This window comes from Streptomyces cyaneofuscatus, from assembly GCF_033109485.1.
GTDB lineage: Bacteria > Actinomycetota > Actinomycetes > Streptomycetales > Streptomycetaceae > Streptomyces > Streptomyces cyaneofuscatus.
Map to the genome: position 1 here is coordinate 2923666 of NZ_CP137002.1, position 113557 is coordinate 3037222.

Sequence of the window (113557 nt, forward strand, 5' to 3'; positions counted from 1 at the left end):
AGGTCGAGGGCATGGCCACCGCCATCCCCTTCCACCGCGCCGTCGTCGCCGACCCCGCCTTCACCGCCGACCCGTTCACCATCCACACCCGCTGGATCGAGACGGAGTTCGTCAACGAGATCAAGCCGTTCGCCGCCCCGGCGGAGGCGGACGCGGAGGACGAGGCCGGTCGCGAGACCGTGGTCGTCGAGGTCGGCGGCAAGCGCCTGGAGGTCTCGCTGCCCTCCTCGCTGGGCATGAGCCTGGCCCGTACGGGCCTCGCGGCCGGCGCCAAGCCGAAGCGCCGCGCGGCGAAGAAGGCCGGCTCCGCGGCCTCCGGCGACTCCCTCGCCTCGCCCATGCAGGGCACGATCGTCAAGGTCGCGGTCGAGGAGGGCCAGGAGGTCAAGGAAGGCGACCTCGTCGTCGTCCTGGAGGCCATGAAGATGGAACAGCCCCTCAACGCCCACCGCTCCGGCACGGTCAAGGGGCTCACGGCGGAGGTCGGCGGTTCCGTCTCCTCCGGCGCCCTGATCTGCGAGATCAAGGACTGACGGCTCGGAGCCCGTACAGACCTGTACAGAGTTGCGATGAGGGGCCCGGACCACGTCACCAGGACGCGGTCCGGGCCCCTTCGCGTGCAGTGGCATCCTGGACCCCACGAGAGGTGCTCGGACCGAGGGAGGGCGGGAGCCATGGCAGGGCCGATCTCGATGGAGCCGGGCACGGCACGGCCGCCGGAGCGGCCGATGCGCGCGGACGCCCGCCGCAACCACGAACGGCTGGTCGGCGTGGCCCGTGCGGCCTTCGCCGAGCACGGCACGGATGCCTCGCTGGAGGACATCGCGCGGCAGGCGGGCGTGGGCATCGGCACCCTCTACCGCCACTTCCCCCACCGGCACGCCCTGCTGAACGCGGTCTTCCAGGACGCCCTGCGCTCCCTCCTGGACCGCTCCCGCGAGCTCGCGGGCGCCGAGGCTCCGTGCCGGGCGCTGGTGGACTGGCTGGGGGCGATCGTCGCTCACGCGGGTGAGTACCGCGGACTGGCCCGCGCGCTCATGTCGGCCTCGCAGGACGAGACTTCGGCGCTCACGCAGTGCCATCTGCCGTTGCGGGAGGCGGGGGCGGGGCTGTTGCGGCGGGCGCAGGAGAGCGGCTCGGTGCGGGCGGATGTGTCCATCGATGATCTGTTGCAGCTGACCAATGCGATCGCCCTGGCAGCCGAACAGTCTCCGGACGATCCGGAGTTGGCGGAGCGGCTGCTGCGGTTGACGTTGCGGGGGCTGAAGTAGGAGCGGGGTCAGTCGTCCGGGGCTGCCGTCATCTCGTCGTTGACGCTCTGCCCCAGGAGGTCTGCCGCCTTCAGCCTGAGGTTGTGGGCCGTGAGGCGGGTGTTGCTGGTCCGCATATGCTCGGGGCCCAGCACGCGTTCTTGTGCGTCGAGAACGTCCGCCAGCATGACGACCGCCTCATCCACCCGACCCGACTGCCCCAGGGACTCAGCGTAGGCGAAGCGTGCTTCCAGAGTGAAGGGATGTTCGGCGCCGAAGGCGCCTTCCCGGATAGCGAGAATCTCCTCCTGGAGAAGCAGAGCCTCATCCGTGCGCCCCACTCCCCAGAACAAGTCGGCCAGGTCGGCCCGGGCTGACACGGTGGCAGGGTGTTCAGGGCCGCTGGTCCGTTGGTGGAAGTCAACGACCTGCTTCTGCGTGGTAATTGCGTCCTCGGGGCGATCGGCTCGCTCGTAGTAGCCAGCAAGCGATGCCCTCGTGACCACGGTGCTGTGATCGTCCCGGCCCAAATCCCGCTCGTACTCCGCCACCACTTCTTCTCCCAGGGCGACGCTCTCCTCAGGAAGGCCCGCGAGAGCACGACAGTCGGCCATCAAGGAGCGCGCGAAACGAAGGTGGGGGTCCGACGTTCCACTCAGGTGCTGAATCCCGGCAAGGACCCGTTCCTCCAGCGGATCGGCGTCTTCGTGCAACCCGCCCATACGGAGGGAGAGAGCCAGAAGGCCCGCTGCCTTGAGGGTCTCGGGACAGTCCCAGCCCAACTCGCGCTCAGTGTAGGCAAGATTGCGCTCCATGAGCGGAATCGCTTCCTGGTGGCGGTTCATCTCCCGATAAGAGAAGGCGAGGCGGTCACGAGCGTCTCGAGTGCTCTCGTGGTCCGCGTCGAGATGACGTTCGTTCCTGACGATCAGCCACTCGTTGTAGGCGATCGACTCCGCTGCATGTTGGAAGCCGATGAGACTTTGCCCGGCACGGTCGAGGAGAGGGAGACTGAGCGGGTGCCACACGCGGGCGCCCGTGTGATCGACCAGAGCCCCGGTATTGGCGCGCAGGACGACCCCGAGCTCCGGAGAGACGTCGTCTGACTCCGACCAGGCGGCGAGAAGGCCTCTGGCCGCCGCGATGGTCACCACGATCTCGTACTCCTCGGCCCTCGTCTCGCGGACGGCCCGTTGGGTGAGCGCATGGCAGCGCACCGCACGGGGTTCATTGCGAAGATCGCTGGTGATCAGCCCGTAACGGTGCAGGGTCCGCAGGGCGGCGTGGGCCTCCTCAGACGTGACCGGCACCGGAGATTCCGCCCGTTGCCACCACCGCCTCTTCCGGTACGCGCCCTCGCGAAAGTGGGTCAGATAGACGAGCGCCTCTTCGGTGTCCCACAGGGCATGAGGATGGCCCGCCGGGTCGAGGACGGAGACGAGATCGAGTGCAGGGACGGCAAGGCCCTGGGGTTCGGAGCGCTGTGCGGCGTCAAGGGAGAGCAGCAGGCCCGCGGCCACCCGGCGGCCGTACCCCTCAGTGTCGCCCTCCGGCGGTAGGAGCTGGTCGAGTCGTCGCCCGCTGTCACGGAAGCGGTCCAGGTAGACCGCGCAGGGCGTGCCCTGGTTGATCAGGTACGCGGCGGCATGGCCGAGAGCCAGCGGGAGGCAGCCCAGGTCCCGGGTGAGGTCGTCGACGGCTCCGTCCAGGAGATGGCCGCAGCCGTCCCCGTCCAGACGGCCCCGGAGGTAGTCGTGTGCCTCCTGCGCGGTGTAGACGTCGACGTCGATACGACGGCGGGCGGCACCGGTGAGTCGGGCGTCGTACAGCCGGGTGGTGGCCAGTGTCCGGCCGGAGCTGCCCTGGCCCGGCGGCCACCACTCCTCCATTCCGGCCGGGTCGGTGACGTCATCGAGGACGACGAGCCAGCTGCGGGAGGTCGTCGCCAGCCAGGAGAGGAAGACGCGCGCGTCCTCCTCCGGGTGACTCCCCGCCGTGCCGGGTGCCACGACGAGAGCTGCGGCGTGGGCGTACGCGGCGATGACCTGGTGCACGTCGCTCGCCGGGACCCACAGCACCAGGTCCGTACCGTCGCGCGCGGCCTCCATGGCGTAGGCGGAGGCGAGTTGGGACTTGCCCACACCACCGCCGCCGGACAGCACCAGGGCCGCCAGGGATTCCGAGGAAGCTGTGGCGCCGATCCGCTCCCGCAGCGCGGCCCGTGGCTGGAACGCCGAGGCCAGTGCGGGAATGCGGCCGATCTGCAACGGCCACTGCACAGGCGAGCTCTCGCCGGACGGATGCAGGTGGTACTGCCGCTGGTCGAAGACCTGGCTGCCCGGGCCGAACGCGTTATTGCTGACGTCGCGCCCCGCGCCGGTGCCGCCGCCACCGGCCCGGACCCGTACCGAAGCGGCGGAAAGGAAGTGCTCTTCACTGCTGGGTACGCCGGTGCCGTCGGTCGTACGGCGCCGTCTCCGGGGCCACCGGGGTGTCACCGCCGCTCGCTCTCGTCCCCGATCGCGTTGCCGCGGATGTCGCCCGCCGCACCGATGCCGTCGCGCCCGACGCGCAGGTCCGTGCGTCCTGGCTGCGAGGGCGCCGGCCGCCGCCGAGGGCTGGAGGACGTCACCCGCGAGCCCCGGCCGATGGCGTTGTCGCTGATGTCGCCGCCCGCGACGATCCCTCCGCGTCCGGCCCGCAGACGGCTGCCCGCTCCGGAGCCGCCCGGCCCACCCGGACGTACCAGCGTCACCACCGCCACCACCAGCGCGACGAGGCCCGCGACGGCTCCCGCCAGGCTGGCCGCCCGGTCCGCGGTGTCCATGTCCACGAGCACGGCGATGGCGATCAGCCCCAGGGCCACCGCGCCCGCCACGACCGCAACGCCCCACGCCACCGCGCGCCCAGCTCCCGACACACCTGCCATCTCCAGCCCCCTACAGGTCCACCACCACGTCCAGTCCAGTGTCTCTCAAGGACGTTGACCTGCCGGGCGCCGAGGGAGAAATTCCGGGGCCGGTGCAAGAAGGAAACAGGAGGCCTACCGCCGACGCAGGTCAGCCACCCTGGCCCGCTCGCCCGACGACGATGCTGCCTGGTCGGACAAGGACGACGCGCTGCGCAGTTGCGGTCCCAGGCCCCCGGCCCGGCCCGTCGTCGTCCGGCGCTGGCCCGGGAGCGGCATGTCGCGGCGGGGGCGGCGGTCCCCGGGGGGTGCCTCGCCCGTCTCCGCGTCCGGGCCCGCCACCGTGACCTCCACGCCCTGGTCCGCCAGGGCCTGGAGCTCCGCGGCCGCGCGCTCGTCGTGGAGCGGGGGCTCGTCCGTCACCAGACGGGTGATCAGCTCCGTGGGCACCGTCTGGAACATCGTGTCGGCGCCCAGCTTCGTGTGGTCCGCCAGGACGACCACCTCCGCGGCGGCCTGCACGAGGGCCCGGTCCACGCTGGCCGAGAGCATGTTGGAGGTGGACAGGCCACGCTCCGCCGTGAGGCCGCTCCCGGAGAGGAAGGCCCGGGAGACCCGCAGCCCTTGGAGGGACTGCTCGGCCCCGCTGCCCACCAGCGCGTAGTTGCTGCCGCGCAGGGTGCCGCCGGTCATGACGACCTCCACCCGGTTGGCATGGGCCAACGCCTGGGCGACCAGCAGCGAGTTGGTGACCACGGTCAGGCCGGGGACCCGCGCGAGCCGGCGGGCCAGCTCCTGCGTGGTCGTGCCGGCGCCGACCACGATGGCCTCGCCCTCACCGACCAGCGAGGCCGCCAGGTCGGCGATGGCCGTCTTCTCCGCGGTGGAGAGATGGGATTTCTGCGGAAAGCCGGACTCCCGCGTAAAACCGCCCGGCAAGACCGCACCGCCGTGCCGGCGGTCGAGGAGTCCTTCTGCCTCCAGTGCCCGCACGTCCCGCCGTACGGTCACTTCGGAGGTCTGGACGACGCGGGCGAGCTCACGGAGCGATACCGCCCCGTTGGCACGCACCATTTCGAGGATCAACTGACGACGTTCTGCAGCGAACACGAAACTGACAGTAACCTGGCCGCAGGTGAGTTTTCAGCAGTTTGCGCCGAATAACGGAAGTTGTACATCCGGCGGTCACCGAAGTGGTATAGGGGCTTTCGATGTTGTCCGGGTGTGATCGCCGAGCGGTCATCACCCTCGCCCGGACTGCCAGGGGTTGCCAGGGAATGTCGGAATTCCCCGGCAACCACAAGGCCACCAGCGGGTCTTGACCTGCCGTCAGTCCTCGTCCCCGAACTTGCGGGTGTGCAGCTGCCGGGCCACCTCTGCGATCGATCCGGACAGCGACGGGTACACGGTGAACGCCTTTGCGATCTGTTCCACGGTCAGGTTGTTGTCGACCGCGAGCGAGATCGGGTGGATCAGTTCGCTGGCGCGCGGCGCGACGACGCAGCCGCCGACCACGATCCCCGTACCGGGACGGCAGAAGATCTTGACGAAGCCGTCGCGGATGCCCTGCATCTTGGCGCGCGGGTTGCGCAGCAGCGGCAGCTTCACCACCCGGGCGTCGATCTTGCCCGCGTCCACATCCGCCTGGCTGTAGCCGACGGTGGCGATCTCCGGGTCGGTGAAGACGTTGGCGGAGACCGTCTTGAGGTTCAGCGGGGCGACCGCGTCGCCGAGGAAGTGGTACATCGCGATCCGGCCCTGCATCGCCGCCACCGAGGCCAGCGCGAAGATCCCGGTGACATCGCCGGCCGCGTAGACGCCGGGGGCGCTGGTGCGCGAGACCCGGTCGGTCAGGATGTGGCCGGAGTCCTTCAGCCGTACGCCGGCCTCCTCCAGGCCCATGCCCGCGGTGTTGGGGATCGCGCCGACCGCCATCAGACAGTGCGAGCCGGTGATGACCCGGCCGTCGGCGAGGGTCACCTCGACCCGGTCGCCGACGCGCTTGGCCGACTGGGCGCGGGAGCGGGACATCACGTTCATGCCGCGGCGCCGGAAGACGTCCTCCAGCACGGCGGCGGCGTCCGGGTCCTCGCCCGGCAGCACCCGGTCGCGGGAGGAGACGAGGGTGACGCGGGAGCCGAGCGCCTGGTAGGCCCCGGCGAACTCGGCGCCGGTGACACCGGAGCCGACCACGATGAGCTCCTCGGGGAGTTCGTCGAGATCGTAGACCTGGGTCCAGTTCAGGATGCGCTCGCCGTCCGGCTGTGCGTCCGGGATCTCGCGGGGGTGGCCGCCGGTCGCTATCAGCACGGCGTCGGCGCTGAGCCGCTCCTCGGTGCCGTCGGCGGCGGTGACGACGACCTGGCGGGAGCCGTCTGCCGCCTGGAGCCCGTCGAGCCGACCCCGGCCGCGCATCACTCGGGCGCCGGCCCGGGTGACGGAGGCGGTGATGTCGTGGGACTGGGCGAGCGCGAGGCGCTTGACGCGGCGGTTGACCTTGCCCAGGTCGACCCCGACCACCCTCGCCGCCTGCTCTATGTGCGGGGTGTCGTCGGCGACGATGATCCCCAGCTCCTCGTACGAGGAGTCGAAGGTCGTCATCACCTCGGCCGTCGCGATCAGGGTCTTCGATGGCACACAGTCGGTGAGTACCGAGGCTCCGCCGAGGCCGTCGCAGTCGACGACGGTCACCTCCGCGCCGAGCTGGGCGCCCACCAGAGCCGCCTCGTAGCCGCCGGGGCCGCCGCCGATGATCACGATCCGGGTCACGAAAAGTCCGCCTCGCGTGGGTGTCATCCCCACGGCCGTCTGCCGCCCCGGCCGGGGGTCCGGGGGATCGCCCCGGGGGGAATGCAGTACGTACTCCATTGTCCCGCACGCGCCAAACAGATTCGCCCCGGGGCCCTCCATACGGGAGCCGGGGCTCCGGGCGTACCGGCGCGGAGGCCGCCGCCGTACCGGAATCGACCCGCCCGCACACCTCTTCGAACCCCCGCCCGGCACTCCCCCGACCGGGGCCTTCGTCACAGGAATCGGCACTCCCGCGCCCCCCTCCCGTACCCTCGGACCCATGTCGCTCTACGCCGCGTACGCCGGCAACCTCGACGCGCGGCTCATGACCCGCCGCGCCCCGCATTCCCCGATGCGCAGCACCGGCTGGCTCAACGGCTGGCGGCTGACCTTCGGCGGGGAGCAGATGGGCTGGGAGGGGGCGCTGGCCACCGTGGTGGAGGCGCCGCGCTCCCAGGTCTTCGTCGCGCTGTACGACCTGGCGCCGATGGACGAGGACTCCATGGACCGCTGGGAGGGCGTCGGGCTCGACATCTACCGGCGCATGCGCGTCCGCGTGCACACCCTGGACGGCGAGGAGCCGGCCTGGATGTACGTGCTGAACGGGTACGAGGGCGGCCTGCCCTCGGCGCGCTACCTGGGCGAGATCGCGGATGCCGCCGAATCCGCCGGCGCCCCGCACGACTACGTGATGGGCCTGCGCAAACGCCCCTGCTGAGCGGGGTGCGGCCGCCGCTCTTCGTGCGAAGCCACAAAGCCACCCGGCGAGTCTTTGCACCGGTACATCTACGCGCGTAGGCATTCAGCGGTTACGCTCTTCCGCGTGAACGCATCAGTTATTCCGGACAACATCCAGGGCGACCCGTACGCAGCCGCTGCCGGGGCCGCCGCCCGCCTGCGCGAGCTGACCGGCGCCGAGACCCACGACGTCGCCCTGGTCATGGGCTCCGGCTGGGCGCCCGCGGGCGAAGCACTCGGCGAGCCGGAAGCCGAGTTCCCCGTCACCGCGCTCCCCGGCTTCCCGGCGCCCGCGGTCGAGGGCCACGGCGGCACCATCCGCTCGTACAAGATCGGCGAGAAGCGCGCGCTGGTCTTCCTCGGCCGCACGCACTACTACGAGGGCCGCGGCGTCGCCGCCGTCGCCCACGGAGTCCGTACGGCGGTGGCCGCGGGCTGCAAAACGGTCGTCCTGACCAACGGCTGCGGCGGCCTGCGCGAGGGCATGCGCCCCGGACAGCCGGTGCTGATCAGCGACCACATCAACCTCACGGCGACCTCGCCGATCGTCGGCGCCAACTTCGTCGACCTGACCGACCTGTACTCGCCGCGCCTGCGCGCGCTGTGCAAGGAGATCGACGACACCCTCGAAGAGGGCGTGTACGTCCAGTTCCCCGGCCCGCACTACGAGACCCCGGCCGAGATCAACATGGTCCGGGTCATGGGCGGCGACCTGGTCGGCATGTCCACCGTCCTGGAAGCCATCGCGGCCCGCGAGGCGGGCGCCGAGGTGCTCGGCCTCTCCCTGGTCACCAACCTGGCGGCGGGCCTCTCCGGCGAGCCCCTGAACCACGAGGAAGTCCTCCAGGCGGGCCGCGACTCGGCGACCCGGATGGGCGCGCTGCTGGCCCGGGTGCTGGACCGCATCTAGGCCCTGCTCGGGCCCGGACGCGCTCGTCTCCGGTCCGGGCGCGCTCCTTCCGCCCCACTCGGTCTCCCTCCGCCCCGCCCTGCCTCCCCCTCCGGCCCGCCCCGGCTTCTTTCAGCCCGTCCGGCGTTTGAGGACCGGGGTCCGGGGCTGAGCCCCGGTTTCGGGAAGGGGCGGGGAGGGGAACAGCCCGCGCAGCGCCCACCCCCGCCCACCGCACCGCCCCAGCCGGCCCCACCGGACACCCCGCACCACTCCACCCGCACACCCCGAAAGGCGGACCCCGTGCAGCACGACCTCATCGCGCAGGCCAGGACCTGGCTGGCCGAGGACCCCGACCCCGAGACGCGCGACGAGCTGGACGCGCTGATCGAGGCGGGCGACACCCAGGAGCTCGCCGCCCGTTTCGCGGGCACGCTCCAGTTCGGCACCGCCGGACTGCGCGGCGAGCTGGGCGCGGGCCCCATGCGGATGAACCGGTCCGTGGTGATCCGGGCGGCGGCGGGGCTCGCCGCGTACCTGAAGGCCCAGGGCCAGGCCGGCGGCCTCGTCGTCATCGGCTACGACGCCCGCTACAAGTCGGAGGACTTCGCCCGGGACACCGCCGCCGTGATGACCGGCGCCGGACTCCGCGCCGCCGTCCTCCCCCGCCCGCTCCCCACCCCCGTACTCGCGTACGCCATAAGGCACCTGGGCGCCGTCGCCGGCGTCGAGGTCACCGCCAGCCACAACCCGCCCCGCGACAACGGCTACAAGGTCTACCTCGGCGACGGCTCGCAGATCGTGCCCCCGGCCGACGGCGAGATCGCGGCCGCCATCGCCGCGGTCGGCCCGCTGGCGGACGTCGTACGCCCCGAGGACGGCTGGGAGACCCTCGGCGAAGAGGTCCTGGCCGCCTACCTCGCCCGTACGGACGCGGTCCTTGCCCCCGGCAGCCCCCGCACCGCCCGCACCGTCTACACGGCGATGCACGGCGTCGGCACCTCCGTGCTGACCGCCGCCTTCGAGCGCGCCGGGTTCCCCGCGCCCGTGCTCGTCGCCGAGCAGGCCGAGCCCGACCCCGCCTTCCCCACCGTGGCCTTCCCCAACCCGGAGGAGCCCGGCGCGATGGATCTCGCGTTCGCCACCGCACGCCGGGCGGCGCCGGACCTGATCATCGCCAACGACCCGGACGCGGACCGCTGCGCCGTCGCCGTGCCCGACACCGCCACCGAGGGCGGCTGGCGGATGCTGCGCGGCGACGAGGTGGGCGCGCTGCTCGCCGCGCACCTGGTCGAGCGGGGCGTCTCCGGCGTCTTCGCGGAGTCGATCGTGTCGTCGTCGCTGCTCGGCCGGATCGCCGAGAAGGCGGGCCTCGGCTACGAGGAGACCCTGACGGGCTTCAAGTGGATCGCCCGGGTGGACGGCCTGCGGTACGGGTACGAGGAGGCGCTCGGCTACTGCGTCGACCCCGAGGGCGTCCGCGACAAGGACGGCATCACCGCCGCCCTGCTCGTCGCCGAGCTCGCCTCCGTACTCAAGGAGCAGGGCCGTACGCTGCTGGACCTGCTGGACGACCTGGCGCTCGCCCACGGGCTGCACGCCACCGACCAGCTCTCGGTGCGGGTGGAGGACCTGACGGTCATCGCGGACGCCATGGCCCGCCTCCGCGAGCAGCCGCCGACCGCCCTGGCGGGCCTCGCGGTCACGTCGGCCGAGGACCTGTCGCAGGGCACGGAGGCGCTGCCGCCCACCGACGGACTGCGCTACCAGCTGGAGGGGGCCCGGGTGATCGTCCGCCCGAGCGGCACCGAGCCGAAGCTGAAGTGCTACCTGGAGGTCGTGGTCCCGGTCGCGGACGCCGCCGGGCTGCCCGCCGCACGGGCGCGGGGCGCGGAGCTGCTCGCCGGCATCAAGCGGGACCTTGCGGCGGCCGCCGGGATCTGACGCGGAGGCCGGGAAGGCGGCTCACCGGGCCGCCGGAAGGGGCCCGGTCCACCGCCGGTACGCCTCAGCGTCCACCGCCGGTCCGCCTCAGCCGGTCGCCCACAGCACCGCGAGCAGGACCGCCCCGACGGCGGCCGGGGCCATCACCTCGTACGCCCACCGCACGGTGACCGTGCCGGGGCCGTCGCCCTTGGGGTCGCCCGCGCGCTCGGACAGCTCCCGCAGCTCCTTGATCGTCTGGTCGCCGGTGGCGACGGTCGGGTCGGTGGGCTGCGGGGCGTCGGCGCCGAACCCGGGGCCCAGGGACAACCCGGCGCCCCTCCCCTTGCGCGGCGGCCGGGACGCCGCCCGCGCGGCCTTCTTGCGGTCGCGCAGCGAGACGGGCACCGCCCACAGCTGGTACTTCGTGCCGTCGCCGGAGATCAGCTCGGAGGTGTAGGCGGCCCGGACACTGGCGACCTCGGCCCAGGGCAGCTGGATCGTCCGGAACGGGTTGCGGATCCGGATGCGGTCGTCGTTCACGAACACGGCGGGCCGCAGACTGAACGCCACGATCAGCGGCACCGCGGTGAGCAGCCCGGCCAGGGCCAGCCACGGCGTCCGCCCCGAGCCCCGGATCACGGCGTCGCCGGCCAGCCCGACGGTCAGCACAAGGAGCAGCGACCCGCAGACCAGCCCGGCCGCGGAGCGGTAGATCCGGTCGGCGAACTGCGGCTCATCAGGGGGCGTGGGGCTCGTCATGGGGCCGATTGTGCCTGACGGCCCCGGAGGGAGGGGCATCTGCCCCATGCGTATGTGTGGCGGTGCGCACGGTTGAGCACTCCCCCTGTACAGGTCGCTACGCGCGTAGATATGCTCCCCTGGTGACCATGCCCACCACTGCTCCCGCATTCTCCGACGCGACGGCGTCCGACAGTGCGCTGCGCCGCTTCCTGTTCGGGCTGCCCGGCGTCGACGCCGTCGGCCTCGAAGCGCGCGCCGCCTCCCTCGGAACCCGTTCGATCAAGACGACGGCCAAGGCGTACGCCATCGATCTCGCCATCTCGATGATCGACCTGACGACGCTGGAAGGCGCGGACACCCCGGGCAAGGTCCGGGCTCTCGCCGCCAAGGCCGTCCACCCCGACCCGCTCGACCGTACGACCCCGCGCACCGCCGCGGTCTGCGTCTACCCCGACATGGTGGCGACCGCCACCGCCGCGCTCGCCGGTTCCGGTGTGAAGGTGGCGTCCGTGGCGACCGCTTTCCCGGCCGGCCGTGCCGCGCTGGACGTCAAGCTCGCGGACGTCCGCGACGCCGTGGCGGCCGGGGCCGACGAGATCGACATGGTGATCGACCGGGGGGCCTTCCTCTCCGGCCGGTTCATGAAGGTCTACGAGGAGATCCTGGCCGTGAAGGCCGAGTGCGGCACCGCCCGCCTCAAGGTGATCTTCGAGACCGGCGAGCTGTCCACGTACGACAACATCCGCCGCGCCTCCTGGCTCGGGATGCTGGCGGGCGCGGACTTCATCAAGACCTCGACCGGCAAGGTGGCCACCAACGCCACCCCCGCCAACACGCTGCTGATGCTGGAGGCCGTCCGCGACTTCCGGGCGCAGACCGGCGTACAGATCGGTGTGAAGCCGGCCGGCGGAATCCGCACGACCAAGGACGCGGTCAAGTTCCTCGTGCTGGTGAACGAGACGGCGGGTGAGGACTGGCTGGACAACCACTGGTTCCGGTTCGGCGCCTCCAGCCTCCTCAACGACCTGCTGATGCAGCGCCAGAAGCTCAGCACCGGCCGTTACTCCGGCCCCGATTACGTGACGGTGGACTGATAGCCATGGCATCCGCATTCGAGTACGCACCGGCGCCGGAGTCCCGTTCCGTCGTCGACATCGCCCCTTCGTACGGGCTGTTCATCGACGGTGAGTTCACCGAGGCCGCCGACGGCAAGGTCTTCAAGACCGTCTCGCCGAGCACCGAGGAGGTGCTCTCCGAGGTCGCGCAGGCGGGCACGGCGGACGTGGACCGGGCCGTGAAGGCGGCACGGAAGGCGTTCGAGAAGTGGTCGGCGCTGCCCGGCTCCGAGCGCGCCAAGTACCTGTTCCGGATCGCGCGGATCATCCAGGAGCGCAGCCGTGAGCTGGCCGTCCTGGAGACGCTCGACAACGGCAAGCCGATCAAGGAGACCCGCGACGCGGACCTCCCGCTGGTCGCCGCGCACTTCTTCTACTACGCGGGCTGGGCCGACAAGCTGGACCACGCGGGGTACGGGGCGAACCCCCGCCCGCTGGGCGTGGCGGGCCAGGTCATCCCGTGGAACTTCCCGCTGCTGATGCTCGCGTGGAAGATCGCTCCGGCGCTCGCCACGGGCAACACGGTGGTGCTGAAGCCGGCCGAGACGACCCCGCTCTCCGCTCTCTTCTTCGCGGACATCTGCCGCCAGGCCGGGCTGCCCAAGGGTGTCGTCAACATCCTGACCGGTTACGGGGACGCGGGCGAGGCCCTCGTCACGCACCCGGACGTCAACAAGGTCGCCTTCACCGGTTCGACCGCCGTCGGCAAGGCCATCGCGCGCTCGGTCGCGGGCACGGACAAGAAGGTCACGCTGGAGCTGGGCGGCAAGGGCGCCAACATCGTCTTCGACGACGCCCCGATCGACCAGGCCGTCGAGGGCATCGTGACCGGCATCTTCTTCAACCAGGGCCAGGTCTGCTGCGCGGGCTCCCGGCTGCTGGTCCAGGAGTCGGTGCAGGACGAAGTGCTGGACGCGCTGAAGCGCCGGCTCTCGACGCTGCGCCTCGGCGACCCGCTGGACAAGAACACCGACATCGGCGCGATCAACTCCGCCGAGCAGCTCGCCCGGATCACCACCCTGGTGGAGACCGGCGAGGCGGAGGGCGCGGAGCGCTGGAGCGCCCCCTGCGAACTGCCCTCGTCGGGTTACTGGTTCCCGCCGACCCTGTTCACCGACGTCACCCAGGCCCACACGGTCGCCCGTGACGAGATCTTCGGCCCGGTCCTCTCCGTGCTCTCGTTCCGCACCCCGGACGAGGCGGTCGCCAAGGCCAACAACAGCCAGTACGGCCTCTCGGCGGGCATCTGGACGGAGAAGGGCTCCCGCATCCTCGCGGTGGCCAACAAGCTCCGCGCGGGCGTCGTCTGGGCCAACACGTTCAACAAGTTCGACCCCACGTCGCCGTTCGGCGGCTACAAGGAGTCGGGCTACGGCCGCGAGGGCGGCCGCCACGGCCTGGAGGCGTACCTCGATGTCTGAGCAGAACCGACTTGGCGTCTTCAAGACCTACAAGCTGTACGTCGGGGGCAAGTTCCCCCGCTCCGAGAGCGGCCGGGTGTACGAGGTGACCACTAAGACATCAGCCGCTGGCGCGGCGGGCAAGGGCGCGTGGCTCGCCAACGTGCCGCAGTCCTCCCGTAAGGACGCGCGCGACGCCGTCGTGGCCGCGCGGAAGGCGTTCGGCGGCTGGTCGGGCGCGACCGCGTACAACCGCGGCCAGGTCCTCTACCGCGTCGCCGAGATGCTGGAGGGCCGCAAGGAGCAGTTCGTGCGCGAGGTGGCCGCCTCCGAAGGGCTGTCGAAGTCCAAGGCGGCGGCCGTCGTCGACGCGGCGATCGACCGCTGGGTCTGGTACGCGGGCTGGACCGACAAGATCGGGCAGATCTCCGGCGGGGCGAACCCGGTGGCGGGCCCGTTCTTCAACCTCTCCACCCCGGAGCCGACGGGCGTCGTCGCGGTCCTGGCACCGCAGAAGTCGTCACTCCTCGGCCTGGTCTCGGTGATCGCCCCGGTCATCGCGACCGGCAACACGGCGGTCGTCATCGCCTCGGCCGACGCCCCGCTGCCCGCGCTATCGCTGGGTGAGGTGCTGGCGACCTCCGACGTCCCCGGCGGCGTGGTCAACATCCTGTCGGGCGCCACGGCGGAGCTGGCGGCCCCGCTCGCCGCCCACCAGGACGTCAACGCGATCGACCTCACCGGCGCCGGCGCGGAGCTGGCCAAGGAGCTGGAGATCGCGGCGGCGGACAACCTGAAGCGGGTCCTGCGCCCGCAGCCTGCCGAGGCGGACGGCTCGGACGCCTCCACCGACTGGCTGGCCGCGCCCGGCACGCACCGGCTGACGGCCTTCCTGGAGACCAAGACGGTCTGGCACCCGACGGGTGCGCTGGGGGCCTCGGGTTCGTCGTACTGACGCTCTTCCCGTCGTACGCGGAAGGGGCCGCCCCACTCACTGGGGCGACCCCTTCCGTCATGCCACGGTCCGCGTCAGCCGGTGATCAGCTGGGTCACCTGCCCCACCACCGGCAGGTCGGCGATCGCGCCGCCGCTGGTGAGGGGGTCGGTGAGGATGGCCGTCGACACCGGCTGGAAGTCGGCGACCTGGGTGCCGACCGCGTTGTCCAGCGGGTCCACCCCGGTCTTGGCCAGCGGGTGCAGCTGGAGGTTGGTGATGGGGCGGATGCTGTTGGTCAGCGAGGTCCCGAGCGCACTGGTCACCGCGGGCCCGGCGCTCTCGGTGACGGCCTGGACGGCCGCGGTTCCCTGCTCGGGGATCTCCGCGACCGGGGGCAGCGTGGGGGCCGCCTGGGCGGAGCCCGCACCGGCCCCCAGGGCCGCTCCCAGCGCGGTCACGGTCAGACCGGCGCGCAGCAGGGCGCGGCGTTCGGGCTTGCGTGCGTGAAGTGCCATGTTTCCACCTGATCGACCTGGTCGGGTAATCGTCCGTACGCGCAGAGTAGTTGAGGTGTGATGCTGGATACCAACAGGAGGCCCGGGTGGTCCCCTGCGCGGGTCAATGCCTCACACTTCTGTTCTGTGAGTTCCCGTTCCCAACCGATCCCGACCCGCGTCGTGCTGCTCGCGGGCCCCTCCGGCTCCGGCAAGTCCGTCCTGGCCGCCCGCACCGGCCTCCCGGTGCTGCGCCTGGACGACTTCTACAAGGAGCACGACGACCCGACGCTGCCCCGGGTCCCCGGCTCCACGGACATCGACTGGGACTCCGCCGCGTCCTGGGACGCGGACGCGGCGGTGGCGGCCATCGCCGAGCTGTGCCGGTCGGGCCGTACGGACGTTCCGGTGTACGACATCGCCACCAGCTCCCGTACGGACCACGAGACCTTCCACATCGAGCGCTCGCCGCTCTTCGTGGCCGAGGGCATCTTCGCGGCGGACATCGTGGGCCGCTGCCAGGAGCTGGGCCTGCTGGCGGACGCGCTCTGCCTGCGCGGCCGCCCCTCCACCACGTTCCGCCGTCGCCTGGTCCGGGACCTGCGCGAGGGCCGCAAGTCGGTGCCGTTCCTGCTGCGGCGCGGCTGGCGCCTGATGCGGGCCGAGCGGCGGATCGTGGCCCGCCAGACGGCGCTGGGGGCCTACCCGTGCGGCAAGGAGGAGGCGCTGGGGCGGTTCGCCGCCGCCGCGGCGGGGCGGTGCCGCCGGGCGACGGTGGGGGCGCCGGAGTAGGGCTTCAGCCGGCCGCGGGGGCCGCGCAGCCGAAGGTCTTGGCGGCGGCCTTCGTGAAGGGGGCGAAGTACGCGTCCCGCGCCGGAAGGTCCGCGCCCCGGTCACGTGACTCCATGTACTGCATCCCGGACTGGGACGCGACGTAGAGGTGGCCGCCCTCGGCACAGGGCAGCACCATCGCCTGTGCCTTGACCACGTCTGCTGCGCGGCCGTCCGGTGCCTTCCCCCTGCTCGCGTCCGGTGTCTTCAGCAGGGCGGCGATGAGCAGCGGGTCCTGGGACGCCGTGTACGTCATGAAGCCGTCCGTGCGGATCGGCCCGCGTGAGTCGTCGTCCAGGGTCAGCTTGCAGGACCACAGGCCGGCGGGCGCCTTCTGGCCTGCTTCGAGCACCTTCGTACCTGTCGGCACCTGGCCCTCGACGGAGAAGCCGTCCAGGCCGCACGCCTGTCCTTCGGTGACCGGGCGAGCCTCGTCGGAGACGGGTGCCAGGAGCGGTCCGGGCTTCTCGGGGAGGTCGCCGCACTTGGCCCTGGCCGCGATCTCGCGGGCTGTCCCGGTGGTCAGTGCGGCGAACGACGTACGGTCGGGAACCGGTTTGCTGGTACTGGTCCTGACGATCACCGGCCGGTCCGTCCAGCACTTCTCGGGCAGCAGGACCCACCCCGTGTACGCGTCGACCCCGCCGGTCGCCTCGCCTGAGAAGAACGACGTCCTGGAGGGTGTCGGCGACCAGTCGACCCCCAGGAGATCCTCTGCCTGCTCCTCTCTGACCTCCACCGTCAGAAAGCTTCTTCCGGAGCCGAGTACGACGGACGACTTCTCGACGCTGCACACCGTGTCGGTCAGGCCCTCGCCGAGACCGTCCCCCCGAGCGTCCAGACGCCCGGAACCCGGAAGCACCGCGTCCACCTGCTCCGCCGAGACCAGGTCCCCGCAGAGCCGGTCCGCCGTCAGCACATTCGTGTTGCGCCAGGCGTGCAGCAGCCCCGCGATCACCACGACGACGGCGGCCACGACCGCCCAGACCTTCCACGCCGGACGCGTACGGCCTGCTGCTCCTGCTGTGCTCACGTGCTCACTTCCTGGTTCGCAGGGCCGAATAGGCCTCTTCGCGGCCGGTGATGTAGCTCTGCTTCGCCTCGCCCTTGGCATTCTCGGCGGCGTCGCTGCCCTTGGCGTCCCGGGTGTCGGCCCAGGAGTCGATCAGGTTGTTGGTGCCTGCGATGCCGCCCGCCGTCTCCCTGCTGACGTCGGCGCGCGCGACGTTCTCCTTCTCGGTGATGACGTCCTTGGACCACTCGTACGTGGCGGCGTCCACGGCGCGCTGGGCGATGTCGCCGACCTGCGGGATCGTGTTGGCCACCGCCCCGAAGCCGTGGTACGCGTACCGTGCCTGGTCGTTGATCTTCCCGACCTCGGCGTCGCGGACGTCGAGCACCATGTCCGTGCCGATGGCGTTCATCCCGCCGAAGGCCTCGCCCACGTGGCGGGCCCGGTTGTCCCAGCTGGTCACGTTCTCCGTCAGGGCGGACCGGGGGACCTCACGCCCGGTCTCCATGTACTCCGCCGCGTACCGGCGCTGGCCCTCGTACAGCGAGTCGAAGACCCGGATGGGCTTTCCGTCCTCGTCCTCGCCGATCACGCCGTCGGAGACCCCGCGCATCACCCGCAGCACGCTCTCCTTGCTGTTGGCGATGGAGGCGTTGTCGCCGGAGCCGGAGACGTCGTCCTGGCCGACCGGGCTGTTCGGCGCGTAGCCGCCCAGGATGGCGTGGGTGTCCTGCGTGTAGTCGTTCAGTGCGCGGCCGAGCGGGGCCTTCAGCGCCTCCGGTACGGTGTCGCCCCCGGCGCCCTTGTCCAGCGTGGCGATGACGCCCTGCATGACCCGGGCCTGGCTCTCGCTGTGCGGGCCGGGCTTGCCCAGCGGTGTTCCGGGCTCCTGCCCTGTCGTCCCTGCCTCCAGCGCGAGCCCCAGGCCGTGGCGGCTGAGCGGGTCGTCGTTGGTGATGAGCGTGGAACCGGCCACGATGTGCTGCTGCGGCCACTCCCGCGCGCCGTCCCCGTTGCCCACCAGGTAGTCCAGGTGCGCCTGGCCGTGCTCCATCTTCGGGTCGAAGAAGGCGGTGGAGGCGTCGGGGTTCTTGCTCATCACGCCGAGCAGACTGTCGAGCGCGTCGGCCCGGCCCTCGCGGTGGTTGCCGCCCCACTGCTCGAAGATGGTCCGGTTGTCCTTCTCGGCGGCGATCATGTCGTGGCCGAGCTGGTTGAGGAACTGGTCGTCGAACGGCTGGTCGGCGCGGGTCATCATCTCGACGAACGGGCGGTAGCCGTACATCGGGTTGGTCTTCGAGTCGAAGTTCTTGGCCCCGGCCTCCTTGAGGCCTTCGGTGAACTTCTTGTAGAACGCGCCGTCAGCGCTGTTCAGCCAGGACTCGTACTTCGCCGAGCCGGGCCCCGCGTCCGCCATCGAACCCGGGACCTGGGTGGCCGTCGCGACCGTGTTGGCCAGTCCGCCGAGGAGCTTGGTGTACTGGCCTGCGGAGGACCCGCCGTCCCGCTCCCGGTCGGACATGACGTCGCTCAGCTTGACCAGGCCCTCGGGGCCGAGCTTGTTCAGCAGGCCCTGGGCGAAGACCTTGTCGCCGGCCTGGTCCCGCATCGCCCGGTCCAGCTCGGCGAGGTCGGCGTCGGAGACCTTCTTGCCGTCGCGCAGGCGCTCGGCTATCTCCTCGGAATTGCGCAGCTCGTACGCCTCGATGTCCCCGAGGGCCTGGCCGTTGAAGCCGTCCCTGGTGCCGTCCGTGGCGTCGGTGTCCTTCACCACCGCCTTCAGCGCGATCTGGACACCGGCGTCGGCGTCCGACGTCTGAGCGACCAGCCGGTCGATCGCCCGCTGCCACGAGCCGACCGCGTCGCGTACGGACTTCTGGTAGTCCGGGTCGTGGCGGTAGACGGCCCGGGAACTCTCGCTCAGGCTCGACATGTCGAAGGTGACCGTGCCGGCGTCGGAGATCAGCATGTCGGCCTTGAGAGCGTCGGCCTTCACCGTCTGGAGCTTGCTCTTGAACTCGGTGAACTGGGTGTGCGCGTCCCGCAGCAGCGAGGCGATCGCCTTGGCCTGGGTCTGGGCCGCCCGGTACTCGTTGAGCATGACGCGGAACTGCGCGTTGGCGGCGTCCGCGCTCTGGCCGATCCAGGTCCGCTCCAGCGTGATGCCCTGGACCTCCTTCTCGTACGCCTTCTCCTGCTTGCCGAACTCGCCTGCCATGCCGGTCCACTTGTCCGCGGCCGTGGTGAGAACGGAGAGGTCCGTCGTCATGATCTCGTGATAGGTGGGCATGCCCTTGTCCCCGTCGTCCGGTGTCACTGTCGTCCGGAATGCCTGATGAACGCGCCGAGTCGGCTTTTCCGCTCCGTGACCGTCAGTACTTCTCGAACGGCGAGGTCCGGCCGAACCCCAGCCCGCTCTGCACGTCGGCCCCGAGGAGGCTCCGGCGGGCGCCGCTCAGGCTGTTGATGTCCGCGTCGAGCCGGCCCAGCATGGACCGCACCTGCCCGCCCCACGTCGTGTGCGCGTCCTTCAGCGCGCGGGAGGTGACCCACCCGTCGCCGTCCTTGGCGCCGAGCGCCCTGACGGCGGCCGAGGTCTCCTCGTCCGTATGCTCGCCGGCGCTCTTGGTCTGGGGCTTGATGCGCGAACGGATGGCCTCGGCCGCGGCCTTCTTGCGCGCCGGGTCGGTGGCCAGCGAGGGCGCGAACGGCGGCGCGTATCCGGGGGCGTACGGGACCTGGGTCGAGGCGTTGGGGCCCTGGCCCGGCGCGAAGGGGCCGTACACGGGAGGCGGGGAAGGATCCGCGGGGGCCTCGTTGAGCTGCATGGAGGCCGACCCGCCGTCCTCCGCGCCCGCCGCTGTCCGTTCGCCTGCCTGACTGCTCACTCGGCCCCCATGAGTTACCTCGAACGCCCACGCTTGACGTGATCCGCTCAGACTAACAAGCACTTTTCCGCCATGCCCGTACGGGAACGAGCCGGGCCCGCAGGGCCGGCCGGCCGTTGCCGGCACGGCGAACGGGGCCGTACAGGACCCCCCGGCCCGTACGACCCCGCTGCGTTTCCCCCGTGGCCGGCGCCTCCCCCGAAGCGACGGACCGTTTCCCCCGTGTTCCCCCCGGGCCCCCCTCGGACCCGTTTTCACTGCTCCCCCGTAGCCCTGCCTCCCCCGAAGCAGTGGCCGTTCCCCGTTCCCCCCCGATTCCCCCGTTCCCCCGTCCCCTCAGGCCACCAGCTCGCCGAAGGACTCCTGCTCGTCACGTCCGAAGCTGAGGACCTCGTCCTCGCGCAGCCGGCGGAGGGACCGCCAGATGCTCGACTTCACCGTGCCGACACTGATGTCGAGGATCGACGCGATCTCCGGGTCGGTGCGGCCCTCGTAGTACCGCAGGACCAGCATCGTGCGCTGGAGTTCGGGCAGCCGGGCGAGCGCCTGCCAGAGCACCGCCCGCAGCTCCGTGCCGCGCATCGCGTCCGTGTCGCCCACCGTCTCCGGGAGCTCCTCGGTCGGGTATTCGTTCAGCTTGCGCCGGCGCCAGGCGCTGATGTGCAGGTTGGTCATGGTGCGGCGCAGGTAGCCGCCGACCGCCGCCTTGTCGCTGATCCTGTCCCACGCCCGGTACGTCGAGAAGAGGGCGCTCTGGAGCAGGTCCTCGGCCTCGAACCGGTCGCCGGTCAGGTGGTAGGCGGTTGCGTACAGGGAGGCCCGCCGCTCCTGGACGTAGGCCGTGAACGCCGCTTCGGCGGCCTCGGTCTCCGTCCGCGCGGTGCGGTCCCCCGTGGGTGCGTCAACCACCGTCATGTACGCCGTACGCGGCTGCTCCGCGGCCGACTGCGACGGCAGATGCTGACGCCCGGTGCTCCGAACACACCCCCGCATGTTCATCACGTTCGTCGCACCGGACTTCTCCGTGGAGCGGCCGATGTCGTGGAGGCGCGTGACAACTGCGCTTGAGCTGGTGCTGTGCAGTGCGTTCATCTCGCGCCCCCTATCGGTGGAGTCCGTTCGTTCCCTGCTGACCAAGAGCTTGCCGGGGCAGTTTCATGGCGCTGTCCCCCGACTGTCACAGGCCTGTCACAGGGGCAGTTGCGGCCGTACCCCGACATCGGACCGGGCCACAGGTCGAACTGAAGCGCCACCATGGGCCAGAATGACGCTCGTGCCTTTCCTGTTGCTGATCGAGGACGACGACGCCATCCGCACGGCCCTCGAACTCTCGTTGTCACGCCAGGGCCACCGTGTGGCCACCGCGGCGACGGGAGAGGACGGCCTGGAGCTGCTGCGTGAGCAGCGCCCCGACCTGGTCGTGCTGGATGTGATGCTGCCCGGGATCGACGGTTTCGAGGTGTGCCGGCGCATCCGGCGCACCGACCAGCTGCCGATCATTCTGCTGACCGCGCGCAGCGACGACATCGACGTCGTGGTGGGACTGGAGTCCGGCGCGGACGACTATGTGGTCAAACCCGTCCAGGGCCGGGTGCTGGACGCCCGGATCCGGGCGGTGCTGCGCCGCGGTGAGCGCGAGTCGACCGACTCGGCGACCTTCGGCAACGTGGTCATCGACCGCTCCGCCATGACCGTCACCAAGGGCGGTGAGGACCTCCAGCTCACGCCGACCGAGCTGCGGCTCCTGCTGGAGCTGAGCCGTCGGCCCGGCCAGGCCCTCTCCCGCCAGCAGCTGCTGCGCCTGGTGTGGGAGCACGACTACCTGGGCGACTCACGGCTGGTGGACGCCTGTGTCCAGCGGCTGCGCGCCAAGGTGGAGGACGTACCGTCCTCGCCGACCCTGATCCGTACGGTGCGGGGCGTGGGCTACCGGCTGGACTCGCCTCAGTGACGGAGAGAGCCAAGCGGTCCCTGCGGGCGGGGCTGCGCTGGACCAGTCTGCGGCTGCGGCTCGTCGTGGTGTTCGCGCTGGTGGCGCTGACGGCCGCGGTCTCCGCCTCGGGGATCGCGTACTGGCTCAACCGCGAGGCCGTGCTGACCCGTACGCAGGACAGCGCGCTCGACGACTTCCGGCGGCAGATGCAGGAGACGGCGGCGGCGCTGCCGGTGCGGCCCACCTACAACGACCTCCAGCGGGCCGCCGAGCAGATGGCCTCCGGCGGTCCCGGCTACAACGTGCTGCTGGTGGACGAGCGCGAGCGCGGCAAGCCGATCACCGGCTTCTCCGACCTGGACGACTTCACCCTGGACTACGTGCCGGACTCGTTGCGGAAGCAGGTGGCCCGCAAGCAGCCGCTGAACTCGGACAACGAGCACGAGTACCACCTGTTCTGGCAGCGTACGAGCATCGCGGGCACCCCGTACCTCGTCGCCGGTACGCGGATCATCGGCGGCGGGCCGACCGGGTACATGCTCAAGTCCCTCGACCAGGAGCGGCAGGACCTCAACTCGCTGGCCTGGTCGCTGGGGATCGCCACCACGCTGGCGCTGATCGGTTCGGCGCTGCTGGCGCAGGCCGCCGCGACGACGGTGCTGCGGCCCGTGCAGCGGCTCGGTGACGCGGCCCGCAAGCTCGGGGAGGGCAAGCTCGACACCCGGCTCACCGTCTCCGGTACGGACGAACTCGCCGACCTCTCCCGTACGTTCAACCGGACCGCGAGCTCGCTGGAGAAGAAGGTCGCGGACATGAGCGCGCGGGAGGAGTCCAGCCGGCGGTTCGTCGCCGACATGTCGCACGAGCTGCGCACCCCGCTGACCGCGATCACGGCGGTGGCCGAGGTGCTGGAGGACGAGGCGGACAGCCTCGACCCGATGATCGCGCCCGCCGTGCACCTCGTGGTGAGCGAGACCCGGCGGCTGAACGACCTGGTGGAGAACCTGATGGAGGTGACCCGCTTCGACGCGGGCACCGCGCGCCTGGTCCTGGACGACGTGGACGTGGCCGACCAGGTCACCGCGTGCATCGACGCGCGGGCCTGGCTGGACGCGGTGGACCTGGACGCGGAGCGCGGCATGATGGTCCGCCTCGACCCGCGCCGCCTGGACGTGATCCTGGCCAACCTGATCGGCAACGCCCTCAAGCACGGGGGTTCGCCGGTGGGGGTCCGGGTGCGGACCGAGGGCGAGGAGCTGGTCATCGAGGTACGGGACCACGGTCCGGGCATCCCCGAGGAGGTGCTGCCGCACGTCTTCGACCGGTTCTACAAGGCCAGTGCCTCCCGGCCGCGTTCGGAGGGCAGCGGGCTCGGGCTCTCCATCGCCATGGAGAACGCGCACATCCACGGCGGTGACATCACGGCCGCCAACTCCCCCGACGGCGGGGCGGTCTTCGTCCTGCGGCTGCCGCGTGACGCCTCGGAGCTGACCGGCGGTGGGGCGGGCGGCGCCGGCGGGCGGGGCGACGACGACAGTGAGGACGGTGGGGCGTCATGACCGGTGCGTTCCGGCCTGAGCCGCGTGCCGCGCGGGCCTCGGGTGCCTCGCGTGCCCCGCGGCGGCGCGCCGCCGTCGCCGTGCTGGGCGCCGCCCTGGCGGCCGTCGCGCTGGCCTCGGGGTGCGGGATCCGGACGACGTCCGTGCCCGTGGACGCCGGGGCCGCGCCGTCCCGGGTGCCGTGCAAGCTGCCGTCGGCGGATGTCACGACCCGGTCCCCGGACAGCGTGGCGGCGCCGGTGTACCTGGTGTGCGCCTCACAGCTGGTGACCGTGGACCGGCCGGTGCCGGCGGACGCGTCCCGGTCCGGTGCGCTGGGGGCCGCCCGTGCCCTGCTGGACCAGGTGCGGCAGGCGCCGCCCGAGAGCGAGCGCCGGGCCGGGTTCTCCACGGCGGTCCCGGCGGAGCTGCGGGTGGAGCCCTCCCGCGCCGGCGACCCGGCGGGCACCCTGCGGCTGAGCAGCCAGCCCGAGGACCTGTCGGAGGAGGCGCTGGCCCAGCTGGTGTGCACGTACGCGGAGAACGAGGCACTGGTCACGAAGGGCTCGGTGGTCCTGGGCGGCCCCGGGGAGTACCCGCCGCGCGGCTATCTGTGCACCTCGCAGACCAAGGCGCGGCCGCAGGACGGGACCACGCCGGACGTCCTCGATCCGGACTGAGCACCCGGACTGAGCACCCGCCCGCCGCACGACCCCTCGCGAAGTGACGGAACCGATCCTGCCGCTCGTGGCGTCTTGGTGGGCGTGCGTCAAGGTTCGGACGGTCAGACCGTCATCCACTTCCGCGCGGCGGGGGTCACTCTCCTCCTCGCGCATCTGCTGCTCGTCGGGTGGCTGACGCTGCGCCCGCTGGACGTGCCCTGGATCACGGCCGCCAACTTCGAGCCGCTCGCCTCGATCAGGGCCGACCTCGCGCTCGGCCCGGTCGAGGCCGCCCGCCGCATCGGCGGGGCGCTGCTCCTGCTGGCCCCGCTCGGGGTGCTGCTGCCGATGGCCGGGGGCCGGATCTTCGTCTCGCCCTGGGTGTCGCTGCTGCGGACGGTGGTGGCCGGGGCGCTGATCTCGCTCGCCATCGAGCTGGGCCAGACCGGGGTGCCGGGCCAGGTGGTCGACATCGACTCGGTGCTGCTGAACACCGCCGGTGTGGTCCTGGCCCATCTGCTGGTCGTCCCGGTGTGCCGGGCGCGGCTGCGCCGCCGGGGAGTGCCGGGCGTACGGGACCTGCCCCGGTACCGGCAGGAGACCCGTCTCAGGGACGAGGCCCCTGGGGGTTCGACCCCGACGATTACCAGGGTCGGCATCGCCCCGTAGAGCGATGCTTTGTCCCCCTTCGCGGATGCACCATGGATACATCGGGAGCAGCACAGACCGGCTCCCGGCTTCCCGGTGGAGCAGGCCACGACCGGTCCGCTCCCGCCGCTACGTTCGCGAAGGAGCCCACCATGGCCGCACTGGTCCGCCCCACTGAAGGCCGCATGATCGGCGGTGTGTGCGCGGGGCTGGCACGGCGCTTCGGCACCTCGGCCTCCACGATGCGCGTCATCTTCGTCGTCTCGTGTCTGCTGCCCGGCCCGCAGTTCCTGATCTATCTGGCCCTGTGGGCGCTGCTGCCCTCGGAGAAGTCCTCCTCGTCCGCGACGGCCTGGTGACACGGCAGGCCACGGGGAGCGGTGCAGGCGTAGGCGTACGAACAGCACAGCTCAGCACAGCGCCGTGGGGCGCACATCCTGATCCAGGATGTGCGCCCCACGGTCGTTGCTGTGCGGGTGCGGATCAGCCGCCGAGCGGGATGCCGTTGGCGGTGAGGCCCTGGGTGGGCAGTCCGCCGAGCAGGCCGGTGACCGGGGCGGCGGCGTCGGTGGCGTCGCCGCCGAGGACCTTGCCGACGGTCTCCTGGACGGGGGCGTTCTGGGCCGCCGTGGTGACGCCCTCCAGCGCCATGGTGGAGACGGGCAGCGCCCCGGCCACGGTGTCGAGCGGCAGCGAGGGGGCGGCGGAGGCGCTCCCGGCGGCGGCAGCGGCGAAAGCGGCGCCGAGAGCGGCGACACCGAGAGTCTTGGCAGCGGTCTTCTTCATGAAGAATTCATCCTTGGGGAGGGGGATGTGAGCGGCTCTGCACGGTAGTCATCCCGCCGCCCCGTCCGCAAACATCCCGACACGCGAAAAACGGCCGGGAATTCGCTTCCCGGCCGTCTTCCCTCTCCCGAACGTCAGCTCGCGGCAGCGGCAGAACCGCTGGTCACAGCGGTCTGACGGAAAAGCCACTCGGACTTCAGCTCGGCATAACCGGGCTTGACGACCTCATTGATCATCGCCAGACGTTCGTCGAAAGGAATGAAAGCTGATTTCATCGCATTGACGGTGAACCACTGCATGTCGTCGAGCGTGTATCCGAATGCCTCGGTCAGCAGCTCGAATTCCCGGCTCATGCTCGTCCCGCTCATGAGGCGGTTGTCCGTGTTCACGGTGACGCGGAAATGCAGCTTCCGCAGCAGCCCGATCGGGTGCTCCGCGTACGAGGTGGCAGCGCCGGTCTGGAGGTTGGACGTCGGGCACATCTCCAGCGGGATGCGCTTGTCGCGTACGTAGGAGGCCAGGCGGCCGAGAGCGACCGAGCCGTCCTCCGCGACCTCGATGTCGTCGATGATCCGGACCCCGTGGCCGAGCCGGTCGGCGCCGCACCACTGGAGGGCCTGCCAGATCGACGGCAGGCCGAAGGCCTCGCCCGCGTGGATCGTGAAGTGGTTGTTCTCCCGCTTGAGGTACTCGAACGCGTCGAGGTGGCGGGTGGGAGGGAAGCCGGCCTCGGCGCCCGCGATGTCGAAGCCGACGACGCCCTGGTCGCGGTAGCTGTTGGCGAGCTCGGCGATCTCCAGCGCGCGGGCCGCGTGCCGCATCGCGGTGAGCAGGGCGCCGACGCGGATGCGGTGGCCGTTGGCGCGGGCGATGCGCTCGCCCTCGCGGAAGCCCGCGTTGACCGCCTCGACGACCTCTTCGAGGGTCAGGCCGCCCTCCAGGTGCTGCTCGGGGGCGTACCGGATCTCGGCGTAGACGACGCCGTCCTCGGCGAGGTCCTCGGCGCACTCCGCGGCCACCCGGAAGAGCGCGTCACGGGTCTGCATGACGGCGCAGGTGTGGGCGAAGGTCTCCAGATACCGGGGCAGCGAACCGGAGTCGGCGGCCTCGCGGAACCAGACGCCGAGCTTGTCGGCCTCGGTCTCGGGGAGGGAGTCGTAGCCCTGCGCGCGGGCCAGCTCGATGATCGTGCCCGGGCGCAGGCCGCCGTCGAGGTGGTCGTGGAGCAGCACCTTGGGGGCGCGCCGGATCTGGTCGGAATCAGGGACATTCAGGGTCTGGCTCGTCATCTGGGCACTCTAGCGCCTACGCGCGTAGAGCGCTGGGCGGCGCCTTCCGTCGATGCGTAACAGTGACCGGAAAGTCGGGTGGAGTACACCTGCTCTTCTGAGACTGTTCTGTCATGGCACAGCGCGCACTCCCCCTGCCTGCCGCCAGGCTGGGACGGGCCGTCACGACGGCCGGAGCACCCTACGAGGTCAGCGGCGTGGTCCTGCTGCTCCCGGACGGCGAGCCCGACTCACGGCGCCGCCCTTCCTCCCTTTCGTACGCGATACAGCTGCCGTTCGCCCGTGCGCTGGCGCGCGCCGGGGAGGGCGACGGTCTCGCGGTGCACGTCCTGCGCTACCGCCACCGCGGCTGGAACGACACGGACGCGCATCCGGCCGAGGACGCGGCCTGGGCGGCCGACGAGGTCCAGCGGCGGTACGGGGACGTGCCTGTCTGCCTGGTCGGCCACGGGATGGGCGGGCGGGCGGCGCTGCGGGCCGCCGGGCACGGGGCGGTCACCTCGGTCCTGGCGATGGCCCCCTGGCTGCCGGAGCACGCCACCGCCGAGCCGGAGCCGGTGAAGCAGCTGGTGGGGCGGCGGGTGCTGATCGTGCACGGCACCAACGACGAGCGTACGGACCCGGAGCTGTCGTACCGGCTGGCCGAGCGGGCGAAGAAGTCCAACCGGGACACCTGCCGCTTCGAGGTCCACTCGGACGGGCACGCGTTGCGCCAGCACCGCTCCGAAGTGGTCGCGCTGGCCGCCGACTTCGTCCGCGGCTCGCTCTTCGCCCGCTCCTACGCCCGCCCGGTCAAGGACGCACTGGCCGCACCGCCGCCGCTGGGGCTGCGGATGCCGCTGGCGGCCGGGTTCGGGCGGTCACTGCGGCACTGAGCGCCGCACGCCTCAGCCGTCAGGCCGTACGTACGCCGGCCAGTCGCCGCACCAGCAGTACCGAGGCCGTCCACGCCATCGCACATCCGGCGGCGGTCAGCAGCAGGACGAGCCAGAGGCGGTCCGTGGCGACGGCGGCGGTGACGGCGACGGCCACCGCGACGAAGGTCGCCGCCATCGGCACGAGGATCTGCGAGGTGCGGGCGGGCGGGGCGCCGATGGCGCGGCGGCGGTGCAGCCACCCCGATCCCCGCAGGAAGACGGCTCCGACGATCAGCAAGGCGAGTCCCACGGCCAGTTGGACGGTGGGGGCGTAGCCGGGCTTGGTGGTCGTGTCCTGGCGCAGCTCACCGAGGCCCACGGCCCACACCACATCGCGCCAGGAAGAGACCGTCACCTGGTTACCGGGCGCGAGCTTCTTCCACACGGGTCCGTCGCCCCGCATCCGTATGCGGAACGGCTGTTCCTCGGTGCCGGGGTCGAGCGTGATCCAGTAGGTGACGGCCTTCTTCTTCCGGCCGGTCTCGGTGGAGACGACGGTGGCGGGCCACGCGGAGAGGCAGTCGCCGTTCTCCACCGCCGAGCCGCCGATCTCCGCGCACGGCCGCGCGGCCCGGAAGTCCCGCGCCTCGGAGAGCGAGCCCGGCAGCAGCGCGAACAGGACGGCCGCGACCAGCATCAGCACCGACCCGACGATGGCGGCGAAGGTGACACCCATCAGGCTCGGGCGTCCGGACGGCGAGGAGGAGGAACGGTTCACCAGGCCATTCTCGCGTGCCGGTCACCTCTCCCCTCCTCCCAGGCCTCCGTACGTACCTCAGTCCGGCAGCAGGTTCCCCCGCCGCGAGAGCAGGAACCGCTTGAACGCCGCGACCGGCGGGGTGTCCGGGTGCCCGTCCAGCCAGGCGACCCCGATCTCCCGGACCGCGCGCGGGGCGGTGACCGTCAGCTCGACGACGCCGGGGCGGGCGACCGCGGGCGGCGGTAGCAGTGCCACCCCCAGCCCGGCGGCGACCAGGCCGCGCAGGGTTTCGGCCTCCTCGCCCTCGAAGGCGACGCGCGGGGTGAACCCGGCCTCCGCGCAGAGGTCGTCGGTGATGCGGCGGAGCCCGTAACCGGGTTCGAGGGTCACGAACGTCTCGTCGGCGGCCTCCGCGAGGCGGATGCGGCGGCGGGAGGCCAGGCGGTGATCGTCCGGGACCACCAGGCGCAGGCGTTGTTCGTCCAGGCGGCGGGTGACCAGGTCGGGGGCGTCGGGCACGGGTGAGGTGAGGCAGAGGTCGAGGCCGCCGGCGCGGAGGCGTTCGATCATGGCCTCGCCGTAGTTCTGGACGAGCTGGAACCGGACCTTCGGGTGGTCGGCCCGGAAGCCGCGGATCAGGGCGGGCACGGTCTCGGAGCCCATGGTGTGCAGGAAGCCGAAGGAGACCCGGCCCGTGGTGAGGTCGGCGTCCGCCCGGACCGCGTCGGCGGCCTTCTCCACCTCGGCCAGGGCGCGTTCGGCGGAGGTGAGGAAGGTGCGGCCCGCCGGGGTGAGCGAGACCGTACGGCCCTTGCGGGCGAACAGGGCGACGCCCAGGTCCGCTTCGAGCCGGACCATGGCCCGCGAGAGCGTGGACTGCGGGACGCCGAGCTCGTGTGCGGCGCGGGTCACATGCTCGTGGCGGGCGACCGCCTCGAAGTACGCGAGACGGGGCGCGAGGACGGCCCGGATGTCTTCTTCGTAACTGCTCGGTGACAGCCGAGGCTGTGAGCTGCGTTGATGCGCCATGGGATCGATTATGGCGGTTTCGTGCATTGGACGCATGAAACCTGGCGCTCTACGTTCGTCGTATGCCTCCCGCCGATACCGGGGCATCCACCGTCGTCGTGGATGCCTCTGCCCCGTCGTCCCCCGTCATCACCTCCCGCGCCGCAGCGCCGGCCTCTGCCGAGCGCCTGGAGCCCGGCCGCCCCGGCTACCGGAAGATGAGCTTCGCGCTCTTCGCCGCGGGTGTCGCGGCCTTCGCCCTCCTCTACTCCACCCAGGCCCTGCTGCCCGCGATCTCCGCCTCGTACGGCGTGAGCGCCGGCCAGGCCAGCTGGACGGTCTCCGCGGCGACCGGCGCCCTGGCGCTGTGTGTGCTGCCGCTGAGCGCGCTGTCGGAGCGGTTCGGGCGGCGGCAGATGATGACGGCCTCGCTGACGGTCGCGGTCCTGGTCGGGATGCTCGTGCCGTTCGCCCCCTCGATCGGCTGGCTGATCGCGCTGCGGGCCGTCCAGGGCGCGGCGCTCGCCGGGCTCCCGGCCTCCGCGATGGCGTATCTCGCGGAGGAGGTCCGGCCCAAGGCGCTGGTCGCGGCGATCGGACTGTTCGTCGCGGGGAACAGCATCGGCGGTATGAGCGGCCGCATCCTCACCGGCTGGGTCGCGCAGGCCTGGGGCTGGCGCGCGGCGCTCGCGGCGGTCGGGCTGCTGGCGGTGGCGTGCGCCGTCGCCTTCCACTTCCTGATCCCCAAGGCCCGTAACTTCACCCCCGGCACGCTCAACCCGAAGGCACTGGCCAAGACCGTCGCCACGCACCTGGGCAACCCGCTGCTGGTGCGGCTGTACGCGATCGGCGCGCTGTTCATGACCGTGTTCGGCGCGGTCTACACGGTGATCGGCTTCCGGCTGGTCGAGGAGCCGTTCTCGCTGCCGCAGGGCATCGTCGGGTCGATCTTCCTGGTCTACCTGGTCGGTACGGTCTCCTCCGCCGCCGCCGGGCGTCTGGTGGCCCGCCTCGGCCGCCGGGGCGCGCTCTACCTCGCGGTCTCCACGACGGCGGCCGGGCTGCTGCTCTCGCTGTCCCAGTCGCTGGCCGCCGTGCTGCTGGGGCTGGTGCTGATCACGGCCGGGTTCTTCGCCGGGCACGCGGTCGCCTCGTCCTCGGTGAGCCGGACCGCCACGACGGGCCGGGCGCAGGCGTCGGCGCTCTACCAGTCGGCGTACTACCTGGGCTCCAGCGCGGGCGGCACGCTGGGCGCGGTCGCCTTCCACGCGGGCGGCTGGGCGGCGACGGTGGCGCTGGGGCTGCTCGCGGTCCTCGGCGTCGTCTCCATCACCCTGTACGGGACCCGGGTGGCGCGGGCCGAGCGGCGGGCGCTGGTGCCTGCCGCCCGGTGACCTCCCGGGCGTCGTTCCGGAGGCCGTAATTCCGCCTATGCCGGAACGCGACGCAACCGAGACCTGCCCCGTGCAACCACCCCTCCCCTTCGCGCGTCTACCAGGCGTAACCACAAAACCACTGTGGGCGAAGGGGAGTTGGGGCACATGGGAGTAATGGGATACGTATCCGGAGGGCGACTGCGACGCGGGGTCGCGCTCTCCGTGGCCGGTCTGGTGGCGGCACCCGCCCTGGTCCTGGGCACCGGCACCGCGGCTCAGGCGGCCTCCTGCTCCACCTCCACCGGGCCGTACCAGAAGCAGGTCGAGAAGTTCCTGAAGCGGCCCGTGGACGGCAAGCAGTCGGCGGCCGACTGCAAGGCGATCCAGAAGTTCCAGAAGGCCCACGGGATCACCCCGACCATCGGGTACGCGGGGCCGCTGACCTGGCGCACGATGAACACGATGAACGCCCAGAAGGCGGCCGGGAAGAACCCGAACAAGGCCGGGAAGTGTCCGACCAACAAGGGGCGCATCGCCTGTGTCGACCTGACCCGGCAGCTGAGCTGGATCCAGGACGGCAAGAAGCTGAAGTACGGCCCGGTGCCGGTGCGGACCGGGCGGGACGGCGCGGAGACCCGGACCGGCGCGAAGAAGATCTACTGGCGCAACATCAAGCACTGGTCGACGATCTACAAGGTGTGGATGCCGCACGCGCAGTTCTTCGACGGCGGCCAGGCGTTCCACTCGGTCACCAAGTCCATGCACAACCCGCCGGGCTCCGGCGGCTGCGTCAACATGCGCCCCGCCGACGCGAAGGCATACTGGAAACTGCTGAAGAACGGCGACGACGTGTACGTCTACGGGCGCAAGCCCGGGACCTGATCGACGCGGGCCGTAGGCCTCTTTCCACCCCTGTTGTCAGTGCCCTGCGGTAGCTTCCGACGTACCGGGTGACGGAGGCCGCGGCGCGGCCGCGCGACAGGGGTGGAGCGATGAGCGATCTGACCACGAGGACGGCCGCGGGGGCGGGGGCCGGAGGAGCCGGTGACGGCAGTGTCGACGCCCGCCTCGAAGGCCACCGGACCGAGCTCACCGGGTACTGCTACCGGATGCTCGGCTCCGCGTTCGAGGCCGAGGACGCGGTGCAGGACACCCTCGTGCGGGCCTGGCGCAACTTCGACAAGTTCGAGGGCCGCTCCTCGCTGCGCTCCTGGCTCTACCGGATCGCCACCAACGTCTGCCTGGACATGCTGAGCGCGGGCAACAAGCGGGCCCGGCCGGTCGATCTGACGGGCCCGACCCCGCTCGCCCAGGCCGCGCTCAGCCCCCGGCCGGAGAACGTGTGGCTGGAGCCGATGCCGGACGGCCGCATCCTGCCCACCGTCGAGGATCCGGCGGAGGCCGCCGTGGCGCGGGAGTCGGTGCGCCTGGCGTTCGTCGCCGCCCTCCAGCACCTGCCGCCCAAGCAGCGGGCCGTGCTGATCCTGCGCGAGGTGCTCGCCTGGAAGGCCGCCGAGGTCGCCGAGCTGCTGGAGACCTCCGTCGCCTCGGTCAACAGCGCCCTCCAGCGGGCCCGCGCCACCCTGACCGAGCACGAGGGCCGGGTCCCGGACGCGGCGGACCCGCTCGACGAGGAGCAGCAGAAGCTCCTGGAGCGCTATGTGAAGGCGTTCGAGGGGTACGACATGGCTGCTCTGACCGCCCTGCTCCACGAGGACGCGGTGATGACGATGCCGCCGTTCGACCTGTGGCTCCAGGGCACCTCGGACATCACGGGCTTCATGACGACCATCGGCGCGGCGTGCGCGGGCTCCCGGCTGGTGCCGGTCTCCGCCAACGGCTCGCCGGGCTTCGCGCACTACAAGCCCGATCCGGAGGGCGGCGGCTTCGTGCCGTGGGCGGTGCAGGTCATCGACGTCCGAGACGGGGCGGTCTCGGGGATGCACTGCTTCCTGGACGTGGAGCGGTGGTTCCCGCTGTTCGGCCTGCCCGAGCGGCTTCCGGCGGCGACTCCCGAGGGCTGACCGGCCCCGGTCGGTCACGGCCCCGGCACCCGCTCCTCCGGCCCCTCCAGGGCGACCACGTCCGCCAGCCCCACCAGGTCCAGCAGCTCCTGGAGTTCGGGCGCCACCCGGCGCAGCCGTAGCTGCCGTCCGGCCCGGCGGGCGACCAGGGCCAGCCGGGCCACCGCCTCCACCAGGGCCAGGTCCGGCCGCTCCACGCCGCCCACGTCGCACTCCACCGGCCCGGCGCCGCGTGGGTCGTTCAGCAGGGTCTCCAGCTCCGCGCAGAGGGCCGGTACGGCGTCACGGGTGACGCGTCCGGTGACGGTGAGGACGTTCGGATTCATGGCTGCCACAACGGGAGGACCGGTCCGGTGACCGAAACTCATCGGGCCGGGAGCAGAATTCCGGCCGGAGAGACCCAACTCACAACTCGTACACATCTCTTGCGAACCTCTTCACGATTTTCTCCCTCTAAGTTGAGTGAACGGTTCAGAGGAACCGCCTCATTCTCCAGGGGGAGAGTTGCACAGACACGTGAAGAGGGCGGGGGTCCCGGCGGTCGCCGTGGCCGCCGCCGTCGCACTCGCCGCAGGCATGACCACGCCCGCCGCCGCCCAGCCGTTCGCGCCCGGAGCCGTGGCCAAGGCGGCCGCCGACTCCACGGGCAAGGTCTCGCACCAGCTGACGCTGATCACCGGCGACCGGGTGTCGGTGGACGCCAAGGGCCGGGTCGTGGGCTTCCAGCCCGCCGAGGGACGCGCCGGCATCCCGGTGCACAAGCAGATACGTGACGGGCGCACGCTCGTCATACCCGGCGACGCCCAGCGGCTCATCGCCTCGGGCAAGCTCGACCGGCGGCTGTTCGACATCACCGAGCTGAACCGGCCGGAGAACCGCCGGGCCCAGAAGAAGGACCTGCGGCTCATCGTCAGCTACCGGGGCGCGCAGAGCGCCCAGGCGAAGGCGGAGGTCCGGGACGCGGGCTCGACCCGGATCGGCCGGAGCCTGACGTCGCTGAACGCGCAGTCGGTCGCGACGCCGAAGGCGGACGCCCCGGACCTGTGGGATGCGCTCACCAGCGAGCAGGCGGACGGTGCCCAGCGCACCACCGCGGCCGGTGTCGACCGGGTCTGGCTGGACGGCAGGCGCAAGGTGGCCCTGGACCGCAGCGTGGCCCAGATCGGGGCGCCGACCGCCTGGAAGGCCGGTTACACCGGCAAGGGCGTCAAGATCGCGGTCCTGGACACCGGCGTGGACGGGACCCACGTCGATCTCAAGGGCAAGATCGTCGCGGCGAAGAACTTCACCAAGTCGCCCGACCTCAAGGACCGCATCGGTCACGGCACCCACGTCGCCTCGACCGCCGCGGGCTCCGGCGCCAAGTCCGGAGGCAAGTTCAAGGGCGTGGCCCCGGACGCCAAGCTCCTGGCGGGCAAGGTTCTCGGCGACGACGGGTACGGCGACGACTCCGGCATCCTGGCCGGGATGGAGTGGGCGGTCGCCCAGGGCGCCGACGTCGTCAACCTGAGCCTCGGCGGCATGGACACCCCCGAAGTGGACGCGCTGGAAGCCGCGGTCAACAAGCTCTCGGCCACCAAGGGCGTCCTGTTCGCCATCGCGGCGGGCAACGAGGGCAGCGGCGCGGGCACGGTCGGCTCCCCGGGCAGCGCGGAGGCCGCGCTGACCGTCGGCGCGGTCGACGTGAACGACAAGCTGGCGAGCTTCTCCAGCCGTGGCCCGCGCGCGGGCGACAACGGCGTCAAGCCCGATGTCACGGCCCCCGGTGTCGCCATCACGGCGGCCTCGGCCCCGGGCTCGGAAATCGCCCTGGAGGTCGGCGAGAACCCGCCCGGCTACCTCACGATCGACGGTACGTCGATGGCCACCCCGCACGTCGCGGGCGCCGCGGCCCTGCTCAAGCAGCAGCACCCGGAGTGGACGTACAAGCAGCTGAAGAGCGTGCTGGCGTCCTCCACAAAGCCGGGCGCGTACACGCCGTTCCAGCAGGGCACGGGCCGGATCGCGGTGGACCGGGCGCTCACCCAGACCGTGGTGAGCGAGCAGGTCTCGGTCAACCTCGGTGTGCAGCAGTGGCCGCACACCGACGACGTCCCGGTCTCCAAGCAGGTGACCTACCGCAACTTCGGCACCACGGACGTCACGTTGGACCTGACGGTCGCCGGCACCGGCCCGAAGGGCAAGCCCGCCCCGGCCGGCTTCTTCACCCTCGGCGCCCCGCAGGTCACCGTGCCCGCGGGCGGCACCGCCGCGGTGGCGCTGACGGCCGACACCCGGCTCGGCGGCGCGGAGGTCGGCGCGTACTCCGCGTACGTCGTGGCCACCGGCGACGGCCAGAGCGTCCGCACCGCGGCCGTGGTCGACCGCGAGCGCGAGTCGTACGACGTCACGCTGAAGGGCATCAGCCGTACGGGCAAGGTCCCGACCGCGGCGAACGCCGAGCTGAGCGGCCTGGGCGCGAGCGCCGACGGCGCCTCGTACTCCTCCTCGGCCTTCAAGAACGGCGTGGCCAAGGTGCGGGTGCCCAAGGGCACCTTCGTGCTGAACGGCGCCATCATCACTGACCCGAAGAAGAAGTGGGACGTCGACTGGCTCGTCCAGCCGAAGCTGAGCGTCACGAAGAACACGACGATCACGCTGGACGCGCGGAAGACCAAGCCGGCCGCCATCACCCTGCCGGTGAAGGGGACCAAGCTCCGCGGCATCCAGACCGAGTACACGCTCGCGACCGAGCAGTACGAGACCACCTACGGCTGGGCGGTCGGCTCGAAGGGGACGCTCCGCACCGCGCACATCGGTCCGAAGATCACCGACGGCTCGCTCACCCAGCGGTGGGCCGGCAGCTGGAACAAGGGCGCGACGGGCGACTACAACATCGCGTTCGGCGGCAAGGTCACGCAGTTCGCGACGGGCGTCAGCCGTAAGTACAAGGCCAGTCAGTTCGCCACGGTGAAGCTCACCATGGGCGTCGGCGCGGTCAAGAAGAAGACCGGCGAGGTCGCCCCCATCGCCGAGCTGCCGGGCGGGTACGGGATGTACGGTGCGCCCGCCTACCAGGCTCTGCCCGGCGTCCGTACGGTCCGGGTCGCCACCAGCGACAAGGCCCGCTGGTCCCTGATGTTCGCCCAGATCGGCGGCAAGGACAAGGAGGGCTACCTCAACTACGAGGCGGGCTACTCCCTCGGGGACCCCGCCACCTACAAGGGCGGCAAGTCCTACACGAAGACCGTGAACACCGGGGTCTTCGGCCCGCGGCTGACCGGGTACGACGGCGTCTACCGCGAAGGCAACGAGATCGCCGGCTTCGTCCCGCTGCTGGCGGACGGCAAGGGCAACGACGGCGCGCCGGTGTTCTCCTCGGTCACCACCGTGCTCCACCGCAACGGCAAGAAGTACGCCCAGACCAAGGACCCGCTCCAGGGCTGGGACTACTTCACGGTCCCGGCGGGCAGCGCCGACTACAAGCTCAGCTCGTCGGTGAAGCACACGGCGAAGATCGGCGCCCTCTCCACCCGGGTGGACGTCAGCTTCACCTTCCGCTCCAAGAAGGCGGCCGCGAAGCTCCCGGCCTCCACGGTCCGCTTCACCCCCGCCCTGAGCACCGACGGCCGCGCCAAGGCGGGCAAGACCGTCTCCGTGCCGGTGAAGGTGCAGGGTTCGGCCGCCGGGAAAAACCTCAAGTCGCTTGCGACATACGTCAGTTACAACGGCGGCAAGACCTGGAAGAAGGTCACCGTGAAGAAGGGCAAGATCACGGTGAAGAACCCGGCGAAGAACAAGGCCATCTCCTTCGCCGCCAACATCACCGACAAGAAGGGCAACAAGTCCACGGTGCGGATCTACAACGCGTACCTGGGCAAGTGACGAGCTACGCCCCGTAGCTCACCCTCGCACAACGGCGGCCCGCCGCACGGAACTTCCTCCGTGCGGCGGGCCGCCCGCGTGTCCCCGGGGGGTGCTGTGCCTCAGCTCACCGGGAAGACGCCGGTGTCCAGGTCGAGTCCGAAGGGTTCGGGAAGGCTGATCTTCCCGCCGTACTCGACCGTCTCCAGCACCCGGTACGTGCCGCCTTCCGGCTCCCCGTAGAGCGTCGCGGTCGGGCGGCCGGAGTGCCAGGGGTCGAGGAGCAGGAACAGCTCCACTCCGGCCTTGGCGTAGCCGTTGACCTTGCTGACGCGGTCGTGGTTGGCGTTGGCGCGGGAGGTGATCTCGACGACGAGGCGGGCTTCCTCGGCGGGGACGGTGTTCCCCGGCCCGGAGGCGGTGGCACGCTCCACGACGACGAGATCGGGGATGTAGATCCCACCCCGCCCCGGCAGAGAGAGACCGAGGGTCTGGTAGATCTCCCAGTCCTCCGGAATGACGGTGTAGAGCCTGCGCTGGAGCAGAGCAGCGGTGGTGTTGTGATCCTTGGACGGTGGCGGCGACACGGTGACGATCTCCTCGATGATCTCCACCTTGCAGCCCTCAGGTGCGTCCGTCTCCTCCCAGATCCGGACAGTGTCGTCCCAGTCCTGGCCTTGCCCCTGGCCCGGCACGGGATCGACGGTGAGTGCGCTCATGGCGGTCTCCTCTATCGGTACGTCACCGAGTCCAGCATGCCGAACGGGACCGGCGGCAGTCCACCGGTCCCGTTCACCCGTACGAGGAAACCGCAGGTCAGGCGATACGTTCCCGCACCACCGGGAGCGGTGCGAAGGACGTGCCGGCCGGGGCGATGTCGTACGCGTCGGGCAGGGCCTTGAGCGCGTAGTCGAACTTCTCCGGGGTGTCCGTGTGCAGCGTCATCAGGGGCTGGCCCTCGGTGACGGTGTCGCCGGGCTTGGCGTGGAGTTCGACGCCCGCGCCCGCCTGCACCGGGTCCTCCTTGCGGGCGCGGCCGGCGCCGAGGCGCCAGGCGGCCACGCCGACGTCGTACGCGTCCAGGCGGGTCAGGACGCCGGAGGAGCGGGCCGTCACCACGTGCTGTTCGCGGGCCGTGGGGAGCGTGGCGTCCGGGTCGCCGCCCTGGGCGGAGATCATGCGGCGCCAGACGTCCATCGCGGAGCCGTCGGCGAGCGCCTTCTCGGGGTCGGCGTCCTTGAGGCCCGCCGCGTCCAGCATCTCGCGGGCAAGGGCGAGGGTGAGGTCGATGACGTCCTGGGGGCCGCCGCCTGCGAGGACCTCGACGGACTCCCGTACCTCCAGCGCGTTGCCCGCGGTGAGGCCGAGCGGGGTGGACATGTCGGTGAGCAGGGCGACCGTGCGGACGCCGCTGTCGGTGCCGAGCGCGACCATGGTGGAGGCCAGCTCGCGGGCGTCCTCGATGGTCTTCATGAAGGCGCCGGAGCCGACCTTGACGTCCAGGACGAGCGCCCCGGTGCCCTCGGCGATCTTCTTGGACATGATCGAGCTGGCGATGAGCGGGATCGCCTCGACGGTGCCGGTGACATCGCGCAGCGCGTACAGCTTCTTGTCGGCGGGGGCGAGGCCGTCACCTGCCGCGCAGATGACCGCGCCGGTGGTGTCCAGGACGTTGAGCATCTCCTCGTTGGAGATGTGGGCCCGCCAGCCGGGGATGGACTCCAGCTTGTCCAGGGTGCCGCCCGTGTGGCCGAGGCCCCGGCCGCTGAGCTGCGGCACGGCGGCGCCGCACGCGGCGACCAGCGGGGCGAGCGGCAGGGTGATCTTGTCGCCGACGCCGCCGGTGGAGTGCTTGTCGGTGGTGGGGCGGGAGAGCGCGGCGAAGTCCATCCGCTCGCCGGAGGCGATCATCGCGGCGGTCCAGCGGGCGATCTCGGTGCGGTTCATGCCGTTGAGCAGGATCGCCATGGCGAGGGCGGACATCTGCTCGTCGGCGACCTCGCCGCGGGTGTACGCGTCGATGACCCAGTCGATCTGCTCGGGGGTCAGCTCGCCTCGGTCCCGCTTGGTGCGGATGACGGAGATGGCGTCCATGGGAGTCCTTCCGGCCGGTGCGTACGCAGGAGTTCGATGGCGACTCTACGCGCATAGAGAGATGGAGAGGGGGAATGGCGGTGGCCCTTCCGGGAGGGAAGGGCCACCAGGGTTTCAGATCAGCCGAGGTGCTGCGGGCCGAACGACTGCGGCAGCATCTCGTCCAGCGTGCGGCGCCCGTCGGGCGTCTCCAGGAGGAGTTCGGGGCCGCCGAACTCGTACAGGAGCTGCCGGCACCTGCCGCACGGCACCAGGACCGACCCGGTGCCGTCCACGCAGGTGAAGTGGGTCAGCCGGCCGCCGCCGGTCGCCTGGAGGGTGGAGACCAGGCCGCACTCGGCGCAGAGCGAGAGGCCGTAGGAGGCGTTCTCGACGTTGCAGCCGGTGATCGTGCGGCCGTCGTCCACCCGGGCGGCGACCCCGACCGGGAAGCCCGAGTAGGGGGCGTACGCCCGGGACATCGCGTCCCGGGCCGCCTCCCGCAGGGTCCCCCAGTCGGACTCACCGAAGACGACGGCGGTGGGGCCTTCGGCGGGGCTCTCGGAGGCGGGCGAGGTCACTTGCCCTCGCCCTTCCGGTAGGGCACGCCGTCCGCCTTCGGCATGCGTAGGCGCTGCGCGGAGAGCGAGAGGACCAGCAGCGTCGTGACGTACGGGGCCGCGTCGACGAACTGGCTCGGCACCTGGTCGGTCAACAGGTACCAGGTGAACAGGAGCGCCGAGACGGCCGCCGAGATCACCGCGGCGACGTACTTCTTCTTGTAGAGCTGCCAGAACACCGCGATGACCAGCAGGATCGCCAGCAGGAGCAGCATCGCGTGGACGTTCTCGGCGCCGCCGCGCAGCTTGAGGCTGTCGGTGAAGCCGAAGAGCCCGGCGCCCAGCGCCATGCCGCCCGGCATCCAGTTGCCGAAGATCATGGCGGCGAGGCCGATGTAGCCGCGGCCGCCGGTCTGGCCCTCCTGGTAGATACCGGTGGCGACGATCGCGAGGAACGCACCGCCGAGGCCGGCGAGACCACCGGAGATGGTGACGGCGATGTACTTGTACTTGTACACGTTGACGCCGAGCGTCTCGGCGGCCACCGGCGACTCACCGCAGGAGCGCAGCCGCAGCCCGAACGAGGTGCGCCACAGGATCCACCAGGTCGCCGGGATCAGCAGCAGCGCGAGCAGGGTCAGCAGGGAGAGGCCGGTGACCAGGCCGCCGATGATGCCCGCGATGTCGGAGATCAGGAACCAGTGGTGCTGCTGGAGGTCCTGCATCCAGTCCGAGAGCCCCGGAATGGTGATCTTGTCGATCGGGTCGATGCGCGGGGACTGCTTGGAGGAGCCGCCCTGCACACCGTCGAAGGCGAAGTTGGAGAGGTAGCGGGTGACGCCGACGGCGAGGATGTTGATCGCCACACCGGAGACGATGTGGTTCACGCCGAAGGTGACGGTGATGACCGCGTGGAGCAGGCCGCCGAGGCAGCCGCCGAGGATGCCGAAGAGGACACCCATCCACGGACCCCACTGGAATCCGGCCCAGGCACCGAACCAGGTGCCGAGGATCATCATGCCTTCGAGGCCGATGTTGACGACGCCCGCGCGCTCGGCCCACAGGCCGCCGAGTCCGGCGAGGCCGATCGGGACGGCGAGTTCGAGCGCGCCGGCGACCTGGCCGACCGAGGTGATGTCGTCGGCGCCGCTGATCAGGCGGACGAGCGAGACGAGGGCGAGGCCGCCCGCGATGATGAGCAGGACGACGGGCAGGGTGAGCTTGCGGCGGCCGCCCTTCTTGGGGGCGTGGCGCGCGGCAGTGACTTTGCTGGTGCTCACAGGGCCGCCTCCTTCTCGGTCTTGATGGCGTGGCCGGCGGCGAGCTCCTCGCCCACCTTCTGCTGCTGGCGGCGGACGCCGTAGCGGCGGACGAGCTCGTAGGAGACGACGACCGAGATCACGATCAGGCCCTGCATGATCGTGGCGATCTCCTTCTCGTACCCGAACTGGTCGAGCGAGGCCGACGACTTGTCGAGGAAGGCGATCAGCAGGGCGCTGAAGGCGATGCCGAGCGGGTTGTTGCGGCCCAGCAGCGCGATGGTGATACCGGTGAAGCCGATCCCGGTCGGGAAGTCGAGGCTGTAGGTGTGGGTGTCGCCGAGCAGCGTCGGCATGCCCGCGAGGCCCGCCACCGCGCCGGAGATCAGCATCGAGGTGAGGATCATCTTCTTGGCGTCCACACCGGAGGCCTGGGCGGCGCTCTCGCTGGCGCCCGTGGCGCGCAGGTCGAAGCCGAACCGGGTGCGGTTGAGGGCGAACCAGTAGAGCAGGCCGCAGCCCGCGGCGACGAAGGTGAAGCCGTAGATCTCCCCGCCGTCGCCCATCGGCAGACCCGGGAACCAGCCGGTCTCCGCGATCTCGCCGGTGGTGAGGTTGTTGGAGCCCGCGGGCTGCTCACCGAAGTTCTTCGGCAGGATCAGCCAGGCGACCAGCGCGGTGGCGATCGAGTTGAGCATGATCGTGGAGACGACCTCGCTCACCCCGCGGGTGGTCTTGAGGAAGCCCGCGATACCGGCCCAGAAGGCACCCACGAGCATCGCGACGATCACGATCAGCGCGATGTGCAGCGGGCCCGGCAGGCTGACGCTGGCACCGACCAGCGCGGCCATCATGGCGGCGAGGCGGTACTGCCCGTCGACGCCGATGTTGAAGAGGTTCATGCGGAAGCCGACGGCGACCGCGAGGGCGGCGAGGTAGTACGTACCCGCCTGGTTGATGATCAGGACCTGGACGTCGACGTAGCTCGCCGAGTCGAACATGATCCGGTACGGCTCGAACGGGTTACGGCCGGAGGCCAGCAGCACAACGGTCGTCAGCGCGAGGGCCACGACCAGGGCGAGCACCGGGCCGGCGAGGCCCAGGATCAGCCGGTCCTTGTCGAATTTCTTCATCGGGCCTCGTCCTCCGAGCCTTCGAGGTGACCGGTGGCGGCGCCGGTCATGGCCGAGCCCAGTTCCTCCGGGGTGATGGTGGCCGGGTCGGCGTCGGCGACCAGCCGGCCGCGGTACATGACGCGCAGGGTGTCGGAGAGCCCGATCAGCTCGTCCAGGTCCGCCGAGATCAGCAGGACGGCCAGTCCTTCGCGGCGGGCCTCGCGGATCTGGTCCCAGATCTGCGCCTGCGCGCCTACGTCCACGCCACGCGTGGGGTGGGCGGCGATCAGGAGCTTGGGGGCGTGGCTCATCTCGCGGCCGACGATCAGCTTCTGCTGGTTGCCGCCGGAGAGGGAGGCCGCGGTGACCTCGATGCCGGGGGTGCGCACGTCGTACTCGCGCACGATCCGCTCGGTGTCGGCCCGGGCCGCCTTGTTGTCCAGCAGCCAGCCGCGGCTGTTGGGCTTCTCGGTGACGTGGCCGAGGATGCGGTTCTCCCAGAGCGGGGCGTCCAGCAGGACGCCGTGGCGGTGCCGGTCCTCGGGGATGTAGCCGATGCCGGCCTCGCGCCGCTTGCGGGTGGGGGCGTGCGAGATGTCGTCGGTGTCGAGCGTGATCACCCCGCCGTCCGGGTCGCGCATCCCGATCAGGGCCTCGATCAGCTCGGTCTGCCCGTTGCCCTCGACGCCCGCGATCCCGAGGACCTCGCCCTTGTGGATGGTGAAGCCGACGCCCGCGAGGACGTCGCGGACGGTGCCGTCGGGGTCGGTGACCGTGAGCGCCAGGTCCTGGACGCGCAGCATGGGCACGTCGGTGACGGTGGACTCGCGGGTCTCCGGCGAGGGCAGCTCGCTGCCGACCATCAGCTCGGCGAGCTGCTTGGTCGTGGTGGTGGCCGGGTCGGCGGTGCCCACCGTCGTACCGCGGCGGATCACCGTGATGTCGTCGGCGACCGAGAGCACCTCGCCCAGCTTGTGCGAGATGAAGATGACGGTCAGGCCCTCGGCCTTGAGCTCGCGCAGGTTGGCGAAGAGGGCGTCGACCTCCTGCGGCACGAGGACCGCGGTCGGCTCGTCCAGGATCAGGATGCGGGCGCCCCGGTAGAGGACCTTGAGGATCTCCACGCGCTGCCGGTCGGCGACCCCGAGGTCCTCGACGAGCGCGTCGGGGCGGATGCCGAGACCGTACGCGTCGGAGATCTCCTTGATCTTCCTGCGGGCACCGGCACCGATGCCGTGCAGCTTCTCGCCGCCGAGGACCACGTTCTCCAGGACGGTGAAGTTGTCGGCGAGCATGAAGTGCTGGTGCACCATGCCGATGCCGCGCTCGATGGCGTCGCCCGGGTTGGAGAAGGAGACCTGCTCACCGTTGATGGCGATGGTGCCCTCGTCCGGCCTCTGCATGCCGTAGAGGATCTTCATCAGGGTGGACTTGCCGGCACCGTTCTCGCCGACGAGGGCGTGCACGGTGCCCTTGCCGATCGTGATGTCGATGTCGTGGTTGGCGACGACGCCGGGGAAGCGCTTGGTGATGCCGTGCAGTTCCACGGCGGGGGGGCTGCTGGACGCGTTGATGACGCACTCTCCTTGGCCGGACAGGAGCGGGGGCGGAGGGGCTGAGGGGGCTCGGGTGAGCGGGGTGAAGTTATCGCGCCGGAGGGCCGTCTACACGCGTAGAGCTGCCGAATCGTGAAACACAGACGCACGTCACAGTCCGGACGCGGGGTCCTGGACCGGTGGGAGAGCACTGCGAGAGGCGGATCTTCTTCGGTTCTTTTTCGGTGGGGCTGCGCTGACTGCTGTTCCGACTGCCGGGGCGAGGGCCCGGCGGGCCCTGTCCGCCCGCCCTGCCGGTGTGCGGCAGGGCGGGCGGACAGGGCCGGGAAACCGTCCTGGTTACGGGGCGGTCTTGACGGTGACCTTGCCGTCGATGATGTCCTGCTTGGCCTTGTCGACCGCGGCGATGACGTCCTTCATGTCGGCGAAGGCCGGGTTGGACATCGACAGCGCGACGCCGTTCTTGTCCAGGCCGTAGCGGATCTCACCGGACTGCGGCTTGCCGTCCTTGACCGACTTGATCAGGTTGAAGACCGCGTCCTCGATGTCCTTCGTGACCGAGGTCAGGATGGACTCCTTGTAGTTGGCGAGGCCCGCCTGGTTGTACTGGTCGGAGTCGACGCCGATGTTCCACTTCTTGGCCTTGGAGGCGGCCTCGATGGCACCGGAGCCGGCCAGACCGGCGGCCGAGTAGATCACGTCGGCGTTCTTGTCGAGCTGGCCCTGGGCGGCGGCCTTGCCGAGGTCGGGCTTGGAGAAGCCGTCGAAGTTCGGCGGCTGGGTCAGGTACTGCGGGAGCACCTTCACCGACGGGTCGGTGTCCTTGACGCCCTGGGCGTAGCCGGCCTCGAACTTCTTGATCAGCGGGGTCTCGACACCACCGATGAAGCCGACCGTCTTCGTCTTGGTGACCTTGGCGGCGGCGACGCCGGCCAGGTAGGAGCCCTGCTCCTCGTTGAAGACGATGTTGGCGATGTTCTTGCCGGTCACCGAGGCGTCGTCGATGATCCCGAAGGTGGTCTTCGGGAACTTCGGGGCGACCTTCTTGATGGCGGGCGCGTAGGCGAAGCCGACGCCGATCACCGGGTTGTTGCCGGCGCGGGCGAGCTCGGTGAGGCGCTGCACCTTGTCGGCGTCGCTCTCACCGTCGGAGGGCTCGGCCTCGCTGCCGTTGATGTCGAGGTCCTTCTCCGCCTTGGCGAGTCCGGCGTAGGCGGCGTCGTTGAACGACTGGTCGCCGCGGCCACCGATGTCGTACGCGATGGCGGCCTTGTCGCCGTCGGAGGCTGCGTCCGACGACGTTTTTCCGCCACACGCGGTGACGGAGAGCGCGAGGGCCGCTGACGCGACACCCACGGTGGCAATCCTGGTGATCCGGCGCAAGGGAAGGCTCCTTCAAACCTGACCGAAGCGCCTCTTCCGGCGCTGGTTTCGCGGCGATCGTAACGCGCGTAGATGTCAGATAAGAGCACGTACGGAAGCCGTTATCGGATCGTCGCGAACAGAAGGTGTCGCGCACGTCCATGGATGGACCGCGAACAGTTCGTGAAGGTGACCCTAAGACCGTCCGGCCAGCAGCGCGGCGGCCGTGAACAGCTCGACGCCCACGGTGATGGCCTCCTCGTCCACGTCGAAGTTGCCGCGGTGCAGGTCCAGACCGCGCGTGTCGCCGGGCGGCCGGACCCCCAGGCGGGCCATGGCTCCCGGGACCTGCTCCAGGTACCAGGAGAAGTCCTCGCCGCCGAGGCTCTGCTCGGTGTCCTCGATCGCATACGAACCGCGGCGCTCGGTCATCGCCGCGTCCAGCAGCCCGACGGACTCGGCGTCGTTCACCACGGGCGGCACGCCCCGTACGTAATTGATCACGGTCTTGGCCCGATGCATTCCGGCCACCTCGTCCACGGCGGCGTGCACCAGGTCGGCCGCGTCCCGCCAGGCGTTCAGGTCGAGGCAGCGGACCGTGCCGGAGAGCTCGGCGTGCTGCGGGACGACGTTGGGGGCGTGGCCGGTGTGGAGGCGGCCCCAGGTGAGGACGAGGCCGGAGCGGGCGTCGACGCGGCGGGAGAGCAGCGCGGGGACGTCCACGGCGACCCGGGCGGCGGCGGTGACCAGGTCGGTGGTGAGGTGCGGGCGGGCGGTGTGGCCGCCGGGGCCGTCGAGCGAGATCTCCAGACGGTCGCAGGCGGAGGTGATGGGGCCGATGCGCAGCCCGATCGTCCCGACGTCCACCTTGGGGTCGCAGTGGACGGCGATGATCCGCCCGACGCCCTCCAGCACCCCGGACTTGATCGCGCTGAGCGCGCCGCCCGGCATGACCTCCTCGGCCGGCTGGAAGACCAGGCGCACCGCGTTCGGCAGGAGCCCCTGGCGGTCGAGCGCGGCGAGGACGAGGCCGGCGCCGAGCACGGTGGTGGTGTGGACGTCGTGGCCGCAGGCGTGGGCCCGGTCGGGCACGGTGGACCGGTAGGGGACGTCCACCTTGGTGTCCGGGATCGGCAGCGCGTCGATGTCGGCCCGCAGCGCCAGCATGGGCGTGACGCCGTCCCACTCCCCCACGTCACAGACGAGCCCGGTCCCCACGTCCAGCACCCGCGGCTTCAGCCCGGCCTTCTCCAGCCGGTCCTTGATGGCGGCGGTGGTGCGGAACTCCTGGTTGCCCAGCTCGGGGTGCATGTGGAGATCCCGGCGGAAGGCGATCAGCTCGGCCCGGAGCTCGTCACCGAGCCTGCCGGGCAGCCCACCTCCCCCCGGCTGGTCGACCAGGTCTTCGGGGCGGGAGGCACGGGACTTCAACTGGTTCACCTGGTCAAGCGTAGGCCCCTTGGCCCCTCAACTGGCCACAGATCAACAAAACTTCAGCCGCACAGGGGAACAAAAGGCGGGATGGCGCGTGTGACGACATGTGACCGTGGGTATAACGGGGGGTTTCGGTGCCGGTGCCGACCTCCCTTACGCGTGCGCCGTCGACGTCAGCCGCTGCACCCCCCGGGCCGTCTCCGTGACCCCGCTCAGGAACCCCTGCGCGCGCGGTGAGGCCGTCGTACGGAGCCACTCCGGGGCGATGTCGCAGACCGCGACGTTCACGCCGGTACCGGCCAGGGCCAGCGGGAGGGTGTGGACCACCGTCGAGGGGAAGCTCACCACCGTGTGGCCGATGGGGCCGCGGCGGGCGATGAGTTCCAGGGGGAGGTCCGGGCGGACGATCTCCAGGCCGGTGGCGGCTTCCAGGGCGCGGAGCTTCTCGGCGGACTCGCGGCGGTGGGCGAAGTAGCGGGTGGCGCCGTGGGTACGGGCCAGGGCCGCGACCGCCTCCTGGTACGGAACCGGGTCGACCACCCCCGTCTCCACCAGCGACGTCCCCACCAGGTCCGCGCCCCGGCCGACGCTCGGCGGGCCGAAGCGGGCGCGGGTCCAGGTGAAGGTGTTGGCGGTGACGGTGACGCCCTTCGGGGGCTCGACCGGCATCGCGGTGAAGACCTCCACCGCGTGCCGGACCGTCGGGGTGAAGCGGCGCCGCGCGGTGGCCGTGACCGGGGCCAGGAGCAGCTCACGGGGGCCGACGCGCCCCTTGCGGTGCCAGCGGGTCAGCCGCTCGCCCCGGGCCAGCTGGGTGACGAACTCCATGGTCGCCGTGCCGTCGTCGACCACCGTGAGGCGCTCGGCGCGGACCAGGGTCAGCAGGAGCTGCACATAGCGGGAGAAGGGGTCGCCGATCACGATGTGGTCCGCCCGCCTGACCAGCCCGGCCAGGGCGCGCAGGGCCTTGAGAGGCGCGCCGGAGTCCCCGCGCGCCTCCTGCCAGCGGACGGTGATGCCCTCGTCGCGGGCCAGCTCCGCCATCCTGCGCAGCTGGCCGCGCGACATCGGGTCGACCGGGGGGAGGACGACGACCGTGGTGGCGGCCGGATCGTCTCCCCCCATGGCGTGGGTCCACTCCAGGACGTTCAGGAGCTGGACCGGGCTCTCGACGAAGGCGAGGTTCACCGGTCGGCGCTCAGACCGCGACCGGCTCGGGGGCCGGGGCGTTCTCGGTCTCGGCGACGACGCCCGCGACCCGGCGGAGCTTCTTCATCGGGCCGAGCTCGGACTCGTACACCTTCTTGACGCCGTCGCCGAGGGAGGCCTCGATGGTGCGGATGTCGCGGACCAGGCGGGTCAGGCCCTGCGGCTCGACGGAGGCGGCCTGGTCGGAGCCCCACATGGCGCGGTCCAGGGTGATGTGGCGCTCGACGAAGGTGGCGCCCAGCGCGACGGCGGCCAGGGTGGTCTGGAGGCCGGTCTCGTGGCCGCTGTAGCCGATCGGGACGTTGGGGTATTCCTGCTGGAGGGTGTTGATGACCCGCAGGTTGAGCTCCTCGGCCTTGGCCGGGTACGTGGAGGTGGCGTGGCAGAGCAGGATGTTGTCGCTGCCGAGCACCTCGACCGCGTGGCGGATCTGCTTCGGGGTGGACATGCCGGTGGAGAGGATCACCGTACGGCCGGTGGCGCGCAGGGCGCGGAGCAGCTCGTCGTCGGTGAGCGAGGCGGAGGCCACCTTGTGGGCGGGGACGTCGAACTTCTCCAGGAAGGCGACGGCCTCGGTGTCCCACGGGGAGGCGAACCAGTCGATGCCGCGCTCGGCGCAGTGCTCGGAGATGGCGCGGTACTCCTCCTCGCCGAACTCGACGCGGTGGCGGTAGTCGATGTACGTCATCCGGCCCCAGGGGGTGTCGCGCTCGATGTCCCACTGGTCGCGCGGGGTGCAGATCTCCGGGGTGCGCTTCTGGAACTTGACCGCGTCGCAGCCGGCTTCGGCGGCCGCGTCGATCAGGGCGAGGGCGTTGCCGAGGTCACCGTTGTGGTTGATGCCGATCTCGCCGGTGATGTAGACGGGGTTGCCGGGTCCGGCGGTACGGGTGCCGAACGTGCGCAGGCGGGAGGTGCTGCTCATGGTGGTGCTTCCTTACTTGGTGGGGACTGTGGGGACAGAGGGAGTGGTCGTGAGGGTGGGGCCCAGCAGCCAGGCCGCGATCTCGCGGATGGCGCCGTAGCCGCCGGGGGTGGTCGTGACGGCGCGCGCCGCGGCGCGTACCGAGTCGTGGGCGCTGCCGACCGCCACGGGCCAGCCCGCGAGGGCGAAGCAGCCCAGGTCGTTGACGTCGTTGCCGACGTAGAGCACGCGGTCGGGGGCGATGTCCTGCTCGTCGCACCACTGCTTGAGCGCCTCGTCCTTGCGGTCGATGCCGTGCAGGACGGGCACCTGGAGCTTGCGGGCGCGGGCGGCGACGACCGGGTTCTGTTCGGTGGAGAGGATCAGCAGCGGCACGCCCGCCTTGCGGAGGGCGGCGATGCCGAGCCCGTCGCCCCGGTGCACGGCGACGGTCTCGCGGCCGTCGGAGTCGACCATGACCCGGTCGTCGGTCTGGGTGCCGTCGAAGTCCAGGACCACCGCGTCCACGTCCGCGAGGGAGGGCAGCGGCGCCGGGTCCAGGAGCGGGGCGAGGGCGCGGGCGCGGGCCAGGTCGTGCGGGTCGTCGATCTCCAGGACCCGGGCCGGGTCGGTGGCGACGAGCGCGGTGTGGCCGAAGAAGCGGTGGCGGTGGGTACGGAAGCCCGCCGCGTCCATCGCGTAGGCGGCACCGGTCTCCAGGAAGTCCTGGGGGCGGTCCTGGCGGCGGGGGCGTACGGACTTGTCGTGGTTGACGCCGTACGTGCCCTCCTCCACCGCGGCCCCGTCGCGCCAGACGAACCCGTGGAACGGGGCGACGGTGACGGCCGTGTCGGCACCCTCGCGGGCCACCGCCCGGGCCACGCCGTCGATGTCCTCGCGGGAGACGAACGGGCTGGTGCACTGGACGAGGAGGACCACGTCGACCGTGCGGGAGCGCTCGGCCTCGTAGGTGTCCAGCGCGTGCAGCACGGCCGCCTCGCTGGTCGCGGTGTCGCCCGCGATGGCGGCGGGGCGCTCGACGCAGTGCAGCCGGCCGGCGGCGCCGAGGTGGGCGGCGGCGGTGCGGGCGGCCTCCGCGATGGCCGCGTCGTCGGTGGTGACGACGACGTCGGTGACCTCGGGGGCGGCGAGCGCGGCGCGCACCGCACGGGCCACCAGCGGGATGCCGCCGACCTCGGCGAGGTTCTTGGCGGGGACGCCCTTGGATCCGCCGCGGGCGGGGATCACGGCGAGGACGGTCGGGGGCGGCTGCATCGCTGCTCCTGGTGTGATGGCGGTTCCTGAACTGGTCGTCACAGCTCCCCCATCCGGCGGATCACCGGGGCGACGCGCTGGACGCCGTGCCGGTAGGCGCCGCGCGCCGCGTTGCGGACGGTCTCCCGCACCGCGCCCCGCACCCGGCCGGTCTCCTGCGGCGCGGCGGCGCCGGGCAGGGGTATGCCGTCGGGGGCCAGGTGGTGGCGGGCGAGGATGCCGGGGAGGTAGCCGGGGGCGGTTGCGGGCGTGTAGTAGGGGGCGAGCGGCGGGAGCTGGCCGCTGTCCAGCAGGGCGGCCACCTTGGCGCGGGCGGTGTCGTAGGCGGTGGAGTACGAGCCGTCGGCGGCGACGCCCTGGCCGGCCAGCCACTGGCCGTCGGGGCGCGGCCGGTACCCGCCGTCGAGCCGGTCCCAGGAGGTGAGGAGCCCGGAGCCGACGAAGTGGTGGTTGCCGAGGGGCTCGCGTACGCCGAGGTCGGTGAGGACCGCGGTCGGGATGCGGCGGTGCAGGGACTCCAGGGCGGCGGTGGAGGAGACGGTGACCAGGAGGTCGGTACGGTCCAGGACCTCGCCCATGTGCCCGTACACCAGACGGAAGTTGGGCGGCAGCCCGCCGGGCACCTTCTGCGCGAGCTTCTGGTACGGGAGTTCCTCGATGTGCGTGGTGTGCTCACCGGGCTTGGAGCGCAGCTTGAGCAGCACCTCGCGGCGGGGGTGCAGCCGGGCGTGCTCGACGAGCCGGCGGAGCAGGTACGTACGGTCGGCGCGGGAGGCCGGTACGGAGGGCTGGGCGGCGAACACCACGGTGTCGCGGCCCTCTTCGGCGCGGTACGGGGCTCCGCCGAGGAAGGGCAGCGCGGCCTCGGTGACGGCGGAGGAGTCGGCGCCCACTCCCTCGTACACCGCGCGGAAACGCTCCGCGTCGTGGGCCGAGTTGGCGAGGACGACGTCGGCGCCGTGGCGCAGGAGGAGGCCGTCGGCGAGCTTCTCGTAGACGACGCCCACGTACCCGGTGACGATGACGGGCCGACGTTCCAGCTTAAGTGCGGCCAGTCCGTGCAGCATGGCCTGGACGCCGCCGCCGACGAGGGCGAGGACGACGACGTCGTAACGCTCGTCGCGCACGGTGTGCAGGAACTCGACGGCGGTGACCTCGCGGACCCTCTCCGCGTCGATGCCGACCTCTCCGACCTCCGCGAGCTGGCGGGGCGTCGGGGTGGCCCGGCCGCGCAGCAGCAGCCCGCTCACCTCGACGGGGCGCGCGCCCCGCTCGTCCTCTCCGGCAGCCTCGGCGGCCCCGGCGGTCAGGCGGCGCGCGGTGAGCGCGCCCCATTTCCACCGGGTGTCGGAGTCGGCGAGGACGGCGACCCGCAGCGCCGGGCGGGGCTCGGCGGGGGTCGGGGCCGGATCGGCCGCATTGCTGGTACGTGGGGGCACGTCCTAGAAGCTAGGAAGGCATTTCGATGCGCGGCCCAACGCGACAGCAACAAATGGTTAACAGCGAGCCGACGGTTGGGGATTTCGCCGCCCGAAGCGGCCAACTGGCTCCCAATTCAGTTCGATTCACTGTTCGGACATTCATCGTTCACCCGCAGTACCTTTCCGGGACAAGGAAAGTGCCGGGCCTCCGACTAGCGTGACGCGGGTGGTTAAGCTCTCCGTCATCGTGCCGTTCTTCAACGTGCAGACATACGCGCCCGACACCCTCAGAAGCCTGCGGTCCAACGCCCGCGAGGACTTCGAGTTCATCCTCGTCGACGACTGTTCGACCGACGGGACGGCCGAGGTCCTCCAACGCGCGAGGAAGGACATTCCCGGCGCGAAGGTGATCGTCCACGAGCGCAACGGCGGTCTGGCCACGGCCAGGAACACCGGCCTCGACGCGGCGAGCGGGGAGTATCTGACCTTCCTGGACGGCGACGACTGGTTGGCTCCCGGCTACTTCGCGGAGCTGGTCGCCGCAGCCGAGCGGCTGGAGTCCGACTTCGTCCGCGCCGACCATGTGCAGGTCACCGGCCGTACGCGGACGGTGCACCGGGTGCCGCACGGCCTGCGGAACGTGGTGCTCAGCCCCCGCTCGGTGATCCTTCCGGCCGACCGCACGACCTCGGTGGACTATCCGTACGCCTGGGCCGGTATTTACCACCGCCGCCTTCTCGACCGGGGACTTCTGCATTTCACCGACGGTCTGCGCACCGCCGAGGACCGGCCCTGGATCTGGCGGCTGCACCGGGAGGCGGAGAGCTTCGCGGCGGTCGGACTGCTCGGCGTCTTCTACCGGCGGGGAGTCGCCTCCTCGCTCACGCAGATCGGAGATGTCCGGCAACTCGATTTCATCCGGGCATTCGACCAGGTCATCGCGGAGACATCACAGGACCGCGACGCGGATATTCTGCTGCCGAAGGCCATTCGTACGTATTGCGCGGTCATGGCCCATCACCTCGGCTCCATAGAACGGTTCGAACCGCCCGTGGCCCGGACGCTGCGCTCCATGAGCGCCGCCGCCCTGCACCGGCTTCCCGGCGACCTCCTCGACGAGACCCTGCTCTCGCTGGGCGACCGGCGCGCGGCTCTGCTGCGCCGGGTGCGGCGCCGCGCCGCCGGTGCCGAACCCACGCCCGCCGCCTCACCTGCCGCCGCCACCGGAGCCCGTGCCTGATGTCTGCCATCCGTTCCACCCAGCTCTTCTTCGCGGCCTCCCAGTACGCCGCCGCCACGGTGACCGCGGCGATCCGGGCAGGGCAGTTCGGCCCGCGCGCCGAACACCGCCGGCTGCTGATCGTCAGCGACACCTCGCCCGCCCCCGAGGTCGGCACCCCGCTCGACCGGATGGCCGGATTCGCCTCGCTCCGGCCGGAGTTCGACGAGGTCCACTCGTGGAACGCGTTCATCAGGCCCTTCCACCCGGCCGGCTGGTTCCCGCGCGAGCAGGACACGCTGCTCTGGGAGCGGTACCTGCGGCTGGCCTGGGAGCTGGGCGACGGGCCGGTGGAGATCGCCTGCGAGTCCATCCAGGCCAACCCGTCCAGCGCGGTGGCCAAGATCTTCGGCGAGAGCCCCATCCATCTCTACGCCGACGGGCTGATGAGTTACGGGCCCACCCGCAGCAAGATCGATCCGCTGATCGGCACCCGGGTGCGGCGCCTGCTCCACCTGGACCTGGTGCCGGGGCTGCGGCCGCTGCTGATGACCGAGTTCGACGTCGAGCCGGAGGTCGTGCCGACGATCGAGTTCCTGAAGGTGCTGGGCGAACTTGCCTCCTCCGCAGAGGAGTTCACCGCACCGACCGACTCCCCGGCGCTGCTGCTCGGCCAGTACCTCTCCGCCATCGACGTCCTCACCGCCGACGAGGAGCAGGAGCTCCATCTGCGGATGCTGCGCGGCACGGTGGCGCTCGGCCACACCCGCGTCGTCTTCAAACCGCACCCCGCCGCCCCGGTGAGCTGGTCGCGCGCCCTGGAGCAGGAGGCCGAGCTGCTCGGCGCCGAACTCACCGTCCTGGACTCCCCGGTGATCGCCGAGGTGGTGTACGAGCGGACCCGCCCCGCGCTCGTCGTGGGCGCGTTCTCCACCGCGCTGCTCACCGCCGCCACGTTCTACGGCATCCCCGTCGCGAGGGTCGGCACCGAGGAACTGCTCGCCGCGCTGACCCCGTACCAGAACAGCAACCGCGTCCCGGTCACCATCGTCGACGCCCTGCTGCCCGCCCTGGAGGACCGGGAGGCGGTCACCTCGTGGCGGCTGCCGGGCGAGGAGCGGGTGCGCGCGGAGCTGTCGGGTCTGGTCACGGCCGTCGGCTTCGCCATGCAGCCGCAGATCTACCCGGGGCGGCGTGCCGCCGCCGAGGAGTACCTCGCCGCACATCCGGACCCGGCCTCGTCCCCGTACTTCCGGCGCCGCCGCCTCACCTCGCTGGCGCTGCCGGGGGCACTGCCGGGGCAGCTCGACTTCATCCCGCGCAATGCGACGGTCCGCAGGATCGCCCGGCAGGCCGTCGCCTGGAAGCGGGGCGCGGGCCGGCGGCTCCCCGGTGTCCGCAGCGCGCGCGGCTGAGGGCGCGGGGATGAGCGGGGGACGAGCAGGGAGATGAGCGGGGGGATGGACGTGACGAGTACGCGGACGGGTGCGCCGACGCTGCCGGTGCAGGAGGTCCGAGCTGCGGAACCGGTGCGTCCGGCCGCCGCGGCGGCCGGGAAACGGGACCGGATGCGGGCCCTGGACGGGCTGCGCATCGTGGCCGCCCTGATGGTCTGTCTCTACCACTACGCCGGCAAGGAAGGGACGGTCGCCGAGTCCTGGGGCCAGTCGCCCGCGCACCTCTTCCCGACGCTGTCGTCGTTCGCGACCTACGGCAGCCTGGGGGTGCAGCTCTTCTTCATCATCAGCGGCTTCGTCATCTGCATGAGCAGCTGGGGCCGTACGGTCGGTGACTTCTTCCGCTCCCGGGTCGCCCGGCTCTACCCGGCGTACTGGGCGGCGATCGTCGTCGTCACGGCCGCGGCGGTCCTGCTGCCCGTCGTCGTGGAGCCGCTGCGCCTGGACGAGCTGCTGGTCAACCTGACCATGCTCCAGCAGCCGATGGGTGTGGACCGGGTGCTCGGGGTCTGCTGGACGCTCTGGGTGGAGCTGCGCTTCTACGTCCTGTTCGCCGTCTTCGTCGTCTGGCGCGGGGTGACGTACCGCCGGGTGGTGGTCTTCTGCTGCGGCTGGACCCTGGCGGGCGCCTTCGCCCGCATAGCCGACCATCCGCTGACCGACGCCCTGGTGATGCGGGACCACGCGCCGTACTTCATCGCGGGCCTCGCGCTGTACCTGATCCACCGGCACGGCAGCGACCTGCTGCTCTGGGGCATCGTCCTGATCAGCTGGCTGCTGGGACAGCGGTACTCCGTCACCGCGCTGTGGCACCCGGGCGGGGGCGGCGAGTTCGGCCGCTCCCCCTATGTGATCCAGCTGATCGTGACCCTCGCCTTCGTGGCGGTGGCCGCCGTGGCGCTGGGCTGGCTGCGGTGGGCGAACTGGCGCTGGCTGACGTTCGCAGGGGCCTTGACCTACCCCTTCTACCTGCTGCACGAGCACCTGGGCTGGTTCGCGATCCGCGTCATGAGCCGCGGCCTGCACCTGCCGCCGCAGCTGACCCTCGTCGCCACGGTGGTGGCGGTCCTGGTGCTGGCGCATCTGCTGCACCGGTTCGTCGAGAAGCCGATCGGACCGCGGCTGAAGCGGACGATGACGCAGCAGAGCCTGCGGATGCGGTCCCGGGCCTGAGCGGGCCTGAGCGGGCGGCATCCCCGGTTCGCAGGCGGCTCCCTGCCCCGGCCGTCCGAGGACCGACCCGCACGGGGCCTCAAGCCACTTGACCTCAAGTTGGCTTGAGGTCCTACCTTCGGGGCATGGACTACTCACACGACGACGCAGGACTCGCCCGCCAGCCGATCGGTTACTGGAGCTGGGCCGCACACGACGCGACGGTCACCCACATCCGGTCGGCACTGGCCGAACACGGGCTTACGCAGCCGCCCTGGTGGGTGATCAACCAGGTCATCGGCGCGGGGGAGAACGGCCGCGGCCGCGCCGAGGTGGTCACCATGCTCGGCGGGTACCTCGACACCGGTGCGGACGGCATCGAGGAGGCCGTCGACGAACTCCTCCGGCGCGAGCTGATCACCCAGGACAACGGGGACCGGCTGCGGATCACCCCCGAGGGGCTGGCGCTGCGCGACCGGGCGTCCGTAGAGGTCGCGCGGGCCCGAGCGGAGATCCACGAGGGCATCCCCGACGAGGAGTTCGTCGCCGCGCTGAAGGTACTCCAGCGGATGATCCGGAACGTCGGGGGGAAGGCCTGGCACGAGTAAGGGAGCCGGCCGAGGCCTCCGTACGCCTACACGCTGCTGAGCGAGAGCTTCGCCGCGAACCCGAGGAACAGCACGCCCGCCGCCGAGGTCGCCCCCGCCGAGAGCCGCTTGCGGCGGCGGAAGGCGGCGGCCAGGCGGGTGCCGCCGAAGATCAGCGTCGAGAGGTACAGGAAGCTGGCGAGCTGGAGCAGCGTGCCCAGCAGCAGGAACGACAGGGCCGGGTAGGCGTAGCCGGGGTCGACGAACTGCACGAAGAACGAGATCAGGAACAGGATCGCCTTCGGGTTGATCAGGCTGACCACCAGCGCCCGGCGGTACGGGTTCTCCGCCCCGGCGGCGGGCGCCTCGGCCGCCTCCGCCAGTTCGGCGGTGCGCTGGTGGCGTTCGCGCCACAGGGACACCGCCGCCCGCAGCATGCCGATCGCCAGCCAGGTCAGATAGCCGGCGCCCGCGTACTTGACGACGGCGAACAGCAGGGGTGTGGTCTGGAGGAGGGACGCGGCGCCCAGCGCGGAGAGCGTCATCAGGACGGTGTCCCCGGTCCACACTCCGGCGGCGGCTTTGTAGCCGGTGCGTACCCCGCGCCGGGCGGCGACGGAGAGTACGTACAGCGAGTTCGGGCCCGGCAGGAGAACGATCAGCAGCAGGCCCGCGAGGTAGGTCGGAAGGTCGGTGACACCCAGCATGGACGGAGTTTCGCACATCTGTCCGCCGGCTCGTCCAGCCGTCTCGCCGTGACCTTTCGGCCGTCCTGCCGTGACCTGAGGGCACTAGCGTCGTGTGCGGGATTCGACCATGGGGCAGGACGGGCATCCCGTCAGGGAACACCGGTGAACCGCCGGTGACGCACCGGATCGATCGGACGGCGGGCCGGACACGGCCCTGGGGGGGATGGCGGGGATGGCGGACAGCGACGTGGGTACGGCGCGCGGCGCGTACGGGAGCGGGGGCGGCGGCCGGCGCTCCGCGCGGGCGGTCACCGTGACCGCCGCCGGGGTGCTCGCCATGGCCACCCTGGCGATGGGGTGCGGGCCGCAGGACCCCGGGGCGGACGCGCTGCGACAGCCGACGGCCCGGGCGGCCACCGCACCGCCCGCGCCCGCCCCCTCGCCCACCGACGACGGCAAGGGCGCGACCGGGGACGTCACCCCGTCCGCGAGCCCTTCGGTACCGCCGCCCGCGAGCCCCTCGGCACCACCCGCCGCACCGGTCACCGCACCACCGCCGACCGCCCGGCCGAGCGCCGCACCACCGCCACCGCGGGTCCTCCTGCGGACCGGCTCCGAGGGGGCTCAGGTACGCGAACTCCAGGCCAGACTGCGGCAGATCGGGCACTTCGGGCGCACCCCGACCGGCTACTACGGCACGGTCACCGCCGAGGCCGTCCGGTCCTTCCAGGCCAAGCGGGGTACGGAGGCGACCGGCGCCACCGACGCGGTCACCTGGCGGAAGCTGCTGGCCATGACCCGTACGCCGACGGCCGACGAGCTGGACCCGCCGACCGAGCGGCCGGTGGCCAAGCCTGATGAGCGGTGCCTGACCGGCCGGGTGCTCTGCATCAGCAAGAAGAGCCGGACCCTGGCGTGGATGATCGACGGCCGGGTCGTCTCCGCGATGGACGTGCGCTTCGGCTCGGAGTACACGCCCACCCGCGAGGGCGAGTTCCCGGTGTTCTGGAAGTCCCGGGACCATGTGTCGACGCTGTACGACACCCCGATGCCGTACGCCCTGTTCTTCAGCGGGGGCCAGGCCGTGCACTACTCGGCCGACTTCGCGGCCAACGGCTACGGCGGCGCCTCGCACGGCTGTGTGAACGTCCGGGACAAGGCGAAGGTCGCGGCCCTGTTCGACCAGGTGAAGAACGGCGACAAGGTCGTCATCTACTGGTGAGTGACCGGGCGGCGGGAGAGGGCGCGGGCGGGACCGGGGGAACGTGTCCCGCCCGCGCCGATGCGCTGAGCCGAAGGTACGGGGGGAACCCCGGCTCGTCGCGCTGCCGATGACCAGTCGGCTCACTCTGTACTGCGCCCGGCGCCCGAAAAACGTCACACTTGTGGCCGGCGCACCTTCGTACGGAGGAAAAGGCGCAGGTCAGCGGGTGAGTACGGCGGCCGGGGCGGTCGGATCGGCCGGAGCGGGAACCGCCGGCCTCAGCGGAACCGCGGCCTCCGCCCGTACGCCGACATCGGCCCGGCGCTCACCGTCGGCGGGCGGGGCGGGCTCGAAGGAGACGGGCGGCAGTGAGCCGCCGCCACCCGGTCCGTCGTCGTCCCCGCCGCCGCCGGAGGAACCCCCGCCGTCGGACCCGCCGGAGCCGCCCCCGCCGAGGAGCCGGTCGCAGAAGCGCTCCAGGTTCTCCTCGCCCTTGGCCAGCTGGATCAGATGGCGCCGGCTCCGCTCGTCGAGGGTGCCGTCACGGAAGGCCTTGCAGGCCTTGACCGACTTCTCGTACCAGTTGCCGTCCTGGTCGCCCTGGCCGCCGGAGCCGCCGGGGCGCTCGTCGCGTCCCGCCGGGTCCTTGGAGGCGTCCTCGCGCCCGGATCCGCCGCCCGACCCTCCGGAACCGCCTGAACCGCCCGATCCGCCGGAACCGTCCGGTCCGCCCGGGCGGTTCCGGCCGCCCGTGGGGTCGTCGTCCGGCACGAGTGCGGTTCCACCGGTCCCGGATCCGGATCCCGTGGGCTCCTCGGACGCGCCGGGCCGCCGGCTCTCGGGCGAGGAGACCGGTGCGGGGTCGTCGGGCGGGGAGGGCAGGGCTTCGGCGGACGGGTCGTCGGCGGGCAGCCCGGACACCAGGGGTTCCGGGGTCGCCGCCGATACGGAGGAGGCGGGCGCGGGTGAGCCCTGACCGCCGAAGGGGACCGGGAGCATCCCCGTACCGGCGGCGACCGCCACCCCGCCGAGCGCGCAGCCCGCGAGCGAGACGGCCAGGCCGAAGCGGACCGGGCGGCTCCAGCGCGGGCGGCGCAGGGGTGCGGCGGGGGCGGCGCCGATGTGGACGGAGTGCAGCGTTCCGGGCTGCCCGGGGAGTGCGGCGCCCGCGCTCCGCCCGGCGAGCCGGTCGCCGCCGGCCCGGGTGGCCTGCCGGAACGCGGTGAGCACGGCGTCCTCGCCGGGGAGTTCACCGGCCGGGGTACGGCGGACGGCGCGGGCCGCACCGAGTGCTTCGGCGAGCCGGAAGGCGTCGTCGCGGGCCTGGTCGCCGAGGGGTACGACCGGCTCGCCGCGGAGCAGTTTCTCCGCCGCGTCCTTGTCGAGCCACTCGTACTGCTCGTCGGCCATCACATGTCCCTCTGCGTCCACGGTCGCGAATGCGTCACACCGGGAGTGACCCCGGCCGGCGCCGCCGGACCGCCCCTACCGGGGCGCTGAGAGGGTACGGCACCGAGCCCCGAACCGCCGCCCTGGCCCTGACCTGCGTCGCTGCCGGCCTCCTGAGCCGACGCCCGGTCCGGCCCTTCGGGGCCACCGCCGGGGGCGGGCGCACCGGCGGGGAGGGGCGGGTCGGGGTGGTCGGCACCGAGGAGTTCGGCGAGCCGCTTGAGGCCGCGATGGGCGGCGGTCCGTACGGCGCCGGGGCGCTTGCCGAGGGTCTGGGCGGCGCTCTTCGCGTCGAGCCCGACGACCACGCGCAGCACGACGGCCTCGGCCTGGTCCTGCGGGAGCTGGGCGATGAGGGACATCGTGCGGTCGGTGTCGAGCGCCTCCATGGCGTCACCGGCCGTGTCGGACTCGGCGGGCCGGCCGGTCAGCTCGGTCTCGTCGCCGCCGATCGCGGGGCGGCGGCTGCGCATCCGCAGATGGTCGAGCGAGCGGTTACGGGCGATCCGGGCCGCCCAGCCCCGGAAGCGGTCGGCGTCCCCGCTGAACCGGTCGAGGTCGCGCGCTATCTGGAGCCAGGCCTCGGACGCGACATCCTCGGCGTCCGGCTCGCCCACCAGCGTCCGTATGTAGCCCAACAGCCGTGGCTGCACAGCGCGGTACACAGCACGGAAGGCGTCCTCGTCCCCGTCCTGTGCCGCGAGCACCGCGGCGGTCAGCTCCGCGTCGTCCCCCAGCACTCCCTCAACCCGCCCCGCTGTCCTCAATCGCAGCTGGTCACCACTGCTGCGCCACTCTGCGCGACTCAGCACGCTACGTGGTCGGCAGGGGTCACGTCCATGACTTGTACAACTCGCAACAATTCGCGGCCCTCGGTGCGGTGTGACAGAAAACGCAGGCGCGGCGCTGAGATGAGTACGGGGTCGTGCTGCGACCCCGTGGAAGACGGCCGGGGCCTCTCCTGTGGGGGGTGGCGGCCCCGGTCGTCGCTCCTTCTCCGCCTGTGCTGTGACCAGGCACACCTCTGCGCGATCACCAGGGGGTGTCCCCTTCACGACCGTCGCCACGGGCAAGATCCGGCGTCACGCGAACCCGCTGAAGATGGTGTCGCCCGCCAACGTCCGGGACATGGCGCGCGTGCCGCTCGGGGTCCCAGGCGCGCAAGGCGGTCGCCGGGTTCCGGCCGGACGTCGTCCTCGCGACCGGCGGTTACGTCGCCGTGCCGGCCGGGCTCGCCGCCCGGATGTGCCGGGTGCCGCTGGTCCTGCACGAGCAGACCGTCCGCCTCGGCCTCGCCAACCGGAAGCTGGCCGGTTCCGCCGCGCGGATCGCCGTGTCCTCGGAGTCGACCCTGCCGCTCCTGCCGGAGAGCGTGCGGCCGGCGGCGGTGGTCACCGGCAACCCCGTACGGCCGGAGGTCCTGACCGGGCACCCGGACAAGGCCGTGACCGCGCTCGGGCTCCACGCCTTCGACCGGCGCCTTCCGACGGTGTACGTCACCGGCGGGGCGCAGGGGTCGCAGCAGATCAACGACGTGGTCGGCGGCGAACTGCCGTGGCTGCTGGAGCGCGCCAACGTGGTGCACCAGTGCGGCCCGGCCCATGTCGCGGCACTGTCCGCGCGTGCCGCAGGGCTTCCGGCCTCCCTCGCCGCCCGGTACCACCTCACCCCGTTCGTCGGGCCGGAGCTGCCGGACGTGCTGGCGCTGGCCGATGTGGTGGTCTCCCGCAGCGGTGCGGGCACCCTGGCCGAGCTGACCGCCCTGGGCAAGCCCGCCGTGTTCATCCCGCTCGCCTCGGCGGCCGGGAACGAGCAGGCGCACAACGCCCGTCACCTGGAGGAGTCCGGGGCGGCGGTCGCGCTCCTCGGGGACGTCGACGGTGGGCGCCTGCGCGAGGCTGTCGGGCCGCTGCTCGATGATCCGGCGCGCCGGGAAGCGATGGCCGCGGCGGCCAGGGCGCACGGCCGGCCGGATGCCGCGGAGAGGCTCGTGGACGTGATCCTGTCCGCAGCCACCCGGTAGGTCAGCGGCCGTCGGCGGCCACCGTCAGTGGTCGCCGGCCACGGCCCGGTCGCTCAGTGGTCGTCCCAGTGGCCGTCGTGGGCCGAGTGCCGGTGGCCGTCGTGGACGTAGTCCACGTGGTCGCCGTGCGGGACCGCGACATGGCCGCAGTCCTTGCCGTGCTGGTGGTCGTGGCCCTCGTGCACCGCGTGCCCGGACTTCGCGCATTCGTCCACGTGGTCGCCGTGCACGCGGTGCAGGTGGTCGTCGTGGACGTAGTCGACGTGGTCCTCGTGCGGGATGGCGACATGCCCGCACCCCGGAGCGTGCCGGTGGGCGTGGTCGGGGTGGGGGCGGTGCTCCGTGGTGGTGGACATCTGCGCGGCTCCTCGTCGAGTGGGGCATGGGTGTGACGGCCGGAAGCCGGACACCCACACCTCGCGGCTTATGGCCGATTTTATCGCCGTTCGCCCACTATTTGCGGGGGACACCTCCGCGCGAAGGCCCTGGTCACCCCCGGATGCGGGCCCGGCGTGACATCACCGCGCGCAGCACCCGGCGCCCCTCGATCGACAGGTCCAGGGCCTTGCGCACCCCGGCCCCGCTGCCCGCCGTGCCGGCGGTCTCCGCGAGGATCTCCAGGATCCGGACCTGCCGCTCCAGCTCCCCCGCCACCAGCGGCCCCACGCCGTCCGCCTCGCCGCCGCGCGCCGCCTTCAGCAGGGTGGCCGCGTCCTGCGGGACCTCCCCGTCCGGGGCGTCGAAGCGGCCGTGGATCTCCAGCGCGACCAGCGAGCAGGCGTCGGCCCACTCCCGCAGGGGTGCGGGGTCGAAGTCGGAGGGGGCGGCCCCCAGCATCGCCCGCACCCGTGCGGCCGGTCCGTCGCTGACGGCCTCGTCGTCCATCGCCGTACGGACGGCCGCGAGGCGGATGGCCCATTCCCGCCCGTCCTCACAGCTCGCCCAGAGCGGGCGCAGCGGTTCGGGCCCGTCCGGTCCCGCCAGCAGTGGCAGGCAACGGTCCAGGCAGGCCACAGCACTGGCGGCGAGCGCTCGCTCGTCGGCGCGTTCGATCAGTTCCAGCAGACTCATCGACGTCTCCCTCGGTCTACCGCGTACTGCGCCGAATGGCCGAAAAGCGTCACTTCTGAGCAGCTGTCAGCGGTGCGCACCCGGGACCGGCGGCGCGGGAACCGGGGGCTGCACCGCGCGTTCCACCTGCATCCGGGTGAGGGCGCGGACGAAGAGGATGGCCAGGACCGCGGCGGCGATCTCCAGCGCGTCGGCGGCGGCCACCAGCGCGAGGGCGTGCGCCTGCTGCTCCGGCTCCATGGAGGTGTCCTGCACGTACGCGGTGATCCGGTCGGTGAGGAGCGTCGCGATCCACAGGGCCCACCAGAAGTTGAGCGGGGCCCGCGGGACGGCCGTCCGGCCGCCCTCCGGGCCGATCGGGGCGCTGCCCGTCCAGATCCCGTCGGCCACCCGGTAGGGGAACCAGAGGTTGGCCACGGGGACGAACCAGCCGCCCACGGCCCAGCCGGGCCCCATCTTCTGCACGCTCGGGTCGAAGACCTCGGCGTTCCGGCGGGACCGGTGGAACCAGAGGATGAAGAGGATGCCGGTGACCAGGAAGACGGCCGACTGGACGTCCGTGAGGGTGTCGTGGAGGCGGGCGGCCGACTGGACCCGGCCGAGCTGGACGGCCGCGTAGTCGGCGGCGGCGAAGCTCTGCCACGCGGAGCGCAGGTGGAGTCCGCTGACGATGGCGACCAGGTCGGTGGCGATGACCGTACCGAGCAGGGCGGTCACGGCCCAGGACAGGCCGACCGGTGAGCGCGGCCAGTCGCCGACGCCCCAGCCGCCGGGGCCGGTGGCCCGGGGCTGCATGTCCTCGGGCAGCGGGGGCCGGGTGCCCGAGCAGAAGGTGCAGAGGCCGTCGTCGGTGACGGCCGTTCTGATACGGCAGCGGGTGCAGAGCATGCGGCGTTCCCCCCAGGGCGTGGTCGTGGTCGGTGACCTCTCACGTCCCTCCCCAGGGGCGCGCGGTCGGCGGACCGTAGCCCGTGGACGGTGCCGCTGTCCAAAGGCCGTCCACGGCTTGCACGGTCCGCCGACCGATCCCGCGTGCCGTCAGCCCGCGCTGCCCGTCCGGGTCGCCAGCTCCTGGAACTGTGCCCAGGTCAGCTCGGGCTTCCGCGGGTCCCACAGCTTCTGCGAGGTCGCGACGAGCGGCATCCTGATGCCGTCCGCGACCTGCTGCGTGGTCTGCGCGTTCGGCAGGTCGCCCCAGACGGCGAACCGGCCGCCGAGGATCTGCGGCGAGTAGCGCTGCGCCACCGGCTCGGTGCCGCGCAGGACCATCGGGGTCCACTGCTCGTAGATCCGCTTGCCGGTCGGGTAGACGAACTCGTTCGGCTCGCCGAGCACGTAGTACAGGAACTCGTCGTTGAGGTTGAGCATCTTGTAGCCCTCGGCGAGGTACTCCTGCGGGGGCCGGGCGCCGATCTCCTTGCCGGTCCAGTACTCGATCTCGATGTTCTTGTCGGCCTTGACCTTCGAGTCGCGGAAGAGGCCGTCGTTCCACGCCTTGGCGGTACGGCCCTTGGGCTCGACCACGGCCGCCCGGTCGTTCAGCCACCCCGTGGCGAGGTCCTCGATGGTGGCGCCCGAGCCGTGCTTCTGCTCGGCGGCCCGCTGGAGCTGCGGGTAGGAGGCGGCCGGGTCGCTGACCATCAGCGCCTGGTACTCGTCGGCGCCCAGGTGCCAGTACTTCCCGGGGAAGAGCTCGGTGTACTCGTCCAGCAGCTCGTCGATCAGCTTCGCCGCGCCCGGCTTGGAGATGTCGATGGACCCCGGCGACTCCCGGCCCTGGGTGTTGCGGAGCTGGAGGTCGGGGTGGGCGCGCAGCACCGCGCCGAGGTGTCCGGGCGAGTCGATCTCGGGGACGACCTCGATGTGCAGGCTGTTGGCGAGGCCGACGATGCGGCGGACCTCGTCCTGGGTGAGGGCCTCGTCCGAGACGACCTCGGGGTGGCTCTCGGACTCGATCCGGAAGGCCTGGTCGTCGGAGAAGTGCAGGCCCAGCTGGTTGAGCTTGAGGTCGCCCATCTCGCGGATGCGGTCCTCGATCCACTCCGCGCTGTAGTGCTTACGCGCGATGTCGAGGTTGAGCCCGCGCTGCGGGCGGTCGGGCCGGTCGTTGACGACGCCCTCGGGGAAGGTCTTGTCGGCCTTGAGGGACTGCTTGAGGGTGCGGGTGCCGTAGAACACGCCAGACTCGTCGGGACCGGTGATCTTCACCTTCCGGTCGCGGACGGTGAGGGTGTACGACTCGGCCGGCCCCTGGCTCTTCGCGCCGAGCGCCAGCTCGACGTCCCCCTCGCGGGGCGTCTCGGCTCCCCGGTAAGGGAGCTTCAGCTCCTTGGCGAGCAGCTGGGCCTCGTCGGCGAGCACCTGGCTGCCCTTGGCTATGACGATCGAGCTGTCCTTCCCCGGCTGCCAGCCGGGCCCGCGCTCGGCGGTGTGCTCGCGGACCGCCGGGATCGTGCTCGGCGTGCTGGAGAGCGGGTAGCTGCGGGAGGGCGACGGGGCAGCCGCCGTGGCGGAGGTCCCGGACGGGGACGCCGCGTCGCGGGAGGGATGGCTGCCGGAGCCCTCCGGCCAGACGACGACGGTGAGGACGACGGCGGCCGCGGCCGTGACAGCCGCGCCGGTGACGAGGGCACCACGCGTGGGCGACATCGGTCAGATTCCTCCGGAATAGGGGCCAGGGGACAGGTAGGGGGCAGGGGTGAGTGAATAGGCTGAAAGGTTGACATTTTTGCTGACGATCCGCCCACCGAGAACGATCGCGGAGCGTACAGAACCCCGGGCCTCGCAGGTCAGGCGGCTGTCAAACGTTCCGAAACTCTCCCGTTCGGGTGATTTTTGGCCGATCCCCCGGACGGCCGCCGACCGATCTCGCTAGCGTTGCGGCACATTCGCCTCTCCCTTCACTTCCACCCCGCGAACGTCCCACTCGCGCCCCGCACGCGCCCCACCTTCACCCCGGCTGCGCCCCCGCCGGGCAACCTTCTTGCCCTTCTGCCCCTCTTTAAGGGTCACAGGTGTCGTTGATTCGAGGAGTCCACGCTGTCCAGGTCCAGCGAGTCCCCCGCCGGCCTGCCCAAGCAGTCCACGCCCCCGGCCGGGCCCTCCGCCATACCCGGGCAGCACCGCCGCCCGCCGCAGGTCAGCGGTGGCTTCGGCGTACCCCCCGCCGACCTGGCGGCCGGGCTCGCCCGGTTCAACGAGGCCCCCTTCACCACGGCCGAGGCCGCGCTCCTGGAGTGCTGCGGCAGCCGCCGCTGGGCCCACCGGATGGCCGCCCACCGCCCCTTCCCCGACCTGGCGTCCCTGCTGGCCGCCTCCGACGAGGCGGGGTACGACCTGGCGCCCCGCGACATCGCGGAGGCCCTCGCCGCCGAGCCCGCCCCCTGCCTGCACCACGACGCGCCGCGCGCAGCGCACCTGGCGCTGCGGGCCGCGCACGCGGCGTACGAGAGCAGATTCGGCCATTCCTTCGTGATCTGCCTGGACGCCCTCCCGCCCTCGCAGCACGTGGACCAGGTCCTGGCCGGGATCCGGGTCCGGATGGAGCACGAGGTGGACGAGGAGCGGGCCGTGACCGCCGACGAGCTGCGGCGACTCGCCCGGAGCCGGCTGGTCGAGCTGGTGGCCGAGGGCTGGTGACCCGGGGCGGCGCCCGACAGAGGGAGGCGCCTGCGGCCGTGCCCGGGAAGACACCCTCTAGCCCGTACGTGCCTGTTTGATTGCCACTTTGATCACACCAGAGGCCCCGGCGCGAACGAACCGACAAAGCGTCGCTACGATGGCCGGGGCCGGTGGACCGTACCCGGCCGGGTCAGACCGACAGTCAAGCCGGCCGACCCCAATCCCCGCTCCCGGAGGGTTCTTCCGTGCCGGCTGGAACGCTGTACCGCGGCCGGGAAGGCATGTGGTCGTGGGTGGCTCATCGAGTCACCGGTGTCCTCATTTTCTTCTTCCTGTTCGTACATGTCCTGGACACCGCACTCGTCCGCGTCTCCCCGGAGGCTTACGACGAAGTCGTGGCCACCTACAAGACGTGGCCTGTCGCGTTCCTCGAATACGGCCTCGTGGCCGCCATTCTCTTCCACGCGCTGAACGGTCTGAGGATCATCGCCGTGGACTTCTGGGCCAAGGGCCCGCGCTTGCAGAAGCAGATGCTCTGGACCGTGGTGGGCATCTGGATCGTGCTGATGGTCGGGGCCCTGTACCCCGTCCTCGGCCACGCCGTACGCGAAATGTTCGGGAGCTGAGGCCCATGTCCAGCGAGACCTCTTCCGCAGCCGCGATCGGCGACGTCGAAGGCGTGAGCCTGTACGACGTCGACCACCCGGCCCCGGTGATCGAGCCCCCGCGCAAGCGCACCAGCAAGACGCCCAAGGCTTCGCGCGGCAACTTCGAGATGTACGCGTGGCTCTTCATGCGTCTCTCGGGTGTCGTCCTGGTCGTCCTCGTCATCGGTCACCTGCTGATCCAGCTGGTGCTCGACGGCGGCGTCTCCAAGATCGGCTTCGCCTTCGTGGCGGGCCGCTGGGCCTCGCCGTTCTGGCAGGCCTGGGACCTCATCATGCTGTGGCTCGCCATGCTCCACGGCGGCAACGGCCTCCGTACGGTCATCAACGACTACGCCGAACGGGACAACACCCGCTTCTGGCTGAAGATGCTCCTGTACACCGCCACGGTGTTCACCGTCCTGCTGGGCACGCTGGTGATCTTCACCTTCGACCCGAACATCCGCTAGGCGCCGGGACAGAGGGACCAGAGGAAAACCATGCAGATCCACAAGTACGACACCGTCATCGTCGGCGCCGGCGGCGCCGGCATGCGCGCGGCCATCGAGTCGACCAAGCGCAGCCGTACCGCCGTGCTGACGAAGCTCTACCCCACCCGCTCCCACACGGGCGCCGCGCAGGGCGGCATGGCCGCCGCGCTCGCCAACGTGGAGGAGGACAACTGGGAGTGGCACACCTTCGACACGATCAAGGGCGGCGACTACCTGGTCGACCAGGACGCCGCCGAGATCCTCGCGAAGGAGGCCATCGACGCCGTCCTCGACCTGGAGAAGATGGGCCTGCCGTTCGGCCGCACGCCCGAGGGCAAGATCGACCAGCGCCGCTTCGGTGGTCACACCCGCAGCCATGGTGAGGCCCCGGTCCGTCGCGCCTGCTACTCCGGCGACCGCACCGGCCACATGATCCTCCAGACGCTGTACCAGAACTGCGTCAAGGAGGGCGTGGAGTTCTTCAACGAGTTCTACGTCCTGGACCAGCTGATCACCGAGGTCGACGGGGTCAAGAAGTCCGCCGGCGTCGTCGCGTTCGAGCTGGCGACCGGCGAGATCCACATCTTCCAGGCGAAGTCGGTCGTCTACGCCTCCGGCGGCACCGGCAAGTTCTTCAAGGTGACGTCCAACGCGCACACCCTGACCGGTGACGGCCAGGCCGCCTGCTACCGGCGCGGCCTGCCGCTGGAGGACATGGAGTTCTTCCAGTTCCACCCGACGGGCATCTGGCGCATGGGCATCCTGCTGACGGAGGGCGCCCGCGGTGAGGGCGGCATCCTCCGCAACAAGGACGGCGAGCGCTTCATGGAGAAGTACGCGCCCGTCATGAAGGACCTCGCGTCCCGTGACGTCGTGTCCCGCTCCATCTACACGGAGATCCGTGAGGGCCGCGGCTGCGGTCCCGCCGGTGACCACGTCTACCTGGACCTCACCCACCTGCCGCCGGAGCAGCTGGACGCCAAGCTCCCGGACATCACCGAGTTCGCGCGGACGTACCTCGGCATCGAGCCCTACACGGACCCGATCCCGATCCAGCCGACCGCGCACTACGCCATGGGCGGCATCCCGACCAACGTCGAGGGCGAGGTGCTGGCCGACAACACCACCGTCGTCCCGGGCCTGTACGCCGCCGGCGAGGTCGCCTGTGTCTCGGTGCACGGCGCCAACCGCCTCGGCACCAACTCGCTGCTCGACATCAACGTCTTCGGACGGCGTTCGGGCATCGCCGCCGCCGAGTACGCGGTGAAGAGCGACTTCGTCGAGCTGCCCGAGAACCCGGCCCAGCTCGTCGCCGACCAGGTGGAGCGGCTGCGCGACTCGACGGGCACCGAGCGGGTCGCCGACCTGCGCACGGAGCTCCAGGAGTGCATGGACGCCAACGTGATGGTGTTCCGCACCGAGCAGACCATCAAGACGGCGGTCGCCAAGATCGCCGAGCTGCGCGAGCGGTACCTCAACGTGTCCATCCAGGACAAGGGCAAGCGGTTCAACACCGACCTGCTGGAGGCCATCGAGCTGGGCAACCTGCTCGACCTGGCCGAGGTCATGGCGGTCTCCGCACTCGCCCGCAAGGAGTCCCGCGGCGGTCACTACCGCGAGGACTACCCCAACCGCGACGACGTCAACTTCATGCGCCACACCATGGCGTACCGCGAGGTGGCCGCCGACGGCGCCGAGTCGATCCGGCTCGACTACAAGCCGGTCGTGACGACCCGCTACCAGCCGATGGAGCGTAAGTACTGATGGCTACCCCGACCCTGGACAAGACCGACAAGGCCGAGGCCGGCTTCGCCGACTCGCCGTTCATCACGGCCACGTTCCGGATCCGCCGCTTCAACCCCGAGGTGTCGGACGAGGTCCAGTGGCAGGACTTCCAGATCGAGATCGACCCGAAGGAGCGTGTCCTCGACGCCCTTCACAAGATCAAGTGGGAGCTCGACGGAACCCTGACGTTCCGCCGTTCCTGCGCGCACGGCATCTGCGGTTCCGACGCGATGCGGATCAACGGCAAGAACAGGCTCGCCTGCAAGACGCTGATCAAGGACATCAACCCGGAGAAGCCGATCATGGTGGAGGCCATCAAGGGCCTCACGGTCCTCAAGGACCTCGTGGTCGACATGGACCCGTTCTTCCAGGCGTACCACGACGTCATGCCCTTCCTCATCACCAAGGGGAACGAGCCGACCCGCGAGCGCCTGCAGTCCGCCGAGGACCGCGAGCGGTTCGACGACACCACCAAGTGCATCCTGTGCGCCGCGTGCACGTCCTCGTGCCCGGTGTTCTGGAACGACGGCCAGTACTTCGGCCCGGCGGCCATCGTCAACGCGCACCGCTTCATCTTCGACTCGCGCGACGAGGGCGGCGAGCAGCGGCTGGAGATCCTCAACGACCGTGACGGCGTGTGGCGTTGCCGCACCACGTTCAACTGCACGGACGCCTGCCCGCGTGGCATCGAGGTCACCAAGGCGATCCAGGAGGTGAAGCGCGCGCTCATCACGCGTCGCTTCTGATCCCAGCGAGGGCCCGTTGCTGCGTACGGGCGATGTGAGCGGTACGGTCGTGCGGAGCTCACGACGCGCAGAGAACGGGGATCCCCATGAGCGAGCCGACTCCTTCACCTGGCGACGCCTACAAGTGGGGCCCTCCCCAGCAGCAGCCCGGCCACCCGCCGACGGTGGCCGACGGCCAGGCGTACGGGTACCCGCCGCCGGGCGGCGCGCCCGCGTACGGCTATCCGCAGCCGCTGCCGGAGTCGGCGACCGAGCCGGGCCCGGGGTACGGCTATCCGTACCCGGGGCAGCCGACGATGCCGGGCCAGTACCTCCCCGTACCGCAGGGCGTGCCCGGTCAGGGCGGGGTCCCGGTGCTGTCGATCGGTGACATCACGGTCATGAGCGACGCGATCGTCACCCCTTCGGGGACGATGCCGCTCAAGGGCGCGGTCTGGACGGCGACCGACATGTCGCGCACCGAGGAGAAGATCCCGGCGCACGCGATCGTGCTGGCGATCGTCTTCGCCCTGTTCTGCCTGATCGGGCTGCTGTTCCTGCTGATGAAGGAGAAGCGGACCGTCGGGTTCGTCCAGGTCACGGTCACCAGCGGCGGCCGCCACCACGGGACGATGATCCCCGCGACGGGCCCGCACACCTTCCCTGGCGTGATGGGCCAGGTCAACCAGGCCCGCTCGATGAGCGCCTGAGCACCGGGCCCCCGCGCCATGGCACGTTTCGAGCACACGGTCACCGTCGCCGCCCTGGACCGCCACTGGTTCGAGGAGGCCGCCGGGCATGCGGTGGACCTCTTCGACGCCTCCCGGGAGCAGGACGGCGCGGTCCTGCTGCCCGACGGGCGCCCGATACACGGCCTCCGGCTGCTGAAGGGGCGTCATCTGCAGTCGGGGGCGCGGTACGGGGAGAACGTGACGGAGAGCCCGGAGGAGAAGGGCGCGGTGGGCACCCCGGAGGCCGCCGTCCTGCGTGAGTGGCGGCCCTCCCGCACCGTCGAGGTGGAGAGCCGCGTGGCGGAGGAGGGCATGTCCCTGCGGGTCGGGGTGCGGCTGCGCGAGCCCCGTACGCCCAAGGCGCTGGAGGTGTCCCTCGACGGGCACAACCCGCAGGGCGGTTCGCTGTACCGCTTCTCGGGCCGCGCCAAGGCCGACCTGCACGCCTGGTGGGCGGCGCTGGAGAGGCCCTCCTCGGCGCCGCCGGCCGCCCGCGCCCCGGTCGTCGGCACGGCGAAGCACCGGCTGGGCAAGGCCCGGCTGACGGTGACCCCGCGCCCGGCCGAGGACGGCACCTGGCGGGTCTCCGTCGTGCTGAGCGTGCGCGGGCGGTGGCTGCTGCGGCCGGTCGCGGCGGTGGGGCTGCTCTTCGCCCGGAGACCGGTCGAGCGGGGCTTCCGGGAGGGCGTGGACAGCGCGGCCGAGGAGTGGGCCGAGCTGCTGGCGGAGCTGCCGTCGCTGAACGGTGAGGCGCTGCGCGCGGAGATCGCGGACGCACTGACCACTCCCTGATCGGTCACTGACCCGTAGACCCCTTCTTGAACATGTTCAAGAAGGGGTCTACAGTCATGCCCAAGAGCAGTTTTGAACGCGTTCAAAGGAGGGTGGGGCATGGACCTCACTGTTGTCGCGTACGTCCTCTACCTGCTGATCAGCGTGGCGCTCACCGTCTGGGTCGCCCGCACCCTCAGCCGTAACGGGCGGGTCTTCCTCGCCGACGTACTGCACGGGAACGAGAAGCTCGCCGAAGCCGTCAACCACCTGCTGGTGGTGGGCTTCTACCTGGTCAACCTCGGGTTCGTCACGCTCTACCTGAAGAACGCCGACGGGGTGGCGAACGCCCGCGAGCTGTTCGAGGCGCTCTCGGTGAAGGTCGGCGTGGTCCTGCTGGTCCTCGGCGTCATGCACCTGGGCAATGTGTACGTGCTCAGCCGCATCCGCCGCCGCAGCGCACTGGAGCGCGAGCAGACCCCGCCCGTCGCCCCGCAGGGCTGGACCAAGCCGGGGCCCACGGGCCCGTGGGCCGCGCCCGCCCCGACGCCGGGGCAGTGAGCCCGGTGACCGCCGCCGCCCCCGTCCGCCGGCTCACCGTGCTCTACGACGCGCGGTGCCCGCTCTGCGCCCACCTGCGGCACTGGCTCGGCCGCCAGCGCCAGCTCGTCCCGCTGGACCTCGTACCGGTCGGATCGGCCGAGGCGCGGCGGCGGTTCCCGGAGCTGGACCCCGCCGCCACCTACGCGGAGATCACCGTGGTGGGCGACCTCGGGCAGGTCTACCAGGGGACCTCCGCCTGGATCGTCTGCCTGTGGGCGCTGGCGAAGTACCGCTCGAAGGCCCACTGGCTGACCACTCCGGCCGGAGCGCCCTTCGCCCGGGGGACCGTGCTCGCCGCGGCGAAGTACCGGTCGGTCACGGCTCCGCGGTGCGGGCCGCAGCAGGCGTGCCCCGTACCGCCGGGTGGTCAGTGGGCTCCCCGCTAGTGTGGGGGCCGTGGTGAAGGAAGAGAAGAACGTGCAGGAGAACGGGGCCGCGAAGCCCGCCAAGGCCGCATCGTCCGGCAAGGCCGCGAAGAGCGAGCAGACCCGCACGCTGATTCTCGAGACGGCGCTCCGGCTCTTCGCCGAGCGGGGCTACGACAAGACGACGATGCGGGCGATCGCGCAGGAGGCGGGCGTCTCCACCGGGAACGCCTACTACTACTTCTCCTCCAAGGAGCACCTGGTCCAGGGCTTCTACGACCGCATCGCCGGTGAGCACGCGGCGGCGGTGCGGCCCGTCCTCACCGACGAGGCGGAGCTGGCCGACCGGATCCGGGGGGTGCTGCTGACCTGGCTGGACGTGGCGGAGCCGTACCACCGGTTCGCCGCCCAGTTCTTCAAGAACGCCGCCGACCCGGAGAGCCCGCTCTCCCCGTTCTCCGACGAGTCGGTGGCGGCCCGGGAGGCGGCGATCTCCATCCACCGGGAGACCCTCGCCGGTTCGAGCACCAAGAGCGATCCCGAACTGGCGCCGCTGCTGCCCGAGTTGCTCTGGCTGATGCAGATGGGCCTGGTGCTGTTCTGGGTGTACGACCGTTCCCCGGGCGCGGAGCGCAGCCGGCGGCTCGTCGAGCGCACCGCGCCGATCGCCGCACGGGCGATCGGGCTCTCCCGCTTCCGGGTGCTGCGACCGCTCGTACGGCAGGTTCACGCGCTGCTGGTGGAGTTCATGCCGGGTGCCCCGGCCGGGCCGGAATCCCGGCCGGCCGGGACGACGCCCGTCAGATCCAGCTGAGTTCCCACAGGCGCCAGAAGCCGGTGCCGTCGGAGAGGTACTGGGAGCCGGCGACGTCCGTCTTGGCGACGACGTAGTCCTTCTTCTGCCAGAGCGGCAGCAGCGGTACGTCCTCGCCGACCAGCTTCTGCATCTCCTTGAAGTCGTTGGAGGTGCGGCCGCGGTCGCTGAACTGCTGCGTGGCGGCGATCAGCCGGTCCATCTTCTTGCTGGAGTAGCCGCTGTGCAGGACGTTGCCGGTGCCGACGAGCGGCTGACTGAAGGTGTCGGGGTCCGGGAAGTCGGGGAACCAGCCGACGGTGTACATGTCGTACTCCCCGGCCGCGTAGCCCTTCTGGTACTTCGTCCACTCCACGGCCTTGACCGAGACCTTGAACAGTCCGTCCTTCTGGAGCTGGCGCCGGAGCTCGGCGGTCTCCTTGGTGTACATGTCGCCCTCGCGGTAGGCGAAGTTGACGGGGACCGGGGTCTCGACGCCGGCCTCCGCCAGCAGCTTCTTGGCCCGCTCCGGGTCGGAGGTGGGGTAGGCGTCGAAGAAGGGGGTGCTGTGCCCGATGTAGCCGGTGGGGATCAGCGAGTACAGCGGCTCGACCGTGCCCTGGTAGACCTTGCTGACCAGCGGGCCCCGGTCCAGGAGCGCGGCGACGGCCTGGCGGACCTTCTTCTCGCCGAACGGCGAGTTCTCCCGGGTGTTGAAGATGATGTTGCGGATCTCGGCGCTGGCCGCCTCGGTCACCCGCAGCTCCGGGTCGCCCTCGTCCAGCTCGGCGAGCTTGGAGGCCGGCAGCTGGCGGTGGGCGATGTCCACGTCACCGTTGTTCCAGGCGGTCGCCAGGTCCTCGGACGCCTTGAAGTAGCGGATGTTGACCGCTTCGCCGATCTTCTTGAGGGCACCCTTGTACTTCAGGTTCGGCACCAGCTCGGCGCGGTTGTCCGGCTCGTACGACTTGAGGACGTACGGTCCGGAGCCGTCGACCTGGTTGCCCTTGCGGAGCTCGTCCTTGGGGTACTTGGTCGGGTCGACGATCGCCGCGGCGCCGGTGGCGAGCTTCTGCGGGAAGGTCGCGTCCTTGCCGGAGAGGTTGAACGTGATCGTGCGGCCCTCGGTCGACACCGAGTCGAGCGTGGGGAAGAGACCCGCGGGGCCGACGTCCGACTTGATCGTGAAGATCCGGTCGAAGGAGTACTTGACGTCCTCGGCGGTGATCTTCCGGCCGTTGGAGAAGACCAGGTCGTCCCGGAGCTTGCACTGGTACGTCTGGAGCTTCTGCCCGACGAACGCGCAGCTCTCCGCGGCGTCCGGCTCCGGCACGATGGCCCCGGGCTTGAAGGTCATCAGCGACTGGTAGATGTTGCTGTAGATCGCCCAGGAGCCCGCGTCGTACGCGCCGGCCGGGTCCAGGGAGGAGACGACGTCCGATGTCCCGACGGTGATCGCGTCGGCCTTCGCCTCCCCCGACGGGAGCAGTTGCCAGGCGCCGACGCCTGCGATGACCAAAACCGCGAAAATCGCGAGAATCCGTACCCGGACCGACCGCATTGCCGTGCTCTCCCTTACCAGCCCCACCACGGCAGTTGCGCTCAGACACGCACACTGCCGCACGTTCGCGCTTACCCAATCACACGATTTTCACATCTGGAAGAGTAAATGGGGCGCTCACAGCCTTTTGTTGGACACGTTCCACGCAGCGTGTCCGAAAAGGCCGTTTCCCGCCTCTCACCTGCGGATTTCCGTAGCTGAGGGTGACGTTACGGTGCAGTTTTGTTGAAGAGTGCATGATCGCAACCGCAACGTCCGCAGGGGTGGGAGGCGGGCTTCGGGCCGGGTTGAGGGCCAGGTTTCCGACTGCGTTTCAGGCCTGGCGCGAGGCAAGTTCGACGACGGTGATGTCGGCGGGGGCGCCGACCCGGACCGGCGGGCCCCAGGCGCCCGCACCGCGCGAGACGAACAGCTGCGTGTCGCCGTACTGTTCGAGCCCGGCGACGGTCGGGTTGGCCAGCTCGGCGAGGTAGTTCCCCGGCCAGAGCTGTCCGCCGTGGGTGTGGCCGGAGAGCTGGAGGTCGACGCCGTGCTCGACGGCGTCGTGGATGACGACGGGCTGGTGGGCGAGGAGGACGGCGGCGCGGCCGCGGTCCCGGTCACCGAGCGCGCGGACGAAGTCGGGGCCCTGGCCCTCGGTCTCCCCCGCGATGTCGTTGACCCCGGCGAGGTCGAACCCGCCCATCTCCACCCGGGCGTTCTCCAGCGGGATCAGCCCCAGTTCGCGGACGTGGTTCACCCACTGCTCCGCGCCGGAGAAGTATTCGTGGTTGCCGGTGACGAAAAAGCTGCCGTGCCGGGCCCGCAGCCCGGCCAGCGGTTCGGCGGCGGAGCCGAGGTCGGCCACGGAGCCGTCGACGAGGTCACCGACGACGGCGACGAGGTCGGGCGAGGTGGAGTTGATGGTGTCGACGATGCGCCGGGTGTGGGCGCGGCCGAGGATCGGGCCGATGTGGATGTCGCTGACGACGGCGATCCGGAAACCGTGGGCGGCGCGGGGCAGCTTGGCGAGCGGCACGGTGACGCGCTTGACGCTCGGCCCGCGCAGCACGTTGGCGGTCCCGTAACCGACGGTGGCGAGCCCGGCCGCGGCAGCGGCGCCGCCGACGACCCGGGAGACGAAGAGGCGGCGGGAGGGGTGAGCGAGGCCGGGGGCGGGGGCAGTGGCAGTGGCGGCCGGGTCTGCTTCCGCCGGTTCCGTTTCGGCCTGTGCGGCCGGTGCCGCCTGTTCCGTATCGCGTAGCGCTTCCGCTTCCGGTTCGGCGGCCGGTGCGGTCGCCGGGGCCGGGTCGGCCGAGGTGGAGGGGCAGCTCCGGCCCGCCGGGACGAGTTCCTCCGTAGGGGGACGGGTTCCGCTCGTCGTCGCGGCGAGGGTTCCGTCCACCGCCGTTCCGGAGGTTCCGGTTCCGGCCGTGGCACGGGGTGCGGCGGCCGCGTCGCGCCGGGCGAGCACCCGGGTCAGCAGCGGGCGGACGACCTCGCCCACCAGCAGGGCCAGCGTCAGGTACATCAGGCAGGCCAGCCACAGGAACCCCGGCCAGGCGAGCACCTGCTGGAGCCAGAAGGGCGCGCCGATCCGGCCCGAGGTCATGGCGCCGAGGCTCAGCAGGGGCAGCACGAAGGCGGCGACGGTGCCCACCTTGCGCGACGTGCTGCCGGGTGCCGTCGTGTCACCGACGAACCGGCGCCACACATAGCGGTGCACGCTCGCGAGCAGCGCCAGCACCACGAGCGCCACCAGGACGAAGACCACTGCTGCCATCCGCGCTTCCCTACGTTCCTGTTCTCATGCGCGCTCGTCGCGCAAAGCCCGGACACCACGCAACCCGATCGCGCCGACCACCGTCCCCAGAGACAAGGACGTGATGGCGAGCAGCAGGTGCACCCAGAAGTAGCCGGTCGGCTCACCCGCGTCGTCGAACGCGAGACCACTGCCGTCCTGCCACAGGTTCTTGACGAAAGAGATCCAGATGAACCAGCTCCACACCCCGAAGACGAGCAGGAACCAGGAGACGGGGCGGCTGAGCTTCATGGGTCCAGTATCGCCGCCGCCCTCCGGGCCCCTCGTCCGGGGTGGCGTCCGAAAGGAGCAGTCCCGGCCATCCCTCCGGCGGGTCAGCCGGTCCGGGTCCTCATCCACATCTTCGCCCTGTACTTTTTCGACCGTGCCTGCTCTGAAAAAGATCGCTTCGACGGTCATCTCCGCCGCCCTGCTGTCGACTCTTGCCCTCACTCCCGCGCACGCGGCCGACAAGGACGAGAAGGACGACAAGCAGCCCAAGCCGCCGAGCACGATGTCGAGCCTGGGCGGGGAGCAGCTCGCCAAGACGGGCGCCCAGGTCAACCTGGGCCCCGGCGCACCGGTCCTGCCGAAGAAGCTGTCCGGACGCTCATGGGTCGTCGCGGACGCGGAGAGCGGCGACATCCTGGCCGCGCACAACGCGCACTGGCGGCTGCCCCCCGCCTCCACCCTGAAGATGCTGTTCGCGGACACGGTCCTGCCCGCACTCCAGCCCACCTCCCTGACCCACACGGTGAAGCAGAGCGAGCTGACGGGGGTCGGCGAGGGCAGCAGCCTGGTGGGCATCAAGGAGGACCACACGTACACGGTCCACGACCTGTGGCTCGGCGTCTTCCTGCGGTCGGGCAACGACGCGGTGCACGTGCTCTCGGAGATGTACGGGGGTGTCCCCAAGACGGTGGCGGCGATGCAGAAGCACGCCGAGGAGCTCCAGGCACTGGACACGACGGTGGTCTCGCCGGACGGCTACGACGCGCCGGGCCAGGTCTCCAGCGCCTACGACCTGACGCTGATCGCCCGCAGCGGGATGCAGAAGAAGGACTTCCGCGAGTACGCGGCGACCGCGTCCGCCGACTTCCCCGGTGAGAAGAAGAAGGGGAAGAAGCGCGAGAGCTTCGAGATCCAGAACACCAATCGGCTGATCACCGGGGACATCGGCGTCGACCCGTACAAGGGCATCGCCGGTGTCAAGAACGGCTACACGACCCACGCGGGCTCCACGTTCACCGGGGTCGCCGAGCGCAACGGCCGGGTGCTGCTGGTGACCGTCATGAACCCGTCGGCGGAGGAGAGCCACGCCGTCTACAAGGAGGCCGCCCACCTCCTGGACTGGGGCTTCGCCGCGAGCGGCAAGGTGACCCCGGTCGGGCAGCTGGTGCCGCCGAAGTCGGTGGACACCGGGAACCTGAACGGCGGCAAGGGCGCACAGCCGGCCGCCGGCGCGGACCAGGGCTCCGGCGGCCAGGCGAAGGCCGCGCACGCGGCGACGGCCGCCCGGGGCTCCGGCGGGGTCGGGATCGCGCTGGCGATCATCGGCGGGGTGCTGGTGGCCCTGGCCGCCGCGGTGTTCCTGGTGAACCAGCGCTGGCCGGTGCCGGGGCTGACCCGTCGTATGCCTGCCAAGGCCGATGCGACCGAGCCCGCCACGTCCGCCGGACCCGCCGAGTCCACCGAGTCCAGCGACGCCGCCTGGCCGAAGGCTTCGGCGAAGGCAGCCGACGCGGCCGGCCCCGCCGAGAAGTCCTAGGCGCGGGTGGAGCCGCCCCGCGCCACGGCGTCGGCGGCATCCCCCGTCCCGGGCTCCGGCGCGTCCTCCGCCCGGCCCTCGCCCAGCTCCTCCGCCTTGGACCCGGTCGCGGTCCAGGAGGCGCAGAACAGCAGCAGCTTGGCGGAGAAGTTGATCCACAGGAGCAGCGCGATCGGCACGCCGAACGCGCCGTACATGCTCTTGCCCGCGACCCCCTTCATATAGCTGCCGAGCAGCAGCTTCAGCAGCTCGAAGCCGACCGCGCCGATCAGGGCCGCGACCACGAGCCGGCGCCGGGGCGGCTCCACCCCGGGCAGCAGCGACAGCAGATAGAGGATCAGCAGGAAGTCGGCGAGGACCGCGACCGCCAGGGCGGCGATCTGGAGCAGGATGCCGCCCACGCCGCCGTGGGAGATGCCGAGCCGGTCGGCACTCCAGCCGACGGCCGTCGTGCCGACGGTGGAGACCGCCAGGGTGGCGAGCGCGGCTCCCCCGAGGCCGACCAGCAGCACGGCGTCCTTCAGCTTGGCGACGACCGGGTTGGCCTCCTGGACGTCGTCCAGCTCCCAGACCGCGCGCAGGCACTCCCGCATCGAGCCGATCCAGCCGACGCCCGTGAACAGCAGCAGCGCACCGGCCACCAGACCGACCGTGCCCGCGTTGGCGACCAGGGTGTCGATGCCGAGCTGGTCGGAGATGCCCGGCACCTGCTCGGCGAGCTTGTCCTTGATGGTGTCCAGCTGCTTGTCGCTCAGCAGCGCCGCCGCGATCGCCGCGCCGACCGCGATCAGCGGGAAGAGCGCCAGGAAGCTGATGAAGGTGATCGCGGCGGCGAGCCTGGCCCAGTGGACCTTCTCCAGCCGCTCGTAGGAGCGCCAGGCGTGCGTCTCCATCAGCCGGGAGACTAGCGGCCCGACGACGGGGAGTTTCTTGAGCCAGTCCATGAACGTACGCGTACCCTCCCGGGCCCGAAAGACCGCGGGCCGCACCGGGCAACTCTTCCGGACGCGTCCGGAAGGTCTACCGCTCCTCCCGGTGACACGCACGCCGTCACCCATTCCGGTGAGCGGTGTAACAAAAGGTACGAATAGGTTTTCCCGGACGATACGCCCCGGGCTACGGTCACGGGCATGTCCGTCGACACGGTGTCCTTGACCGGCTGGGGCCGCACCGCCCCGACCACCGCCGTACGGTTTCGCCCCCGTACGTACGAGGAGGCGGCTGCCGTGGTCCGGGGCCGCGGGCCCCGGGGCGCCCTGGCCCGGGGTCTCGGGCGGGCGCCCGGTGACGCGGCGCAGAACGCGGGCGGCTCGGTGCTCGACATGACCGGCCTGGACCGGGTCCGCGCCCTGGACGAGGCAGCGGGGACGGTCCGCTGCGACGCGGGGGTGACCCTGGACCGGCTGCTGCGGATCCTCCTGTCGCGCGGCCTGTTCCTGCCGGTCGTGCCCGGGACGGGCAGGGTCACGGTGGGCGGCGCGATCGGCTCCGACGTGCACGGCCAGGACCACCCGGGGGCCGGTTCGCTCGCCCGGCACGTGGACGGCCTGGAGCTCCTCACCGCCGACGGCGAGGTGCGTACGGTGACGCCGGGCACCGCCCTCTTCGACGCGACCACCGGCGGCCTGGGGCTGACCGGGGTGATCCTCTCCGCCACCCTCCGGCTGAAGCGCGTGGCCACCCCGCTGGTCTCCGTCTCCACCGAGCGGGCCACGGACCTGGACGACCTGCTGGCCCGCTTCACGGCGGCCGGGAGTGATCGGACGCCGTACGCCTCCGCCTGGATCGACCTGCTCGCGGGGGGCCGGGCGACCGGACGCGGGGTCCTCACCCGAGGGGAGCACGCGCCCCCTTCCGCGCTACCGGCGCACGCTCGGCGCACGATGCGCGCCCCGCGCACGGTCGAGCCGGAGCGCCGCCCCACCGGGCCGCTCCTCCCCGGCGGGCTGCTGGGCCGGACCGCCACCGCTTTCCTCAACGAGGTCCGCTACCGGAGTGCGCCCCGCGCCCGGACCGGCGAGCTCCGCACCACCGCCGCCTTCTTCCACGCCTCGGACGCGCTCCCCGACGCGAACCGGCTGTACGGCCGCGCCGGGCTCGTGCGCTACAGGTTCACCGTCGGGTACGGGCAGGAGGAGACGCTGCACCGCGTCGTGCGGCGGATCTCGGCGCGGCGCTGCCCCGCGCTCCGGGCCGAACTCCAGCGGTTCGGCGCCCCGTCGCCCGGGTGGCTGTCGTTCCCGGCGCCCGGCTGGACGCTCGCCGTCGACCTGCCCGCAGCCCTGCCCGGCCTCGGCCGCTTCCTGGACGGGCTCGACGAGGAGGTGGCGGCCGCCGGGGGCCGGGTCTGCCTGGCGCAGGACGCGCGGATGCGGCCGGAGACGGCGGCCGCGATGTACCCGGGGCTCGGCGCGTTCCGGGAGCTGCGGGCGGAGCTGGACCCGACGGGGGCGTTCCGCTCGGACCTGGCCCGCCGGCTCGCCCTGTGACGTACCCGCCCCACCACTCCCCCGTGGTGCTTTCCCACCCCCTGAACAGGAGTGTTCCGTGAAGGACGCCTTCGGTGCCCCGCAGTCCCTGCTCGTCCTCGGCGGCACCTCCGAGATCGCCCTGGCCACCGCGCGCCGTCTGATCGCGCTGCGCACCCGCCGGGTCTGGCTGGCGGGCCGCCCCTCCCCCGCCCTGGACGCGGCCGCCGTCGAGCTGCGCGACCGGGGCGCCGACGTCCGTACGGTCGCGTTCGACGCGCTGGACCCCGGCGCGCACGAGGAGGTGCTGGGCAAGGTCTTCGCGGAGGGCGACATCGATGTGGTGCTGATGGCGTTCGGGATCGCCGGGGACCAGGCGCGCGACGAGGAGGAGCCGCTGGCCGCCGTCCGGGTCGCCCAGACCAACTACACCGGGGCGGTCTCGGCCGGGCTGGTGTGCGCGGGCGCGCTCCAGGCGCAGGGGCACGGTTCGCTGGTGGTGCTGTCCTCGGTGGCCGGGGAGCGCGCCCGGCGGGCCGACTTCATCTACGGCTCCAGCAAGGCGGGGCTCGACACCTTCGCCCAGGGGCTCGGGGACGCGCTCCAGGGCACCGGCGTACAGGTGATGGTCGTGCGCCCCGGCCCCGTACGGACCCGGGCCCAGGCCGGGCGGCCGGAGCAGCCGCTCTCCACCACCCCGGAGGCGGTCGCCGGGGCGATCGTGACGGGGCTGCGGCGACGCTCGGAGACGGTGTGGGTGCCCGGTTCGCTGCGGGTGGTGATGTCGGCACTGCGGCACGCGCCGCGCCCGCTGTTCCGCCGCCTGCCGGTGTGATCACCGGCAGGTCGGTCAGTGGCTCTGCCGGGGTGTCTGGGAGCGGAAGCTGCGGCCGAGTTCGGGGCCCAGCCCGAAGTAGTGACGGAAGTTGTAGATCAGTGGGCTCCACACGGTCGGGTCGATGTGCTGGGAGCCGGGGACGACGATGCGCGGATCGGCGTGGACCCTGAGCACCTGGGCCTCGACGATGAGGAACGCTCCGGAGGCATCGGGTTGGACCCGGGCGGCGCGGGCCTCCAGCTGGATAGGACATTCGGCGGCCCTGGGCGGCCGAACCAGCTCGGAGGGTTCAGGTCGCAGGCCGGCAGCGGCGAACTTGTCCGGCTCGAAACGGAAGGTGCCGCGCTTGTCCACGGGTATCGGGGTGCGTCCGGTCAGCGGCGCCAGCCGCTCCACCGCCGGCCACTGGGCGGGCGCGGGGAGGTTGACCACGAGATCGGGGCGGCTGCGGAGATTGTGCGCGGTCTGTCCCCCAGGCCCCAGACCGAGGACGATGACGTGGCCCAGTGCCCAGGCCGAGGACATCGGCGCCAGATTGAAGGAGCCGTTCTCGTTCTCCGTCGAGAGCAGTACGACCGGCGTCCCGAAGTACAGGATGCTCGGCTCGATGGCCGCATGGGCGGCCGACGTGTTGTCGGGTGTGGTGCTGGGTGTCGCGGTGTCCATGGGAGTCGACCGTAGGGTGAAGACTCTTCGGCCCTCGCCGAAGGATCGCTGGTGGATGATGGACGGCGATGAGAAACCATGACGCGCACCTGGAGGGCCCGGACCTGGCCGCTCTGGCCGGACTTCTGGCGGACGGCACCCGCGCGAGCTTCTGCCTGGCCCTTCTGGACGGTCGGGCATGGACCGCGACCGAGTTGGCGCGCCATGCCGGGGTGGCCGCCTCGACGGCCACCGAGCACCTGAACCTCCTGGTCGGCGGAGGACTGCTCGCGCAGGAGCGTCAGGGCCGTCATCGCTACGTCCGCCTCGCCGATCCCGAGACGGCCCAGCTGATCGAGACCCTTGCCTCCATGGCGCCTCGACGCGGCGATCAGCCCCGCTCACTGCCCGCTGTCAACCGGAGCCGGGCGTTGGCCCGCGCCCGCACGTGCTATGACCACCTCGCGGGCGCCCTCGGGGTCGCGATCACCGAGGCGATGACCGACCGGGGGCTGCTGGACTGGGAGCAGGGGCTTACGCTCACCGGCAACGGGACCGACTGGCTGGCCGAGCTCGGCATCGTGCCGTCGGCCGCTACGCGGCGTCCGCCCGTCCGCTCGTGCCTGGACTGGACCGAACGCCGCCCTCACCTGGCCGGTGCCGTCGGTGCCTCCCTGTGCCGTCACGCCTTCGACTCCGGTTGGATCACCCGGATCGGCACCGGCCGCGCCGTCGCTCTCACCGAGACCGGTCGCGGCGCGCTTCGAGTCCACCTCGGCCTGTCCGGCGAGACGCACACTCCCATCGGATGACCACCGATCCCACCCGGCCAGACACCCCCTAGGGGCGCAGGGACTGCGCGTCGACCGAGTAGCCGCCCTGGGCCGGGACGGCGGGGGTGGAGCCGCCGGACCCGAACGGGAAGTCCCGGATCTTGCGCCAGACGGCGTCCGCGCCCTGCTCGTACAGGGCGAAGGAACCGCAGGTCCAGGCCGCCTCGTAGTCGGCGAGCTCCGCGTACGCCCGGTCCATCGCCTCTTCGGAGATGCCGTGCGCCACGGTGACGTGCGGGTGGTACGGGAACTGGAGCTCCCGTACCAGCGGCCCCGAGGCGTCCCGGACCCGCTTCTGGAGCCAGGAGCAGGCCGAGGCGCCCTCCACGACCTGGACGAAGACCACCGGCGAGAGCGGCCGGAATGTGCCGGTGCCGGAGAGCCGCATCGGGAAGGGGCGGCCGGCCGTGGCGATCGTGTCGAGGTGCGCCTCGATCGCCGGCAGGTCGGCCGCCTCCGCCTCGGTCGGCGGCATGAGGGTGACATGGGTGGGAATGCCGTACGCGGCAGGATCCCCGAAGCTCGCGCGCCGCTCCTGGAGCAGGCTGCCGTAGGGCTCCGGGACCGCGATCGAAACGCCGAGCGTTACGGTCCCCACGTCGTTCTCCTCAATCGTCGATGGTCGGTTTCCGGCCTTGCGCCGCGACCTGCCGCCGCAAGTGTGGCCCCTGGGAGCGTGATCTCGCCAGAGTCCTTGGACTCAGTGCTTCGCGGGCAGGAAGCCCATCCGGTCGTACGTCTGCGCCAGGGTCTCGGCGGCGACGGCCCTGGCCTTCTCCGCTCCCTTGGCCAGGATGGAGTCCAGCGTCTCCGGGTCGTCCAGATATTCCTGGGTGCGGAGCTGGAAGGGGGTGACGAATTCCACCATGGCCTCGGCCAGGTCGGTCTTCAGCGCCCCGTACCCCTTGCCCTCGTACTTCCGTTCCAGATCCTCGATCGTGCTGCCCGAGAGGGTGGAGAGGATCGTGAGCAGGTTGCTGACGCCCGGCTTCTTCTCCTCGTCGAAGCGGATCACCGTGTCGGTGTCGGTGACCGCGCTCTTGACCTTCTTCGCCGTGGCCTTCGGGTCGTCGAGGAGGTTGATGAGGCCCTTCGGCGTGGAGGCCGACTTGCTCATCTTGACCGCCGGGTCCTGGAGGTCGAGGATCTTCGCCGTCTCCTTGAGGATGTACGGCGCCGGAACGGTGAACGTCTGCCCGAACCGGCCGTTGAAGCGCTCCGCGAGGTCGCGGGTCAGCTCGATGTGCTGGCGCTGGTCACCACCGACCGGGACCTGGTCGGCCTGGTAGAGCAGGATGTCGGCGACCTGGAGGACCGGGTAGGTGAAGAGGCCGACGGTGGCGCGGTCGGCGCCCTGCTTGGCGGACTTGTCCTTGAACTGCGTCATCCGGGAGGCCTCGCCGAAGCCGGTGAGGCAGTTCATCACCCAGCCGAGCTGCGCGTGCTCGGGCACATGGCTCTGGACGAAGAGCGTGCACCGCTCCGGGTCCAGGCCGGCCGCGAGGAGCTGCGCCACGGCGAGCCGGGTGTTGGCCCGCAGCTCGGCGGGGTCCTGCGGCACCGTGATCGCGTGCAGGTCCACGACCATGTAGAAGGCGTCGTGGGTCTCCTGCAGCGCCACCCACTGGCGCACCGCGCCCAGGTAGTTGCCGAGGTGGAACGAGCCTGCGGTGGGCTGGATCCCGGAGAGCACACGGGGGCGGGAGGGCGCGCCGGTGCGGCCCGTCTGCGGCTGGTCGGTGGAGAGCGCGGGGCGATCAGAGGCCATGGGCCCATTGTCTCAGGTGCGGGGGCGATCCCCGGCAGCCGGTGCGGGGCGCAGCGGGGGCGCACCCGCTCGGGTGCCGGTCCGCTCGCGCCCCGGGAGCGCGGACCTGAGACGAAGCACACATTCCGGCCGCCGGAGCGCGCGCGGGCGGGCGCGAGGGTGGGCACGGGAGAAGCGCGCGGGCGGGCGCGCCGGAGAGTGCAGGTTTCCCTGCGCCGGATGCGACCGACGATACAAAGTGGGCACCACCCCCGCCCACGCCGTACGACGAACGGAGATCCCGTGTCTGCCACGGAAACCGCCATCGCCTCCGCCGAGGCGCACAGCGCGCACAACTACCACCCGTTGCCGGTCGTCGTGGCCTCGGCGGAGGGTGCCTGGATGACCGATGTCGAGGGGCGCCGCTACCTCGATCTGCTCGCCGGGTACTCGGCGCTCAACTTCGGTCACGGCAACCGCCGTCTGATCGACGCGGCCAAGGCCCAGCTGGAGCGGGTGACGCTGACCTCCCGGGCCTTCCACCACGACCGGTTCGCCGACTTCTGTACGGAGCTGGCCGCGCTGTGCGGCATGGAGATGGTGCTCCCGATGAATACGGGGGCGGAGGCGGTGGAGACGGCGGTGAAGACCGCCCGGAAGTGGGGCTACCGGGTCAAGGGCGTCCCGGACGGGATGGCGAAGATCATCGTGGCCTCGGACAACTTCCACGGCCGCACGACGACGATCATCAGCTTCTCCACGGACCCGGAGGCGAGGGCCGACTACGGCCCGTACACCCCGGGGTTCGAGATCGTGCCGTACGGGGATCTCACCGCGCTCCGGGAGGCGATGACGGAGAACACCGTGGCGGTGCTGATCGAGCCGATCCAGGGTGAGGCGGGCGTGCTGGTGCCGCCGGCCGGCTATCTGCCCGGGGTGCGGGAGCTGACGCGCGAGCGGAACGTGCTCTTCATCGCGGACGAGATCCAGTCGGGCCTGGGGCGTACCGGGAAGACGTTCGCGCTGGAGCACGAGGGCGTGGTCCCGGACATGTACGTGCTGGGCAAGGCGCTCGGCGGCGGGGTGGTGCCGGTGTCGGCCGTCGTCTCGTCGGCGGAGATCCTCGGGGTCTTCCGGCCCGGCGAGCACGGCTCCACCTTCGGCGGGAACCCGCTGGCGTGCGCGGTGGCGCTGGAGGTGATCGCGATGCTGCGGACCGGCGAGTACCAGGAGCGGGCCGCCGAGCTGGGCGACCATCTGCACCGGGAGCTGGGGCTGCTGGCCGGGGGCGGCGCGGTGGAGACCGTACGGGGCCGGGGGCTGTGGGCGGGCGTCGACATCGCGCCCGCCCTGGGCACCGGCCGGCAGATCTCCGAGCGGCTGATGGAGGAGCGGGTGCTGGTGAAGGACACCCATGGCTCCACCATCCGGATCGCGCCGCCGCTGGTGATCTCCAAGGAGGACCTGGACTGGGGGCTCGACCGGCTGCGGACGGTGCTGAGCGCCTGAGCCACTGCCGTACAGGTCTCAGAGGATGACGTGGGGCAGGAAGCGGGCGTACTCGTCCGTGACCGGCCCCGCCGATTCCCGGATGCCGAGCCCGGCCGCCTCGTCCTCCACCACCCACGCCCCGAGCACCACCCGGTTGCCATCGACGTCGGGCAGCGGCGCCAGCTCCTGGTAGCAGCACGGCTCCTCGCGCGGGACCGCAGGGGAGCCGGGCCCGTGCAGGTCGACCCCGGCCCCCTCGCGGCCCAGCAGCGGCTTGGAGACGTACCCCGCCCCGCCGGGCCCGGCCAGCTCGCGGGGGCCGTCGAGATAGGCGGGGAGCAGGTTCGGGTGGCCCGGGTACAGCTCCCACAGGATCGCGAGCAGCGCCTTGTTGGAGAGCAGCATCTTCCAGGCGGGCTCGATCCAGCAGGTGGTGCCGGAGCCGCCGCCGTTGTCGAGGGTGTCCAGCACCTGCGGCCCGAAGCGGTCCGTGGTGAGCCATTCCCAGGGGTAGAGCTTGAAGCAGCTGCGCAGGAACCGAAGCCGGTCGTCGACGAACCGCCCGCTCAGCCGGTCCCAGCCGATGTCCTCCACGGAGAGCGCGTGCGTGTCGAGGCCGGCCTGGTCGGCGGTCTCGCGGAGGTACGCGACCGTCATCAGGTCCTCGCCGGCCTCGTCGCCCTCCGAGTGCGCGAAGTGCAGCGGGCCCGGCGGCAGCAGTTGGGCCTGCCGCTTCCAGGCGTCGACCAGCCGCTCGTGCAGCGAGTTCCACTGGTCGGCTCCGGGGAACCGCTCCTCCATCCAGAACCACTGCGGGCTCGCCGCCTCCACCAGGGAGGTCGGGGTGTCGGCGTTGTACTCCAGCATCTTCGCCGGGCCGCCGCCGTCGTAGCGCAGGTCGAACCGCCCGTACAGGGAGGGCAGTTCGTCACGGCGGCGCCAGGACTCGGCGACCAGGGAGGCCAGGCGCGGATCGGTGATGCCGAGGTCGGCGAAACGGTCCCGCTCCACGATGTGCGCGGCGGCGGCCAGGCACATCGTGTGCAGCTCCTCCACGGCCTCCTCCAGCGCCTCCACCTCGGGCAGCGAGAACACGTAGTAGGCGCTCTCGTCCCAGTAGGGGCGCAGCGAACCGTCGGGGTAGCGGGTGAGCGGATAGACGAGCCCCTGGGACTCGACGGTCTCCTGCCAGCCGGGGCGCGGCTCGATGGTGCGGCGCTCCACCGCGCTCAGCCTCCGCCCGACTTGGTGCAGCCGAAGCCGCCCCGGTCGACCGCCGACTTGTCGAAGCTGCCGCCCTGGACCTTGCCGTCGCCGCTCTTGCCACCGCCGTAGTAGTACGAACCGCTGCCGCCGCTGCGGCACTCGGAGCTGGGCAGGGTCCTCTGGGTCGTCCGGTCGGCGCAGCGGCGGTCCGGCTCCGAGCCGCACGATGTGATCGTCAGGGCGAGCAGCCCCATGCCGCCGAGCACGACCGTGCTCGACCTCAGCCTCCGCTTGGCCATGCTTGAGTTCTCCCCCGTGGTACGTGACACGGTCCGGCACCCCGTTCATCGCCGGACGGCTTGTCAGACTAGTTCGCCGTTCCGCCGGATCGAAACCCATGAGATGAACCCCCGCCCGGTACATTCCTTTTGTGCTCCTGGGGATGATCTGCGCGCTCGGTGCCGCCCTCTGCTACGGGACGGCCTCCGTCCTCCAGGCGATCGCCGCACGGGCCGCCACCCGGCCGGATTCCGGGGCGGGCGTGGACCCCGCGCTGCTGCTGCGGGCGGTGCGGCAGTGGCGTTACGTCGCCGGACTCGCCCTGGACGGCCTGGGCTTCGTGCTCCAGATCGTCGCCCTGCGCGCGCTGCCGATCTACGCCGTGGGGGCGGCGCTCGCCGCGTCGCTCGCGGTCACGGCGGTGGTCGCGGCCCGGCTGCTGGCGGTCCGGCTGAGCTCGACGGAGTGGGCGGCGGTGGCGGTGGTCTGCGCCGGGCTCGGGATGCTGGGGCTGGCCTCGGGCAAGGAGGGCGACCTGCCGGGCCCTCAGTGGCTGCCGTGGGCGGTGCCCGCCGCCGCGCTGGGGGTGCTGGTGCTGGGCGCGGTGGGCGGGCGGCTGCCGACGCGGGCGCGGTCGCTGGCGCTGGGCCTGGGGGCCGGGTTCGGCTTCGGGGTGGTGGAGGTGGCGGTGCGGCTGGTCGACGACGTGTCGCCGGGGGCGCTGGTGCGGAACCCGGCGGCGTACGGGCTGCTGCTGGGCGGGGCGGCGGCGTTCCTGCTGCTGACGTCGGCGCTGCAGAAGGGGTCGGTGACCACGGCGACGGCGGGGATGGTGCTCGGGGAGACGGTGGGCCCGGCGCTGGTGGGGGTGGTGTGGCTGGGCGACGGGACCCGGGCGGGGCTGGGGTGGCTGGCCGTCACCGGCTTCGTGGTGGCGGTGGCGGGGTCGCTGGCGCTGGCCCGGTTCGGTGAGGCGCCGGAGCCCGAGCCGGACGAAGCGTAAGGGGGGTTACGGCAGCACCCGGCACAGCGCGTCCAGCGCGCCCGCCCACGCGCTCTCCGACGGTGAGCCGTAGCCGATCACCAGGGCGTCGCGGGTGGCCGGCGCATCAGGGTGGCGGTAGCGGGAAAGACCCTCCAGCGCCAGGCCCTGGAAGGCCGCCGCCTGGATCACCGATCGCTCGGCACCTGCGGGGAGTTCGAGCACCGCGTGCAGCCCGGCCGCGATGCCGCTGACCTCGACGCCCGGCGCGCGCTCCGCGAGCGCCTCGACGAGCTGGTCGCGGCGGCGCCGGTAGCGCAGCCGCATCGAGCGCACATGCCGGTCGTACGCCCCCGAGGCGATGAACTCCGCGAGGGTCAGCTGGTCGGGCGAGCCGGAGACCCGGTCGGCCATGCCCTTCGCCGCCATCACCTCGCCGACCAGGTGCCGGGGCAGCACCATCCAGCCCAGGCGCAACCCCGGGGCCAGCGACTTGCTGGCGGTGCCGAGATAGACCACCCGTTCCGGGTCGAGGCCCTGGAGCGCGCCCACCGGCTGGCGGTCGTAGCGGAACTCCCCGTCGTAGTCGTCCTCCAGGATCAGCCCGCCGGTGGACCGGGCCCAGTCGACGGCGGCGGCCCGCCGGTCCGGGTGCAGCGGTACGCCGGTGGGGAACTGGTGCGCCGGGGTCAGCAGGACCGCCCCCGCCCCGCGCAGCCCGGCCAGGTCGCCGGTGCGGGAGCCGTGCTCGTCCAGGGGCAGGCACGGGGTGCGCAGACCGGCATCGGTGAGGAGGTCCGTATGCAGGTCGAGGCCGTACGACTCGACGGCGACCTCCCGGACCTTGCGGCGGCGCAGCACCCGGCCCAGCAGCGCGACACCGTGGGCGAAGCCGGCGCAGATCACGATGCGCTCCGGGTCGGCGTACACCCCGCGGGCCCGCGCCAGATACTCGGCCAGCACGGTGCGCAGTTCGGCGCGGCCCTGCGGGTCGCCGTAGCCGAAGACCTCGTCGGGCGCGGCGGTGAGCGCCTTGCGGGCGGCCTTGAGCCAGGCGGTGCGCGGGAAGCCGGACAGGTCGGGCGTGCCGGGCTTGAGGTCGTACCCGGCGCCGGTCCTGGGCGGCCGGGCGGGAGCCGCCGCCGGGTCCGCCCGGCGGGGCGCGGACCGCTGCGCGACCCGGGTCCCCGAGCCCTGGCGGGCGGTGAGCCAGCCCTCGGCGACGAGTTCGGCGTAGGCGTCGGCGACCGTGTTGCGGGCGATGCCCAGGTCGGCGGCGAGCGCCCGGGAGGACGGCAGCCGGGTGCCGGGGGCCAGCCGCCCGGTGCGCACCGCTTCCCGCAGGGCCTCCATGAGCCCGCTCCGGAGCCCCGTACCGCCGACCGGTTCCAGGTGCAGGTCGGCGCCGAAAGTGGCCCAGGAATCCGTCATGGGAATGGACCATACCGGGGTGCCATCGGGGCCGTAGCGTCGTCCTCATGACCACCACGCACGCACACCACCACGCCCCCGCCGACCTCGCCCCCGAGGAGCCGCAGCGGATCTCCGTCTCCCAGCTCCTCCCGGACGTCTACAAGGCGATGATCCGGCTCGACATCGCCGCCCGGAAGGGCCTGGACCCCGTCCTGGTCGAGCTGGTGAAGATCCGGGCCTCGCAGCTCAACCAGTGCGCGTTCTGCCTGGACATGCACAGCAAGGACGCGCTCGCGGCGGGCGAGTCCGTCGAGCGGATCGTCCAGCTCAGCGCCTGGCGGGAGTCGCGGCACTTCTACACGGAGAAGGAGCTGGCGGCGCTCGCCCTGACCGAGGCGGTCACGGTGCTCACCGACGGGTTCGTCCCGGACGAGGTGTACGCGGAGGCGGCCGGGCACTTCGAGGAGACCGAGCTGGCCCAGCTGGTCGCCGCCATCACGGTGATCAACGCCTGGAACCGCTTCGGCGTCACCGGCCGGCTGACCCCCGGGCACTACACGCCGGGCGACTTCAAGAGCTGACCACGCGCGAGCGCCCCCGGCAGCGGATGGCTGCCGGGGGCGCTCGACGTACGGCGGGTGCGGGTGCGGCTCAGATGAGGCCGAGCTCGCGGACCGCGTCGCGCTCCTCGGTGAGCTCCTGGACGGAGGCGTCGATGCGCTTGCGGGAGAACTCGTTGATGTCCAGGCCCTGGACGATCTCGTACTTGCCGTCCTTCGTGGTGACCGGGAAGGAGGAGATGATGCCCTCGGGGACGCCGTAGGAGCCGTCCGACGGGATGCCCATCGAGGTCCAGTCGCCGTCGGCGGTGCCGTTGACCCAGGTGTACACGTGGTCGATGGCGGCGTTGGCGGCCGAGGCGGCGGAGGACGCGCCACGGGCCTCGATGATCGCGGCGCCGCGCTTGGCGACGGTCGGGATGAAGGTGTCGGCGAGCCACACCTCGTCGTTGACGACCTCGGCGGCGTTCTTGCCGGCGATCTCCGCGTGGAAGATGTCCGGGTACTGGGTGGCCGAGTGGTTGCCCCAGATCGTCAGCTTCTTGATGTCGGAGACGGCGGCGCCGGTCTTGGCGGCCAGCTGCGAGATCGCGCGGTTGTGGTCGAGGCGGGTCATCGCGGTGAAGCGCTCGGCCGGTACGTCCGGGGCGGCGGCCTGCGCGATGAGCGCGTTGGTGTTGGCCGGGTTGCCGACGACGAGGACCTTGATGTCGTCCGCGGCGTTGTCGTTGATGGCCTTGCCCTGCGGCTTGAAGATGCCGCCGTTGGCGGCGAGCAGGTCGCCGCGCTCCATGCCCTTCGTACGCGGGCGGGCGCCGACGAGCAGAGCCACGTTCGCACCGGCGAAGCCGACGTTCGGGTCGTCGGTGATCTCGATGCCGCGCAGCAGCGGGAAGGCGCAGTCGTCGAGCTCCATCGCGGTGCCCTCGGCGGCCTTGAGGCCCTGCGGGATCTCCAGGAGGCGCAGGTTGACCGGCACGTCCGGGCCGAGCAGGTGGCCGGAAGCGATGCGGAAGAGCAGCGCGTAGCCGATCTGGCCGGCAGCGCCGGTCACGGTGACATTCACGGGAGTGCGGGTCATGGCGGTCTCCGTTAGACAGCTGGCGGTGGGGGTCCCGGCCCCTGGTGCCGGACCCTGGTGCGGGAGACCCCTTCGCGCCCCGACGAATCGTCCGACGAATCTTGACGTGAAGAGATATCCGGCGGCCAGGCTATCGGACCCGGACGGGGCGGACCGCCCGGCCCCCTGTGGCGCCGCGCACAACCGGTCACGCACCGCATGCGGGAGGCCGGCTACGTGGTGCAGCCCTTCGTCCCGGCGGTGAGCGTCGCGCAGGCCTTCGCGTCGGCCGCCTTCCGCACCGCGACCATCGGCGTGTACGCCTCCGTGACCGTGACCGCGCCGTTCTGCGCGTCCGCCGCCGCGCCGCCGGTGATCGTCACGGTGTCGCCGGTCCCCGCCTCGGTGAGGCGGGCCCAGGCGGCGGAGCAGACCTCGCTGTACCGGACCTCGACCCGGGCGGCGCCGACCTGGGCGGTGGACACCGTACGGGCGTGGTCGCCGCCGCACCCCATCTCGTCGGGGTTCTGCCCGGCGCAGTCGGCGCCCTGGCACTCGACGCCTGCGGGCTGTTCGGGGGCGGGCTCCTCGGTCGGGGCCTCGCTCGTGGGGGCCTCGCTCGTGGGGGCGGCCGTCGGGGCCGGCGGGGTGGCCTTGGCGGGCTCGTCGCCGCTGGGCGCGAGCATCAGCGCTCCGACGATGACGATGACCGCTGCGGCCGCGCCGACGGCGAGCGTGATCGCATTGCTGCGGACGCCGGTTGCCCGGCCGGACACGCCGCCGCCACGCTGGGCGTCCGCCTGCCGTCCGCCCTGGCGCTGCTGCGGGACCGGGGGGACGGTTCCGCGCTGGGAGGGGACGAAGGGGGCGCGCCCGTCGGTGCGGTGGGGATCGGAGTCGAGGGGGTCGGTGCGATGGGGGTCGGAGCCGTACGGGTCGGTGCCGTACGGGTCGGGGCGGTGCGGGTCGGGGCGGTGCGGGTCGGAGCCGTACGCGTCGAAGCTGTGGACACGCTCGGCCAGCTCCCACATGGCCGCGAGGTCGTGCTGCGAGGTGCCCGTCGCATCGGCGAGGGCCACGACGGCGCGGCGCGGGGGGAGGTTCCGGCCGCTCAAGTACCGCTCCCAGGACGTCTCGTCGAACCCCGTGCGGTCGGCCAGTGCGGTGATGTTCAGCCCGCTGCGTTCCACGATCAGGCGCAGCTGGCTCGCGAACTCCCTTATGTGCGGGTCGATTTCCTCGGGTAGTGCCTTCCAATGAGGCATCGCGCCCCCCTTTTTTGTTCTCCCCGGTGCGTCCCCCGGACCGGTCCGGTCTTCGTCTCTTCGCCCGTGCGCCGTGACAGCCGGTAGCGCCGTGACAGTCTGCCATCGTTGCGCGGCGATCACACCGTGCCGGAATGGTCACTTCCGTGCCACAGGCCCCAGGCGAGCCTGGTAGCGGCATTCCGTGTCCATGACGCTTGAGCACGGGACCGCGCCGTCCGTCCCTCCTCGGGGGTGGGGACGGACGGCCCGGGTCCTGCCGCGCTAGCGGATCGTGAAGCGGACCGCGTTCTCCAGGATCGGCACGTCCAGCCACGGCTGCGGCTGCGCGACCAGCGCGAGCAGCACGATCAGGGTGCCCATCAGCCCGTACGTCACCAGGTCGGTGAAGCGGGAGCGCACCGCGAGCATGCCGACCGCCGGCACCACCCAGCGCAGCACCGCTCCGGCGATCAGCGCCGCGCCGATCAGGATGGTGCCGATCCGGAACGCCTCGGCGAACGGGTCCAGGGCGACGATCAGCAGACCGGCGCCCGCCGTGCCGAGCACGGTGAGCAGCGGCCACTGCCGGGCCGGGGCGGGCGCGTCGCCCGAGGCGGCCCGGCCGCCGCCCTCGGGGCGGGCGGTGTCCCGCGTGAAGAGCGGGAACCGCCGGGTCTTGCGGGGGGCCGACGCCTTGCCGTCCGGCTCCGTGCTCCCGGGCTCGGCGGAGGCGCTGTCCGGCTCCGTGCTCCCGGGCTCGGCGGTGCCGGACGCCGTGGAGCCGCTGCCCGCTTCAGCTTCAGCGCGCGCGGGTTCCGAGGAGCCGCTGTCCGGCTCCGCGGTGCCGCTGGCCGCTTCCGGGCGTGCGGGCTCCTCGGTGCCGCCCGCCGCGGCCGCGGCATCCGGCCCCTCGGCCGCCGGGCCCGCGGGGGCCGGGTCGGCCGGACTCGTACCAGCACCCATGGGGTTCCCTCCGGATCCGGCCGTCAGCCCGCGGCAGCCGCGTCGGCGGCCTCGGCCGCGGTCCGCTCGGCCGCCTCGACCACGTTGACCAGCAGCTGGGCGCGGGTCATCGGGCCCACACCGCCGGGGTTCGGGGCGACCCAGGCCGCCACCTCGCGAACCCCCGGGTGCACATCGCCGACGATCTTGCCGTTCTCGTCCCGGCTGACGCCGACGTCGAGCACGGCCGCGCCCGGCTTGACGTCCTCGGGCTTGATCAGGTGCTGCACCCCGGCGGCGGCCACGATGATGTCGGCCTGGCGAAGGTGCGAGGAGAGGTCCCGGGTGCCGGTGTGGCACTGGGTCACCGTGGCGTTCTCCGACTTACGGGTCAGCAGCAGCGGGATCGACCGGCCGATGGTGACACCGCGTCCGACGACCACCACGTGCGCCCCGTTGATCTCCACGCCGTGCGCGCGGAGCAGCTGGACGACGCCCTGCGGGGTGCACGGCAGCGGGCCGGTCTCGTTGAGGACGAGGCGGCCGAGGCTCATCGGGTGCAGCCCGTCGGCGTCCTTCTCCGGGTCCATCAGCTCCAGGACGCGGTTGGTGTCGATGCCCTTGGGCAGCGGCAGCTGGACGATGTAACCCGTGCACTCCGGGTTGGCGTTGAGCTCCCGTACGACGTCCTCGATCTCCTCCTGGGTGGCGGTGTCGGGGAGTTCGCGCTGGATGGAGCCGATGCCGACCTCCGCGCAGTCGCGGTGCTTGCCGTTCACGTACCAGCGGCTGCCCGGGTCGTCCCCGACGAGCAGGGTGCCGAGGCCGGGGGTGATCCCCTGCGCCTTGAGGGCCGCCACACGGACGGTCAGATCGGATTTGATCGCGGCAGCGGTGGCCTTGCCATCGAGAATCTGGGCAGTCATGGACCCATCCTCGCGGATGATCCCGCCCGCTTACCAATTGCCTGTGCCTGGCCTGTGACCGAGATTGCACTTGCACAACGTCCACCGCTCCGGACTGGACAAACGCGGGTCGCGCTTATAACGATGAAGGCCGCGGTTGTACGGGGGGCGGGCCGCTGAACGTCGTCCTTCCTCCGTGTGGCCATCCGTCCCCACACGTCTGTTGAAGGAACACCCCGATATGAGCTTCGGCGACCCCAACAACCCGTACGGGCAGCAGCCCGGCCAGCCTCCCCAGGGACCGCCGCAGGGGCAGCCGGGCTACGGCTACCCGCAGCAGGCTCCGCAGGGCGTCCCGCAGCAGGGCTACGGCTACCCGCAGCAGCAGCCGGGGTACCCGCCGCAGACGGGGTACCCGCCGCAGCCCGGCCAGCCCTACGGCGGCGGCTACCCGCAGGGGCAGCCCGGCTACGGCGGCGGTGTGCCGGAGCTGGCGCACTGGGGGCTGCGGTTCGGCGGTCTGCTCATCGACGGCCTGATCATCGGCGCCCCGTACCTCGTCCTCGCCGGTATCGGCGGCGCCATGGGGGACTCGGCGGGCGGCTTCATCGTCCTGATCGGCTTCCTCCTGATGATCGGCCTCTCCTTCTGGCAGCTGTACCAGGAGGGCACCACCGGCCAGACGATCGGCAAGAAGGCCGTGGGCATCCGCCTGCTGCGCGAGGCCGACGGCCGCCCGCTGGGCTTCGGTATGGCCTTCGTGCGCCGTCTGGCCCACTTCCTGGACAGCATCGCCTGCTACATCGGCTGGCTGTGGCCGCTGTGGGACGAGAAGAAGCAGACGTTCGCCGACAAGGTCTGCTCGTCGGTGGTCATCCGCTCCAAGTGACCCGAGCCGCTCGGCGCCCGCTCCGAAGGCCGCACCCGTACGGAACGGGTGCGGCCTTCGCGCGTGACGGCACGCGGGCCCGCTCAGTCCTCCCGTACGCCCGGGATCTCCGCCGGCTCCGGCGTCGTACGCTCCATCACCACGAAGCTGCCGCCCCGGTGCTTGAGCCGGTAGCGCGCCTCGGGGTGGAGCTGCTCGGCGTACGCCACCGGGTCCTGGATCGGGCGTGACCAGCCGAAGTCCAGGTTGATGGCGACGATGTCCGGCGCGGTGCCGGGGGCTCCGCCGATCCAGTAGACGGTCCGGTCGGAGGTGAGGTGGGCCATGAGCGTGATGTCGGTCTCGACCCGCGCCCCGGCCGGAATGGCCTTCAGCGCCGCCCGGGCCGCTTCCGTACGGGCGTCGGTGCTGTAGGAGTCCGGGCGCAGCAGGTCGCGCAGCGGCAGGTGCTGGGTCATGGCCACGGCGATCGCGACGGAGACGGGGACGACGGTCTTCGCGTACGAGGCGAGCCAGGGGCGCTCCGACGCGCGGCTGCGGCGGACGCCGTCGGCCATGGCCAGGAAGAGCACCGGCATCAGGATCGCGCTGTAGTGCCAGACCATGCCCCAGTGGTTGCTGTCCTGGGAGAGCAGCCGCCAGCCGAGCGTGGGGACGATCAGCAGCGTCAGGGGCGAGCGCAGCGCCATGAACGCGGTGATGCCGAGCAGGAAGACCAGCATCTCGATCTTGGTGGCGGAGTTCAGGACGCCGAGGACCGAGTCCAGCATCGAGACGTCCTGCTCGCCGTTCTTGTCGATCTTCTGCCAGTAGTCGTACGTCCCGGCGCTGGAGGCCGCCGGGATGAGGACCATGAGGGTCACCACGAACGCGGCCACCCCGAACGCGGCGAGCAGCGCGCCCTGGAGGCGGCGCCCGTACACGAAGAGCAGGAAGCCGACGACGGCGACGGTCGCGCCGAGGTCCTCCTTGACCAGGACCAGCGGCAGCGACCAGAGCAGGGCGGCGGTGTATCGCTTCAGGAGCAGTGCGCGGCAGACGAGGGCGAGCAGCGGGACGGCGAAGGCGATCTCGTGGAAGTCGGACTTCACCGCCTCCTGGATGCCCCAGGAGAGTCCGTACGCGACGGTGACGCAGAGCCCCGAGCGGCCGCCGAGGAGCTGCTGTGTGGTGCGGCCGACGATGACCGCGCCCAGCGCGAAGAACGCGGCCTGCGCGAAGAGCAGGGACTCCGCGGAGGGCCAGAGCCAGTACAGCGGGGCCAGCAGGGCGACGATCGGGGAGAAGTGGTCGCCGAGGATCAGATAGCCGGGGCCCTTGATGTCGACGATCGGGGCGCGGAGGTCCGCGTACGCCCGGACCTCCTGCTCGAAGATCCCGAGGTCCCAGGAGGGCGAGCCGAACCGGCTGTACTGGAGGTAGGAGTAGAGGAAGTAGAGCCCGCACAGGACGGCGCCGGTGATCAGGTACGGCCGCAGGGGTACGCGTTCGGCGGTGGCGGGGTCCGGACCGGTGCGCTGCGTGGGCAGCAGCCCACCCGCCTCCACCGGGTCCGTTCCACTCTTGTTCAGCTCAAGCACGGTGACTGCCCCCGCCGGGAATTCCTGCTGGTCTTCGGATACGGCCGCTGTTCTGCCGCTGTTCTTCGGATACGGCCGTTCATTAGAACAGAGCGGCGAGGCGACTCCGTGTGCCGGACACGCCCGAGGCCGCACCCCGCGCAGGGGGTGCGGCCTCGGGGCGTACGGGTGCCGGTCAGTGGAAGAAGTGGCGCGTCCCGGTGAAGTACATCGTGACGCCCGCCTTCTTCGCGGCCTCGATCACCAGCTCGTCGCGGACCGAGCCGCCGGGCTGGGCGACCGCCTTGATACCGGCGGCGGTGAGGATCTCCAGCCCGTCGGGGAACGGGAAGAAGGCGTCGGACGCGGCGTACGCACCGGCCGCCCGCTCCGCGCCCGCCCGCTCGACGGCGAGCTTCGCGGAGTCGACGCGGTTGACCTGGCCCATGCCGACGCCGACCGAGGCGCCGTCCTTGGCGAGCAGGATCGCGTTGGACTTGACGGCCCGGGACGCCTTCCAGGCGAAGGCCAGCTCCTTCAGCTCGGCCTCGGAGAGCGCGTCGCCGGTGGCCAGGGTCCAGTTGGCCGGGTCGTCGCCCTCGGCCTGGAGGCGGTCGGTGACCTGGAGCAGCGCCCCGCCGTCGATGTTCTTGACCTCGACCGTGGTGGCCGGGGCCCCGGGGGCGCGCAGCACGCGGATGTTCTTCTTGCGGGCCAGCACCTCGACGGCGCCGTCCTCGTAGGCCGGGGCGACGATGACCTCGGTGAAGATCTCCGCGACCTGCTCGGCCAGCTCGACCGTCACCGGGCGGTTGACGGCGATGACCCCGCCGAACGCCGAGAGCGGGTCGCAGGCGTGGGCCTTGCGGTGCGCCTCGGCGACGTCGTCACCGATGGCGATGCCGCACGGGTTGGCGTGCTTGATGATCGCGACGCACGGCTCGTCGTGGTCGTACGCGGCCCGGCGCGCGGCGTCGGTGTCCGTGTAGTTGTTGTACGACATCTCCTTGCCGTGCAGCTGCTCCGCCTCGGCCAGACCGCCGGTGCCCGAGGTGTAGAGGGCGGCGGGCTGGTGCGGGTTCTCGCCGTAGCGCAGGACGCTCTTACGGGTGAGGGCGTCTCCCAGGAACTCGGGGAGGCCCGAGTCGTCGGCGGGCGCGTAGCCGTCCACGAACCAGGAGGCCACGGCCACGTCGTACGCGGCGGTGTGCTGGAACGCCTCGGCGGCGAGCCGCTTGCGGGCGGTGAGGTCGAAGCCGCCCGCCTTGACGGCCGCGAGGACGTCGGCGTACCGGTCCGGGCTGGTCACGACGGCCACCGAGGGGTGGTTCTTGGCGGCGGCGCGGACCATGGAGGGGCCGCCGATGTCGATCTGCTCCACGCACTCGTCGTCGGAGGCGCCCGAGGCGACGGTCTCCTTGAACGGGTAGAGGTTCACGACCACCAGGTCGAACGGCTCGACGCCGAGCTCGGCGAGCTGCTCGCGGTGGGCGTCCAGGCGCAGGTCGGCGAGGATGCCGGCGTGGACGCGGGGGTGGAGCGTCTTGACCCGGCCGTCCAGGCACTCGGGGAAGCCGGTGAGCTCCTCGACCTTGGTGACCGGTACGCCGGCGGCGGCGATCTTCCCGGCGGTGGAGCCGGTGGAGACGAGTTCGACGCCCGCCTCGTGCAGACCGCGGGCGAGGTCTTCGAGCCCCGTCTTGTCGTAGACACTGACCAGGGCGCGGCGGATGGGCTTATTCACCGACATGACCGAGATGAACCTTTCGTCCCTCAATGCGATGGCCGTCACGGGCGATCCGCCCCACGGCCTCGACGAGCAGCGAGCGCTCGACTTCCTTGATGCGTTCATGGAGGGCGGCTTCGCCCTCCGGGGTGTCCTCCTCGGTCACCTCGACCACGCCCTGCGCGATGATCGGACCGGTGTCGACACCGTCGTCGACGAAGTGGACGGTGCAGCCCGTGACCTTGACGCCGTACGCGAGTGCGTCACGCACTCCGTGGGCGCCGGGGAAGCTGGGCAGCAGGGCGGGATGGGTGTTGACGGTCCGGCCGCCGAAGGCGGCGAGGAACGCGGGGCCCACGATCTTCATGAAACCGGCGGAGACGACGAGGTCCGGGGAGTGCTCGGCGACGGCCGCGGTGAGCGCCTCGTCCCACTCCGCACGCGTCGCGTGGTCCTTGAGCTTGCACACGAACGTGGGGATTCCGGCCCGCTCGGCCCGCTCCGCCCCGCCGGTCCCGTCACGGTCGGCGCCGACGGCGACGATCCGCGCCCCGTACGCCGCCGGGTCGTCGCCGATGGCGTCGAGCAGGGCCTGGAGGTTGGTGCCGGATCCGGAGACCAGCACGACCAGCCGGGCGGGAGAGGCGGAGGGAGGCGGGGAGGCCACGTCGGGGCCCTTTCTCACGTGATGACCGCGCGGTGACGCAGGTGCGGGTGAACTCTGTGCGGCGAACTCTTTGTAGGGTCGTACGAAAGAATCGCTTCACCCGATACGGGGAACCCTACGAACGGGCCGACCGTCAGCAACGATACCGGCACACCGGGCGGCCCCCACGGGACGGGGGCCGGGCCGAGAGGTAGCGTCAGGGGACAGCGAGCCGTCCACCGGGCGGTCGAACCGTCCTTCGGACGGACATGACGAGATGGGGAAGACGTTCACCACATGCCGGACCGACGCCGTCGCACCGCCTTCCGCCTCCCGTCGCCCGCACGGGCCGCTCTGCTGATGCGGGAGCGCCAGTCCTCTTCGCCGGACTCCGCCCCGGAGTCGCCGGACTCCTCGTCCGCCTCCGGTTCCCCCGATTCCCCTTCGCCGGACGCACCGGCGAAGCCCGCCGACGACAATCCGTTCGCCGCGCCGCCGGCCGGCCGCCCCGACCAGCCGTGGCAGCCGCGCCACCCCTCGGGCTCCAGCCCGGCGAACGGCGGCGACGACGAGGGCTCCGGCGGCCGTTCGTCGTGGGGCAGCCAGTGGAGCAACAAGCAGCCCGGACGGGCCGGCGGCGGCTTCGGCGGCCGCTCCGGTTCCAACGGCCCGGGCGGCAAGGGCGGGCCCGACGGCAGCCCCGGCGGAATGCGCTGGGACCCGACCGACCCCATCCAGCGGCGCGCCCGCTACGCGCTGCTCGGCGGTATCTGGTCCGTCTTCTTCGCCCTCTTCGACCTCACGGAGATCGCCCTGCTGCTGGGCGCGCTCTCGGTGTACTGGGCCGTCAGCGCGCTGCGCGCCCAGCCCAGGAGCCCGGCCGCGACGGAGCGGACGGCGGTCGGCGCTGCCACGGGGGCCGCTACTCCGGCCGCCGGTGACGGGGGTGCCTCTCCGGCGCCCACCACGTCCCAGGGCGGCGGGCGCCCGCAGACCACGGCGGCGATCAGCGGTCTGGTGACCGCCCTGCTGGCCCTGATCATCGTGATCACGACGTACACGGTGCAGCTCGTCTACCGCGACTACTACACCTGCGTGAACGACGCCCTGACCAAGACCGGCGCGGTGGCCTGCAACGACCAGCTGCCGAAGCCGCTGGAACCGCTCTTCGGCGTCAAGGAGTAGCGCCGTCCCGGCCGTCGGCGGGCTTCTCGTCGGCGGGGGTCGCCGGCGTCTCCTCGAAGCGCGGGGCGGCCGGGACGCGTGCGGGGAAGTCGGCCATCAGGCCGCCGGAGCCCTGCTTGAGGGAGGCCCACCGGGCCTCCCTCATCTCTTTCCCATGCCAGTCTTTTTCGTGCCAGGGGTCGGTCGGCAGGAAGTCGTACGGTTCAAAGCCCGGATCGTCCTCGGTCGTACCGCCCGCCGGGGCCGGCCCTCCGGCCGGGTCCTCCTCGACGGTGCTGTCCCCGGGCGCGCCCGTGCGCCAGGGCGCCCACCAGCGGCCGGGCTTCCCGGTCTCCTCCGGTCCCTCCTCCGCCTCCTCCGGCACCGGGTCCGCGTCCGCCCCGTTCCCGCCGCCCCCTTTCCGTACGTCCTCGTCGGCCTCGGCTCCCCCGGTGTCCGCCGCCCCCTCCGGTGCGTCCGCGTCCCTGCGCCAGGCCCAGCCCCGTTCGCGCAGCCGCCACAGCCGCAGGAGCAGGGCCGCCGGTACGCCGATACCCGCCGTCCACGCCAGCGCCGCCGGGCCCGCCAGCCACCACACGGGCCCGAACGCGGCGAGCGCCCCGGACCCCAGCGGGCCGCCCGCCACCGCCATGAGCAGCGCCGTACCCGCTCCGCACCCCAGCGCGGCCAGCCCGGTCACCAGCACCGTCTCGCGCGGGCTCCAGGCCTGCGCCCGGGGGGCGTCGGCGGGGGCCGCCCGGCGTACGACGCACCAGGCGAGCGCCAGCGCGGCGACGGCCGGGACGGCGAGGGCCGCCCAGTTCAGCGGGGTGGCCGGGCCCTGGTCCGGGGCCGCCGCCAGCAGCGGGAAGTGGGGGACGGCCGGGGTCCCGGTGAGGCCCAGGGGGGTGGCCGTGGCGCCCGTACCGAGCGCGAAGCCGGGGCCGAGCCCGTACGCGGCGCCCCACAGCGCGGCGTTCGGCACCAGCGACACGGCGAGCAGCAGCACCGCCAGCCGCCCCGACCAGTCACCGGAGAGCGCCAGGAAGGAGTCCTGCGCCGCCGCCGCGTTCCGCCCCAGGGCCACCGCCACCAGGAGGGCACCACCGCCGACCAGCACCGCCACGCCGACCGCCGCCGCCCGGCACGCCGCCTCGGCCCGGTCGCGGAAGAGGGTCCGGGCGACGGCCTCCTGGAGCACCAGGGGCGACCAGGACGGCAGCGGCCCGAACGGGCGCCCCGCCGCCGTCCACACCCCGGCCGCCGCCGCACCGGCCACGACCAGCGCCACCGGGAACGCCAGCGTGTCCGGCACGACGCGCAGCGACCCGTCCCGCGCATAGGCCGCCGCGCCCGCCGCGACCAGCAGGTATCCGGCGGTCACCGCACAGAACGCGCCGGCCTGCGAGGGCCTTCGCCGCCCCTCCTCCGGCTCCGCCGCATCGCGCGCCGCCCGGTGCGCCAGCCAGACGGGGCCCGCCACGAGGAGCAGCGGGACCACGCCGACCGGCGCCGGGACGCCGCTGAGGGTGTCGGGGCGGACGAGTTCGGCGCCGTGCGCGAGGAGCCAGACCGCGGCCGCCGCGCGCAGTGCGCCGCCGGGTCCGCTGTCCGGGTACGGGGAGCTGATCCAGAGCACCGTCACCAGCACGGCCAGCGAACCGAGACCCAGCCCGGCGGCGGCCACGCCCCGCAGAAAGGCGGAGGCCAGGGCGAGGGTCCTGGTCCGTTCGGGCGGCAACATCGGGCTGCGTTCGGTCATTTGGGTCACGCCGCCCATGCTCCCAACGACACGCGCTTATCCCGCGTAACGCGCGAAGAGCCGCCGTGTCGCTCAATATACGTTTATGTACTTTTTCACCCAGTGCAGCGCTGCCGGGGGTCGTCCATGACCCGGAGCACCACCGACGAGGCCGCTGCACCGCCGCTGCCCTCCTCCCCCAAGGAGCGCCGCAGACTGCGCGAGGCGAAGTCGCTGAGCGAGGATCAGGTGGCGGCGGCCGTGGGCGTGACACGTGCCACCGTGCGCTCCTGGGAGACGGGGCGCACGACCCCGCGCGGCCGCAAGCGGGCGCTGTACGCGAAGCTCATCGCGCCCGACCCGAAGCCGAGGCCGAGGCCGGCGCGGAAGCCGAAGTCGCCTCCCGCGCCCCTTCCCGTGAAGGGGCCCGAGGTGGCACCCGTGCTTGAGGTGGTGCATGAGGCCGACGTGGAGCACGAGGCCGAGGCGGCACCCGCGCCCGGTGTGGCCCGTGCATCCGAGCCTGCTGTGGCGCGTGAACCTGAGGTGGCACCCGCGCCCGAGGCGGCCCCCGCGCCCCCACCGGCCCCCACGAGCCCTCCCCCGCCCCCCGAGCCGGAGCCCGAACCGCAGCCCGCCACTCCCCGGCTCTCCCCCGACGAGGCGTTCGACGCGCTGTACGCCCACGCCGCCCCCGGCCTCGTACGCCAGACCTACCTCCTGACCGGCCGCCGCAGCCTGGCCCGGGAGTCCGTCGAGCGGGCCTTCCAACTGGCCTGGCACCGCTGGCCCGAGGTGGCCGTGGACCGGGACCCGGTCGGCTGGGTGCGCGCGGCGGCGTACGAGTACGCGATGTCCCCCTGGCACCGGCTGCGCCGCGTCCACCGGCACCCCGACGCCCCGCCCTCCGAACCGGCCCGGCGGGCCCTGTTCGAGGCGCTGCTCGAACTCCCCCCGGCCTACCGGCGGACCCTGCTCCTCTACGACGGGGTCGGCCTGGACCTGCCGGAGACCGCGGCCGAGACGGAGGCGTCCACCCCGGCGGCGGCCGGGCGGCTGGAGGTGGCGCGGGCCGCCGTCGCCGAGCGGATGCCCGAACTGGCGGCCGCCGCCTCGCCCGCCGAACAGTCCGAGCTGCTCCACGACCGGCTCGGCGGGCTCGCCCGCGCCGAACACGTCCCGGCCCCGCCGCCCGCCCGCGCCGTGCGCACCGGCAGCGAGAACAAGGCGCGGCTCTGGACCAGGGCCGCCATCGCCTTCGCCGCCCTGCTCATCGGCGCGACCGCCCTGACCCTGCACACCGCGCCCACGCACTACGAGCAGCCCCTCTCCCCGCCCGAACGGGTCGGGGGCGTACCGCCGCGCGGTGGTCCGCAGAAGCTGACCCCGCAGGATCTGAAGCTCCAGAAGTCGCTGAACGAGCAGTTGGCGCACGGCCCGGAGCGGCTGGTGCCGCGGATCCCCTGAGCGTCGGTCCGGCCTCCGCTTCCGGGAACGCGAACGGCGCGGGCCCGCACCCCTTGTCGTTCAGGGGTGCGGGCCCGCGCCGTTCACGCGTGGCTCGGCTGCCTGGCTCAGGCGCCGAGGATCTCGCGCGCCAGCTTGGCGGTCTCGGTCGGCGTCTTGCCGACCTTCACGCCGGCGGCCTCAAGGGCCTCCTTCTTCGCCTGGGCGGTGCCGGAGGAGCCGGAGACGATGGCGCCCGCGTGGCCCATGGTCTTGCCCTCGGGGGCGGTGAAGCCCGCGACGTAACCGACGACCGGCTTCGTGACGTTCTTCGCGATGAAGTCGGCGGCACGCTCCTCGGCGTCGCCGCCGATCTCGCCGATCATCACGATGAGGTCGGTCTCCGGGTCCGCCTCGAACGCCGCGAGGGCGTCGATGTGCGTCGTACCGATGACCGGGTCGCCACCGATGCCGACGGCGGAGGAGAAGCCGATGTCACGGAGCTCGTACATCATCTGGTAGGTCAGCGTGCCGGACTTGGACACGAGACCGATGCGGCCGGGCTTGGTGATGTCGCCCGGGATGATGCCGGCGTTGGACTGGCCGGGGGTGATGAGACCCGGGCAGTTCGGGCCGATGATCCGGGTCTTGTTGCCCTTCTCGTTCGCGTACGCCCAGAAGGCGGCGGAGTCGTGAACGGCGATGCCCTCGGTGATGACGACCGCGAGCGGGATCTCGGCGTCGATCGCCTCGACGACGGCGGCCTTGGAGAAGGCCGGCGGCACGAAGAGGACGGAGACGTTGGCGCCCGTCTTCTCCATCGCCTCGGCGACGGAGCCGAAGACCGGTACCTCGGTGCCGTCGAAGTCGACGGACGTGCCCGCCTTGCGCGGGTTGACGCCACCGACGATGTTGGTGCCGTCGGCCAGCATGAGCTTGGTGTGCTTCATGCCCGTGGCGCCGGTCATCCCCTGGACGATGACCTTGCTGTCCTTGGTGAGGAAGATAGCCATGGTGTGGAGTCCCTCGTCCTTACTTCGCAGCCGCGGCGAGCTCGGCGGCCTTGTCGGCCGCGCCGTCCATGGTGTCCACGCGCTGCACGAGCGGGTGGTTGGCGTCGGAGAGGATCTTGCGACCGAGCTCCGCGTTGTTGCCGTCGAGACGCACGACCAGCGGCTTCTCGACCTTCTCGCCCTTGGACTCGAGCAGGGCGAGCGCCTGCACGATGCCGTTGGCGACCTCGTCGCACGCGGTGATGCCACCGAAGACGTTGACGAAGACGGACTTGACGTCCGGGTCGCCGAGGATGATCTCCAGGCCGTTCGCCATGACCTCTGCGGAGGCGCCGCCACCGATGTCGAGGAAGTTGGCGGGCTTCACGCTGCCGTGGTTCTCACCGGCGTACGCGACGACGTCCAGGGTCGACATGACCAGACCGGCACCGTTACCGATGATGCCGACCTCGCCGTCGAGCTTGACGTAGTTGAGGTTCTTGGCCTTGGCGGCAGCCTCGAGCGGGTTGGCTGCGGCCTTGTCCTCGAGCGCCTCGTGGTCGGGCTGGCGGAAGTCGGCGTTCTCGTCGAGCGAGACCTTGCCGTCCAGGGCCAGGATGCGGCCGTCCTTGGTCTTCACCAGCGGGTTCACCTCGACGAGGAGCGCGTCCTCGGCGACGAAGGTGTCCCAGAGCGTGACCAGGACCTCGGCGACCTTCTCGGCCACCTCGGCCGGGAACTTCGCCTGGGCCACGATCTCGCGGGCCTTGGCGATGTCCACACCGGAGTTGGAGTCGACCGGGACCTTCGCGAGGGCCTCGGGGGTCTTCTCCGCGACCTCCTCGATGTCCATGCCGCCCTGCACCGAGGCCATGGCCAGGAAGGTGCGGTTGGTGCGGTCCAGGAGGTACGAGACGTAGTACTCCGCCTCGATCTCCGGCGACAGCTCGGCGATCATCACCTTGTGGACCGTGTGGCCCTTGATGTCCATGCCGAGGATGTCGGTCGCCCGAGCGACCGCCTCGTCGGCGTCGGCGGCGAGCTTGACGCCACCGGCCTTGCCGCGGCCGCCGACCTTCACCTGCGCCTTGACGACAGACTTGCCGCCCAGCTTCTCGGTCGCCTCGCGGGCTGCCTCAGGCGTGTCGATGACTTCACCGGCCAGCACCGGTACACCGTGCTTGGCGAAGAGGTCCCTCGCCTGGTACTCGAACAGGTCCACGCGCGTCCGTCCCTTTTCAGTGGTATCGCGGTTCGTTCTTCTGCGTGGGCAGTGCCGCGAAGGGCAACGTGACTGCTCTGTCACTACGGAGGCGCACACGGTGTCCGAGTACGCGGCATGTCCATCCGGCAGGTTATCCCCGCACTCCGTGTGACCCTAAATCGCAGATCACACCTGAGCGGTGATAACGGTCACAGAGGGTGCCGGACGGGCGTGTCACGCGAGGTGTCCGCCGGTGTCCCGTGGTGTGTCCGCGGTCGGCTCCTCGCGCGGCTACGACCCGGTCTCCTTGTCCGGTACGGGCAGGGGCCGCTTCTCGATCGCGGCGGCCATGATGTCCGGGAAGAGGTCCGGCGTACAGGCGAACGCGGGGGCGCCCAGCGCGCCGAGTGCTGCCGCGTGCTCGTGGTCGTAGGCGGGGGCGCCCTCGTCGGAGAGGGCGAGCAGGGTCACGAACTGCACCCCGGACGCCTTCATCGCCGCCACCCGCTTGAGCATCTCGTCGCGGATGCCGCCCTCGTACAGGTCGCTGATGAGGACGACGACGGTGTCCGCGGGGCGGGTGATCTTCGACTGGCAGTAGGCGAGCGCCCGGTTGATGTCGGTGCCGCCGCCGAGCTGGGTGCCGAAGAGGACGTCGACCGGGTCGTCCAGCTGGTCGGTGAGGTCGACGACCGCCGTGTCGAAGACGACGAGGCGGGTGTCGAGGGTGCGCATGGAGGCGAGGACCGCGCCGAAGACCGAGGCGTAGACGACGGAGGCGGCCATCGAGCCCGACTGGTCGATGCAGAGGATGACGTCCTTCTTCACCGACTGCGATGCGCGGCCGTAGCCGATGAGGCGCTCGGGGACGACCGTGCCGGTGTCCGGGCCGCCGTCCGTACCGGGGATGGTCAGGTAGTTCTTCAGGTTGGCCCGGATGGTGCGGTCCCAGTCGATGTCCCGGTGGCGCGGCCGGCTGATCCGCGCCGAGCGGTCCAGGGCCCCGGTGAGGGTGGCCCGGGTGCGGCTCTCCAGCCGCTTCTCCAGGTCGTCGACGACCTTGCGGACGACGGCCCGCGCGGTCTCCTTGGTCGTCTCGGGCATGGCCTTGTTGAGGGAGAGCAGGGTGCCGACGAGATGGACGTCCGCCTCGACGGCCTCCAGCATCTCCGGCTCCAGGAGCAGCGCGGAGAGGCCGAGCCGGTCGATCGCGTCGCGCTGCATGACCTGGACGACGGAGCTGGGGAAGTACGTACGGATGTCGCCGAGCCAGCGGGCGACGGAAGGGGCGGACGCGCCGAGCCCGGCCGAACGTCCGCCGCTGCCCCGGCCGCCGGGCTTCTTCCCGCCGCCCCCGCCGTACAGCGCGTTCAGTGCGCCGTCCATCGCTACGTCCTGGCCGGTGAGGGTGCAGCCGGTGCTCTCCGCGCTGTCCGCGCCGAGCACCATGCGCCAGCGCCGCATCCGCTCGCCGTCGGCGGGGGGCGCGCTCTCTGCTTCGGTGTCCACCGTCTTCCCCGTTCGGTCGTGGTCGTGTGTGGCGTGGTCCTGTGTCGCGTGCCGGGTGGCGTGGGCGGTCATGCGGTCGCCTCCGCCGGTACGGGGGTGCGGCCGAGGAGCAGGTGCAGTACGGGCTCCACCGCGTCGGCCCGTTCCTGGTCGAGGCCGGGGCCGAAACCCGGGTAGGCGTGGTCCGTGGCGTCGTTCCGGGCGCCCTCGGGGACGGGGCCGCGCCGGACCAGCTCACCGAGGGTGCGGCGTACGCCCGGTTCGTAGGCGGAGAACGTACGGCGCAGGAGTGGCAGCACGTCGGTGAACGTGTCGGCGGGGACGCCGGTGAGCCACGCGTCGACCAGGGAGAGCAGCCGCTCGTCGTGGACCAGCAGCATGCCGCCGCCGGACGCCCCGCCGACGAACCCCTCGATCCAGGCAGCGGCGTCGGTGGGCGGGGTGCCGGGCGAGAGGGCCAGGCCCATGAGCCGGGCCGCCTCGTCCTCGGTCAGCCGTCCCTCGTCGAGGAGGAGCCGGGTGGCGCGGCCCCGGATGATCCCGGCGACCGTGTCCCGGCCGGCCAGCTTGCGCAGCACGGCGCCCCACCGGTCCCGGAGCCCTTCGGCGGGCGTGGCTTCGGCTCCGGAGGGCGTGGCGCCCGCGACGAGGAGCCCGATCGCGCTGTGCACCCCGTCGACCTGGCGGCGCAGCGCGTCGGCCCCGTCCGCGTCGAGGCCGGTGCAGGCCGGGGGCAGGCCGACGCAGATCCGCTCGGCGAGCCCGGCGGCGACCTCGGCGAGCGCGGCCGTGTCGGTGGAGCGCACGTCCCCGTAGCGGAGTGAGCGGGCGAGGGCGGGGAGGGCGTCGGCGAGGTGGCCGACGTCCGCGTCGAGTGCGGCGCGGTCGGCGAGGGCCTTCATCACGACGGGCAGCGCCTCGGGCAGTCCGGCCAGGAGGCAGTGCTCGGCGAGGGCGGTGACCTCGGAGAGCGCGGTGGCCGCGAGGGCCTGGGACTCGGCCTTCGCCGTGGCGGCGGTCTCGACCGTGGTCCCCCACACCCCGGCCTCGGCGACCCGGACGTGCAGCTCCGGCTCCCAGCGCAGCCGCCAGCTCTCCCGGAAGGTGCCGGTGCTGCCCCGGCCCTCAGCCGGTTCGCCCCAGCCGATGGAGAGGAGGCGCAGCCGGTGCAGCAGCCGGCTCTTCGCCGCGTCGGTCTCCTTGCGCAGGTCGAGGTCGAGCTCCTTCTCCAGCGCCTCCGGCTTGAGCCTCAGGGTGCGCTGGCTGCGGGTCAGATCGCGTTGGAGCGGGACGGCGGGGGCGCTGTCGGGCACCTCACCCAGGGTCTCGCCGACCACCAGGCGGTCCTGGATGAGCGCGAGGGGTACGTCGGAGCCCTCGCACATCACGGCCCGTACCGCGTCGGTGGTCTCGCTCAGCCCCGCCAGCGGACGGCCCCGCATCGCGGCGAGCGACTCGGCGAGCCGGACGGCCTCGATGACATGGGCGGTGGAGACGAACCGGTCCTCCTCGCGGAGCAGCCCGGCGACCTTCGTCATCCAGCGCTCGATCGGCCGGTCGGCGGCGCCGAAGAGGTGCCCGTACCAGCCGGGTGAGTCGATCCCGGCACCGTAACCGCTGTGCCGGGCCAGCCTGCGGTGGGTCCACGGCACCCACGTCATCTCGGCCTTGACCTTGGGGAGCCCCTTGAGGAGGGCGCGGTCGGCGGCGAGGGTGGTGCGGGCGGCGAGCGCGGGGACGTGCCAGGCGCCGCAGACGACGGCGACGCCGTCCCCGAACTCCTTGCGCGCGGTACGCAGCTGGATCCGCATGTACGCCTCGCGCACGGCGTCCCGGGGGTGGCCGCCGTCCCCGTACGCCTCGCGCAGGGCCGTCATGGCCTCCGCGAGCGCGGTGAACGGGGCGAGCGCGTCGGCGGTGGCGTCGGCGGCCGGTGAGCGGTGCTCGACGACGTCCTCCCACCAGCGCTCGGGGTCGTCGTATCCGGCGGTCTCGGCGAGCACGCGGATCGGGTCGACGTGGGGGGTGGCTTCCTCCTCAGGGGCCTCACGGGTCTCAGGGGTCTCAGGGGCGGGTCCGGTCTCCTCGCCCGGCTGATCGCCCGGCTGGTCTCCGTGGGGCTCCTTCAGGGCGAGGGAGTGGGTGGCGGGGAGGTCGATGAAGCGCACCGGGACGCCGTGGGCCAGCGCCCAGCGGATCGCCACCCACTCCGGCGAGAACTCGGCCAGCGGCCAGAACGCGGCCCTCCCCGGATCGTCCACGGCGTGGGCGAGCAGCGCGACGGGCGGGCGCATCTGCGGGTCGGCGGCGAGCGGCAGCAACGCGTCGCCCTCCGGCGGCCCCTCGATCAGCACGGCGGCCGGCCGGGCGGCTTCGAGCGCGGCGCGGACCGCGCGGGCCGAACCGGGGCCGTGGTGCCGCACGCCCAGCAGCAGCGGTCCGGCGACGGCGACGGCCCCGGCGGCGTTCCGGTCGTTCATACGGAGACCTCACGGCAGGCGCGGTAGAAGTCCTTCCAGCCGTCCCGCTCGCGCACCACGGTCTCCAGATACTCCTGCCAGACCACGCGGTCCGCGGCGGGGTCCCGGACGACCGCGCCGAGGATTCCCGCGGCGACATCGCCGGGGCGCAGGATGCCGTCGCCGAAGTGGGCGGCGAGGGCGAGGCCGTTGGTGACGACGGAGATCGCCTCGGCCGTGGAGAGCGTGCCCGAGGGCGACTTGAGCTTGGTGCGCCCGTCGGTGGTGACGCCGTCGCGCAGCTCCCGGAAGACCGTCACCACGCGCCGGATCTCGGCGAGCCCCTCGGGGGCGGCAGGCAGGTCCAGCGAGCGGCCGATCTGGTCCACGCGCCGGGAGACGATGTCGACCTCGGCGTCGGGCGTCGCGGGCAGAGGCAGGACGACGGTGTTGAACCGGCGGCGCAGCGCGCTGGAGAGCTCGTTGACACCCCGGTCGCGGTCGTTGGCCGTGGCGATGACGTTGAAGCCGCGGACGGCCTGGACCTCCTGTCCCAGCTCGGGGATGGGGAGGGTCTTCTCGGAGAGGATCGTGATGAGCGAGTCCTGCACATCGGCGGGGATGCGGGTCAGCTCCTCGACCCGGGCGGTCATGCCGTCCGCCATGGCCCGCATGAGCGGGCTGGGCACCAGCGCGTCGCGGCTGGGGCCGTGGGCGAGCAGCTGGGCGTAGTTCCACCCGTAGCGGACGGCCTCCTCCGGGGTGCCCGCGGTGCCCTGCACGAGCAGGGTGGAGTCGCCGCTGACGGCAGCGGCGAGATGCTCGGACACCCAGGTCTTGGCGGTCCCGGGGACGCCGAGCAGGAGCAGCGCGCGGTCGGTGGCCAGGGTGGTCACGGCCACCTCGATCAGCCGGCGCGGGCCCACGTACTTCGGTGTGATCACCGTGCCGTCGGGCAGCGTCCCGCCCTGGAGATAGGTGGCGACGGCCCAGGGCGACAGGCGCCAACGGGCGGGCCTGGGGCGGTCGTCGGCGGCGGCGAGCGCCTTCAGCTCATCGGCGAACGCGTCCTCGGCGTGCGGGCGCAGGGCCTCGGCACCGGACGCCTCGCCGACGGCGATGGGCGCGGCCGGGGTCGTGGTGGTGGTTTCGGGCACGGTCATGGATCCCCCTCCAGATCGTCGACAGATTCGGTCGACCTGACGTGGTTCCCACCGTGCACCATGCCACTGACAACGGGCCTCCGGACCGCTCCCACCTGGGCTTTGATCGCAGGTCAGGGGGATTGTCAGTGGTGCCGCCTACCGTCGTTCCCATGCTGCTATCTCACGGGGGAGAACCCTTGCCCGCCACGGAATCGGTGGCGCGCTGGACGGTGGAGCAGGTGCTGTCCCTGGCTCCTGACGACGCATCACGCAAGGCGGGGAACAAGCTGGCCACGGCCGGACACTGGTCGGGCACCGGCTTCGACGGATCGGGGGCGGTGTGGGGGCTGTGCAAGGGGAGCGGGAGCAAGCCGTATCAGACGGTGGTCGACACCACGGGCCCCGCGTACACGTGCAGTTGTCCGAGCCGGAAGTTCCCCTGCAAGCACGCGCTGGGCCTGCTGCTGCTCCGGGCCTCCGGCGACGGGTCGGTCCCGCAGGGTGAGCCGGCCGACTGGGCCGCGCAGTGGCTCACGGCCCGCCGGGGGCGGGCGGAGGCCAAGCAGGCCAAGCAGGAGGCCGCCGCGAGCGGGGAGGCGGCCCCCGGGCCCGCCGACAACGCCGCCGCCAGGAAGCGGGCGGAGCGCCGGGCGGAGCGCATCACCGCAGGGGCGCTGGAGCTGGAGCAGCGCCTGACGGACCTGCTGCGGGGCGGGCTCGCCACCGCCGATCGCGGGGGGTACGCCCTGTGGGAGGAGACCGCCGCCCGCATGGTCGACGCGCAGGCGCCCGGACTGGCGGGGCAGGTGCGGGAGTTGGGGGCCATACCCGGTTCCGGGCCGGGCTGGCCGGTGCGGCTGCTGGAGGAGTGCGGCCTGCTCCATCTGCTGGACACCGCCTGGCTGGGACGGGAGCGGCTGCCGGACCCGCTGGCCGCCACGGTGCGTACGCGGGTGGGGCTGCCCATGTCCGCGGAGGGCCCGCCGGTCCGCGACCGCTGGCTGGTCCTCGCGCAGTACGACACGCCGGACGGACGGCTCACCACCCGGCGGATCTGGCTGTACGGAAGGGAGTCGGACCGCACGGCCCTGCTGCTCTCCTTCGGCGCGATGGGCCGCGCCCCGGAGCTCGCCCTGCCGGTGGGCGTCACGATCGACGCCGAGCTCACGCCGTACCCGGGCGGCGGGCTCCGGGCCGATCTGGGGCGGCAGTTCGCCCCGCCCGCCGCGCCGCCGGGCACCCCGGTGCCGGACACCCCGCCACCGGGCGGCTCCACCGCGGCCGCCCTCGCGGCGTACGGGGAGGCGCTGCGGGGCGATCCCTGGCTCGACGCCTGGCCGGTCACCCTGCGGGACGTCATACCCGTGCCGTCCGAGGGCGGCTGGCAACTGGCCGACGCGGAGGGCGCGTCCGCGCTGCCCCTCTCCTCGGCGGCGCTGTCCCGTCCCGGGCTGTGGAAGCTCGTCGCGCTCTCCGGCGGCGGCCCGGTCACGGTCTTCGGCGAGCTGGGCCACCGCGGCTTCGACCCGTTCGCGGCCTGGGACACGGGAGGTACGGGGGGTGGGGACGGGTCCGGGGACGGTTCCGGGGCCGGGGCCGGGCCCCGGTCTGCGGAGGTCACCGACGGGGCCGTACGGCTCATCTGACCTGCGCGGGCCACCGCCCTCCCCCCAACCTCCCCCACTCGCGCCGATCACCCGATCTCCGCCGCCGACCGCCTGAACGCCCTGAACGCCACCGAAGGGGACCCGATGCCTCCCACCACCGCCGGCCCGACCACGGCCTCAGCCCACCCCCTCGCCTCCCACCCCCTCGCCGCCCTCCCCTGGGAGGAGCTGGTCACCTCGGCGCTGCTGGGCACCGACCGCCGCCCGCCGGCGGCTCCCGGGGGCACGGTGCCGGCCGACGGCCCGGCCGCCCTGCTGGACGCCGCCGCCCTGCACACCGTGCGGCGGCGGGCCGGGCTGCTGCCCGCCGTGCCGGGGGCCAGGCCCGCGCCCGCGCCGCACGACCCGCGCCCGCACCTCCCCGAGGCGGCCCGGCACCGGCTCGCCCAGCTGCTCGCCGACCGGGCCGCGCCGACCGCCTCCGGACGGCGCGGGGCCGCGCCCGACCTCACCGAGCTCATCCCGCAATGGCTGGCCACCGCCAACCGACGCGGCTTCCGGGCCCCGGCCGACCTGGTGCCGCCACTGCTGGACGCCGCGCGGGCCCGCACCGACCTGCGCCCGCAGGCGCTCGCCTTCGCCGGGCCGCTCGGCCTGTGGCTGGCCGCGCTGAACCCCGAGTGGAAGTTCGCCCTGCGCGGTGCAGCGGGCGGCTTACTGGTCCCCGACACCGGCGACCCGGAGGCGGTGCACCGGCTGTGGGAGGAGGGGCTGTTCGCGGAGCGGGTCGCGCTGCTCGATGCCGTACGGACGCGGGATCCGGCCGCCGCGCTCGCCCTGCTCACCACCACCTGGTCCACCGAGCGGGCCGAGGACCGGCTGATGTTCCTGGACTCCCTGCGGAACGGGCTCGGGGCACAGGACGAGGAGTTCCTGGAGCAGGCGCTCGCCGACCGCAGCCGTAACGTGCGCGCCACGGCGGCCGAGCTGCTCTCCGCCCTGCCCGCCTCGGCGTTCGCCGGGCGGATGGCGGCCCGTGCGACGTCGTGCGTCAACCCCGACCGTACGGGGGCGGGCGCGTCCATCGCCGTGGAGGCACCGCACGAGTGCGACGCCGGGATGCGGCGCGACGGGGTGGTGGCCGATCCGCCGACGGGCCGGGGCGAGCGGTCCTGGTGGCTCGGGCAGTTGGTGGAGGCCACGCCGCTCGGGGTCTGGCAGGAGCGGTTCGGCGGGCGCCCGGCGGCGGAGATCGTGGCACTGCCGGTCGCCGACGACTGGGCGGGCGAGCTGCACGCCGCCTGGTGCCGGGCCGCGGTGCGCCAGCGCCACCCGGAGTGGGCGCGGGCCCTGCTGGGTGAGCCGTCGGCGCCCCCGGCCGGCACGCCCGGGCCCACGTCGATCGCCGAGCGGTCCAAACTCCTCGCGGTGCTGTCCGAGGCCGAACGGGCCGACTGGGTGGCCGCGTTCATCGCCGCGCACGGGCTGTCGGAGGCGTTCCAGCTGCTCGGGGTCTGCACGGTGCCGTGGTCGGGCCCGCTCGGGCGCGCCGTG

The 113557-nt window shown here is 72.0% G+C and carries 103 protein-coding genes and 1 pseudogene (2 of these 104 running past the window's edge); 47 read left to right on the forward strand and 57 right to left on the reverse strand.

The window, feature by feature from the left end; all coding sequences use genetic code 11:
* On the forward strand, nt 1–533 hold the end of the coding sequence (locus R2B67_RS12365) for an acetyl/propionyl/methylcrotonyl-CoA carboxylase subunit alpha (protein WP_317817888.1). Its footprint begins 1222 nt before the window's first position; the window shows 533 of its 1755 coding nt (coding positions 1223–1755); the start codon falls outside the window, past its left edge; it ends in the stop codon at nt 531–533.
* A gap of 195 nt (nt 534–728) precedes the next feature.
* Complete coding sequence (locus tag R2B67_RS12370; RefSeq protein ID WP_455679987.1) at nt 729–1271, forward strand: TetR/AcrR family transcriptional regulator; 543 nt, start codon at nt 729–731, stop codon at nt 1269–1271.
* 8 nt (nt 1272–1279) lie between these two features.
* Here R2B67_RS12370 and R2B67_RS12375 read toward each other — a convergent pair whose 3' ends face one another.
* From R2B67_RS12375 to R2B67_RS12390, 4 genes are all read right to left on the reverse strand, one after another.
* The gene (locus R2B67_RS12375) at nt 1280–3748 is read right to left on the reverse strand and encodes a tetratricopeptide repeat protein (RefSeq protein WP_317817891.1); all 2469 of its coding nucleotides are present in this window, start codon (nt 3746–3748) and stop codon (nt 1280–1282) included.
* Nucleotides 3745–4179, reverse strand: a complete 435-nt coding sequence (locus R2B67_RS12380) for a hypothetical protein (protein ID WP_317817892.1) — start codon at nt 4177–4179, stop codon at nt 3745–3747. Before R2B67_RS12380 ends, R2B67_RS12375 begins: the two co-directional genes overlap by 4 nt.
* A gap of 114 nt (nt 4180–4293) precedes the next feature.
* Nucleotides 4294–5268 (reverse strand): DeoR/GlpR family DNA-binding transcription regulator, encoded by a 975-nt coding sequence (locus tag R2B67_RS12385; RefSeq protein ID WP_272899575.1) that lies wholly within the window; start codon nt 5266–5268, stop codon nt 4294–4296.
* A gap of 219 nt (nt 5269–5487) precedes the next feature.
* Entirely contained in the window at nt 5488–6927 is a 1440-nt protein-coding gene (locus tag R2B67_RS12390; RefSeq protein WP_018510410.1) for an NAD(P)H-quinone dehydrogenase, read from the reverse strand.
* Between the two features lie 301 nt (nt 6928–7228).
* Here R2B67_RS12390 and R2B67_RS12395 point away from each other — a divergent pair, with 301 nt between their 5' ends.
* The 3 genes from R2B67_RS12395 (at nt 7229) to R2B67_RS12405 (ending at nt 10519) form a co-directional block, all read left to right on the forward strand.
* Nucleotides 7229–7666: a gamma-glutamylcyclotransferase family protein gene (locus R2B67_RS12395; protein WP_015610940.1), complete on the forward strand. Its 438-nt coding sequence runs from the start codon at nt 7229–7231 to the stop codon at nt 7664–7666.
* 105 nt (nt 7667–7771) lie between these two features.
* The gene (locus R2B67_RS12400) at nt 7772–8596 is read left to right on the forward strand and encodes a purine-nucleoside phosphorylase (RefSeq protein WP_030561561.1); all 825 of its coding nucleotides are present in this window, start codon (nt 7772–7774) and stop codon (nt 8594–8596) included.
* 282 nt (nt 8597–8878) lie between these two features.
* The gene (locus R2B67_RS12405; RefSeq protein WP_317817894.1) at nt 8879–10519 is read left to right on the forward strand and encodes a phospho-sugar mutase; all 1641 of its coding nucleotides are present in this window, start codon (nt 8879–8881) and stop codon (nt 10517–10519) included.
* 87 nt (nt 10520–10606) lie between these two features.
* On the opposite strand, the gene R2B67_RS12410 is transcribed toward R2B67_RS12405, so the two are convergent.
* Entirely contained in the window at nt 10607–11260 is a 654-nt protein-coding gene (locus tag R2B67_RS12410; RefSeq protein WP_317817895.1) for a PH domain-containing protein, read from the reverse strand.
* Between the two features lie 128 nt (nt 11261–11388).
* On the opposite strand from R2B67_RS12410, the gene deoC reads away from it, so the two are divergent.
* The 3 genes from deoC to R2B67_RS12425 are packed head-to-tail and all read left to right on the forward strand — an operon-like array spanning nt 11389 to nt 14712.
* Complete coding sequence (gene deoC / locus R2B67_RS12415) at nt 11389–12336, forward strand: deoxyribose-phosphate aldolase (RefSeq protein WP_317824831.1); 948 nt, start codon at nt 11389–11391, stop codon at nt 12334–12336.
* A 5-nt stretch (nt 12337–12341) separates the two neighbouring features.
* Nucleotides 12342–13778, forward strand: a complete 1437-nt coding sequence (locus R2B67_RS12420; protein WP_317817896.1) for an aldehyde dehydrogenase family protein — start codon at nt 12342–12344, stop codon at nt 13776–13778.
* Nucleotides 13771–14712, forward strand: a complete 942-nt coding sequence (locus tag R2B67_RS12425) for an aldehyde dehydrogenase family protein (RefSeq protein WP_317817897.1) — start codon at nt 13771–13773, stop codon at nt 14710–14712. The genes R2B67_RS12420 and R2B67_RS12425 overlap by 8 nt, the downstream gene beginning before the upstream one ends.
* Before the next feature lie 74 nt (nt 14713–14786).
* Here the strand turns inward: R2B67_RS12425 and R2B67_RS12430 are convergent, their stop codons facing one another.
* On the reverse strand, nt 14787–15209 hold the full coding sequence (locus tag R2B67_RS12430) for a hypothetical protein (RefSeq protein ID WP_018510417.1): 423 nt from the start codon (nt 15207–15209) through the stop codon (nt 14787–14789).
* A gap of 60 nt (nt 15210–15269) precedes the next feature.
* Between R2B67_RS12430 and R2B67_RS12435 the strand changes: the two genes are divergently transcribed.
* The gene (locus R2B67_RS12435; protein WP_026241177.1) at nt 15270–15980 is read left to right on the forward strand and encodes a nucleoside/nucleotide kinase family protein; all 711 of its coding nucleotides are present in this window, start codon (nt 15270–15272) and stop codon (nt 15978–15980) included.
* 4 nt (nt 15981–15984) lie between these two features.
* Here R2B67_RS12435 and R2B67_RS12440 read toward each other — a convergent pair whose 3' ends face one another.
* The 4 genes from R2B67_RS12440 to R2B67_RS12455 form a co-directional block, all read right to left on the reverse strand.
* On the reverse strand, nt 15985–16995 hold the full coding sequence (locus tag R2B67_RS12440) for a hypothetical protein (protein WP_455679988.1): 1011 nt from the start codon (nt 16993–16995) through the stop codon (nt 15985–15987).
* A 61-nt stretch (nt 16996–17056) separates the two neighbouring features.
* Nucleotides 17057–19321, reverse strand: coding sequence for a WXG100 family type VII secretion target (locus R2B67_RS12445; protein ID WP_317817900.1), 2265 nt, complete (start codon nt 19319–19321; stop codon nt 17057–17059).
* Nucleotides 19322–19403: 82 nt separating this feature from the next.
* Nucleotides 19404–19919: a hypothetical protein gene (locus R2B67_RS12450; RefSeq protein ID WP_381074679.1), complete on the reverse strand. Its 516-nt coding sequence runs from the start codon at nt 19917–19919 to the stop codon at nt 19404–19406.
* Nucleotides 19920–20255: 336 nt separating this feature from the next.
* A complete protein-coding gene (locus R2B67_RS12455; protein ID WP_018510422.1) occupies nt 20256–21011 on the reverse strand; it encodes a SigE family RNA polymerase sigma factor in 756 nt (251 codons plus the stop codon).
* Between the two features lie 181 nt (nt 21012–21192).
* Between R2B67_RS12455 and afsQ1 the strand changes: the two genes are divergently transcribed.
* From afsQ1 to R2B67_RS12480, 5 genes are all read left to right on the forward strand, one after another.
* Entirely contained in the window at nt 21193–21870 is a 678-nt protein-coding gene (gene afsQ1, locus R2B67_RS12460; RefSeq protein WP_078533099.1) for a two-component system response regulator AfsQ1, read from the forward strand.
* Entirely contained in the window at nt 21867–23411 is a 1545-nt protein-coding gene (locus tag R2B67_RS12465) for an ATP-binding protein (RefSeq protein ID WP_317817901.1), read from the forward strand. The genes afsQ1 and R2B67_RS12465 overlap by 4 nt, the downstream gene beginning before the upstream one ends.
* A complete protein-coding gene (locus R2B67_RS12470; protein WP_317817902.1) occupies nt 23408–24070 on the forward strand; it encodes a hypothetical protein in 663 nt (220 codons plus the stop codon). Before R2B67_RS12465 ends, R2B67_RS12470 begins: the two co-directional genes overlap by 4 nt.
* Before the next feature lie 84 nt (nt 24071–24154).
* On the forward strand, nt 24155–24721 hold the full coding sequence (locus R2B67_RS12475; RefSeq protein ID WP_317824833.1) for a VanZ family protein: 567 nt from the start codon (nt 24155–24157) through the stop codon (nt 24719–24721).
* A 131-nt stretch (nt 24722–24852) separates the two neighbouring features.
* Nucleotides 24853–25059, forward strand: a complete 207-nt coding sequence (locus R2B67_RS12480; protein ID WP_018510427.1) for a PspC domain-containing protein — start codon at nt 24853–24855, stop codon at nt 25057–25059.
* A 124-nt stretch (nt 25060–25183) separates the two neighbouring features.
* Here the strand turns inward: R2B67_RS12480 and R2B67_RS12485 are convergent, their stop codons facing one another.
* Complete coding sequence (locus tag R2B67_RS12485) at nt 25184–25486, reverse strand: hypothetical protein (RefSeq protein WP_018510428.1); 303 nt, start codon at nt 25484–25486, stop codon at nt 25184–25186.
* Between the two features lie 134 nt (nt 25487–25620).
* Nucleotides 25621–26775 carry an adenosine deaminase gene (locus R2B67_RS12490; protein ID WP_109979270.1) on the reverse strand — a complete coding sequence of 385 codons (1155 nt, stop codon included), beginning with the start codon at nt 26773–26775 and terminating at the stop codon, nt 25621–25623.
* Nucleotides 26776–26888: 113 nt separating this feature from the next.
* On the opposite strand from R2B67_RS12490, the gene R2B67_RS12495 reads away from it, so the two are divergent.
* A complete protein-coding gene (locus tag R2B67_RS12495; protein ID WP_237327611.1) occupies nt 26889–27650 on the forward strand; it encodes a dienelactone hydrolase family protein in 762 nt (253 codons plus the stop codon).
* A 19-nt stretch (nt 27651–27669) separates the two neighbouring features.
* Here the strand turns inward: R2B67_RS12495 and R2B67_RS12500 are convergent, their stop codons facing one another.
* The gene (locus R2B67_RS12500) at nt 27670–28410 is read right to left on the reverse strand and encodes a hypothetical protein (protein WP_317817905.1); all 741 of its coding nucleotides are present in this window, start codon (nt 28408–28410) and stop codon (nt 27670–27672) included.
* A 57-nt stretch (nt 28411–28467) separates the two neighbouring features.
* Nucleotides 28468–29421, reverse strand: coding sequence for a LysR family transcriptional regulator (locus tag R2B67_RS12505; protein WP_018510432.1), 954 nt, complete (start codon nt 29419–29421; stop codon nt 28468–28470).
* A gap of 62 nt (nt 29422–29483) precedes the next feature.
* Between R2B67_RS12505 and R2B67_RS12510 the strand changes: the two genes are divergently transcribed.
* The 3 genes from R2B67_RS12510 (at nt 29484) to R2B67_RS12520 (ending at nt 32800) form a co-directional block, all read left to right on the forward strand.
* A complete protein-coding gene (locus R2B67_RS12510) occupies nt 29484–30794 on the forward strand; it encodes an MFS transporter (RefSeq protein ID WP_317817907.1) in 1311 nt (436 codons plus the stop codon).
* A 147-nt stretch (nt 30795–30941) separates the two neighbouring features.
* Nucleotides 30942–31658 (forward strand): L,D-transpeptidase family protein, encoded by a 717-nt coding sequence (locus R2B67_RS12515; protein ID WP_317817909.1) that lies wholly within the window; start codon nt 30942–30944, stop codon nt 31656–31658.
* Nucleotides 31659–31768: 110 nt separating this feature from the next.
* Complete coding sequence (locus tag R2B67_RS12520) at nt 31769–32800, forward strand: sigma-70 family RNA polymerase sigma factor (RefSeq protein ID WP_317817911.1); 1032 nt, start codon at nt 31769–31771, stop codon at nt 32798–32800.
* A 14-nt stretch (nt 32801–32814) separates the two neighbouring features.
* On the opposite strand, the gene R2B67_RS12525 is transcribed toward R2B67_RS12520, so the two are convergent.
* Nucleotides 32815–33168: an STAS domain-containing protein gene (locus R2B67_RS12525; RefSeq protein ID WP_381074683.1), complete on the reverse strand. Its 354-nt coding sequence runs from the start codon at nt 33166–33168 to the stop codon at nt 32815–32817.
* A gap of 148 nt (nt 33169–33316) precedes the next feature.
* Here R2B67_RS12525 and R2B67_RS12530 point away from each other — a divergent pair, with 148 nt between their 5' ends.
* The gene (locus tag R2B67_RS12530; protein WP_317817914.1) at nt 33317–36664 is read left to right on the forward strand and encodes a S8 family peptidase; all 3348 of its coding nucleotides are present in this window, start codon (nt 33317–33319) and stop codon (nt 36662–36664) included.
* A gap of 101 nt (nt 36665–36765) precedes the next feature.
* On the opposite strand, the gene R2B67_RS12535 is transcribed toward R2B67_RS12530, so the two are convergent.
* The 12 genes from R2B67_RS12535 to R2B67_RS12590 form a co-directional block, all read right to left on the reverse strand.
* Nucleotides 36766–37362: a Uma2 family endonuclease gene (locus R2B67_RS12535; protein WP_317817916.1), complete on the reverse strand. Its 597-nt coding sequence runs from the start codon at nt 37360–37362 to the stop codon at nt 36766–36768.
* 97 nt (nt 37363–37459) lie between these two features.
* Nucleotides 37460–38737: a thymidine phosphorylase gene (locus R2B67_RS12540; protein ID WP_030561608.1), complete on the reverse strand. Its 1278-nt coding sequence runs from the start codon at nt 38735–38737 to the stop codon at nt 37460–37462.
* Nucleotides 38738–38856: 119 nt separating this feature from the next.
* Nucleotides 38857–39297, reverse strand: a complete 441-nt coding sequence (locus R2B67_RS12545; RefSeq protein WP_317817920.1) for a cytidine deaminase — start codon at nt 39295–39297, stop codon at nt 38857–38859.
* Complete coding sequence (locus R2B67_RS12550) at nt 39294–40556, reverse strand: ABC transporter permease (RefSeq protein WP_237327604.1); 1263 nt, start codon at nt 40554–40556, stop codon at nt 39294–39296. Before R2B67_RS12550 ends, R2B67_RS12545 begins: the two co-directional genes overlap by 4 nt.
* Entirely contained in the window at nt 40553–41668 is a 1116-nt protein-coding gene (locus R2B67_RS12555; RefSeq protein WP_018510442.1) for an ABC transporter permease, read from the reverse strand. The genes R2B67_RS12550 and R2B67_RS12555 overlap by 4 nt, the downstream gene beginning before the upstream one ends.
* On the reverse strand, nt 41665–43248 hold the full coding sequence (locus R2B67_RS12560; RefSeq protein WP_381075312.1) for an ABC transporter ATP-binding protein: 1584 nt from the start codon (nt 43246–43248) through the stop codon (nt 41665–41667). The genes R2B67_RS12555 and R2B67_RS12560 overlap by 4 nt, the downstream gene beginning before the upstream one ends.
* A 297-nt stretch (nt 43249–43545) precedes the next feature.
* Nucleotides 43546–44589, reverse strand: a complete 1044-nt coding sequence (locus R2B67_RS12565; protein WP_317817926.1) for a BMP family lipoprotein — start codon at nt 44587–44589, stop codon at nt 43546–43548.
* Between the two features lie 174 nt (nt 44590–44763).
* Complete coding sequence (locus R2B67_RS12570; RefSeq protein WP_237329557.1) at nt 44764–45999, reverse strand: amidohydrolase; 1236 nt, start codon at nt 45997–45999, stop codon at nt 44764–44766.
* Nucleotides 46000–46155: 156 nt separating this feature from the next.
* Nucleotides 46156–47190 (reverse strand): hypothetical protein, encoded by a 1035-nt coding sequence (locus R2B67_RS12575; RefSeq protein WP_317817928.1) that lies wholly within the window; start codon nt 47188–47190, stop codon nt 46156–46158.
* Nucleotides 47191–47200: 10 nt separating this feature from the next.
* Nucleotides 47201–48136 (reverse strand): N-acetylneuraminate synthase family protein, encoded by a 936-nt coding sequence (locus R2B67_RS12580; protein WP_018510447.1) that lies wholly within the window; start codon nt 48134–48136, stop codon nt 47201–47203.
* Nucleotides 48137–48148: 12 nt separating this feature from the next.
* Entirely contained in the window at nt 48149–49390 is a 1242-nt protein-coding gene (locus tag R2B67_RS12585) for a cytidylyltransferase domain-containing protein (protein WP_317817936.1), read from the reverse strand.
* A gap of 38 nt (nt 49391–49428) precedes the next feature.
* Entirely contained in the window at nt 49429–50829 is a 1401-nt protein-coding gene (locus R2B67_RS12590; protein ID WP_317817937.1) for a DUF6716 putative glycosyltransferase, read from the reverse strand.
* Between the two features lie 208 nt (nt 50830–51037).
* Between R2B67_RS12590 and R2B67_RS12595 the strand changes: the two genes are divergently transcribed.
* The 4 genes from R2B67_RS12595 to R2B67_RS12610 all read left to right on the forward strand — a co-directional run bounded on the left by R2B67_RS12595 (nt 51038) and on the right by R2B67_RS12610 (nt 55247).
* Complete coding sequence (locus tag R2B67_RS12595; RefSeq protein WP_317817939.1) at nt 51038–52051, forward strand: glycosyltransferase family 2 protein; 1014 nt, start codon at nt 51038–51040, stop codon at nt 52049–52051.
* Nucleotides 52051–53445 carry a polysialyltransferase family glycosyltransferase gene (locus R2B67_RS12600; RefSeq protein WP_317817941.1) on the forward strand — a complete coding sequence of 465 codons (1395 nt, stop codon included), beginning with the start codon at nt 52051–52053 and terminating at the stop codon, nt 53443–53445. Before R2B67_RS12595 ends, R2B67_RS12600 begins: the two co-directional genes overlap by 1 nt.
* A gap of 45 nt (nt 53446–53490) precedes the next feature.
* Complete coding sequence (locus tag R2B67_RS12605) at nt 53491–54660, forward strand: acyltransferase family protein (protein WP_317817943.1); 1170 nt, start codon at nt 53491–53493, stop codon at nt 54658–54660.
* A gap of 125 nt (nt 54661–54785) precedes the next feature.
* Nucleotides 54786–55247, forward strand: a complete 462-nt coding sequence (locus R2B67_RS12610) for a MarR family winged helix-turn-helix transcriptional regulator (protein WP_317817945.1) — start codon at nt 54786–54788, stop codon at nt 55245–55247.
* Nucleotides 55248–55273: 26 nt separating this feature from the next.
* On the opposite strand, the gene leuE is transcribed toward R2B67_RS12610, so the two are convergent.
* Nucleotides 55274–55933 carry a leucine efflux protein LeuE gene (gene leuE, locus R2B67_RS12615; RefSeq protein ID WP_317817947.1) on the reverse strand — a complete coding sequence of 220 codons (660 nt, stop codon included), beginning with the start codon at nt 55931–55933 and terminating at the stop codon, nt 55274–55276.
* A gap of 214 nt (nt 55934–56147) precedes the next feature.
* On the opposite strand from leuE, the gene R2B67_RS12620 reads away from it, so the two are divergent.
* Complete coding sequence (locus tag R2B67_RS12620; protein WP_317817948.1) at nt 56148–57137, forward strand: L,D-transpeptidase family protein; 990 nt, start codon at nt 56148–56150, stop codon at nt 57135–57137.
* A 201-nt stretch (nt 57138–57338) separates the two neighbouring features.
* Here R2B67_RS12620 and R2B67_RS12625 read toward each other — a convergent pair whose 3' ends face one another.
* Together R2B67_RS12625 and R2B67_RS12630 are read right to left on the reverse strand one after the other, a co-directional pair.
* Nucleotides 57339–58550, reverse strand: a complete 1212-nt coding sequence (locus R2B67_RS12625) for a hypothetical protein (protein ID WP_381075310.1) — start codon at nt 58548–58550, stop codon at nt 57339–57341.
* Nucleotides 58529–59308 (reverse strand): RNA polymerase sigma factor, encoded by a 780-nt coding sequence (locus tag R2B67_RS12630; RefSeq protein ID WP_317817950.1) that lies wholly within the window; start codon nt 59306–59308, stop codon nt 58529–58531. The genes R2B67_RS12625 and R2B67_RS12630 overlap by 22 nt, the downstream gene beginning before the upstream one ends.
* Before the next feature lie 268 nt (nt 59309–59576).
* On the opposite strand from R2B67_RS12630, the pseudogene R2B67_RS12635 reads away from it, so the two are divergent.
* A pseudogene (locus tag R2B67_RS12635) lies at nt 59577–60591 on the forward strand (UDP-N-acetylglucosamine--N-acetylmuramyl-(pentapeptide) pyrophosphoryl-undecaprenol N-acetylglucosamine transferase).
* A 53-nt stretch (nt 60592–60644) separates the two neighbouring features.
* Here the strand turns inward: R2B67_RS12635 and R2B67_RS12640 are convergent.
* From R2B67_RS12640 to R2B67_RS12655, 4 genes are all read right to left on the reverse strand, one after another.
* The gene (locus R2B67_RS12640; RefSeq protein ID WP_317817952.1) at nt 60645–60947 is read right to left on the reverse strand and encodes a hypothetical protein; all 303 of its coding nucleotides are present in this window, start codon (nt 60945–60947) and stop codon (nt 60645–60647) included.
* 133 nt (nt 60948–61080) lie between these two features.
* Nucleotides 61081–61662: a hypothetical protein gene (locus R2B67_RS12645; RefSeq protein WP_018510459.1), complete on the reverse strand. Its 582-nt coding sequence runs from the start codon at nt 61660–61662 to the stop codon at nt 61081–61083.
* Between the two features lie 66 nt (nt 61663–61728).
* Nucleotides 61729–62550, reverse strand: a complete 822-nt coding sequence (locus tag R2B67_RS12650; RefSeq protein WP_317817954.1) for a DUF4328 domain-containing protein — start codon at nt 62548–62550, stop codon at nt 61729–61731.
* Between the two features lie 150 nt (nt 62551–62700).
* Nucleotides 62701–64311, reverse strand: coding sequence for a beta-N-acetylhexosaminidase (locus tag R2B67_RS12655; RefSeq protein ID WP_317817956.1), 1611 nt, complete (start codon nt 64309–64311; stop codon nt 62701–62703).
* 459 nt (nt 64312–64770) lie between these two features.
* Here R2B67_RS12655 and R2B67_RS12660 point away from each other — a divergent pair, with 459 nt between their 5' ends.
* From R2B67_RS12660 to R2B67_RS12705, 10 genes are all read left to right on the forward strand, one after another.
* A complete protein-coding gene (locus tag R2B67_RS12660; protein WP_381075313.1) occupies nt 64771–65301 on the forward strand; it encodes a 2-oxo-4-hydroxy-4-carboxy-5-ureidoimidazoline decarboxylase in 531 nt (176 codons plus the stop codon).
* A 227-nt stretch (nt 65302–65528) separates the two neighbouring features.
* On the forward strand, nt 65529–65909 hold the full coding sequence (sdhC, locus tag R2B67_RS12665) for a succinate dehydrogenase, cytochrome b556 subunit (protein ID WP_026241188.1): 381 nt from the start codon (nt 65529–65531) through the stop codon (nt 65907–65909).
* A 5-nt stretch (nt 65910–65914) separates the two neighbouring features.
* The gene (locus tag R2B67_RS12670) at nt 65915–66397 is read left to right on the forward strand and encodes a succinate dehydrogenase hydrophobic membrane anchor subunit (RefSeq protein ID WP_015610867.1); all 483 of its coding nucleotides are present in this window, start codon (nt 65915–65917) and stop codon (nt 66395–66397) included.
* Between the two features lie 30 nt (nt 66398–66427).
* Nucleotides 66428–68182, forward strand: a complete 1755-nt coding sequence (gene sdhA, locus R2B67_RS12675) for a succinate dehydrogenase flavoprotein subunit (RefSeq protein ID WP_317817962.1) — start codon at nt 66428–66430, stop codon at nt 68180–68182.
* Nucleotides 68182–68949 (forward strand): succinate dehydrogenase iron-sulfur subunit, encoded by a 768-nt coding sequence (locus R2B67_RS12680; protein ID WP_317817964.1) that lies wholly within the window; start codon nt 68182–68184, stop codon nt 68947–68949. Before sdhA ends, R2B67_RS12680 begins: the two co-directional genes overlap by 1 nt.
* Nucleotides 68950–69035: 86 nt before the next feature.
* On the forward strand, nt 69036–69638 hold the full coding sequence (locus R2B67_RS12685; RefSeq protein WP_317817966.1) for a hypothetical protein: 603 nt from the start codon (nt 69036–69038) through the stop codon (nt 69636–69638).
* Nucleotides 69639–69656: 18 nt separating this feature from the next.
* Complete coding sequence (locus tag R2B67_RS12690; RefSeq protein WP_317817968.1) at nt 69657–70451, forward strand: hypothetical protein; 795 nt, start codon at nt 69657–69659, stop codon at nt 70449–70451.
* Nucleotides 70452–70550: 99 nt separating this feature from the next.
* A complete protein-coding gene (locus tag R2B67_RS12695; RefSeq protein WP_018510468.1) occupies nt 70551–70991 on the forward strand; it encodes a hypothetical protein in 441 nt (146 codons plus the stop codon).
* Complete coding sequence (locus R2B67_RS12700) at nt 70988–71419, forward strand: thiol-disulfide oxidoreductase DCC family protein (protein WP_317817970.1); 432 nt, start codon at nt 70988–70990, stop codon at nt 71417–71419. Before R2B67_RS12695 ends, R2B67_RS12700 begins: the two co-directional genes overlap by 4 nt.
* A 10-nt stretch (nt 71420–71429) precedes the next feature.
* Nucleotides 71430–72212 (forward strand): TetR/AcrR family transcriptional regulator, encoded by a 783-nt coding sequence (locus tag R2B67_RS12705; RefSeq protein WP_317817972.1) that lies wholly within the window; start codon nt 71430–71432, stop codon nt 72210–72212.
* Here the strand turns inward: R2B67_RS12705 and R2B67_RS12710 are convergent.
* The 3 genes from R2B67_RS12710 to R2B67_RS12720 form a co-directional block, all read right to left on the reverse strand.
* The gene (locus R2B67_RS12710; RefSeq protein WP_317817974.1) at nt 72199–73752 is read right to left on the reverse strand and encodes an ABC transporter substrate-binding protein; all 1554 of its coding nucleotides are present in this window, start codon (nt 73750–73752) and stop codon (nt 72199–72201) included. The genes R2B67_RS12705 and R2B67_RS12710 overlap by 14 nt on opposite strands.
* Before the next feature lie 313 nt (nt 73753–74065).
* Nucleotides 74066–75505, reverse strand: a complete 1440-nt coding sequence (locus tag R2B67_RS12715) for a metallophosphoesterase (protein WP_317824836.1) — start codon at nt 75503–75505, stop codon at nt 74066–74068.
* Nucleotides 75506–75538: 33 nt separating this feature from the next.
* Nucleotides 75539–75784, reverse strand: a complete 246-nt coding sequence (locus R2B67_RS12720; protein WP_030561670.1) for an SCO4848 family membrane protein — start codon at nt 75782–75784, stop codon at nt 75539–75541.
* Nucleotides 75785–75917: 133 nt separating this feature from the next.
* Between R2B67_RS12720 and R2B67_RS12730 the strand changes: the two genes are divergently transcribed.
* Nucleotides 75918–77300: a D-alanyl-D-alanine carboxypeptidase family protein gene (locus R2B67_RS12730; RefSeq protein WP_317824837.1), complete on the forward strand. Its 1383-nt coding sequence runs from the start codon at nt 75918–75920 to the stop codon at nt 77298–77300.
* On the opposite strand, the gene R2B67_RS12735 is transcribed toward R2B67_RS12730, so the two are convergent.
* The gene (locus R2B67_RS12735) at nt 77297–78244 is read right to left on the reverse strand and encodes a YihY/virulence factor BrkB family protein (RefSeq protein WP_317817975.1); all 948 of its coding nucleotides are present in this window, start codon (nt 78242–78244) and stop codon (nt 77297–77299) included. The two genes, R2B67_RS12730 and R2B67_RS12735, sit on opposite strands and share 4 nt — an antisense overlap.
* A gap of 186 nt (nt 78245–78430) precedes the next feature.
* Here R2B67_RS12735 and R2B67_RS12740 point away from each other — a divergent pair, with 186 nt between their 5' ends.
* Entirely contained in the window at nt 78431–79789 is a 1359-nt protein-coding gene (locus R2B67_RS12740) for an FAD-binding oxidoreductase (RefSeq protein ID WP_317817977.1), read from the forward strand.
* 58 nt (nt 79790–79847) lie between these two features.
* Entirely contained in the window at nt 79848–80603 is a 756-nt protein-coding gene (locus R2B67_RS12745) for a decaprenylphospho-beta-D-erythro-pentofuranosid-2-ulose 2-reductase (protein WP_317817978.1), read from the forward strand.
* A 15-nt stretch (nt 80604–80618) separates the two neighbouring features.
* On the opposite strand, the gene R2B67_RS12750 is transcribed toward R2B67_RS12745, so the two are convergent.
* Nucleotides 80619–81272 carry a flavin reductase family protein gene (locus tag R2B67_RS12750; protein ID WP_317817980.1) on the reverse strand — a complete coding sequence of 218 codons (654 nt, stop codon included), beginning with the start codon at nt 81270–81272 and terminating at the stop codon, nt 80619–80621.
* Nucleotides 81273–81340: 68 nt separating this feature from the next.
* On the opposite strand from R2B67_RS12750, the gene R2B67_RS12755 reads away from it, so the two are divergent.
* The gene (locus R2B67_RS12755) at nt 81341–82063 is read left to right on the forward strand and encodes a helix-turn-helix domain-containing protein (protein WP_317817981.1); all 723 of its coding nucleotides are present in this window, start codon (nt 81341–81343) and stop codon (nt 82061–82063) included.
* A 28-nt stretch (nt 82064–82091) separates the two neighbouring features.
* Here R2B67_RS12755 and R2B67_RS12760 read toward each other — a convergent pair whose 3' ends face one another.
* A complete protein-coding gene (locus R2B67_RS12760) occupies nt 82092–82682 on the reverse strand; it encodes a 2'-5' RNA ligase family protein (RefSeq protein ID WP_317817982.1) in 591 nt (196 codons plus the stop codon).
* A 102-nt stretch (nt 82683–82784) separates the two neighbouring features.
* Entirely contained in the window at nt 82785–83777 is a 993-nt protein-coding gene (gene trpS / locus R2B67_RS12765) for a tryptophan--tRNA ligase (RefSeq protein WP_109981094.1), read from the reverse strand.
* A gap of 357 nt (nt 83778–84134) precedes the next feature.
* Here trpS and rocD point away from each other — a divergent pair, with 357 nt between their 5' ends.
* Nucleotides 84135–85340, forward strand: coding sequence for an ornithine--oxo-acid transaminase (gene rocD / locus R2B67_RS12770; RefSeq protein WP_237327574.1), 1206 nt, complete (start codon nt 84135–84137; stop codon nt 85338–85340).
* Between the two features lie 18 nt (nt 85341–85358).
* Here the strand turns inward: rocD and R2B67_RS12775 are convergent, their stop codons facing one another.
* Nucleotides 85359–86546: a glutathionylspermidine synthase family protein gene (locus R2B67_RS12775; protein WP_317817984.1), complete on the reverse strand. Its 1188-nt coding sequence runs from the start codon at nt 86544–86546 to the stop codon at nt 85359–85361.
* 5 nt (nt 86547–86551) lie between these two features.
* Complete coding sequence (locus R2B67_RS12780) at nt 86552–86827, reverse strand: hypothetical protein (protein ID WP_032756527.1); 276 nt, start codon at nt 86825–86827, stop codon at nt 86552–86554.
* Nucleotides 86828–86970: 143 nt separating this feature from the next.
* Between R2B67_RS12780 and R2B67_RS12785 the strand changes: the two genes are divergently transcribed.
* Nucleotides 86971–87810, forward strand: coding sequence for a DMT family protein (locus R2B67_RS12785; protein WP_317824838.1), 840 nt, complete (start codon nt 86971–86973; stop codon nt 87808–87810).
* Nucleotides 87811–87816: 6 nt separating this feature from the next.
* Here the strand turns inward: R2B67_RS12785 and pdxR are convergent, their stop codons facing one another.
* The gene (gene pdxR, locus R2B67_RS12790) at nt 87817–89220 is read right to left on the reverse strand and encodes a MocR-like pyridoxine biosynthesis transcription factor PdxR (protein WP_317817987.1); all 1404 of its coding nucleotides are present in this window, start codon (nt 89218–89220) and stop codon (nt 87817–87819) included.
* Nucleotides 89221–89267: 47 nt separating this feature from the next.
* Here pdxR and R2B67_RS12795 point away from each other — a divergent pair, with 47 nt between their 5' ends.
* Nucleotides 89268–89783, forward strand: coding sequence for a carboxymuconolactone decarboxylase family protein (locus tag R2B67_RS12795; RefSeq protein ID WP_317817988.1), 516 nt, complete (start codon nt 89268–89270; stop codon nt 89781–89783).
* Nucleotides 89784–89853: 70 nt separating this feature from the next.
* Here the strand turns inward: R2B67_RS12795 and R2B67_RS12800 are convergent, their stop codons facing one another.
* From R2B67_RS12800 to R2B67_RS12815, 4 genes are all read right to left on the reverse strand, one after another.
* Entirely contained in the window at nt 89854–90843 is a 990-nt protein-coding gene (locus tag R2B67_RS12800; protein WP_018510488.1) for a malate dehydrogenase, read from the reverse strand.
* A gap of 212 nt (nt 90844–91055) precedes the next feature.
* Complete coding sequence (locus tag R2B67_RS12805; protein ID WP_317817989.1) at nt 91056–92087, reverse strand: helix-turn-helix domain-containing protein; 1032 nt, start codon at nt 92085–92087, stop codon at nt 91056–91058.
* Between the two features lie 264 nt (nt 92088–92351).
* A complete protein-coding gene (locus R2B67_RS12810; RefSeq protein ID WP_317817991.1) occupies nt 92352–93032 on the reverse strand; it encodes a DUF3017 domain-containing protein in 681 nt (226 codons plus the stop codon).
* Nucleotides 93033–93055: 23 nt separating this feature from the next.
* Entirely contained in the window at nt 93056–93937 is an 882-nt protein-coding gene (locus R2B67_RS12815; RefSeq protein WP_109979234.1) for a bifunctional methylenetetrahydrofolate dehydrogenase/methenyltetrahydrofolate cyclohydrolase, read from the reverse strand.
* Nucleotides 93938–94157: 220 nt separating this feature from the next.
* On the opposite strand from R2B67_RS12815, the gene R2B67_RS12820 reads away from it, so the two are divergent.
* Nucleotides 94158–94805 (forward strand): RDD family protein, encoded by a 648-nt coding sequence (locus R2B67_RS12820; protein ID WP_317817993.1) that lies wholly within the window; start codon nt 94158–94160, stop codon nt 94803–94805.
* A gap of 83 nt (nt 94806–94888) precedes the next feature.
* On the opposite strand, the gene R2B67_RS12825 is transcribed toward R2B67_RS12820, so the two are convergent.
* The 3 genes from R2B67_RS12825 to purN all read right to left on the reverse strand — a co-directional run bounded on the left by R2B67_RS12825 (nt 94889) and on the right by purN (nt 98757).
* A complete protein-coding gene (locus R2B67_RS12825; RefSeq protein WP_317817994.1) occupies nt 94889–96385 on the reverse strand; it encodes a DUF2079 domain-containing protein in 1497 nt (498 codons plus the stop codon).
* 175 nt (nt 96386–96560) lie between these two features.
* On the reverse strand, nt 96561–98114 hold the full coding sequence (gene purH / locus R2B67_RS12830) for a bifunctional phosphoribosylaminoimidazolecarboxamide formyltransferase/IMP cyclohydrolase (protein ID WP_237327567.1): 1554 nt from the start codon (nt 98112–98114) through the stop codon (nt 96561–96563).
* Nucleotides 98101–98757 (reverse strand): phosphoribosylglycinamide formyltransferase, encoded by a 657-nt coding sequence (gene purN / locus R2B67_RS12835; RefSeq protein WP_237327566.1) that lies wholly within the window; start codon nt 98755–98757, stop codon nt 98101–98103. Before purN ends, purH begins: the two co-directional genes overlap by 14 nt.
* A 276-nt stretch (nt 98758–99033) precedes the next feature.
* Between purN and R2B67_RS12840 the strand changes: the two genes are divergently transcribed.
* Entirely contained in the window at nt 99034–99921 is an 888-nt protein-coding gene (locus R2B67_RS12840) for a hypothetical protein (protein WP_317817995.1), read from the forward strand.
* Here R2B67_RS12840 and R2B67_RS12845 read toward each other — a convergent pair.
* Entirely contained in the window at nt 99911–101662 is a 1752-nt protein-coding gene (locus tag R2B67_RS12845) for a cell division protein PerM (protein ID WP_317824839.1), read from the reverse strand. The two genes, R2B67_RS12840 and R2B67_RS12845, sit on opposite strands and share 11 nt — an antisense overlap.
* A gap of 126 nt (nt 101663–101788) precedes the next feature.
* On the opposite strand from R2B67_RS12845, the gene R2B67_RS12850 reads away from it, so the two are divergent.
* On the forward strand, nt 101789–103108 hold the full coding sequence (locus R2B67_RS12850) for a helix-turn-helix domain-containing protein (RefSeq protein ID WP_317817996.1): 1320 nt from the start codon (nt 101789–101791) through the stop codon (nt 103106–103108).
* Between the two features lie 107 nt (nt 103109–103215).
* Here the strand turns inward: R2B67_RS12850 and sucD are convergent, their stop codons facing one another.
* From sucD to R2B67_RS12875, 5 genes are all read right to left on the reverse strand, one after another.
* Nucleotides 103216–104100 carry a succinate--CoA ligase subunit alpha gene (gene sucD, locus R2B67_RS12855; RefSeq protein WP_018510498.1) on the reverse strand — a complete coding sequence of 295 codons (885 nt, stop codon included), beginning with the start codon at nt 104098–104100 and terminating at the stop codon, nt 103216–103218.
* A 19-nt stretch (nt 104101–104119) separates the two neighbouring features.
* Nucleotides 104120–105301, reverse strand: a complete 1182-nt coding sequence (gene sucC, locus R2B67_RS12860) for an ADP-forming succinate--CoA ligase subunit beta (RefSeq protein ID WP_018510499.1) — start codon at nt 105299–105301, stop codon at nt 104120–104122.
* A gap of 273 nt (nt 105302–105574) precedes the next feature.
* Nucleotides 105575–106864, reverse strand: coding sequence for a VWA domain-containing protein (locus tag R2B67_RS12865; protein ID WP_317817997.1), 1290 nt, complete (start codon nt 106862–106864; stop codon nt 105575–105577).
* Complete coding sequence (locus tag R2B67_RS12870) at nt 106861–109272, reverse strand: DUF5682 family protein (RefSeq protein WP_317817998.1); 2412 nt, start codon at nt 109270–109272, stop codon at nt 106861–106863. The genes R2B67_RS12865 and R2B67_RS12870 overlap by 4 nt, the downstream gene beginning before the upstream one ends.
* Nucleotides 109269–110414: an ATP-binding protein gene (locus R2B67_RS12875; protein ID WP_317818000.1), complete on the reverse strand. Its 1146-nt coding sequence runs from the start codon at nt 110412–110414 to the stop codon at nt 109269–109271. Before R2B67_RS12875 ends, R2B67_RS12870 begins: the two co-directional genes overlap by 4 nt.
* Before the next feature lie 152 nt (nt 110415–110566).
* Between R2B67_RS12875 and R2B67_RS12880 the strand changes: the two genes are divergently transcribed.
* Entirely contained in the window at nt 110567–112042 is a 1476-nt protein-coding gene (locus R2B67_RS12880) for an SWIM zinc finger family protein (RefSeq protein ID WP_317818002.1), read from the forward strand.
* A 105-nt stretch (nt 112043–112147) separates the two neighbouring features.
* Nucleotides 112148–113557, forward strand: partial view of a DUF5691 domain-containing protein gene (locus R2B67_RS12885; protein ID WP_317818003.1) — the 5' portion only. The gene runs 240 nt beyond the window's last position; the window shows 1410 of its 1650 coding nt (coding positions 1–1410); its start codon is at nt 112148–112150; its stop codon lies beyond the right edge, outside the window.

Excerpts from the sequence above, each read along its gene's own strand:
- R2B67_RS12555 (WP_018510442.1), bottom strand. The coding sequence starts at position 41,668 with ATGAAGAAATTCGACAAGGACCGGCTGATCCTGGGCCTCGCCGGCCCG.
- R2B67_RS12865 (WP_317817997.1), bottom strand. The coding sequence starts at position 106,864 with ATGACCGCCCACGCCACCCGGCACGCGACACAGGACCACGCCACACAC.
- R2B67_RS12810 (WP_317817991.1), bottom strand. The coding sequence starts at position 93,032 with ATGGGTGCTGGTACGAGTCCGGCCGACCCGGCCCCCGCGGGCCCGGCG.
- R2B67_RS12780 (WP_032756527.1), bottom strand. The coding sequence starts at position 86,827 with ATGGCCAAGCGGAGGCTGAGGTCGAGCACGGTCGTGCTCGGCGGCATG.
- R2B67_RS12805 (WP_317817989.1), bottom strand. The coding sequence starts at position 92,087 with ATGCCTCATTGGAAGGCACTACCCGAGGAAATCGACCCGCACATAAGG.
- R2B67_RS12510 (WP_317817907.1), top strand. The coding sequence starts at position 29,484 with ATGCCTCCCGCCGATACCGGGGCATCCACCGTCGTCGTGGATGCCTCT.
- R2B67_RS12800 (WP_018510488.1), bottom strand. The coding sequence starts at position 90,843 with ATGACCCGCACTCCCGTGAATGTCACCGTGACCGGCGCTGCCGGCCAG.
- R2B67_RS12795 (WP_317817988.1), top strand. The coding sequence starts at position 89,268 with ATGACCACCACGCACGCACACCACCACGCCCCCGCCGACCTCGCCCCC.
- R2B67_RS12695 (WP_018510468.1), top strand. The coding sequence starts at position 70,551 with ATGGACCTCACTGTTGTCGCGTACGTCCTCTACCTGCTGATCAGCGTG.
- R2B67_RS12670 (WP_015610867.1), top strand. The coding sequence starts at position 65,915 with ATGTCCAGCGAGACCTCTTCCGCAGCCGCGATCGGCGACGTCGAAGGC.
- R2B67_RS12455 (WP_018510422.1), bottom strand. The coding sequence starts at position 21,011 with ATGAACGCACTGCACAGCACCAGCTCAAGCGCAGTTGTCACGCGCCTC.
- R2B67_RS12410 (WP_317817895.1), bottom strand. The coding sequence starts at position 11,260 with ATGACGAGCCCCACGCCCCCTGATGAGCCGCAGTTCGCCGACCGGATC.
- R2B67_RS12600 (WP_317817941.1), top strand. The coding sequence starts at position 52,051 with ATGTCTGCCATCCGTTCCACCCAGCTCTTCTTCGCGGCCTCCCAGTAC.
- R2B67_RS12370 (WP_455679987.1), top strand. The coding sequence starts at position 729 with ATGCGCGCGGACGCCCGCCGCAACCACGAACGGCTGGTCGGCGTGGCC.
- R2B67_RS12580 (WP_018510447.1), bottom strand. The coding sequence starts at position 48,136 with ATGAGCAGCACCTCCCGCCTGCGCACGTTCGGCACCCGTACCGCCGGA.
- R2B67_RS12380 (WP_317817892.1), bottom strand. The coding sequence starts at position 4,179 with ATGGCAGGTGTGTCGGGAGCTGGGCGCGCGGTGGCGTGGGGCGTTGCG.
- R2B67_RS12490 (WP_109979270.1), bottom strand. The coding sequence starts at position 26,775 with ATGACGAGCCAGACCCTGAATGTCCCTGATTCCGACCAGATCCGGCGC.
- R2B67_RS12655 (WP_317817956.1), bottom strand. The coding sequence starts at position 64,311 with ATGTCGCCCACGCGTGGTGCCCTCGTCACCGGCGCGGCTGTCACGGCC.
- R2B67_RS12755 (WP_317817981.1), top strand. The coding sequence starts at position 81,341 with ATGAGAAACCATGACGCGCACCTGGAGGGCCCGGACCTGGCCGCTCTG.
- R2B67_RS12620 (WP_317817948.1), top strand. The coding sequence starts at position 56,148 with ATGGCGGACAGCGACGTGGGTACGGCGCGCGGCGCGTACGGGAGCGGG.
- R2B67_RS12495 (WP_237327611.1), top strand. The coding sequence starts at position 26,889 with ATGGCACAGCGCGCACTCCCCCTGCCTGCCGCCAGGCTGGGACGGGCC.
- deoC (WP_317824831.1), top strand. The coding sequence starts at position 11,389 with ATGCCCACCACTGCTCCCGCATTCTCCGACGCGACGGCGTCCGACAGT.
- R2B67_RS12750 (WP_317817980.1), bottom strand. The coding sequence starts at position 81,272 with ATGGACACCGCGACACCCAGCACCACACCCGACAACACGTCGGCCGCC.
- R2B67_RS12425 (WP_317817897.1), top strand. The coding sequence starts at position 13,771 with ATGTCTGAGCAGAACCGACTTGGCGTCTTCAAGACCTACAAGCTGTAC.
- R2B67_RS12395 (WP_015610940.1), top strand. The coding sequence starts at position 7,229 with ATGTCGCTCTACGCCGCGTACGCCGGCAACCTCGACGCGCGGCTCATG.
- purH (WP_237327567.1), bottom strand. The coding sequence starts at position 98,114 with ATGTCGGTGAATAAGCCCATCCGCCGCGCCCTGGTCAGTGTCTACGAC.
- R2B67_RS12875 (WP_317818000.1), bottom strand. The coding sequence starts at position 110,414 with ATGACCGTGCCCGAAACCACCACCACGACCCCGGCCGCGCCCATCGCC.
- R2B67_RS12520 (WP_317817911.1), top strand. The coding sequence starts at position 31,769 with ATGAGCGATCTGACCACGAGGACGGCCGCGGGGGCGGGGGCCGGAGGA.
- R2B67_RS12505 (WP_018510432.1), bottom strand. The coding sequence starts at position 29,421 with ATGGCGCATCAACGCAGCTCACAGCCTCGGCTGTCACCGAGCAGTTAC.
- R2B67_RS12645 (WP_018510459.1), bottom strand. The coding sequence starts at position 61,662 with ATGAGTCTGCTGGAACTGATCGAACGCGCCGACGAGCGAGCGCTCGCC.
- R2B67_RS12815 (WP_109979234.1), bottom strand. The coding sequence starts at position 93,937 with ATGACTGCCCAGATTCTCGATGGCAAGGCCACCGCTGCCGCGATCAAA.
- R2B67_RS12685 (WP_317817966.1), top strand. The coding sequence starts at position 69,036 with ATGAGCGAGCCGACTCCTTCACCTGGCGACGCCTACAAGTGGGGCCCT.
- R2B67_RS12850 (WP_317817996.1), top strand. The coding sequence starts at position 101,789 with ATGACCCGGAGCACCACCGACGAGGCCGCTGCACCGCCGCTGCCCTCC.
- R2B67_RS12820 (WP_317817993.1), top strand. The coding sequence starts at position 94,158 with ATGAGCTTCGGCGACCCCAACAACCCGTACGGGCAGCAGCCCGGCCAG.
- sucD (WP_018510498.1), bottom strand. The coding sequence starts at position 104,100 with ATGGCTATCTTCCTCACCAAGGACAGCAAGGTCATCGTCCAGGGGATG.
- R2B67_RS12880 (WP_317818002.1), top strand. The coding sequence starts at position 110,567 with ATGCTGCTATCTCACGGGGGAGAACCCTTGCCCGCCACGGAATCGGTG.
- R2B67_RS12585 (WP_317817936.1), bottom strand. The coding sequence starts at position 49,390 with ATGCAGCCGCCCCCGACCGTCCTCGCCGTGATCCCCGCCCGCGGCGGA.
- R2B67_RS12840 (WP_317817995.1), top strand. The coding sequence starts at position 99,034 with ATGCCGGACCGACGCCGTCGCACCGCCTTCCGCCTCCCGTCGCCCGCA.
- R2B67_RS12430 (WP_018510417.1), bottom strand. The coding sequence starts at position 15,209 with ATGGCACTTCACGCACGCAAGCCCGAACGCCGCGCCCTGCTGCGCGCC.
- R2B67_RS12515 (WP_317817909.1), top strand. The coding sequence starts at position 30,942 with ATGGGAGTAATGGGATACGTATCCGGAGGGCGACTGCGACGCGGGGTC.
- R2B67_RS12640 (WP_317817952.1), bottom strand. The coding sequence starts at position 60,947 with ATGTCCACCACCACGGAGCACCGCCCCCACCCCGACCACGCCCACCGG.
- R2B67_RS12785 (WP_317824838.1), top strand. The coding sequence starts at position 86,971 with ATGATCTGCGCGCTCGGTGCCGCCCTCTGCTACGGGACGGCCTCCGTC.
- R2B67_RS12680 (WP_317817964.1), top strand. The coding sequence starts at position 68,182 with ATGGCTACCCCGACCCTGGACAAGACCGACAAGGCCGAGGCCGGCTTC.
- R2B67_RS12610 (WP_317817945.1), top strand. The coding sequence starts at position 54,786 with ATGGACTACTCACACGACGACGCAGGACTCGCCCGCCAGCCGATCGGT.
- R2B67_RS12845 (WP_317824839.1), bottom strand. The coding sequence starts at position 101,662 with ATGACCGAACGCAGCCCGATGTTGCCGCCCGAACGGACCAGGACCCTC.
- sdhA (WP_317817962.1), top strand. The coding sequence starts at position 66,428 with ATGCAGATCCACAAGTACGACACCGTCATCGTCGGCGCCGGCGGCGCC.
- R2B67_RS12605 (WP_317817943.1), top strand. The coding sequence starts at position 53,491 with ATGGACGTGACGAGTACGCGGACGGGTGCGCCGACGCTGCCGGTGCAG.
- R2B67_RS12735 (WP_317817975.1), bottom strand. The coding sequence starts at position 78,244 with ATGGACTGGCTCAAGAAACTCCCCGTCGTCGGGCCGCTAGTCTCCCGG.
- R2B67_RS12720 (WP_030561670.1), bottom strand. The coding sequence starts at position 75,784 with ATGAAGCTCAGCCGCCCCGTCTCCTGGTTCCTGCTCGTCTTCGGGGTG.
- R2B67_RS12485 (WP_018510428.1), bottom strand. The coding sequence starts at position 25,486 with ATGAAGAAGACCGCTGCCAAGACTCTCGGTGTCGCCGCTCTCGGCGCC.
- R2B67_RS12525 (WP_381074683.1), bottom strand. The coding sequence starts at position 33,168 with ATGAGTTTCGGTCACCGGACCGGTCCTCCCGTTGTGGCAGCCATGAAT.
- pdxR (WP_317817987.1), bottom strand. The coding sequence starts at position 89,220 with ATGACGGATTCCTGGGCCACTTTCGGCGCCGACCTGCACCTGGAACCG.
- R2B67_RS12470 (WP_317817902.1), top strand. The coding sequence starts at position 23,408 with ATGACCGGTGCGTTCCGGCCTGAGCCGCGTGCCGCGCGGGCCTCGGGT.
- R2B67_RS12540 (WP_030561608.1), bottom strand. The coding sequence starts at position 38,737 with ATGGACGCCATCTCCGTCATCCGCACCAAGCGGGACCGAGGCGAGCTG.
- R2B67_RS12650 (WP_317817954.1), bottom strand. The coding sequence starts at position 62,550 with ATGCTCTGCACCCGCTGCCGTATCAGAACGGCCGTCACCGACGACGGC.
- R2B67_RS12420 (WP_317817896.1), top strand. The coding sequence starts at position 12,342 with ATGGCATCCGCATTCGAGTACGCACCGGCGCCGGAGTCCCGTTCCGTC.
- R2B67_RS12435 (WP_026241177.1), top strand. The coding sequence starts at position 15,270 with ATGCTGGATACCAACAGGAGGCCCGGGTGGTCCCCTGCGCGGGTCAAT.
- R2B67_RS12480 (WP_018510427.1), top strand. The coding sequence starts at position 24,853 with ATGGCCGCACTGGTCCGCCCCACTGAAGGCCGCATGATCGGCGGTGTG.
- R2B67_RS12535 (WP_317817916.1), bottom strand. The coding sequence starts at position 37,362 with ATGAGCGCACTCACCGTCGATCCCGTGCCGGGCCAGGGGCAAGGCCAG.
- R2B67_RS12710 (WP_317817974.1), bottom strand. The coding sequence starts at position 73,752 with ATGCGGTCGGTCCGGGTACGGATTCTCGCGATTTTCGCGGTTTTGGTC.
- R2B67_RS12690 (WP_317817968.1), top strand. The coding sequence starts at position 69,657 with ATGGCACGTTTCGAGCACACGGTCACCGTCGCCGCCCTGGACCGCCAC.
- R2B67_RS12870 (WP_317817998.1), bottom strand. The coding sequence starts at position 109,272 with ATGAACGACCGGAACGCCGCCGGGGCCGTCGCCGTCGCCGGACCGCTG.
- R2B67_RS12740 (WP_317817977.1), top strand. The coding sequence starts at position 78,431 with ATGTCCGTCGACACGGTGTCCTTGACCGGCTGGGGCCGCACCGCCCCG.
- R2B67_RS12445 (WP_317817900.1), bottom strand. The coding sequence starts at position 19,321 with ATGCCCACCTATCACGAGATCATGACGACGGACCTCTCCGTTCTCACC.
- leuE (WP_317817947.1), bottom strand. The coding sequence starts at position 55,933 with ATGCTGGGTGTCACCGACCTTCCGACCTACCTCGCGGGCCTGCTGCTG.